The organism is Aliidiomarina haloalkalitolerans, assembly GCF_003987315.1.
Taxonomy (GTDB): domain Bacteria; phylum Pseudomonadota; class Gammaproteobacteria; order Enterobacterales; family Alteromonadaceae; genus Aliidiomarina; species Aliidiomarina haloalkalitolerans.
The window spans coordinates 170,335-251,715 of sequence record NZ_PIPI01000003.1 but is presented as its reverse complement, the minus strand read 5'-3'; the positions used below and the strand labels follow the sequence as shown (position 1 = coordinate 251,715).

At 48.7% G+C, this 81,381-nt stretch carries 72 protein-coding genes, 1 tRNA gene and 1 rRNA gene (1 of these 74 only partly in view); 32 read left to right on the top strand and 42 right to left on the bottom strand.

The window, feature by feature from the left end; translation table 11 throughout:
* Positions 1-328 (bottom strand): 16S ribosomal RNA (locus CWE06_RS06840); the annotation flags it as partial.
* A gap of 625 nt (positions 329-953) precedes the next feature.
* Between CWE06_RS06840 and CWE06_RS06835 the strand changes: the two genes are divergently transcribed.
* Positions 954-1,448, top strand: a complete 495-nt coding sequence (locus CWE06_RS06835; RefSeq protein WP_126792477.1) for an RNA recognition motif domain-containing protein — start codon at positions 954-956, stop codon at positions 1,446-1,448.
* A gap of 59 nt (positions 1,449-1,507) precedes the next feature.
* Here CWE06_RS06835 and CWE06_RS06830 read toward each other — a convergent pair whose 3' ends face one another.
* Positions 1,508-3,343 (bottom strand): S8 family serine peptidase, encoded by a 1,836-nt coding sequence (locus CWE06_RS06830; protein ID WP_126792475.1) that lies wholly within the window; start codon positions 3,341-3,343, stop codon positions 1,508-1,510.
* 261 nt (positions 3,344-3,604) lie between these two features.
* Between CWE06_RS06830 and trmA the strand changes: the two genes are divergently transcribed.
* Positions 3,605-4,699 (top strand): tRNA (uridine(54)-C5)-methyltransferase TrmA, encoded by a 1,095-nt coding sequence (gene trmA / locus CWE06_RS06825; RefSeq protein ID WP_126792473.1) that lies wholly within the window; start codon positions 3,605-3,607, stop codon positions 4,697-4,699.
* Positions 4,700-4,780: 81 nt separating this feature from the next.
* On the opposite strand, the gene CWE06_RS06820 is transcribed toward trmA, so the two are convergent.
* From CWE06_RS06820 to efp, 3 genes are all read right to left on the bottom strand, one after another.
* The gene (locus CWE06_RS06820; RefSeq protein ID WP_126792471.1) at positions 4,781-5,203 is read right to left on the bottom strand and encodes a MerC domain-containing protein; all 423 of its coding nucleotides are present in this window, start codon (positions 5,201-5,203) and stop codon (positions 4,781-4,783) included.
* A 157-nt stretch (positions 5,204-5,360) separates the two neighbouring features.
* On the bottom strand, positions 5,361-6,338 hold the full coding sequence (gene epmA / locus CWE06_RS06815; protein WP_126792469.1) for an elongation factor P--(R)-beta-lysine ligase: 978 nt from the start codon (positions 6,336-6,338) through the stop codon (positions 5,361-5,363).
* 4 nt (positions 6,339-6,342) lie between these two features.
* The gene (efp, locus tag CWE06_RS06810) at positions 6,343-6,909 is read right to left on the bottom strand and encodes an elongation factor P (RefSeq protein WP_126792467.1); all 567 of its coding nucleotides are present in this window, start codon (positions 6,907-6,909) and stop codon (positions 6,343-6,345) included.
* A gap of 116 nt (positions 6,910-7,025) precedes the next feature.
* Between efp and epmB the strand changes: the two genes are divergently transcribed.
* Positions 7,026-8,015, top strand: coding sequence for an EF-P beta-lysylation protein EpmB (gene epmB / locus CWE06_RS06805; RefSeq protein WP_126792465.1), 990 nt, complete (start codon positions 7,026-7,028; stop codon positions 8,013-8,015).
* 50 nt (positions 8,016-8,065) lie between these two features.
* Here epmB and CWE06_RS06800 read toward each other — a convergent pair whose 3' ends face one another.
* The 4 genes from CWE06_RS06800 to CWE06_RS06785 all read right to left on the bottom strand — a co-directional run bounded on the left by CWE06_RS06800 (position 8,066) and on the right by CWE06_RS06785 (position 11,383).
* Complete coding sequence (locus tag CWE06_RS06800; protein ID WP_126792463.1) at positions 8,066-8,590, bottom strand: DUF3016 domain-containing protein; 525 nt, start codon at positions 8,588-8,590, stop codon at positions 8,066-8,068.
* A 157-nt stretch (positions 8,591-8,747) separates the two neighbouring features.
* Positions 8,748-10,379, bottom strand: a complete 1,632-nt coding sequence (groL, locus tag CWE06_RS06795; protein WP_126792461.1) for a chaperonin GroEL — start codon at positions 10,377-10,379, stop codon at positions 8,748-8,750.
* Between the two features lie 55 nt (positions 10,380-10,434).
* Positions 10,435-10,725 carry a co-chaperone GroES gene (locus tag CWE06_RS06790; RefSeq protein WP_126792459.1) on the bottom strand — a complete coding sequence of 97 codons (291 nt, stop codon included), beginning with the start codon at positions 10,723-10,725 and terminating at the stop codon, positions 10,435-10,437.
* 121 nt (positions 10,726-10,846) lie between these two features.
* On the bottom strand, positions 10,847-11,383 hold the full coding sequence (locus tag CWE06_RS06785; RefSeq protein WP_126792458.1) for an FxsA family protein: 537 nt from the start codon (positions 11,381-11,383) through the stop codon (positions 10,847-10,849).
* A gap of 174 nt (positions 11,384-11,557) precedes the next feature.
* Between CWE06_RS06785 and cutA the strand changes: the two genes are divergently transcribed.
* From cutA to purD, 11 genes are all read left to right on the top strand, one after another.
* A complete protein-coding gene (gene cutA, locus CWE06_RS06780) occupies positions 11,558-11,908 on the top strand; it encodes a divalent-cation tolerance protein CutA (protein ID WP_126792456.1) in 351 nt (116 codons plus the stop codon).
* A 116-nt stretch (positions 11,909-12,024) separates the two neighbouring features.
* Positions 12,025-13,740: a protein-disulfide reductase DsbD gene (locus tag CWE06_RS06775; RefSeq protein ID WP_126792500.1), complete on the top strand. Its 1,716-nt coding sequence runs from the start codon at positions 12,025-12,027 to the stop codon at positions 13,738-13,740.
* A 156-nt stretch (positions 13,741-13,896) separates the two neighbouring features.
* Entirely contained in the window at positions 13,897-14,349 is a 453-nt protein-coding gene (aroQ, locus tag CWE06_RS06770; protein ID WP_126792454.1) for a type II 3-dehydroquinate dehydratase, read from the top strand.
* Positions 14,350-14,389: 40 nt separating this feature from the next.
* Positions 14,390-14,860 carry an acetyl-CoA carboxylase biotin carboxyl carrier protein gene (accB, locus tag CWE06_RS06765; RefSeq protein ID WP_126792453.1) on the top strand — a complete coding sequence of 157 codons (471 nt, stop codon included), beginning with the start codon at positions 14,390-14,392 and terminating at the stop codon, positions 14,858-14,860.
* 15 nt (positions 14,861-14,875) lie between these two features.
* Entirely contained in the window at positions 14,876-16,219 is a 1,344-nt protein-coding gene (accC, locus tag CWE06_RS06760; protein WP_126792451.1) for an acetyl-CoA carboxylase biotin carboxylase subunit, read from the top strand.
* Positions 16,220-16,345: 126 nt separating this feature from the next.
* Positions 16,346-17,236, top strand: coding sequence for a 50S ribosomal protein L11 methyltransferase (prmA, locus tag CWE06_RS06755; RefSeq protein WP_126792449.1), 891 nt, complete (start codon positions 16,346-16,348; stop codon positions 17,234-17,236).
* Between the two features lie 196 nt (positions 17,237-17,432).
* The gene (gene dusB / locus CWE06_RS06750) at positions 17,433-18,413 is read left to right on the top strand and encodes a tRNA dihydrouridine synthase DusB (protein ID WP_126792447.1); all 981 of its coding nucleotides are present in this window, start codon (positions 17,433-17,435) and stop codon (positions 18,411-18,413) included.
* A gap of 10 nt (positions 18,414-18,423) precedes the next feature.
* A complete protein-coding gene (fis, locus tag CWE06_RS06745; protein WP_126792445.1) occupies positions 18,424-18,720 on the top strand; it encodes a DNA-binding transcriptional regulator Fis in 297 nt (98 codons plus the stop codon).
* Between the two features lie 140 nt (positions 18,721-18,860).
* A complete protein-coding gene (locus CWE06_RS06740) occupies positions 18,861-19,682 on the top strand; it encodes a DsbC family protein (RefSeq protein WP_126792443.1) in 822 nt (273 codons plus the stop codon).
* Positions 19,683-19,824: 142 nt separating this feature from the next.
* Entirely contained in the window at positions 19,825-21,393 is a 1,569-nt protein-coding gene (gene purH / locus CWE06_RS06735; RefSeq protein WP_126792441.1) for a bifunctional phosphoribosylaminoimidazolecarboxamide formyltransferase/IMP cyclohydrolase, read from the top strand.
* 30 nt (positions 21,394-21,423) lie between these two features.
* Positions 21,424-22,707, top strand: a complete 1,284-nt coding sequence (purD, locus tag CWE06_RS06730; protein ID WP_126792439.1) for a phosphoribosylamine--glycine ligase — start codon at positions 21,424-21,426, stop codon at positions 22,705-22,707.
* A gap of 39 nt (positions 22,708-22,746) precedes the next feature.
* Here the strand turns inward: purD and CWE06_RS06725 are convergent, their stop codons facing one another.
* Positions 22,747-23,115, bottom strand: coding sequence for a MaoP family protein (locus CWE06_RS06725; protein ID WP_126792438.1), 369 nt, complete (start codon positions 23,113-23,115; stop codon positions 22,747-22,749).
* Positions 23,116-23,376: 261 nt separating this feature from the next.
* Between CWE06_RS06725 and CWE06_RS06720 the strand changes: the two genes are divergently transcribed.
* Positions 23,377-23,892 carry a hypothetical protein gene (locus tag CWE06_RS06720; RefSeq protein ID WP_126792436.1) on the top strand — a complete coding sequence of 172 codons (516 nt, stop codon included), beginning with the start codon at positions 23,377-23,379 and terminating at the stop codon, positions 23,890-23,892.
* A gap of 195 nt (positions 23,893-24,087) precedes the next feature.
* On the opposite strand, the gene CWE06_RS06715 is transcribed toward CWE06_RS06720, so the two are convergent.
* Positions 24,088-24,163, bottom strand: a tRNA-Gly gene (locus CWE06_RS06715).
* A 72-nt stretch (positions 24,164-24,235) separates the two neighbouring features.
* Positions 24,236-24,793, bottom strand: a complete 558-nt coding sequence (orn, locus tag CWE06_RS06710) for an oligoribonuclease (RefSeq protein WP_126792434.1) — start codon at positions 24,791-24,793, stop codon at positions 24,236-24,238.
* A 103-nt stretch (positions 24,794-24,896) separates the two neighbouring features.
* Between orn and rsgA the strand changes: the two genes are divergently transcribed.
* The 3 genes from rsgA to CWE06_RS06695 are packed head-to-tail and all read left to right on the top strand — an operon-like array spanning position 24,897 to position 27,525.
* Positions 24,897-25,940 carry a small ribosomal subunit biogenesis GTPase RsgA gene (gene rsgA, locus CWE06_RS06705; RefSeq protein ID WP_126792432.1) on the top strand — a complete coding sequence of 348 codons (1,044 nt, stop codon included), beginning with the start codon at positions 24,897-24,899 and terminating at the stop codon, positions 25,938-25,940.
* On the top strand, positions 25,927-26,802 hold the full coding sequence (gene asd / locus CWE06_RS06700) for an archaetidylserine decarboxylase (protein WP_126792430.1): 876 nt from the start codon (positions 25,927-25,929) through the stop codon (positions 26,800-26,802). Before rsgA ends, asd begins: the two co-directional genes overlap by 14 nt.
* Positions 26,803-26,805: 3 nt before the next feature.
* Positions 26,806-27,525, top strand: a complete 720-nt coding sequence (locus CWE06_RS06695) for a glycerophosphodiester phosphodiesterase (RefSeq protein ID WP_126792428.1) — start codon at positions 26,806-26,808, stop codon at positions 27,523-27,525.
* A gap of 109 nt (positions 27,526-27,634) precedes the next feature.
* Here the strand turns inward: CWE06_RS06695 and CWE06_RS06690 are convergent, their stop codons facing one another.
* The 4 genes from CWE06_RS06690 to nudC all read right to left on the bottom strand — a co-directional run bounded on the left by CWE06_RS06690 (position 27,635) and on the right by nudC (position 33,877).
* Complete coding sequence (locus CWE06_RS06690; protein WP_126792426.1) at positions 27,635-30,769, bottom strand: efflux RND transporter permease subunit; 3,135 nt, start codon at positions 30,767-30,769, stop codon at positions 27,635-27,637.
* A 15-nt stretch (positions 30,770-30,784) separates the two neighbouring features.
* A complete protein-coding gene (locus CWE06_RS06685; protein ID WP_126792424.1) occupies positions 30,785-31,837 on the bottom strand; it encodes an efflux RND transporter periplasmic adaptor subunit in 1,053 nt (350 codons plus the stop codon).
* A gap of 118 nt (positions 31,838-31,955) precedes the next feature.
* A complete protein-coding gene (gene hemE, locus CWE06_RS06680; protein ID WP_126792422.1) occupies positions 31,956-33,023 on the bottom strand; it encodes a uroporphyrinogen decarboxylase in 1,068 nt (355 codons plus the stop codon).
* Positions 33,024-33,058: 35 nt separating this feature from the next.
* Positions 33,059-33,877, bottom strand: a complete 819-nt coding sequence (gene nudC, locus CWE06_RS06675) for an NAD(+) diphosphatase (RefSeq protein ID WP_126792420.1) — start codon at positions 33,875-33,877, stop codon at positions 33,059-33,061.
* Between the two features lie 188 nt (positions 33,878-34,065).
* Between nudC and rsd the strand changes: the two genes are divergently transcribed.
* On the top strand, positions 34,066-34,569 hold the full coding sequence (rsd, locus tag CWE06_RS06670) for a sigma D regulator (protein WP_126792419.1): 504 nt from the start codon (positions 34,066-34,068) through the stop codon (positions 34,567-34,569).
* A gap of 78 nt (positions 34,570-34,647) precedes the next feature.
* Here the strand turns inward: rsd and CWE06_RS06665 are convergent, their stop codons facing one another.
* The gene (locus tag CWE06_RS06665) at positions 34,648-37,188 is read right to left on the bottom strand and encodes an acylase (RefSeq protein WP_126792417.1); all 2,541 of its coding nucleotides are present in this window, start codon (positions 37,186-37,188) and stop codon (positions 34,648-34,650) included.
* A 165-nt stretch (positions 37,189-37,353) separates the two neighbouring features.
* Positions 37,354-38,361 carry an FKBP-type peptidyl-prolyl cis-trans isomerase gene (locus CWE06_RS12630; RefSeq protein ID WP_126792415.1) on the bottom strand — a complete coding sequence of 336 codons (1,008 nt, stop codon included), beginning with the start codon at positions 38,359-38,361 and terminating at the stop codon, positions 37,354-37,356.
* A 114-nt stretch (positions 38,362-38,475) separates the two neighbouring features.
* On the opposite strand from CWE06_RS12630, the gene CWE06_RS06655 reads away from it, so the two are divergent.
* On the top strand, positions 38,476-38,724 hold the full coding sequence (locus CWE06_RS06655) for a SlyX family protein (RefSeq protein WP_126792413.1): 249 nt from the start codon (positions 38,476-38,478) through the stop codon (positions 38,722-38,724).
* 94 nt (positions 38,725-38,818) lie between these two features.
* Positions 38,819-39,697 (top strand): phosphoribulokinase, encoded by an 879-nt coding sequence (locus CWE06_RS06650; protein WP_126792411.1) that lies wholly within the window; start codon positions 38,819-38,821, stop codon positions 39,695-39,697.
* Positions 39,698-39,809: 112 nt separating this feature from the next.
* Here the strand turns inward: CWE06_RS06650 and CWE06_RS06645 are convergent, their stop codons facing one another.
* From CWE06_RS06645 to CWE06_RS12390, 11 genes are all read right to left on the bottom strand, one after another.
* Entirely contained in the window at positions 39,810-40,214 is a 405-nt protein-coding gene (locus CWE06_RS06645) for an OsmC family protein (protein ID WP_198679062.1), read from the bottom strand.
* Between the two features lie 23 nt (positions 40,215-40,237).
* Positions 40,238-41,710: a succinylglutamate-semialdehyde dehydrogenase gene (gene astD / locus CWE06_RS06640; protein ID WP_126792407.1), complete on the bottom strand. Its 1,473-nt coding sequence runs from the start codon at positions 41,708-41,710 to the stop codon at positions 40,238-40,240.
* A 13-nt stretch (positions 41,711-41,723) separates the two neighbouring features.
* Positions 41,724-42,737: an arginine N-succinyltransferase gene (gene astA, locus CWE06_RS06635; protein ID WP_126792405.1), complete on the bottom strand. Its 1,014-nt coding sequence runs from the start codon at positions 42,735-42,737 to the stop codon at positions 41,724-41,726.
* 14 nt (positions 42,738-42,751) lie between these two features.
* On the bottom strand, positions 42,752-43,963 hold the full coding sequence (locus CWE06_RS06630; RefSeq protein ID WP_126792499.1) for an aspartate aminotransferase family protein: 1,212 nt from the start codon (positions 43,961-43,963) through the stop codon (positions 42,752-42,754).
* Positions 43,964-44,147: 184 nt separating this feature from the next.
* Positions 44,148-44,804, bottom strand: a complete 657-nt coding sequence (locus CWE06_RS06625; protein ID WP_198679059.1) for an anthranilate synthase component II — start codon at positions 44,802-44,804, stop codon at positions 44,148-44,150.
* Positions 44,805-44,933: 129 nt separating this feature from the next.
* On the bottom strand, positions 44,934-47,735 hold the full coding sequence (locus tag CWE06_RS06620; RefSeq protein WP_126792403.1) for a phosphoenolpyruvate carboxylase: 2,802 nt from the start codon (positions 47,733-47,735) through the stop codon (positions 44,934-44,936).
* A 159-nt stretch (positions 47,736-47,894) separates the two neighbouring features.
* Positions 47,895-48,758, bottom strand: a complete 864-nt coding sequence (locus CWE06_RS06615; RefSeq protein WP_126792401.1) for a prohibitin family protein — start codon at positions 48,756-48,758, stop codon at positions 47,895-47,897.
* A gap of 178 nt (positions 48,759-48,936) precedes the next feature.
* A complete protein-coding gene (trpS, locus tag CWE06_RS06610) occupies positions 48,937-49,941 on the bottom strand; it encodes a tryptophan--tRNA ligase (protein ID WP_126792399.1) in 1,005 nt (334 codons plus the stop codon).
* A 116-nt stretch (positions 49,942-50,057) separates the two neighbouring features.
* The gene (gene rpe / locus CWE06_RS06605) at positions 50,058-50,735 is read right to left on the bottom strand and encodes a ribulose-phosphate 3-epimerase (protein WP_126792397.1); all 678 of its coding nucleotides are present in this window, start codon (positions 50,733-50,735) and stop codon (positions 50,058-50,060) included.
* Between the two features lie 119 nt (positions 50,736-50,854).
* The gene (locus tag CWE06_RS06600) at positions 50,855-51,493 is read right to left on the bottom strand and encodes a hypothetical protein (RefSeq protein ID WP_126792395.1); all 639 of its coding nucleotides are present in this window, start codon (positions 51,491-51,493) and stop codon (positions 50,855-50,857) included.
* Between the two features lie 62 nt (positions 51,494-51,555).
* Positions 51,556-51,837: a hypothetical protein gene (locus CWE06_RS12390; protein ID WP_157981150.1), complete on the bottom strand. Its 282-nt coding sequence runs from the start codon at positions 51,835-51,837 to the stop codon at positions 51,556-51,558.
* 494 nt (positions 51,838-52,331) lie between these two features.
* Between CWE06_RS12390 and CWE06_RS06595 the strand changes: the two genes are divergently transcribed.
* The gene (locus tag CWE06_RS06595; protein ID WP_241972503.1) at positions 52,332-52,571 is read left to right on the top strand and encodes a DUF2970 domain-containing protein; all 240 of its coding nucleotides are present in this window, start codon (positions 52,332-52,334) and stop codon (positions 52,569-52,571) included.
* A 95-nt stretch (positions 52,572-52,666) separates the two neighbouring features.
* On the opposite strand, the gene prlC is transcribed toward CWE06_RS06595, so the two are convergent.
* The gene (gene prlC, locus CWE06_RS06590; protein WP_126792393.1) at positions 52,667-54,718 is read right to left on the bottom strand and encodes an oligopeptidase A; all 2,052 of its coding nucleotides are present in this window, start codon (positions 54,716-54,718) and stop codon (positions 52,667-52,669) included.
* Between the two features lie 164 nt (positions 54,719-54,882).
* Between prlC and CWE06_RS06585 the strand changes: the two genes are divergently transcribed.
* A complete protein-coding gene (locus tag CWE06_RS06585) occupies positions 54,883-57,192 on the top strand; it encodes a S9 family peptidase (RefSeq protein ID WP_241972502.1) in 2,310 nt (769 codons plus the stop codon).
* A 70-nt stretch (positions 57,193-57,262) separates the two neighbouring features.
* Here the strand turns inward: CWE06_RS06585 and CWE06_RS06580 are convergent, their stop codons facing one another.
* Positions 57,263-59,374 (bottom strand): tetratricopeptide repeat-containing diguanylate cyclase, encoded by a 2,112-nt coding sequence (locus tag CWE06_RS06580; RefSeq protein ID WP_126792391.1) that lies wholly within the window; start codon positions 59,372-59,374, stop codon positions 57,263-57,265.
* Between the two features lie 130 nt (positions 59,375-59,504).
* Here CWE06_RS06580 and CWE06_RS06575 point away from each other — a divergent pair, with 130 nt between their 5' ends.
* Positions 59,505-60,887, top strand: a complete 1,383-nt coding sequence (locus tag CWE06_RS06575) for a mechanosensitive ion channel family protein (protein WP_126792389.1) — start codon at positions 59,505-59,507, stop codon at positions 60,885-60,887.
* On the opposite strand, the gene CWE06_RS06570 is transcribed toward CWE06_RS06575, so the two are convergent.
* The gene (locus CWE06_RS06570) at positions 60,884-62,944 is read right to left on the bottom strand and encodes a tetratricopeptide repeat-containing diguanylate cyclase (RefSeq protein ID WP_126792387.1); all 2,061 of its coding nucleotides are present in this window, start codon (positions 62,942-62,944) and stop codon (positions 60,884-60,886) included. The two genes, CWE06_RS06575 and CWE06_RS06570, sit on opposite strands and share 4 nt — an antisense overlap.
* A gap of 229 nt (positions 62,945-63,173) precedes the next feature.
* On the bottom strand, positions 63,174-63,521 hold the full coding sequence (locus CWE06_RS06565) for a YkgJ family cysteine cluster protein (protein ID WP_126792385.1): 348 nt from the start codon (positions 63,519-63,521) through the stop codon (positions 63,174-63,176).
* 311 nt (positions 63,522-63,832) lie between these two features.
* Here CWE06_RS06565 and CWE06_RS06560 point away from each other — a divergent pair, with 311 nt between their 5' ends.
* Positions 63,833-64,549: a YebC/PmpR family DNA-binding transcriptional regulator gene (locus CWE06_RS06560; RefSeq protein ID WP_126792383.1), complete on the top strand. Its 717-nt coding sequence runs from the start codon at positions 63,833-63,835 to the stop codon at positions 64,547-64,549.
* A 105-nt stretch (positions 64,550-64,654) separates the two neighbouring features.
* Here the strand turns inward: CWE06_RS06560 and CWE06_RS06555 are convergent, their stop codons facing one another.
* Positions 64,655-65,308, bottom strand: coding sequence for a CatA-like O-acetyltransferase (locus CWE06_RS06555; RefSeq protein ID WP_126792381.1), 654 nt, complete (start codon positions 65,306-65,308; stop codon positions 64,655-64,657).
* A 53-nt stretch (positions 65,309-65,361) separates the two neighbouring features.
* Positions 65,362-65,850 carry a DUF2165 domain-containing protein gene (locus CWE06_RS06550; RefSeq protein ID WP_126792379.1) on the bottom strand — a complete coding sequence of 163 codons (489 nt, stop codon included), beginning with the start codon at positions 65,848-65,850 and terminating at the stop codon, positions 65,362-65,364.
* Between the two features lie 328 nt (positions 65,851-66,178).
* On the opposite strand from CWE06_RS06550, the gene CWE06_RS06545 reads away from it, so the two are divergent.
* On the top strand, positions 66,179-66,571 hold the full coding sequence (locus CWE06_RS06545; protein WP_157981149.1) for a YciI family protein: 393 nt from the start codon (positions 66,179-66,181) through the stop codon (positions 66,569-66,571).
* 27 nt (positions 66,572-66,598) lie between these two features.
* On the opposite strand, the gene dsbG is transcribed toward CWE06_RS06545, so the two are convergent.
* On the bottom strand, positions 66,599-67,366 hold the full coding sequence (gene dsbG, locus CWE06_RS06540) for a thiol:disulfide interchange protein DsbG (RefSeq protein ID WP_126792375.1): 768 nt from the start codon (positions 67,364-67,366) through the stop codon (positions 66,599-66,601).
* 195 nt (positions 67,367-67,561) lie between these two features.
* Between dsbG and CWE06_RS06535 the strand changes: the two genes are divergently transcribed.
* Positions 67,562-69,250, top strand: a complete 1,689-nt coding sequence (locus tag CWE06_RS06535; protein ID WP_126792373.1) for a serine hydrolase domain-containing protein — start codon at positions 67,562-67,564, stop codon at positions 69,248-69,250.
* 76 nt (positions 69,251-69,326) lie between these two features.
* On the opposite strand, the gene CWE06_RS06530 is transcribed toward CWE06_RS06535, so the two are convergent.
* A complete protein-coding gene (locus CWE06_RS06530) occupies positions 69,327-70,415 on the bottom strand; it encodes an SEL1-like repeat protein (RefSeq protein WP_126792371.1) in 1,089 nt (362 codons plus the stop codon).
* A 153-nt stretch (positions 70,416-70,568) separates the two neighbouring features.
* Here CWE06_RS06530 and CWE06_RS06525 point away from each other — a divergent pair, with 153 nt between their 5' ends.
* From CWE06_RS06525 to katG, 3 genes are all read left to right on the top strand, one after another.
* On the top strand, positions 70,569-70,940 hold the full coding sequence (locus tag CWE06_RS06525; RefSeq protein ID WP_126792369.1) for a BlaI/MecI/CopY family transcriptional regulator: 372 nt from the start codon (positions 70,569-70,571) through the stop codon (positions 70,938-70,940).
* Positions 70,937-72,121 carry a TonB family protein gene (locus CWE06_RS06520; protein ID WP_126792367.1) on the top strand — a complete coding sequence of 395 codons (1,185 nt, stop codon included), beginning with the start codon at positions 70,937-70,939 and terminating at the stop codon, positions 72,119-72,121. Before CWE06_RS06525 ends, CWE06_RS06520 begins: the two co-directional genes overlap by 4 nt.
* Positions 72,122-72,370: 249 nt before the next feature.
* Positions 72,371-74,590, top strand: coding sequence for a catalase/peroxidase HPI (gene katG / locus CWE06_RS06515; protein WP_126792365.1), 2,220 nt, complete (start codon positions 72,371-72,373; stop codon positions 74,588-74,590).
* Positions 74,591-74,696: 106 nt separating this feature from the next.
* On the opposite strand, the gene gorA is transcribed toward katG, so the two are convergent.
* Complete coding sequence (gene gorA, locus CWE06_RS06510; RefSeq protein WP_126792363.1) at positions 74,697-76,052, bottom strand: glutathione-disulfide reductase; 1,356 nt, start codon at positions 76,050-76,052, stop codon at positions 74,697-74,699.
* Between the two features lie 215 nt (positions 76,053-76,267).
* On the opposite strand from gorA, the gene CWE06_RS06505 reads away from it, so the two are divergent.
* Complete coding sequence (locus tag CWE06_RS06505) at positions 76,268-77,311, top strand: hypothetical protein (RefSeq protein WP_126792362.1); 1,044 nt, start codon at positions 76,268-76,270, stop codon at positions 77,309-77,311.
* Here the strand turns inward: CWE06_RS06505 and CWE06_RS06500 are convergent.
* From CWE06_RS06500 to CWE06_RS06485, 4 genes are all read right to left on the bottom strand, one after another.
* Complete coding sequence (locus CWE06_RS06500) at positions 77,308-77,997, bottom strand: MlaC/ttg2D family ABC transporter substrate-binding protein (RefSeq protein ID WP_126792360.1); 690 nt, start codon at positions 77,995-77,997, stop codon at positions 77,308-77,310. The two genes, CWE06_RS06505 and CWE06_RS06500, sit on opposite strands and share 4 nt — an antisense overlap.
* A 167-nt stretch (positions 77,998-78,164) precedes the next feature.
* The gene (locus tag CWE06_RS06495) at positions 78,165-79,376 is read right to left on the bottom strand and encodes a NupC/NupG family nucleoside CNT transporter (RefSeq protein WP_126792358.1); all 1,212 of its coding nucleotides are present in this window, start codon (positions 79,374-79,376) and stop codon (positions 78,165-78,167) included.
* Between the two features lie 55 nt (positions 79,377-79,431).
* A complete protein-coding gene (gene udk / locus CWE06_RS06490) occupies positions 79,432-80,064 on the bottom strand; it encodes a uridine kinase (RefSeq protein ID WP_126792356.1) in 633 nt (210 codons plus the stop codon).
* Between the two features lie 162 nt (positions 80,065-80,226).
* Positions 80,227-80,847 carry a hypothetical protein gene (locus tag CWE06_RS06485; RefSeq protein ID WP_126792354.1) on the bottom strand — a complete coding sequence of 207 codons (621 nt, stop codon included), beginning with the start codon at positions 80,845-80,847 and terminating at the stop codon, positions 80,227-80,229.
* Positions 80,848-80,973: 126 nt separating this feature from the next.
* Here CWE06_RS06485 and pheA point away from each other — a divergent pair, with 126 nt between their 5' ends.
* Positions 80,974-81,381, top strand: partial view of a prephenate dehydratase gene (pheA, locus tag CWE06_RS06480; protein WP_126792353.1) — the beginning only. The gene runs 762 nt beyond the window's last position; only the first 408 of its 1,170 coding nucleotides appear in the window; its start codon is at positions 80,974-80,976; the stop codon falls past the right edge of the window.

The window sequence follows — 81,381 nt, the reverse complement described above, 5'->3', positions numbered from 1 at the left end:
GTGTGGCTGATCATCCTCTCAGACCAGCTAAAGATCGTCGGCTTGGTAGGCCATTACCCCACCAACTACCTAATCTTGCTTGGGCTCATCTGATGGCGAGAGGTCCGAAGATCCCCCTCTTTGCTCCCCTCTTGTTACAGAAGGGAAATTATGCGGTATTAGCCACCGTTTCCAGTGGTTGTCCCCCTCCATCAGGCAGATTCCCAAGTTGTACTCACCCGTCCGCCGCTCGTCATCTTCTAGCAAGCTAGAAATGTTACCGCTCGACTTGCATGTGTTAGGCCTGCCGCCAGCGTTCAATCTGAGCCATGATCAAACTCTTCAATTTAAGATTTTGATGCAAAGTTGGATTCATTTAAGAATCCGGCTCAACTCAATCGAATTTTTGGTTACTTATATAAGCTACCTGCTTTCAAAAGTGCTGAACCATTTTTACTACCGAAGTAGTCGCTACCGAAGTAGCTTTGGTCGATGCAGTTCTGATGCAAGTGCCCACACAGATTGCTTGGCTTGATATATTGTTAAAGAACGTTTTGCTTCGTTTTCCGAAGCGAGGACGCGCATTCTACACGCCTCATTTTTGATGTCAACCGCTTTCGAAAAGTTTTTTGTTTTTCTAAGCTTTCTGTTGTCATCCGGTCAAAATCGCGAGAGTTAACATGCTCTTTTGCGGTTTTGCCGTTCGTCCGTAGACGAGGTGCGCATTTTAGGGTTTTTTCCGGCTAGGTCAACAGTATTTTTAAAAAAAACAACTGACTGATTAGATTTTATGCGCATCGCTGCATTAACCGCCAACGAGCGTTCTTTTCTTGCGCAAGTCGTGTTTTTGTCGACGAATATTTACTGTCCTGGGCAAAGTTTAACCAGCTGCTTTGTGCTATGCTTGTCGTCGTACTTATAAAAGTACGCATTTATTATTCTGTTTTTCTATTTTTATCTTTAAGGATTTCTTTATGTACCGAGCATCATCAGGCATGCAAGTGATTACCGCTGCCGTTATCGCCCTTATCTATGCTTTTATAGCCCAGCTGTTTTTAGATGATCCTAATTCTTTGACCGTGTCGCTCATTGCACTCGGTGTATTCTTGGGTGGGATTCTTACACCATATGTTGGTTTTGTTCTGCAGCACCGCAAAACCGAGGTCGCTGCCAAAGCTCCTCGCCCGCAGAAGTCGAAAACAACCGGTGGTGATACGCGCACTCTTTATGTTGGTAATTTACCATTTAAAACCAATGAAGAAGATGTAGAGACTTTATTTAGCCAATATGGCCAGGTTTCTGAAGTTAGATTAGTAAAAGACCGTCGAACTGGTCGCAAGAAAGGCTATGGTTTCGTTGAAATGGATGCCACAGGCGCTGACATAGCGCTGGCGAAATTGAATGACCACGAGTTTGAAGGGCGTACATTGAAAGTTCGTACTGCTCACGCTGACCAAGATACCGAATGACCTTAAAAAAGGGCCGGTTTTTACACCGGCCCAGTATCACTGCTTACACAGGGTTGGGATTAGTAGCTTACAGAGATCTCAGCAGAGCACGTTTGAGTACCCGCCTCACAAATCTTGTAAGTAAAGCTGCCACTGCCGTTAAGGCCAGTATTGTCGGTGTAGCTGCCGCTGTTCGCGACGGTAGCGACCGATGAACCATTACGGAAAATAGTCACGCTTGAAGAAGTTGCACCTGACCAGGTTAAGTCAACAGAAACTCGGCCACGCACTTTGTATGATGTCGCGCTGATTGACATATCGGTTGCACCGTCGTCACCGCCGCCAGTATCACCGTCGTCGCCGCCACCGTTATCACCGCCGTCATCACCACCGTTGCCACCACCGGCAGCACAGCCATTCGCCATTAAATAGTCATACGCGCCTTTGGCACGAACCAAACCGTGACCATAAAGGTTGTCGCGACCACTGGCTCCAAGATCTTCGGCAGTTGCATTAAGTGCGGCACGAATTTCATTGTTCGTACATTCAGGGAAATGTGACCATACAAGTGCTGCAACACCAGCAACATGAGGTGACGCCATGGAGGTACCATTGAAGCTTGCCCAGTCACTTGCACCAACATTGACTTGCGCAGTAGAACCTAAATGATTCTTCGCAGCCTGACCTGAAGCTTGTGAGATACCTACAGCTGGAATGTTAACTGAGACGCCGCCCAGTGTACCGTTCAAGTCGCCGGCTTCATTATTGTAAATAACTGCGCCACGCCCGCCGCCATTTTGGCAAGCTAAGACTTTGTCAGCGAAGCTCACTTGGCCACGCTCAATCAAACAAATGTTATTTTGCACGCCTTGGCAGGTTGACGTACCTAAACCACAATCAACTAGCGCACCGCTAACGTTACCATCCGGTGAACCGTCCATTGCAATCGCGCCATAGCTGCTGCCGCCAACATTAAACAGAGACATTTGTCCCATGCCACGTGGCACAGTCGACATGACGTCAACACCTGGTGCCGCAATTTCTACCTGGCTGTTACGCTGAGAAAACGAAGCATGTTGCTTATTGCGGTCAATTGCTGCGACTGACACAACTGCATCATAAGAAGCAGGATATGAAGAACGCGTCGAACCGTCATTTCCGGCAGCGGCAATGCTAAGGACACCATCGTTATTCAAACGCGTAAACGCGTTGCGTTCAGTGGTACTTGAGAAGCTACCGCCTAAACTCATGTTAATGACATTCGCGCCGTAACTTGCACACTGATCTGCAGCTGCAATCAAGCTAGAAGAATAAGCCCAGCCATTCGCTCCAAATACTTTAACAATATGGAGGTTCATTTGACCGTTAGGAACCACACCGACAACGCCAATACCATTTGCAAGGGCAGCAATTGTACCGGTCACGTGAGTACCATGGCCGTTTTCGTCGGTATACCAGTTACCCGTGCCGCTATCCCAAACACCGGTCACTGCATTGGTTTGCAGGTCCGGATGCCCGAGGTCATAACCTGAGTCAATCACACATACGGTGCGATTTGAGGCGACAGCGGCCGAAACTTGGTCCGCTTGCACCATGCTAATGCCATAAGGAGCATTTGGTTCAAATTCGCTGCTAAACAGTTCACGTTTTACGTCTTCTTCGACGTACAGAACATTAGGGTTGTTCTGTAAGCCACGCAGCGCTTGTGCGGGAATAGTAATCGCCATGGCGTTGTCACGGCTAAGGTCGACCACTTTTTGGCCGCCGTTACGTTCCACCAGTGCTTGCACATTTGCTTTGGCACCTGGCTGGAAGCCTACAATAACTCGTTCTACATCATTCGCAGCCGCCACCGGGCCGACAAGTACTGCAGCAATGGCAGCACTGAGGGTCGTCAGTTTAATAATTTTTGTCATGAATCATGTACCTATGTTGTTGCTAGTTAGAGTTATGAAGACTACCCGAGCACTTATTTTTATTATTGACGCCGGCTTTGCATAACAAGAAATCGATGTGCTTCGTTATAATTTTGTGAACTGTAATGCACGTTTCTATTTGTAACTGAACAATTGGTATAAAAAAAACAGGGGTTTCCCCTCTTTATGGCAAATTCATGCAGAAATTTACGATTCGCGCTAGAATGTCGCACTTTGCAGAAGTAACAAAAAAGGTTTTTCATGGCAGTGGCACACACCCAAGCAGAGTACCGAGTCCAATTTAACGAAAAGAAGCGTCGACTTGAGGCTTTGCTTACTCCATTCGCAGCACCGGCACTCGATTGTTTCGAGTCAGCAGCAGAGCATTACCGCATGCGCGCCGAGTTTCGTGTTTGGCACGAAGGCGATGATTTGTATTACGTGATGTTTAATTCCGATACCAAAGAAAAGTATCGGGTCGAGCAATTGCCAGCTGCGAACCGCCTGATTAATCAGTTAATGCCTGCAATCCTTGACTATGTGCGGGACAAACCAAACCTACGCCAGCGGTTGTTCCAGGTTGATTTCCTCACCACCACAACCAATGAGGCTGTCATTTCTCTGTTATATCACCGCCAACTCGATGACCAATGGCAATCTGAAATAGCAGTCATGCGCAACGAGTTTCAGAAATTCGGTCACATCGATTTTATTGGTCGAGCTCGCAAGCAAAAAATTGTGTGTGAACGCGAAGCTGTCACCGAAACGCTACATATCGATGGTCGTCCGTACTATTTTGAGCATATTGAAAACAGTTTTACGCAACCGAATGCGACGGTGAACCAGCGCATGATCAGCTGGGCAAAAGAGGTTGCCAAAAATAGTCAGCGTGACTTGCTCGAACTGTATTGTGGCAACGGTAATTTTAGTATTCCGTTAGCCGAGTCATTTCGGCGGGTGTTTGGCACCGAAATCAGCCGCACCTCGGTGCAGTCGGCGCAGCATAATATTGCCCTAAATCAGGTTGAAAACGTGCGAATTGAGCGCCTCGCAGCAGAGGACTGTAGCGCGATAATTCAGGGTGGTGAGCTGCCAGGGCGATTAAAAGATTTAGAGCTCAACACTTATGACTTCGGCACTGTATTAGTAGACCCACCGCGTGCTGGCCTCGACCAAGACACGGTAGCTATGGTCAGCCAATTCGACCATATTATTTATATTTCCTGCAACCCAGAAACATTGGCAGAAAACTTATCGACCTTGCAAAAAACACATCAGATCGAGCGAGCCGCATTTTTTGATCAATTTCCCTTCACGCCTCATATCGAGGCCGGCGTTTATTTGACTCGCAAGTAATGAGAGTAACAACGAAAAATACACACGAAAAAGGCGCCGATTCAGGCGCCTTTCTTATTGTAAACTGATAGTCATTACAGCTTACGTTGTTGGGTGCTCAGCTGCTGCGATTGAAGCATCTTCCACTTGCTCGCATGGCTTACGATTTTTAGCCCGGCATAAATGCAAATTCAGTGTATGCGCAATGATTAGTAAAGACGCACCGGCGAGGATGACGAGTGGCTCCCAGCCATGACCAAAAAAATGTTTATTAAAGTATGTAACACCACCGAGGATCAAAAGAACGAGTGGTACTAGGCTTTGGTGATGGCGAATACCAAGCACAATTGCGATGCCACCGATTATCAGCGAAATCGAAAGAATAATTCGCTCGAACAGTTCAAAACCTAAAAATGACAAACCCATAAGCGCGAGTGTTGGCAACACAACAGGTACCAACAAGCAGTGCAACGCACAAAGAACAGCGACAATAATACCAGCTTTGTCGAGTGGCTTATGATGCATATAAAGCTCCATTAGAAAACAAAAGAAACCTCGTCATTCAGGTTCGGGCTGTAATAGTATAACATTTCACCTCGCTCGCCAAGTCGAACTGGTGAATATTTGAGCAAATCAGTTCAAGCAGGACAATCTGCCGCAGTTTATTCACTCTCAGTAATGACTAACTGCGATCGATAGGAAAAGCGATGGTATCCTGAATTGAGTCAGTGCCAAGACGCAACATAACCAAACGATCAAATCCCACTGCAACACCCGCACAGTCAGGCATGCCTGCCATCAAAGCGGCTAATAACTTCTCATCAATTGGCTGAGGCTCCAGTCCATGCTGCAAGCGCAAGGCATTGTCTGCACAAAAACGCTCCGCTTGTTGCTGTGGATCAGTCAATTCCCAAAAGCCATTTGCCAGTTCCAATCCGCGATAAAATAGTTCGAAGCGCCGAGCGGCACGTGGGTCTTCCTGATCCAGTTTGGCTAGTGCTGCTTGTGACGCTGGAAAGTGAGTGACGAAACATGGGCGGTGCTGCCCAATTTCAGGCTCCACCAACATACTCATCGCCAACTGCAATAATGTATCGATTGAATCTTCACGGACAATAGCATCGGCAAAACCCTTTTCGGTTAGCAATGCGAATAATTTCTCATGCGCATCCTTTGCGAAAGGGTCGATACCCAAATGCTGTTGAAAAGCAGCTTGGTAGGTCAAAGACTCAGCAGGTTCGGTCGCCAATAGGGTCTGCAGCAATTCATCGAGCTCAGCCATGAGCTGAACATCAGTAAAACCCGGTTGATACCATTCCAACATGGTAAATTCTGGATTATGACGACGACTAATTTCATCATCTCGGAACACTTTGCAGATTTGGAAAATTGGCCCGCTATTGGCAGCAAGCAGCCGCTTCATGGCATATTCAGGAGACGTTTGCAGGTAAAACGTTGTTGGCACGGGCATGCCCGGACCTGACAAGCGCGTGGTCAAGTTGTGCAGATGTAAATCGGTTACGCCTGCGTGCGCCAAAATCGGCGTTTCCACCTCGAGCACATCCCGTTGATCGAAAAACGCGCGAACTGCTTTAAGCATATCCGCGCGTATTTTCAGCGCCTGCAGGCTTGCTGCAGGCTGCCAGCCGATTTCAGTCACCAGCTTACTTCACGCGTGAAACGTATTCACCGCTGCGGGTGTCGACTTTAATGACTTCGCCGATCTGAACGAACAACGGTACGCGTACCACTGCGCCGGTCGACAAAGTTGCTGGCTTTCCGCCGGTGCCAGCGGTGTCACCTTTCAAGCCTGGGTCAGTTTCAACAATTTCCAACTCAACAAAGTTTGGTGGCTGCACGTTAATTGGCTTGCCATTCCACAAGGTCAAGGTACAGACGTCTTGCTCAACTAACCATTTTACGTTTTCGCCAACCGCTGCTTCGTCAGCCGCAAGCTGCTCAAAACTTTCATTGTTCATGAAGTGCCAGAACTCACCGTCGCTATATAAGTAAGCAAGTTCCATGTCCATGACGTCGGCGCCTTCAACGCTGTCACCTGACTTAAACGTTTTCTCGACGACCTTACCTGACAACAACTTGCGAATACGCACGCGGTTAAAAGCCTGACCTTTACCCGGCTTGACCATCTCGTTTTCTAAAATTACGCACGGCTCACCGTCCTGCATAATTTTTAATCCAGCTTTAAATTCGTTTGTACTGTAATTGGCCATAAGCCCCTCATAACCTAAAAGCACGAAAAATCCGGCGTAATAATAAACCAAAGCCAAATAGATTTCAGGTAAAATGATAGCAAATCCGTAACGAAAAGCAGAAGGTTGTTTGCGCAGTGACATTAGACGTACGTGAACGATGGCAACAAGAGCTCGCCCAATCCTATACAAATCCGCTGCAGTTGGCTGAGTTTCTCGGTCTTAGCCCAGCTTGGGCAGAGCAACATAATGCCGCTCGCAAGCTATTCCCAATGCGGGTGCCGCAGCCTTTCGTGCGTCTGATGGAAAAAGGTAATGAGCAAGACCCGTTGCTTTTGCAAGTCATGCCGTTAATCAGCGAATTCGAACAATTGCCGGGCTTTACCAATGACCCGCTCGCTGAAGCAGAGCATTCACCCGTCCCCGGCTTGCTGCACAAATACCAGTCGCGAGTGTTGATTATTTTGCGCGGCGGCTGCGCAGTGAACTGTCGTTATTGCTTCCGACGTCACTTTCCTTACGAAGACCATCAATTGAAGCGAGATGACTGGGACAGCATAGAGCGCTATTTGTCTAACCATCCGCAAATTAACGAGGTCATTTTAAGTGGTGGCGATCCGCTCATGGCTAAAGAGCAGCACCTGCTTGAGGCTATACAGCGGATTGAGAGATTTGCCAATATCAAACGTCTGCGGATTCATACCCGCCTGCCCGTTGTCATTCCATCGCGCTTAACTCAGTCATTGTTGAACGTGTTAACGTCGAGTCGCTTACAAAGCATTTTAGTGCTGCATGCGAATCATGCCCGTGAGGTATCTCCCGAATTAAAGCGCCAGCTAGAGAAGTTCCGTCAGCAGGGCGTTTGGATATTGAATCAGAGCGTGTTACTAAAAGACATCAATGACTCAGTCGAAGCACTTACTGCTTTGAGTGAAGCGCTATTTCAAGCAGGCATTCAGCCGTATTACTTGCACCAATTGGATGCGGTCGCCGGCGCTGCACATTTCGCTGTGGCAGATACAGAGGCTGTGCGATTAAGCGCGGAATTGCGGAAACAACTCCCTGGCTTTTTAGTCCCCACTTTGGTTCGTGAAATCCCTGGCGAGCCAAATAAAACACCGCTATAAAAAAAGCCTGACCACTAGGGTCAGGCTCAAGGGGCTACTGTAAAACTACATTAGTCTTGCTTAAATTCATTCTTAAACCACTCAGTGACCATAGGTTTCTCGTACTCTAAGAGGTTACCGCCGCGACTGCTTGACGGGGTCGACAAGCGACTTTGTCCTGGCAATTCACGCCCGCGCATGCGCGATTCACCTTCCTGAATGACTTCACCATCACTATCGACAAGTTTATACGATAGCTGCATCATCGGGAAATCATGACCGCGAACGATCCGAAGCTCGCGCGGAACGCCGTTAATGTCGTGGTACTCAATCGCGCCTGCTAAGTCCACATTGGTGACTGTAATATGTAGCGTCTGATCGCTCGGCAACTCACTAGCGAGCTCCGCGAATATTTCTTCAAAGCGAGCAAAGACATTCTCTTGAAAACGTTTTTGGCTGCCATCAGCCGCTTGCACGTCGACATATTTACTTGGTTCTTCCCAAGTTACCTTTACGTCCGCAGCGTTTGCAGCGGATAAGCCAGTTATGGGCAGCATGAGACCTGCTGCCATGGCAAAAGCGATTACCTTCGACATAGGCCCTCCTTATATCAATGTTAAGTGCCTGTCTTAGTTATAGGGGATCGTTGACTAAACAACAAGGTCGAATTTGTCAATAAGTGTAAGCTTTGAGTAAAAAATAACCGCGCCGAAGCGCGGTTATTCTTAAATCTAAGTAATTGAAATTAATCAATTACATCATACCGCCCATGCCCATGTCGCCGCCAGGCATTGCTGGTGCGTCATCTTTTGGCAATTCTGCAACCATTGCTTCGGTTGTGATCATCAGGCCAGCAATTGAAGCTGCGAATTGCAGAGCTGAACGAGTCACTTTGGTTGGATCCAAAATACCCATTTCTAGCATGTCACCGTAGGTGTCGTTACCAGCGTTGTAACCGTAGTTACCTTCACCGTTTTTGACGTTGTTAGCAACAACTGAGCCTTCAGCGCCAGCGTTCATCGCGATTTGACGCAATGGCGATTCCATTGCACGCAACGCGAGTTTAATACCGACGTTCTGCTCTTCGTTGTCACCACGTAGGTCTTGCAACTTGCTCGCAGCGCGAACCAACGCAACACCACCACCAGGTACCACACCTTCTTCAACCGCAGCGCGAGTTGCGTGCAACGCATCTTCAACGCGGTCTTTCTTCTCTTTCATTTCAACTTCAGTTGCCGCGCCAACTTTAATCACCGCAACACCGCCAGCTAGTTTAGCCAAACGCTCTTGCAGCTTTTCACGGTCATAGTCTGAAGACGTTTCTTCGATTTGCTGACGAATTTGCGTAACACGGCCTTCAATCGCTTTCTGATCACCAGCACCGTCAACAATTGTTGTGTTGTCTTTGTTGATGACCACACGCTTGGCGCTACCAAGGTGCTCAAGGGTCGCTTTTTCCAGCTCCATACCGATTTCTTCAGAAATCACGGTACCACCGGTCAACACAGCGATGTCTTGCAACATGGCTTTACGACGGTCACCGAAACCAGGTGCTTTGACTGCAGCAACTTTAACAATGCCACGCATGTTGTTCACAACCAAAGTCGCCAACGCTTCGCCTTCAACATCTTCAGCAACTAATAACAGTGGCTTGCCAGCTTTCGCTGTGCCTTCTAAAACTGGTAATAGTTCACGAATGTTGCTGACTTTCTTATCAACTAACAAAATTAGCGGGTTGTCGAGTTCAACAGCACCAGACTCTTGGTTATTGATGAAGTAAGGAGACAAGTAACCACGGTCGAACTGCATACCTTCAACCACTTCTAGCTCGTCTTCAAGGCCTTGGCCTTCTTCAACAGTGATAACACCTTCTTTACCGACTTTGTCCATTGCTTTTGCAATGATTTCACCGATAGTGCTGTCTGAGTTTGCAGAAATTGTTCCAACTTGAGCAATCGCTTTGCTGTCTGAACACGGCTGAGAAATATTTTTCAGTTCAGCAACTGCAGCAATCACTGCTTTGTCGATACCGCGCTTCAGATCCATTGGGTTCATACCAGCTGCAACTGCTTTCAAGCCTTCAGTAACAATTGACTGAGCCAGCACAGTTGCCGTGGTTGTACCGTCACCTGCTTCGTCATTTGCTTTTGAAGCAACTTCTTTAACCATTTGCGCGCCCATGTTCTCGAACTTGTCTTCGAGTTCGATTTCTTTGGCGACGCTCACGCCGTCTTTAGTGATAACCGGTGAACCAAATGACTTATCAAGAACGACGTTACGGCCTTTTGGACCTAAAGTAACTTTCACTGCGTCAGCGAGGACGTTTACGCCTTTAAGCATTTTTTGACGCGCGGTATTACCAAACTTTACTTCTTTAGCTGCCATGATTCTTTTCCTTTTCTACAATGGATGATGTGCTAATTCGGGTGAAACTTAACCGTTACTCGACGATCGCCAGAATGTCTGACTCGCTCATGATTAAGTATTCTTCGCCGTCAATTTTCTCGGCTTTCACGCCGTAGCCATCATTGAATAAAACGACATCGCCAATTTTCACGTCCAATGGCTTCACATCGCCATTGTCGAGAATGCGACCGTTACCGACGGCTACAACTTCTCCGCGCGTTGACTTTTCAGCCGCAGAGCCAGTTAAAACGATACCGCCCGGTGATTTGCTTTCGGCTTCAGCACGCTTAACAATCACACGATCATGTAAAGGACGAAGTTTCATTCGAGATACTCCCATATCTATGTTTACGATTAACGAAAGGCCAAATGGCCGGTGTTAAAGATGTTTGTGCACTAACAATGGGGGCTATGGATTGTTTTCCAAGTCCCCACCGAAAAAATTTTTAGTTTTTTTGATCGTCGCGATCGCTGCGCTGCTGTTTGTCGCGCTGCAAACGTTCTCGATCAGGGTCGCTATACTCGCCCTCAAAAACGTCGCCATCGTCCTGTTGCTGTTTGGTCTGGAACGGGTTCTGACGACTTTGAAAGCCATACATACTGCTGTGCATACCACCGTGCATGACTTGTACTTGCATACGTTTGAGCATGTGCGCCGCTAGGCTTTTGCGAATTGGCGGCAAAACAATTAATAAGGCAAACACGTCAGTAATAAAGCCTGGGGTCACAAACATTAAGCCTGCAACGAATAAAAGAATGCCACTTGCTAACTCGACACCGGGTAATTCACCCATGGCCATCTTTTGTTGGGCTCGCTGCCACGATTGTAAGCCTTGGCTGCGTACCAAGGATGCACCAATCACAGCGGTGATAATTAACAGCAAGACGGTATTAATACCGCCAATGGCCTGCCCTACTTGAATCAAAACTAAGATTTCAAGAATGGGCATACCAATAAATAAAAGCAATAAAACTGGGAACATAATATATCCTGTCTTGGTTACCTTGCTGAAATGGGGCGTGTTACTCTCAATTTCAAGTCTCAATTTCAAGAGTCAATTTCAAGAGCCTTGCAACAAAACGATAAGAACGATGCTACGGGTTAAACGATTTAGTAGTATGCAGCGTAATAGTTTTTACAAACACAAGAGGGCGTCATGAATACCCAAGTCTTAGTTGTTTACTGTACCGTTCCCGACGAAAACACGGGAAAAAGTATTGCCGCCTCAATAGTGGCAGAGAAACTTGCCGCATGTGTGAACATTTTGCCAGCCGTTTTGTCTGTTTACACTTGGCAAGAAAAAATCGAACAGGAACAAGAAGCACTGCTCATGATCAAGACCACGACATCGTGTTATGCTGCGCTCGAAGCAAAATTATTAACACTGCATCCGTATGACACACCTGAGATCATAGCAGTCCCGGTCGAAAAAGGCGCTATTAGCTATTTGAATTGGGTGAGCGACTGCACGCTTTCCTCGCCACGCGAATTAGCAACAGATAAATAGCAGCAAATAATTAGATAAGAAGTATGATTATGTCGTCTATTGGAAAATATTATCGTTACCTCTCGCAAGCTTTCGCGCCCGTGCGGCAATCACTGCATTGGTTGCTCTTAGCGAGCATGCTGCTAGTTGCGAGTAGCGCAGCGCAAGCACAACCTTCATTTCTCGGCAACAATGCGGGCGAATTCCTGCCAGTTCAACAAGCCTTTCCTTTTTCTTATGAGCAAGACGGCGATACCCTGCATTTATATTTCGAAATCGCTGACGGCTATTACTTATATGAACATCGTTTTGGTTTGACTCCTGAACATTTTGTCAGCGAGTTTACAGTTCCAAATGGCACGCCCTATCATGATGAATTCTTCGGTGATGTGAATATCTTTCGTCACTACGTCGCTTTAGAGGTGCAACTAGCCGAAGTACAAACCGGCGATGTACTAACCGTCCGCTACCAAGGCTGCGCCGACGCTGGTTTGTGTTACGCACCAACAACCGTCGATGTTTATTTGCAAGCCAGTTCAGGCGAGCTAGCTGCTGGCGGTTATCAGTTACAAGACTTTTCCAATGCCGGTGAGCCGACTGGACTTGCCGCCGTCTTGGCTTCTGACAATCTGTGGTGGATTGCTGGGATCTTTTTTGTATTGGGCATCGGCTTGGCATTCACGCCATGTGTATTCCCAATGTACCCAATTCTTTCTGGCATTATTATTGGCCAGCAACAAGGGAATCGCGGCAAGTTAACAGCAAGCCGAGGCTTCGCCCTGTCATTTGTATACGTGCAAGGGATGGCTATTACCTACACGTTACTCGGAATTGTCGTCGCTTTGGCAGGCATGCAATATCAAGCGTACTTGCAGCACCCACTGTTACTGGGTTCGTTAGCAGCGCTCTTCGTTATCTTTGCTCTCGCCATGTTCGGTGTTTTCAATTTTGACCTCCCAACTAGTTGGAAGAACCGCCTCAATCAAATTTCACAAAACCAAAAAGGTGGTGCCTACCCTGGCGTTTTCGCTATGGGCGCGCTATCTGGGTTAATTGCATCGCCTTGTACGACGGCACCGCTGTCGGCAGCACTGCTTTTTATTGCGCAATCTGGCGATATCGCACTCGGTGGTATTGCTCTCTACCTGTTAAGTTTAGGTATGGGCGTGCCATTATTGTTAATTGGTATTTCCGGCGGCAAGCTATTGCCGAAGAGCGGTCAGTGGATGAATACAGTAAAAATGCTGTTTGGCGTCCTCATGATTGCGGTTGCACTATTCTTAGTTGAGCGTTTACTGCCGGTCACTGTCGCCGGGTGGTTATGGATTAGCTTCTTTGTGATCAGTGCCGTCTTAATCTATCGGGAACTGCATCAACAACTGCAGCTAACTGGTCGAGTGATTGCCGCTGCAGTGCTGATAACCTATGCAGCTGCCGGCGTGTTGTGGCAGAAGCCTTATGTAGACGGCAGCTTTCATGCGAACAAACTCGAATTTACTTATGTAACTAGCTTGAGTGAATTAGACACGAAAGTGCAAGAAGCAACGACTCGCGGTGACTGGGTTATGCTCGACCTCTACGCTGATTGGTGTACTGCGTGCCTAGAGCTTGAGCGCTACACCTTTGCCAACGCAGACGTTCAAACAACATTAGAGAACTTTACCGTTTTGCAAGCCGATGTCACGGCGGTAAATGCTGTCAATACGGAGCTTTTAAGCGCGTATCAAGTGCTTGGGCTACCGACAATTCTGTTTTTCGATCGCAATGGCAATGAACTCAGTGAATATCGTGTTACAGGTTTTATGAATGCTGAGCGTTTCCAAGCCCACTTAGAATCGATCATGGAACGTTAGAAGTTTGCGGCGAATTTCGCTGATAAGACCAGTATTTTGCTGCGAAATGAAATTTTAGTCGTATAATGACCCGAACTTTTTAAAAAGTATCGGGTCTTTTTATTATTGGCGCGATAATTCATACTTCGAAGCAAATAGCGACACAATGGCAGCGTAATGACGAAAAAGCACCAGATCTTAGTCATCAATGGTCCGAATCTTAATCTGCTCGGAACGCGAGAGCCGGAAATCTATGGTGCGCTCACGCTTGCCGATATCGAAGAAAACCTCCAATTCCAAGCCGAGCAGCTTGGTTGCACAGTTAGCACCGTGCAGAGTAACGCTGAACATGAGCTCATTGAGTATGTCCAGCAAGCACGTGGTCAAGTCGACTTTATCATTTTGAATCCAGCAGCCTACACACACACTAGCGTTGCCTTACGCGACGCACTTGCAGCGGTTGCGATTCCATTTATCGAAGTGCATTTGTCGAACGTTCATGCTCGCGAAGCTTTTCGTCGCCACTCCTATTTTTCAGACCTTGCTCAAGCCGTCATTTGTGGCTGCGGTGCGCAAGGTTACGAGTTTGCTTTACATGCAGCTCAAAGCTATCTGAACAAACAACGATAAAAATTGAATTTAACGCTCACAGCAAAAGGTTATAGAAACAATGGATATTCGCAAAATTAAGAAATTGATCGAGCTTCTCGAAGAGTCGGGAATTTCCGAACTGGAAATTACCGAAGGTGAAGAGTCGGTGCGTATTAGCCGTCATTCATCAGCTCCGGTTTATCCACAAATGGCTCATATGCAAATGCCGATGGCTGCTCCTGCTGCCGCGCCTGCAGCAGCCCCTGCAGCTGCTGCAGCAACTGATAGCGCGCCAGCAAAAGCTGAAGAGTTAAGCGGTCATGTGGTTCGCTCGCCAATGGTTGGTACCTTCTATGAGTCACCAGCCCCTGGTTCGAAAGCGTTTGTTACCGTTGGCCAGCGCGTCAATGTTGGCGATACCTTATGTATCGTTGAAGCTATGAAAATGATGAACCATATCGAAGCAGACGTTGCTGGTGTGGTGAAGCAAATTCTCGTTGAGAACGAAGCTCCAGTTGAGTTTGATCAACCGCTGTTCATCATCGAATAAAGAAAGGCAATCGCTATGCTTGATAAAGTAGTCATCGCCAACCGCGGTGAAATAGCCCTGCGAATCCTGCGTGCTTGTAAAGAGCTCGGGATCAAAACAGTGGCTGTGCACTCGACGGTTGACAAAAACTTGAAGCACGTGTTGCTGGCTGACGAGTCCATTTGTATTGGTCCAGCGTCAGCAACTGAGAGTTACTTAAACATTCCACGGATTATTAGTGCCGCCGAAGTCACCGACGCCGCTGCAATTCACCCGGGTTATGGTTTTTTAGCGGAAAACGCTGATTTTGCCGAGCAAGTCGAAAACTCTGGTTTTATCTTTGTTGGCCCAACACCAGACGTGATTCGTATGATGGGCGATAAAGTATCGGCAATCGAAGCCATGAAAAAAGCCGGTGTACCTTGTGTACCGGGTTCAGGCGGACCGCTCGATGACGACGAAGAGAAGAACAAGAAGATTGCCCGTCGCATCGGCTACCCGGTGATTATCAAAGCTGCTGGCGGCGGCGGTGGTCGCGGCATGCGTGTGGTGCGTGAAGAAAAAGACTTATTAAAGTCAATTTCAGCAACTCAAAGCGAAGCGCGTGCAGCGTTCGGTAATCCAGTTGTGTACATGGAAAAGTTCCTCGAGAACCCACGTCACATCGAAATTCAGGTCTTAGCTGATGGCCAAGGCAACGCCATTCACCTTGGTGAGCGTGACTGTTCAATGCAGCGTCGTCACCAGAAGGTCGTCGAAGAAGCGCCAGCGCCAGGTATTACCGTAGAAATGCGGAAAAGCATTGGTGAGCGCTGTGCTCGTGCCTGTGTCGAGATTGGCTATCGGGGTGCCGGTACCTTTGAATTCCTCTACGAAAATGGTGAGTTCTATTTCATCGAAATGAACACCCGTATTCAGGTGGAGCATCCGGTGACCGAACTCGTGACTGGCATCGACTTAGTCAAAGAGCAACTGCGCATTGCTGCTGGCCGTCCGCTTTCTATCAGTCAGGAAGACATCGTTATTCGTGGGCACGCCATTGAGTGCCGGATTAACGCAGAAGATCCGAAAACCTTTATGCCATCACCGGGGTTAATCTCGCGCTTCCATCCACCGGGTGGTATGGGTGTTCGTTGGGACTCACACATTTATACCGAGTACCGTGTGCCACCAAACTATGACTCGATGATCGGTAAGCTCATTACTTACGGTGAAAACCGTGATGTTGCTATCGCACGCATGCGTCATGCCCTGAACGAGCTTATCGTTGAAGGGATTAAGACGAACGTTCCGTTGCAGAAAGACATTATGGCCGACGAGAACTTCCAACATGGTGGAACGAACATCCACTACTTGGAGAAAAAGCTAGGCATGAGCTAATCCGCTTGTGGTAAACTTAGCATCATATTAATAAGAAGCTCAGGTCACCCTGGGCTTCTTTGTTTTTGTCTCGGTTTTAATCAGTGGCTTTCATGCGCAGCCACGTTAATTGAATTGGAAGAACCCATGGCTTGGTTGCAACTTACATTAACCACAAAACAAGACTATGGTCGTCAACTTGGCGACATTCTGATGGCCAATGGTGCACAAGCGGTCACTTACCGTGACGCCAAAGACGCACCGATTTTCGAGCCAGCGCCGGGCGAAGTGCCATTGTGGGAACAAACGTTGGTCACTGGCTTATTTCCTGCTGAAACCAACATGACGCCAGTGATTACCAATTTAAAGAAAGTGAGCTTTCTCCAAAAGCCATTGCAGTACAAAACCGACCAACTTGAAGACAAAGATTGGGAACGCGAATGGATGGACAACTTTAAGCCAATCGATTTCGGTAACGGCTTATGGGTTGTACCTTCTTGGCATCAACCACCCGTTGCCGATGCTGCCAATATTTTATTGGACCCAGGCATGGCATTCGGTACCGGAACTCACCCAACAACCGCCATGTGTTTACGTTGGTTAGCCGAGCAAGATCTGCAAGGAAAAACCGTGGTTGATTTTGGCTGTGGGTCTGGTGTGTTGGGCATCGCTGCATTGAAGCTTGGTGCTGCAAAGTGTATCGGTACCGACATTGATCAACAGGCGCTGTTGTCCACGCGCGAAAATGCCGAACTGAATGGCGTTGCCGACCGTTTTGACGTGTACTTGCCAGAGCAAACACCTGCCGTGCAAGCGGATATCGTCATTGCGAATATTCTTGCCGGCCCACTGCAAGAGCTTGCACCTGTCATGCTGCAATACCTTAAACCTGAAGGCTTCATTGGCATGTCAGGGATTCTGCGCCGCCAAGCCGAGGATGTGCAAGAGGCCTATCGCCCAGTCGTCGAGTTTGCACCAGTACGTTACGAAGACGAGTGGACATTCTTGCATGGACAGCGAGTCCGAGCTGAGGCCTAGTGTCAAGCCCTAAGCGGGGAGCGAACAGGTGTAGATACAACACCTGTTTAACAAATCACCAGCGTTAGGCGATGAGCGGCGATAAAGTCAAGAGCAAAAAATGCAATTTTATTCAATTTTGGTCACTTTATCGCCTTTTCTTTCGCCGCTAAATTCCCTAAAATTCTTTCCCCTTTCGCTGAACAGAAATTAACCGATGCGGATAGGTCCTTATCAATTAGAAAACAATGTAATTCTTGCGCCAATGGCCGGTGTAACCGACCTGCCATTTCGTCGCTTATGCGTTGAGTTAGGTGCCGGTCTAGCAGTTTCCGAGATGCTCTCGAGTAACCCGCTAGTTTGGCAAACTGACAAATCAAAAGCACGTATGGTTCATGGCGACGAACCAGGAATTCGTTCGGTACAAATTGCAGGGTCGGATCCAGAATTGATGGCCTTGGCGGCTCAGCACAATGTGGCTGAAGGCGCTCAAATCATCGATATCAACATGGGTTGTCCAGCAAAGAAGGTGAATAAAAAACTGGCGGGTTCGGCGCTGATGCAAGAGCCTGAACTCGTTAAGCGGATTCTGCACAGTGTGGTCGCTGCGGTCGATGTACCGGTCACATTGAAAATTCGCACCGGCTGGGCACCCGAACACCGAAATGGTGTTGAAATAGCCCGAATTGCAGAAGACGCGGGCATTCAAGCATTAGCGGTACATGGCCGAACTCGTGCTTGTATGTATAACGGTCACGCGGAGTACGACACCATCAAGGCAATCAAGCAGGCGATTCAAATCCCTGTTGTTGCCAACGGTGATGTCACGACCCCGCAACAAGCCGAGCAAGTGTTAGCCTATACCGGCGCCGACGCCATCATGATTGGTCGTGGCGCACAGGGAAATCCATGGATTTTTCGTGAGATAGTCCATTACTTGAAAACCGGTGAAGAATTAGCACCGCCAACGGGAAATGAGATTATTCAGGTGATGCGCGAACATTTGCACGAATTGCATAAGTTTTATGGTGCCCGTGGTCCTCGGATTGCACGCAAGCACATCGGTTGGTATTTGCAGGGTAACCTGCAGGACGTCGACGGCAGTGCGGAGTTTAAGCGTTATTTTAATACGCTTGAAACACCAAACGAGCAGTTGGCAGCCTTAGAAAACTATTTTGTTAACTTAGACGAGAGATAAGAGCGCTATTATGTTTGACCAAAACGGAAATCGTGACGCAGTATCCACGCCTTTGACTACCATTGGCCAAAACTCTAACCCGAAGCCATTGCGCAATTCGGTAAAGCAGGCGCTGAACAACTTCCTGAAGCAACTTGACGGTCAGGATCCAGACGACTTATACGAACTAGTGCTGTCTGAAGTTGAAGCCCCATTGTTAGAAGAAGTGATGACCTTCACTCGCGGTAACCAAACCCGCGCTGCAACAATGCTCGGTATCAACCGTGGTACTTTACGCAAGAAATTGAAAAAGTACGGCATGAACTAAGTTTCCCCTAAAAGCGTTACTTCGGTAGCGCTTTTTTTTGCCTATCTCTCGCTCCTTTTCGTAACTATTTTGCGATTTTGCTGTCATTCAGATACATTGAATCTCCATTCAAGTCGTTCAGCCGTGAAGTTGGAAACCGCATGAAAGTAAAAACACGATTGTCTCTGTCTGCCCTCGTTGGTGCACTCTTATTAACCGGTTGTTCTGACAACCCTGATGCCGCAATGCCAGCGTCCCCCGCAGCCGTGCATGACGCCGAGCTGATTGAGCGCATTCGCAGTAGTAACCCTCAGTTAGCCAATGCACCTATTAGTGTGATTAAAGAGTTGAGTGATTATGGCTTACCGGGCGCCTATGAAATCATTCTTGGCGGCCAAACCATGGTGGTTGATGCCAGCGGCCAGTACGCCATTGTCGGTGACGTGTTTGCGTTAAATAGTTTAACGAACTTGTCGGCTGAACGACGCAATCAAAACATGGAAAGAGTCGCATTAGAAAAGCTGCCACAAATGGCTGCCAGCAATCTGGTTACCTTCCCAGCTAATGCAAACGTGGACGCGCTCGGCACCGTTTGGGTGTTTACCGACCCTACCTGCCCATACTGCCAGCGCTTTCATGATGAAGCAGAAACATACGCTGCGGCAGGTGTCGAGGTTGTCTATGTACCTTACCCTCGTTCGGGATTAATGAGCGGTGGTCGCGACTATGAACAGCTAACAAAAGTGATGTGTGCCGATGACAAGGCAGCCGCCATGCATGCCTTTAAAACCAGAACGAATGTTGCAGCATTCGAGGACGTGGAAGTGACATCAGCCTGTCGTGAACAAGTTGCTAACGGATTTAATCTTGGACAAGAAATAGGCATTAGTGGTACCCCGTTTATTGTTATGTCAACCGGTGGTGTATTGCCAGGCTACAACCCCGCAGATCGGATAATTGCAAGAATGCGTAACGCACAATAATTGTCTTGCGCAAATTGATGAAAAAGAAAACGGCTCAGAAGTTCGCCTTCCTGAGCCGTTTTACGTATAATATGCACCCGCACAAGTCCTGTTAATGCAACAGGCCACCCTCTTCCATACAAGCTAACTACGAGAACTGACCATGAGCCAGATCCGCCCTATTCGTCGTGCGTTGTTAAGTGTTTCTGATAAAACCGGTATTGTTGAATTTGCCACCGCGTTGCATCAGCGTTCTGTTGAAATTCTTTCTACTGGTGGCACCGCCAAGCTACTAGAAGAAGCCGGCATTCCAGTGATTGAAGTCGCCAGTCATACTGGCCAGCCGGAAATCATGGGCGGACGCGTGAAAACCTTACACCCCAAAATTCATGGCGGTATCCTTGGACGTCGTGACGTCGACCAAGCAGTTATGGAAGAGCAAAATATCGCCCCCATCGATTTGGTTGCGGTAAACCTTTACCCATTTGCGGAAACAGTGAAGAAGCCAGGATGCAGCCTCGAAGATGCGATCGAAAATATCGACATTGGCGGCCCAACCATGGTGCGCGCTGCGGCCAAGAATCACCGTGACGTCACCATTATTGTCAACGCCCATGACTATGATCGCGTCGTTGGTGAGCTTGCTGAGCTCGATGGCGTAACCGATGCAACCCGTTTCGACCTCGCCATTGCTGCCTTTGAGCATACCGCTGCCTATGACGGCATGATCGCCAATTACTTCGGCCAACGCTTGAATCCAGAGCAACCGGAGCGATTCCCGCGCACGCTTAACTTCCAGCTACACAAGAAGCAAGACCTGCGCTATGGTGAAAACAGCCATCAACAAGCCGCTTTTTATGTTGACCCAAGCCACAGCGAAGCATCGGTTTCAAGTTCACAGCAGCTGCAAGGCAAAGAGCTGTCATTTAACAATATTGCCGACACTGACGCTGCGCTTGAGTGTGTGAAAACCTTCGAGGCGCCGGCTTGTGTGATTGTGAAGCATGCCAATCCATGCGGTGTAGCCGTCGGTGCAACCATTCAAGAAGCCTATGAGCGTGCCTTTAAAACCGATCCAACCTCTGCGTTCGGTGGCATCATTGCCTTTAACCGCCCACTCGATGAAGCGACGGCCCATGCGATTATTAACCAACAGTTCGTTGAAGTAATCATTGCCCCAGGTTGCAGCAAAAAAGCACAGTCGATTGTCGCCGCGAAGAAGAACGTACGCCTTTTAGTCACTGATGCATTTGGTGAACGGCGTGCGCAGTTTGACTTCAAACGCGTGCAAGGTGGCTTACTGGTACAAGACATTGATCACGGTATTGTCACCGAGTCTGAATTGAAAATTGTGACCGACATCAAACCCGACGCAAAACAACTTGAAGACTTGATGTTCGCATGGAAAGTAGCGCAGTATGTGAAGTCGAACGCCATTGTTTACGCTAAAGACGGGATGACCGTCGGTGTCGGTGCTGGGCAAATGAGTCGTGTTTATAGCGCCAAAGTCGCTATTTTGAAAGCCCAAGACGAAGGCCTCACGATTGCTGGCTCAGTGATGGCGTCAGACGCCTTCTTCCCGTTCCGTGATGGCATCGATGCCGCCGCCGAAGCGGGCGTGAAAGCCATTATTCAGCCAGGCGGTTCAATGCGTGACGACGAAGTTATTGCGGCAGCTAATGAACATGGTATTGCCATGGTATTCACTGGCATGCGCCATTTCCGTCACTAATTGCCCTGACACGAATTTAGGAGCATCAGAATGAAAGTATTAATTATTGGTGGCGGTGGTCGTGAGCACGCATTAGCTTGGAAAGCTGCTCAATCTTTACGGGTTGAGCATGTTTATGTAGCCCCGGGCAATGCCGGAACCGCGGTCGAGTCTGGCATGACCAATGTCGCTATTAGCGCCGAAGACATCGACGGTTTATTGGCGTTCGCACAGAAAGAGCACATTGACTTAACCATCGTCGGTCCAGAAGCACCGCTAGTGAAAGGTGTGGTCAATTTATTCCAAAGCCATGGTTTAGCGATTTTTGGGCCGACCCAACAAGCGGCTCAACTTGAAGGCTCGAAAGCGTTCTGTAAAGACTTTCTCGCACGTCACAACATTCCAACAGCCGCCTACGAAAACTTCACCGAAATCGCCCCTGCGAAAGCCTATGTGCGCGCTCAGCAATTGCCGATCGTCATTAAAGCCGATGGCCTTGCAGCCGGTAAAGGCGTAATTATTGCGGAAACACTCGAACAAGCCGACGCTGCCATTGACGACATGTTGGCTGGTAACAAGTTCGGCGACGCCGGCAGTCGTGTCGTGATCGAAGAGTTCTTAGTCGGTGAAGAAGCGAGTTTTATTGCCATGGTCGACGGTGACACCATTCTACCGTTTGCCTCGAGCCAAGATCATAAAGCTCGCGATAATGGCGACAAGGGGCCAAACACGGGCGGTATGGGTGCCTATTCACCCGCTCCGGTAGTGACGCCAGAAGTCGATGCCTGGGTGATGGAGCATGTCATGAAGCCAACCGTTGAAGGGATGAAAGCCGAAGGCAATACCTATGTCGGCTTTCTGTATGCGGGATTAATGATCGCCCCTGACGGCACTGCCAAAGTACTCGAGTACAACTGCCGGTTTGGTGACCCAGAAACACAGCCAATTATGTTGCGCTTACAATCTGACTTAGTCGAACTGTGCTTAGACGCGTTGGCTGGTCGTTTAGGTGCAACACCCATCGAGTTTGACCCGCGCGCTGCTGTCGGCGTGGTAATGGCGGCCGGTGGTTACCCGGATAGTTACAACAAAGGCGATGTAATTACGGGTATTCCGGCGGCAACCGCAACCAGTAAAACATTCCATGCTGGTACAGCCATCGCAAATGACCAAATCGTCACCGCAGGTGGTCGTGTGTTGTGCTGCACTGCACTTGGCGACACCGTCACAGAGGCGCAGAAGAATGCCTATGAGCTAGTTGCCGCCATACAGTGGCAAGACGCCTACTTCCGCACTGATATCGCCCATCGCGCGATTCGCCGCGAACAGGAATAAGCTGCAGAAACAACAATGGCTCCCAAGGGAGCCATTGTTTTAATCTTCGACGACTAAGTCATCATCGGCAGTACTGGAGTCAAAGTCGCTGTCGTCATCAACAACCTTCGAACGCCCATACATACTGCCAACTTTTGGCCGATTAATGCGTGCTTGATATTTCGCCCACGCTTTTTCAACCGCAGTTTCTGCTGTTTTTTCGCCCTTAGCCACCGCCAACAGTGATTTGTCTTCAGCCGTTTCTGGCTTGAACTCACCATTGAGCATGGCCGTAATCAAGCAGCCATAGTGAAGAAGTGCATCACTCTCGCGAATTGAGAAATCGCCAGAGCGCGAAAATCCATACGGATAATTACGGAAGTCATTAAACGGCTTCCGAAGTAGGGTATCACGGGTTACAGTCGCCATATCATTTCCACCATTCAGACAACTTTCCTATTAGGCAGCTAACTGCCGTGCTCAGGTGACGATATAGAGGTGAAAAAAAACTTTGTCAATCTTTTTCGGTATTTTTCGTTAAAAATTAACAACTGACGTTAGCTGTAGGCCTTTTTTGTGATTCTTGATTCGAGCGAGCTTGTCAAAAAATGTCAGCAAGCCTAGAGCTTGATTGGCGAGTATGGAATCATGCAGAGAACTGGACGTTTTATTACAAGGACAACTTCTCTTATGACCTCTCGATACAAGCTTCACTTATTTATCGTTGTATTATTCGGATTTTCTCTAGTCCCGAACGTAAGCGCCCAACAAGATGACATGTTAATTACCTTAGGCTTCGCCAGCGCACCGAGCTTCAGTGAGCAATCCAGCCAACGCGGCGCTTATTTACCCCTGTGGGTCGCCCAACCTAACGCATTTACGCAAGAAACCGGCTATTACTTGAATGTGGGAATTCCAGAAGCTGAATTATTTAGCTCATCTGACGTCAATCGGCATTCGGTAACTGTGGTGAGTGCTGGGCTAACTTATCAAGTGGCTGAGCATGTTTACGTGTTTGGTGGCCCGGGCTATTCATACCAGCGCCAAACATTTTTTAATTACGAAACACAGTCGCGCCATCGACTGAACGGAAATTTAGGGATCGCTTTCATCGGTGAGAAATTTGGTGTCCACCTTAACTACGACTCAGGACCAAACGCATTCGGTCTTGGTTTTGTCACCCGAACACGGTGGCTGGGGAACTAGAAACAATAAAGCCACCCGAAGGTGGCTTTATTATCGAATTTGGAGCGGGACTCTAAGCGCATGGATGCGCGTGAGCGCGACCGCAGGGAGCCCGTAGGGCGAGAGCCATGGATGGCGCTCGCAATCGAGACGTAGTCTCGTTTCCATCACCTTCATAACAATAAAGCCACCCGAAGGTGGCTTTATTATCGAATTTGGAGCGGGAAACGAGACTCGAACTCGCGACCCCAACCTTGGCAAGGTTGTGCTCTACCAACTGAGCTATTCCCGCATTTTTGTGTTGCTGTCTGTTGACTGCGGAGCGCATTTTACTGAATTTAGGGGGTAATGCAACCCCCTTTTTTCAAGATTTTGTTTGTTCGCTGAAAAAATGTTCACGATAGTACTGTAATTCAGCTATCGACTCTTGAATATCAGCCAATGCTTCATGTTTACCGTGCTTGGTAAACCCAGGCAAAATCTCAGGTTTCCAGCGTTTCGCTAACTCTTTCACAGTGCTAACGTCCAAATTACGGTAATGGAAGAAGGCTTCAAGATTTGGCATGTAACGAGCAAGGAAACGGCGATCTTGGCAAATACTATTACCACACATTGGCGAGGTATTCGGCTCAACATACTGTTGTAAAAACTCAATCGTAGCCGCTTCCGCGTCTGCTTCGCGGTGCTGACTTGCTTGCACTCGCTTCACTAGGCCTGATTCAGTATGTGTCCGTGTATTCCATTCGTCCATCGCCCCGAGGCGTTGGTCACTTTGGTGAACCGCAATCACCGGACCTTCAGCAATCACATTCAGTTGGTCGTCGGTCACAATCGTCGCAATTTCAATGATCACGTCTTGCTCTGGGCTTAATCCTGTCATTTCGAGGTCAATCCAAATCAAGCGGCCCGCTTTTTCGCTCATTCATTGTTCTCCTTTCATTTCACTGACAAAGAGAGTAACTGATTTAAGCAACTTTTGGTATCATGCCGGTTCTAACAGCGAAACTTCGCAATACGGAGCGGCAGTGGCAAAACGAGCAAAACTAACGAAAGGCCAAATGCGGCGGGTCAAAGCCAATCAAGAGAAACGGCTGGCCAAGCGGCAAATCCAACAAGAGGCTGAGTTCAGCGATAGCCAACTCGGTAGTCTTGAGTATGGTCGGGTGGTGAGTCGCTTTGGCCAACATGCTGATATCTTAACTGACGAAGGCGATATTCTGCGCTGTAACATTCGTCGAACAATTTCTTCGTTAGTGACTGGTGACCGTGTCGCTTGGCGTCGGGCAGAAGAAAGCGAACAAGGCATGCAAGGTGTCGTCGAAGCCGTTGAAGAGCGCGAATCGGTTCTAACTCGCCCTGACATGTACGACGGCATTAAACCGATTGCTGCCAATGTCGAGCGGGTATTCATTATTTCGAGTCCGCAGCCGGCATTTTCTGACCAAATTATTGACCGCTATATCGTCGCCTGTGAGGACGCAGGCATCGAAGCTATCATTGTCATGAACAAAACCGACTTGATAAGCCCCGAGGAACGCGAACATATTCTTGCTCGGCTCAGTGTTTACGAGCAAATCGGCTACCCCGTTTTTCATGCAAGTGCCGTTACCGGTGAAGGGATTCAAGCACTACGCGATGAAATTCAGGGGCATATCTCCGTTCTCGTCGGTCAATCAGGGGTTGGTAAGTCCTCACTGGTGAAAGCTGCATTACCGGAAGTTGACTTAGCGATTGGTGCCATATCCGACAACTCGGGCTTAGGACAACACACCACCACCGTCGCACGTTGGTATCCACTCGAACAAGGTGGTGCCTTAATTGACTCACCCGGTATTCGCGAGTTTGGTTTGTGGCATATTGCCGCCGATCGGGTTACTGCGTGTTTTCGTGACTTCGAGCCATTTTTAGGCACGTGTAAGTTTCGCGATTGCAAACATGCCGACGACCCTGGTTGTGCGTTGCAAAAAGCCGTGGCTGACGGCAAGCTGGACGCCGGTCGGTTAGAAAATTATCATCGTATTATTCAATCGTTAGACCAAAGTGAAGGAGCCCGCGGTGGCCAATTTTGATCGTCTGAAAATCACCTTACAGTACATCGCCCCAAAACATTTTATGTCGCGCGCTATGGGTAAATTCGCCAGTGCCCGTGCAGGTTGGTTGACACGAATGTTTACCCAGTGGTTTGTGAGTAAATACAACGTCGACATGAGTGAAGCGATCGAAGAGGACCCGCGTGCTTATCCGACTTTTAATGAGTTTTTCACTCGACCACTCAAGCCCGATGCACGTCCGTTGGTCGCAGGTGATGACGAGCTAGCCCATCCCGTCGACGGTACGGTTAGCCAACTCGGTCCGATCCGTGGTGACAGTCTTATTCAAGCGAAAAACCATGACTACTCGATGCAAGCACTACTCGGTGGTGATGCAGCAGTGGCCGAACCATTTCATGATGGTGAGTTTGCAACGATTTACCTTGCCCCACGTGACTATCACCGCATCCACATGCCATTGGCTGGTACGCTGCAGAAAATGATTTATGTCCCGGGTGATTTATTCTCGGTGAACCCGCTTACCGCCGAGAATGTACCGAACTTGTTTGCTCGTAACGAGCGCGTCGTTGCGGTTTTTGACAGCGAAATCGGGCCGTTTGCCATGGTTCTTGTCGGTGCGACAATTGTCGCGAGCATTGAAACGGTTTGGGCTGGCACGGTTACACCACCCACTGGGCCACGGGTGCACACGTGGGACTACCCAAGCGATGGACTGAACGCGATTCGCTTAAGCAAAGGTGAAGAAATGGGTCGCTTTAAGCTCGGTTCGACCGTTGTTTTAGTCTTCCCGAAAGACACCATGCAGTTTGCCGAGGAGCTCGCACCGGGCGTTGTGACACGCATGGGGCAAGTGCTCGGGAATGTCGCTACAAAGGCCTAAGCCGTGTTAATTCTTGCTCACCGCGGTGCAAGCTTCGAAGCGCCAGAAAACACCTTAGCGGCGTTTCAGAGAGCTCTCGATGCGCATGCTGATGGTATCGAGATCGATATTATGCAGGTGGGTGACGAAATCTATGTCTTCCACGACCGTTACTTACGGCGCCTTGCGGCTCAGCCCGGGCGCTTTCAAGACCTCACCAATGAACAAATTGGTAAGCTTCGCGTTTTCAATCAACAACCCGTTCCGACGCTCGAGGAAGCACTTGCCTTTATCGCCGGGCGTTGTCTGCTCAATATCGAATTAAAGAGTGAGGTCGACAGCACACGCCTAAGTCGCGCACTCAACCGCGCACAGTCGGAGCTCGGCTTTCAGCCAGAGCAGTTATTAGTATCTTCATTCAATCATCATTGGCTGCGAAACTTGCAGCCGCAACAACCGAATATTCGCTATGGTGCTTTACTCGCCGGTTGCTTGCTCGACTACGCAGCTTGCGCAAGTGAATTAGGTGCTTACTCGGTCCATCTAGATGTCGACTTTATCGACCAAGCATTCGTCGACGATGCTCATTCCCGCGGACTGCAGGTATACGTTTATACCGTGGATGAACCTGAGGATATTCTTGGGCTGCAAGCGATGGGCGTCGATGGAATTTTCGCGAATCATCCGCAACATGCTCGGCAAGTGATCGATGGGCTGACAACCCAGTCGCCGTTTTATCCTTGATTACTTGAAAGCCAACCGGCTCTCATCACCACGCTCAAATTTCAGTCTGGCCTTGCCAAAAAAAAGCTCCCAACTTTCGTTGAGAGCTTTCTGATTTTATCGCTGCCACTTAAACTTTATTGGCTTCTTCCAACGCCACATCTTCAGCACGGCGATCTGGATATTGCTCTTCTAATGCTTCTAGCTTCTTCGCCAACTGCTTCGGTGAGCCGGTATTCTTAGCGAGTCCCATGTACAACGCTGGCACTAAGAAAATAGTCATAAAGGCCGAGAAAGCAACACCGCAGAAGATAACCACACCGATTACCGCACGGCTTTCAGCACCAGGGCCGGAAGCCAAAACTAACGGCAATGCACTCATTAGTGTCGTGAATGCGGTCATGACAATCGGGCGCAAACGCAAACGTGATGCACGTGCAAGTGCGTCTTCAAAGCGCATACCAGCGTCACGTAATTGGTTGGCGAACTCGACAATGAGAATCCCGTTTTTCGCTGCCAAGCCGATTAACATGATGATCCCGATTTGCGAGTAAATGTTGATTGTCATGCCGGTTGCCCACAAGCCAAACAGCGCACCAAATACGGCCAACGGCACCGTGAGTATAATTACAAACGGGTGCACAAAACTTTCGAACTGAGCCGCTAACACTAAGAACGTAATAGCCAAGGCAAGAGCGAATATGAAGATAATCGTGCTGCCACCTTCCTGATACAACAGCGACTGACCTTTATAGTCAATCATCACATCGTCAGGCAAATGCTCAGAGACCAGTCCTTCGAGATAGCTCAATGCCTCACCAAGCGAGTAGTCATCGGCTAAGTTTGCCGTAATGGTAATCGCCCGCATCCGGTTGTAGCGATTCAATTGGCGAGCGGTCGCACCTTCCGTCACAGAGACGAGGTTCGACATCGGCACCAATTCACCCGTGCGTTGCGAGCGCACATAGATGTTATCAATGGACTGCGGCGTGCGATAATCTTCACGTTCACCTTCCAGAATCACGTTATATTCTTCGCCGCGATCCTGATAGGTGGTGACGCGCCGAGTACCGAGCATACTTTCCAAGGTACGGCCGATATCGCCAACCGAAACACCAAGGTCAGCTGCGCGTTCTTGGTTAATTTGAATCAACAACTGTGGGACGGTTTCGTCATAGTCGCTGTCAAGTTGGACGAGGCCCGGGTTGTTCGATGCGTGCTCGAAAATGATATCGCGATAGCGCGCCAAGTCTTCAAATGTGTTGCCTTGCAAGACGAACTCTACCGGCCGAGAACTACCGCCACCACGAATACCGCTGCGCATGTTGGCGAACGCAACAACGTCAGGAATCGTTTCTAATTTTGCCCGAACTTCGTTCAAGAGCTCAAAAGAACTCCAGTCCCGCTCACTAAATGGCACTGTACCGACAATCGCAATACCCGCACTGTTACCCCAGCCAGGGGTCCGAATAATCAAACGGTCAACCTTGCCTTCGTCTATATACGGCAACAGAATCTCTTCAACTTTCGCCATGTTACGGGAATTCGACTCGTAGCTTGCGCCTTCCGCACTACGTACCATGACAAAGAAGTTGCCGCGGTCTTCTGCTGGCACGAATTCTTGACCAATATCATTCAGTAACAAGTACGCTGCGGCGCCCGATAAGCCCACTAACACAAAGGCCATGAGCGGAACCGTAATGGTTTTACGAACCATGCGCTCGTAGCCTTCTTCAATCCGTGCAAAGCCACGATCAAGGTAGGCGCCAAAGCCTTTGCTGCGCTCTTTTTTCTTCAGTAACTTAGAGCACAACATCGGTGACAAGGTCAGCGCGGTGATACTCGAAAAGGCAACCGCGGCGGCGAGCGCCAGCGCGAACTCGGTAAAGAGCATACCGATATTGCCCTCAAGGAAAACCAACGGTACGAATACTGCAATGAGGACCATGGTGGTGGCAACGACAGCGAAGCCAACTTCACGAGCACCTCGATATGCTGCAAGCAACGGCGGATCGCCAGCTTCAACACGACGATAAATATTCTCAAGAACAACGATCGAGTCATCGACAACAAGACCAATCGACAATACCAAGGCCAACAAGGTCAACAAGTTAATCGAGAAGCCCATGGCATAGAGCACGATGTAGGACGACATCAGGGCAACGGGCACGGTAATTGCAGGAATTAACGTAACGCGCAAGTTACCAAGGAACAGGTAGATAACAATCACCACCATCGCCATAGCGATGAACAAGGTGTTGTAAACTTCCTGAATCGAGTCTGCGATGAACACCGAAGAATCGTAACTTGGCACGAGGAACATGCTGGCAGGCAATGTCGCACTTAAACGCTCGACTTCGCGTTTGACGTTTTCGACAACTTCAAGGGTATTCGCATCCGACTGACGAATAATTCCCAAGCCAACCATGTTAATTCCGTTACCACGGAACTCAGAGCGATCATTTTCCGCTTCTAACGACACGCGTGCGACTTCGCCGAGGCGAACTAGGTAACCGTCGCTACCGGTTGCAATCGACATATTGGCAAAATCAGTGGCTGACAAGTAGCTCCGTGCTACACGCACGGTAAACTCGCGATCGCGCGACTCGATGCTACCCGCTGGTAATTCGACGTTTTCTGCTCGTAACCGACTTTCGATATCAGAAACAGTAATACCCCGCGCTGCCATTGCATTACGGTCTAGCCAGAGTTTCATGGCATAACGCCGCTCTCCGCCGATGTTAACGCGGGCTACGCCATCAACGACCGAAAGACGGTCAACTATGTAGCGGTTGGCAAAGTCGGTCAACTCCAGCGTGGTCATGTTCTCGCTGCGTAAGTTGTACCAAACGATAGTGTCTTCGTCGGCGTTAGCCTTGGTGACTTCCGGCGGCATGACCTGTTCGGGCAAGCTTCGCAACACCCGCTGCACCCGCTCTCGAACGTCGTTCGCGGCGGCATCTATGTCACGACTTTCTTCAAACTCAATGGTAATTTGCGAACGACCATCACGGCTATTCGATGAAATAGTTTTAATCCCTTGAATACCGCTAATTCGCTCCTCAATCACTTGCGTGATCTGAGTCTCGATAATTTCGGCATTGGCACCCGGGTAAGACGTAGTAATTGAAACTACGGGAGGGTCGATATTGGGGTATTCGCGCAACGGCAGCGAACTAAACGCCACGACGCCAAAGATAATCAAAATAATATTGATGACCGTGGCAAATACGGGGCGTTTAACAGATACGTCAGATAAAATCATGGCTTACGCTCCTCGTTACCGTTGTGTAACGTTGACTGGTAAGCCATCACGAACACGAATAGTGCCTTCAACGACAATCATTTCGCCTTCGTCAAGCCCGCTCGTTATCTCAACCCAACCTGGTAAACGGCGACCAACAGTCACGGTTGTCCGCACTGCCCGCTCATCCTCAACTGTGTAAACAAAGTGTTCGTTGCGAATAGGAATCACTGCAGACTCAGGGACCATAAGCGTCAAGTCGACCGAGCGTTCCAGTTGCATACGTAATAACATGCCCGGACGAAGTTCTAGATTATCATTGGCCACCGACGCCCGAACCATAATTGAACGTGTGACTGGGTCAACGCGCGAGGCAAGACTCGCAATGCGACCTTCGAATTCACGCCCTGGGTAGGCAGCAGAGAGTGCAATAACACGCTGCCCAACAGCGAGACTTGGGAGGTAAAGCTCGGGAACACTAAAGTCGACAAAAATAGGGGAAATATCATCTAACGTCGTAATGACGTCGCCTGGGCGTACAAGCTGGCCGATGCTCACACGACGCGTTCCAAGTCGACCTGAGAACGGCGCATAAATATTCAGTTCTTCTAAGCGACTGCGAGCAACTTCTAGTTCTGCGCTTGTTTGTTCAACGCGAACCTCTTGCTCTTCGATCATGCTGCGCGATGCCGCACTTTCTTGAGCTAATTCCCGTAAACGGCTGAGCTGGCGTTCGCTATCAGCTAAACGAAACTCGAGCTCTTGGACGCGAGCTCGTTCTTCACGATTTTGCAGAGAAACAAGCAGCTGCCCTGCTTCAACATCATCGCCATCAGAAAAGAAGATTTCGCGAACCGATTGTGAAACACGAGCCATAATGTCGACGGACTCTCGAGCCTGAGCGGTACCCAGAGCTTCAATCACGTCCCGAAACTCCATCATCTCAGCGCGGGCACCAACCACGTTAGCCGCGCCTTGTGGCCGCATACCACCGGTAGGGTCGTCTTCAGAAAAATACAGATAACCGACAACCACTGCCATGATGACAGCAACCACGGAGATAGGGGTAAAATAAGATCGTTTCGACATAATGCTCCCAGCTTCCTTATACTTCGTTCAGCGATAGCTTTGAGGCTATTGTAAACCAAAGGCACCCGACGTCCGGGCACCTTCAACGCTTATATATCGAAACTGGTCGCAAAAACGATCACTTGTGGTAGCTTGGACTAAACTCGTGAACCGCTTTGATGAAGGCTTCTGCGTGCGCAGGATCGACTTCTGGGTGAATACCATGACCAAGGTTAAAGACATGCCCTGGGCCCTGACCATAACTGGCCAAAATAGTTTTTACTTCTTCGCGAATACGCTCAGGAGCAGCATATAAAACGCTCGGATCCATATTGCCTTGTAACGCAACTTTGCCGCCCGTTAATTTACGAGCAGTGGCTAAGTCGGTGGTCCAGTCGACCCCAAGGGCATCACATCCGGTTGCCGCCATGATATCTAGCCACTGACCACCATTCTTGGTGAACAATGTGACAGGAACTTTACGACCATCTGCTTCACGGACAAGACCGTCAACGATTTGCTGCATATAGCGTAACGAGAATTCTTGATAATCGCGCGGCGACAAAACACCACCCCACGTATCGAAAATCATAACCGCTTGGGCACCATTCGCAATTTGCGCATTTAAATAGGAAGTAACCGACTGCGCTAATTTGTCGAGCAACTGATGCATCACTTTTGGTTCGCGATACATGAGCGACTTCACAATAGAAAAGTTCTTGGTGCTGCCACCTTCAACCATGTACGTGGCCAAAGTCCACGGGCTGCCAGAAAAACCAATCAATGGCACATCGCCATTTAAGGCTTTACGAATGGTTTTCACTGCATTCATGACATAGCCCAATTCATCTTCTGGGTCTGGCACCGGCAGCGCTGCAACCGCTTTCGCATCGCGAATCGGATTTTTAAAGCGAGGGCCTTCGCCCTGTTCAAAATACAAACCAAGACCCATTGCGTCTGGAATGGTTAAAATGTCTGAGAAGAGAATTGCCGCGTCTAAAGGAAAACGACGCAGCGGTTGTAACGTCACTTCACAAGCCAACTCTGCGTTCTTACACAAACTTAAAAAGTCGCCAGCTTGCGAGCGAACTTGACGATATTCAGGTAGATAACGACCCGCTTGGCGCATCATCCAAATCGGGGTACGGTCAACCGGCTGACGCATTAAGGCGCGCAAATAGCGGTCATTCTTTAACTCTTGGCTCATGTTTTTTTCCTTTCAATCAATTGCGCGTGATTCTATCAGCTTCGCGCCTGAACTTCAGCTTTTACCGTTGCGATTAGCCGGGCGGCAATAGTACCAAGCGGAGGTGTGCGCGGGAGCTGATCTAAGTCAAACCAATTGGCGCTAATAATTTCGTCATCCTGCAAATTCAACTCACCGCTGTCGTATTCGGCAATAAACCCAGCCATCAATGAATGCGGAAAGGGCCAAGGCTGGCTAGTGACATAGCGAATGTTACGCACCCGCACGCCGACCTCTTCAAAGACTTCTCGGTGCACGCATTGTTCAAACGACTCGCCACTCTCGACAAAGCCTGCTAGCACGGAGAAGAGCCCCTCTGGATGGCGGACGCCACGGGCCAAAAGTATTTGCTTGCCACGATAAACCGCAACAATCATGCACGGGGAAATTCTTGGGTAACAACGAAATTCACACTGCGGGCACAGAACGGCTAATTCATCACGGTCCTGCACGGTATGCGAACCACACTTGCCGCAGTACTGATGCGTTTCTAAAAAGTGCTGTAATTGACAGGCGCGTCCTGCCAAAGCAAATAGCTCAGAATCGCCAAAGCGCAGTAACTGACGCAATGGTTGCCATTCATATTCACTCAATTGCAGCGTCGGTTCGGCCAAGCTCATGACGAACGCTGGCTTTCCCCGATAGTCGCCAATTTGCGCGGTATATTCGGTTTCGGCTCCGGGGATGAACTTGGCATTGCCATACGGCACTAGTTCAGCGCTATTCTCGTTTGTACTTGCAAGGACTTGTGTTCCGCAGATAATAAACCACCACACCGCCGAATCCGACGGCGGCATTACGTCAGGTTTAATCATTCATTACTCCTAATTTTTTCACATCAGTCATCGCTTCGGGAACGTTTCAACCGTTTGTACTGCCCAGCAACTTCCCCTAACTTTCCCATAACTTTGCAAACAACTTCCACCGATAATTGTTGATTTTCTCACTACGCTCGCAGTACAGTGAAAGAACAGGTCGTGCTGAGCCTGAACAAGGAGCAACTATGTTACGCCGTAATAAAGCCGCAAAAGAACAATGGGCTGGGCTACATCAAGCATTAGATCGTTGGCTCGAAGAGCGTCAAGAGCTGCTCGTTCGTTATTGTCAAATTGCGAGTTTACCGCCTTATGACAAGCACTGGGAACAATTACCGCCAGCCAAAGAAATTCGTGCCTTCTGTGAAGTCCTGATTGACTACGTATCCGCTGGCCATTTCGAGCTTTACGATCATATTTTGGTCGAAGCAAATGCGCATAATCACTCTACGGAAGCTTTCGGGCAAAAGATATACCCGCAAATTCATACGACCACGGAAGTTGCTCTCGACTTTCATGATACCTATGCTGAGGTATGTGACACAGATTCGCTGCCAAGCTTTACGCCTGACATCTCAAAACTCGGCGAAGCGCTACAGACGCGATTAGAGCTTGAAGACCAGCTCATCGCCTTGTTGGCTGACCAAGACGTCACTGAACGCACCGCTGCTGGCAACGAAGTTATTAGTTAAGCCAAATATTCGAATAATATAAAAAGGGCGCTACCGATAACGGAGCGCCCTTTTTGTTGCCTAATCAGGTCTCAAAGCTTAGTCGTTGCCACCGACCGTAATAACTGACAAAGAGTTCGCTTCAATGTCCGCACGGTGGAACCAAATGGGTGCCAGGCGTGGCTGCTCTGAATAGAACTCAGTTTGGTCGAGATAATGCGGTGAGCGGATATCCGACGATTGTGAATAGGTCAGTAATCCTCGACCTTCCGGCCCCTCCTCCGTGAAGCGCATCACGAACATCCAGCTTGAGCCACTCGTAATATGGTAGCCCTGCTGCGACATTTGTGACCCAGCTAAACTCGGATAACGATGGCGAGGCAATAATGTGCCATCTTGAGCGCCTTGGGAGGCAAACACATTGAAACCACCTTCAATATTGTTGGCGCCGCCCCAAGGCAAGCGGTTACCGCTCGGTTGCCCATTAGGCAAACTACGCTCGACAAACTGCACATCACCAAACTGCGCATCTAACGCAAATGGAGTCTGCGCAATGGTAAGCACAGCGCGCGCCAGCTGCTCTTGAATCACACTCGGATTGGTTAAACCATTTGGCGTGGTTAACGGCTCAAAGCGATTATAAGGAATCGCCCACTGCGGGTTGCGGCTAAATTGCTGCGCAAACTCGCGGAACACATGCGCGCCCACGCTCTCTTTGTTCATGCGGCCGTCCCACTGTGCCAAGGCAGCGCAGGCAGGAGCGATATTCACTTCAGTGCCTGAAACAACAACCGGTGTGTCGCCGCGCGAGTTACAGATAGACAATAAGTCTGGCAAAATCGCTTCACCCAAATAAGCACGATTACTGAGTAAGGTTTCTTCGAGCTCCGTGAGTGACACGTTACTTAGCTCAATAAGTTTTTGCTGACCCATTCGTGAGCGCAGTGTTTGCTGATCTAGCGCTGGACCAAACAACAAGTAGTCATTCTCAGCGTCGGAAACAATCGGTGCAGCTGGGTTAGTGAGCCAATAACTATTATTGGAGTTTTGCACAAAGTCTGTGCGGCGCAAGCGCGGCGCCCGCTCATGCGGAACTACACCGCGAGCTCGGAAGCGTTCGCTATTCGCAGGAATCAAAGTAAAAGGAGCTTGTCCGCGAATGGCTAAAAACGCTAAGTCACGACGCAAATCCGCAAGGGCTTCCGGGTCGATATCTGGCACTGACGAGCCGTCAGTGAAGAACACATCACCGTGACGGTCAGCGACCATCGCATTATTGAAGATCAAGCCAGTCTTGTTATAGAACAAGCGCTCTACTTCATCGATATCCGATGCTAGATTTAAGCCGAGCCAATGGTCGAGAATATCAAAGTTTGGCAAGTTGGCGTCGTACAACGCAAATGCTGAACGCGTCCCCACCAAGTCCATGCCCCACTGAAATGCCCCAGGAATTGAGAGCATCGGCCCGAATGAGCTGTGGTAGAAAGTCTTCTCTAAGGTAATACTGCTGGAAGGTCCAGTCGCAACCTGAATTTGCACGGTTTTCTCTTGAATTTGACGTGGCTCACCATCCACCAAATAGGTCATTCCGGTCGCATCGTTAGGGTCTAAATGAAGTTGATAAACAACAAAGCGCTCCGCAGTGGAGAAAGTATGTGTCCAGGCGATGTTCTCGTTGAAGCCAATGTTCACAACACCCGGCATGCCGGACAGTGAACCACCAACAACTTTCATTTCACCAGGAATTTCAATACCGAAGCGCCAAAAACGCTGATTCCCCACATGCGGGAAGTGCGGGTTAGCGAGAAGCATACCTTGACCGTTCTCGGTCATTTCACTACCTAAAGCCCAGCCATTTGAACCTAAGTCCGACGGATTCGTTTCTGGAATGCCAACGCTGTTAGCATCGAAGCTCATATTGAACGATGTCGCGCCGACGGGTGTCGGTAAATAATCAACGCCTGGAGGTGTGCCAATAAACAGAGGCTCAAGGAAGTTCGCTGCCCCAGGTAATAATGCAACACCTAATGCGTAAGTCAGCATATCTGTTGGTGTAATCGGCTGAACCCACGGCATGCCAGCGCAAGGTGGGGCGATATTAGCAACACCGGTATCACTTAAATACTGGTTGTAACCAGCGGCATAACCTTGCAGCAGAGCGCGGCTATGTTCACTCAGATTCCCGATGTTATCCTCTGCCAGTTCGCGAATGCCAATTGCTTTATAGGTCAGGTCATTAATCACATTGGCGCTGTCACCAGAACCAAGCACCGCATCTGGCCCAAAATAAGCAGATCGCATGGAATTAAAACGCACGATTTGGTCAGCCAAAATACAAATATTGTCTTCAGCGAAAGCGTACGCCGTGCCATAGGCGATACCTTCCAAACTATCGGAAGTAATATACGGGACACCAAAGTCCGTGCGACGAATCTCGGCGCTAACACTGCTCGGTGCGAACGTTGTTACCGCTGGAAAAGAATAACTAGGACGTGGTTCTGGAGGCGGGCCACTCCCTTCTGGTGGGTTTGGTGGCATACTCGTGCCACTCGTACTAGAAGAGCTAAAACAACCGCTTAATGCGAAACTGCAAGCGACAGCCAGCAAGCTGTAGCGTGAAAGACGGGCCATTGCAGACATGGTTTTCCCTCATGTTGGTTATGTTATTTTTTTGTAACCTCCAGTATTGTTTCTGTTTTTAAAAAGGTCAAACCAGTCATTGGGTGCACAAATATTAACCACGGCAAACAAAAAGCCCCAAATTCATGAAGATGAAATCGGGGCTTTCTTGTGTTTTCAGGCTACTTATTGATTGTTAGCACTTACAACATCAATTAATTCAACCTCAAACACGAGCGTAGAATTCGGCTGAATCACACCATTTGCGCGTTCAGTTGCACCGTAAGCTAACTCGGCTGGAATCACAAAACGATACTTCGCACCGACGGTCATTAATTGCAGGCCTTCAGTCCAGCCTGAAATAACACGATTCAGCGGGAAGCTGATTGATTCGCCCCGTTGATACGAGCTGTCAAATACTTCACCGGTCACCAATGAACCTTCATAATGCACTTCAACAACGTCGGTTGCTGAAGGTGATGCGCCGTCTGGGTTGCCTTCTCGTAATACTTCGTACTGCAGACCAGAAGCAGTCACCACGACGCCTTCACGTTGAGCATTTTCTTCTTGGTAGGCTAAACCTAACGCCAGGTTTTCAGAACCTGCGTTAGCACGGTTTTGCTCTTGGGTACTGGTTAGCGTTTCCAGCATAATTTCCCATTGCTCATCAATTTCTTCTTCGCTCATGCGACTTGCATTTGCAAAGGTGTCCATGAAGCCTTCAACAACTGCGTTACCTGCGAGCGGTTGCTCGATTTCAGCCAAGAAATCGTTAACCATTAAGACCTGAACTGCCATGTATGCACCGAGGGTGTATAACATGTGCGCGGTCTCGTCATCTTCATCAACCACAAACTCTTCGCGCTCAGGTAAGCCGGTCATCAGTGGCTTGTCGAGTAAGCCGCGACCCATTAAGTCGAGCTGGAAACGCTCTTGGTCGACTTGTGGCTCAAGGTGCAATAAATCCACAAAGCCAACGCGAATAATGTGCTGCTTTTCTGCATTCTGCAGATCCGGGTACTCTTCTTTGACATTATCGAGTAACTGACGCGCTTCGCGCATTGACGCCGCACCCACTGCATACGAACGTAAGCTCTGCTCATCAGACAGATCGCTTTGTTCTGGAGCGCCGCCACAGGCACTCAAAAATAGGGCTGCACAAGTAAATGCAAGAAATTTAGACATTAACTTCATGGATTTCTCCGTTATGATGTAAGTTTCAACGCTCAAGGCGTGTTACTGTACGCTATAAATAAGTGCACTATCATATACGCAAATGCATACCAATTACCATGAGGCAAGCACAGAATGTCATTCTCCGATGTAAACAATGACACCCAAAAACGAGTTGAAGCACTCGAGCGCCGAAGTGACGACCTTGAGTCGCAGTTAGCGTTTCAAGAAGAAACCATTGAAACATTGAATCGCTTGGTTACTGCGCAAAACCAAGAGCTGCAAACTTTACACAAGCATTTAGTGCTGCTTGCCGAACGTTTACAACAGATGCGGGATAACCATGACGAACAACCAATCGACGAGCGTCCGCCGCATTACTAGTCACAGAGGGTAGTCAGCCGTGAGTAGTCAGCCGTGAGTAGTCAGCCGTGAGTAGTCAGCCGTGAGAAATCCGTCGAGGGAATAAGGAGATAACATGTCAGCGCGCCATCCTATTATCGCCGTCACCGGCTCTTCAGGGTCAGGCACCACCACAACGAGCCAAGCTGTTCGCCACATTTTTCGCAGCTTGAAAATTAATGCTGCATTTGTCGAAGGCGACAGTTTTCATCGTTATACCCGTCCCGAAATGGATGTTGCAATCCGTAAGGCACAGGAAAAAGGCAAACATATCAGTTATTTTGGTCCCGAAGCGAACGACTTCGATGCGCTGGAAAAACTCTTTGCCAGTTACTCAGAGTCAGGCCAAGGCCAACACCGGCACTATCTGCATAGCTTCGATGAAGCGGTGCCCTATAATCAAATGCCGGGTACCTTTACGCCATGGGAGCCACTTCCTGAGCATACAGACATGCTGTTCTACGAAGGTCTGCATGGCGCAGTCGCAACCGAGCAACACCATGTCGAAAAGTACGTCGACTTAAAAATCGGCATGGTGCCGATTGTTAACTTAGAGTGGATTCAAAAGCTCATTCGCGACACGTCAGAACGCGGCCATTCACGCGAGTCTGTGGCACAAAGTATCGTGCGCAGTATGGACGATTACATTCATCACATTGTGCCGCAATTTTCCCGCACGCATATTAACTTTCAACGTGTTCCGACCGTCGACACTTCCAATCCGTTCAGTGCGAAAGACATTCCAACTATGGACGAGAGTTTTGTGGTTATTCGTTTTCGTGGCATCACCGATGTCGATTTTCCGTACTATCTGCAAATGATCGACGGCTCGTTTATGTCACGTATGAATACCTTAGTCGTTCCCGGTGGCAAAATGGGTTTTGCCATGGAATTGATTCTCACCCCGCTCATTCAACGTTTGCAGGAAAAACGCCGGATGGCGCTGAACGACTAATTCATAACACAGGGTCATGACCAAGCTGAATAAGACACAAAAAAGCTGTTATTTTTCAATGACAGCTTTTCGTTTTTTAGCAGCAATTCCGAGAAAAAGTCGATGCCGATGCTTAAGCTTCAATGACCTCGAAGCTATGCGTTACATTGACACTAGCCCCTAACATAATTGAGACCGAGCAGTACTTATCGGCACTGAGCTTCACGGCTCGCTCAACGTGCTGTTCGGCCACACCTTTACCATACACTTTAAAGTGCATGTGGATGTCGGTGAATACCGCCGGCACCGAATCCGCGCGCTTGCCTTCAAGCTCAACTTCGCAACGAACAAACTGCTGGCGAGTTTTTTCAAGAATGCTGACAACATCAACCGACGAGCAGCTACCTGCCGCCATTAAAACCATTTCCATTGGCGTTGGCGCATGACCTTCACGATTACCGTCCATGACCACACTGTGACCGGTACCCGAGGTGGCAACAAACTTCATGCCGTCGAGCCATTGTACTTTCGCTGACATCGAGTTACTCATGATGCGATTCCTTAGAATTTCAAGCCAGGGTTAAGCGACGCCGGCATATCCATACGATCGGCTTCCACTGAAGCAACCGGATAAGCACAGTAGTCAGCCGCATAGTAAGCACTTGGACGGTGATTACCACTGTCGCCGATGCCACCAAACGGTGCAGCACTACTCGCGCCCGTGATCGGCTTGTTCCAGTTCACAATGCCCGCACGGATGTGCGCAAAGAAATGATCCCAGTCGGCGCGATGATCAGCGAGTAAACCCGCAGACAAACCAAAACGGGTGTTATTCGCTTCCGCAATAGCGGCATCGAAATCATTGTATCGATACACTTTTAATAACGGGCCAAAGTGTTCTTCATCTGGCATGTCCGTCACTGCACTGACATCGAGGATACCAGGCGTAACAAAGCCCTTCTGGGCATCCGCCTGCGTCATTTCCACTAACGCTTGCGCACCAAGGCTAATCAATTGGTTTTGTGCAGCAACCATACCAGCGGCTGCTTTTGCAGAAATCATTGCGCCCATAAACGGCTGCGGATCCGCATCATAGTCGCCCACGACAATGTTTTTCGTGACTTCAACTAAACGTGCCAAAATTGCGTCGCCCTGTGCACCAGTTGGCAAGAACAACCGCCGTGAACAGGTACAACGTTGGCCACTGGTGATAAATGCCGACTGCACGATATTGTGCACGGCCGCATCGACATCACTCACGTCCTTGACGATTAATGGGTTATTACCACCCATTTCTAATGCCAAAATTTTGTCTGGACGACCGCCAAATTGCTCGTGCAAAAACTTGCCTGTAGTTGATGAGCCGGTAAAGAATAAGCCGTCCATTTGCGGATGCGACGCCAAAGCTTTACCTGTTTCTACAAAGCCTTGCACAAGGTTAATTACGCCGTTTGGAATTCCCGCTTGCTGCCAGAGCTTCACCGTTTCTTCCGCAACCCAAGGGGTTAATTCACTGGGCTTGAAAACAACGACGTTACCCGCCAGTAACGCAGGCACAATGTGACCATTTGGCAAGTGTCCCGGGAAGTTATATGGCCCGAACACCGCAACAACGCCATGCGGCTTGTGGCGAATAAATGCTTTTGCGCCGGGCATGTCATTCTCGACCGTGCCTGTTCGCTCATGATAAGCGCGCTCAGAAATCGCAACTTTACCGACCATGGCCGCGACTTCTGTCCGGGTTTCCCACAACGGCTTGCCGGTGTCTTTCGCCATCACATGGGCAAGGTGTTCTTTATTTTCGTCGAGCAGTTCCGCAAAGCGCTTCACAATTGCCAAGCGCTCCGAAAAGTCGAGCGCAGCCCACGCTGGAAATGCTTGGCGGGCCGCAGTCATCGCTGCGTCTACCTGCTCAGCAGTGGCCGCTTGGCCGTGCCAAACAACTTGATTTTTTGCTGGATCAATCGATTCCATAGCGACTCCGGCACCTGCCAGCCATTCGCCATTAATGAATAAATTCTTAGTTGAACTCATGATTCAGTACTCCTTAAAGAGGGGCAATACGCACAGGATCGCCAGCCGTCACAAGCAGTGCATCCGCTTGTTGTTGGGTCAGCACAACATCATCGCCACAAAGATTGACGTCAGCCTGACAGGCACGGAAATCTTTTAATTTGGTATTACAAATCAGCACGTTTTCACTGACTTCCGGTTGGCCAATGCGAACCGTCACAATACGGCTGTTGCGAATTGTGCGCAATTGGCTCACCTCGGCCTCGACCGTTGGACCCGCGTCAAAAATATCGACATAACCGCGGAAACGAAAACCTTCCGACTGCAGCAACTTCAGCGCTGGTAAGGTATTTTGGTGTACTTTACCAACCACGTCTTGTGCTGCTTTGTCGAGCATATTCACATAGATTGGAAAGCGTGGCATTAACTCGGCAATGAAGGTTTTCTCACCAATACCGGTCAAATAATCAGCGCTCGGGAAGTCCATGGTAAAGAAGTGTTTTTCCAACCACGCCCAAAACGGAGAACGACCGTCTTCATCAGAAATACCGCGCATTTCAGCGATCACTTGTTTAGCAAAGCGCTCACGAAATTGCGCCATGAAAAGCAAGCGATACTTCGACAAGACTCGGCCATTGCGACCTTTGCGATAAGGCTCACGCAGGAACAAGGTACAAAGTTCACTGACACCGGTATAGTCATTGCATAAAGTTAGTGTTTGTAAGGCATTGTAGACATTATGTCGGGCTGAGTGGTGAACCACTTTCCCCAAATGATAATGATAAAACGCATTCGACAAACCGACAGCGCCTTCAATCCCACTGACACCCACTATCTCACCTGCGGCCGTGTCTTCCATGACGAACAAATAGCCTTCTTCGCCAGGCTGCTGCAACACGGTTTTACTGAATGCTTCTTCAGCTCGCTCGATACGACGGTGAAGCAAGTCTTCGTCGACGGGCAGCGACGTAAAGCCGTGCCCGGACTCAACTGCGCATTGATAAAGCGCTTCGTAGTCTCGTGCTTCGATAGGTCGAATCACTAACATACACAATCCTTTCGTTAAGCGTGGGCAGCAACAACCTTGGCAACTGCTTGTTCGAAACGCGCCATACCTTGGGCGATATCCGTTTCGCTAATAATCAATGACGGTGTGAAACGAATCACATCCATACCGGCAACCAGAACCATCACGCCTTCGTCTGCACCAGCGTTAAGGAAATCACGAGCCTTACCCTTGAACTTGTCGTTTAACTCAGCGCCAAGCAACAAGCCCATACCACGAACCTCTTTAAAGACTTGGTATTTGTCGTTGATTTTTGCCAGCGCGTCACGGAACCACTGCTCGCGTTGTTTCACACCGTCGAGCACTTCCTTGGTATTCACCACACTCATGACCGCTTCAGACACAGCGCAAGCCAGTGGGTTACCGCCGTAAGTACTGCCGTGAGTACCCGGCTTTAAATGTGCTGCAATGGCCGCCGTCGTTAACATGGCGCCAATTGGGAAACCCCCACCAAGCGCTTTTGCCGTGGTTAAAATATCTGGTGTGACACCAGTTTGCTCATAAGCATAAAGGGTGCCCGTGCGACCAAAGCCAGTTTGGACTTCATCAAAAATAAGCAACGCTTGGTGTTGGTCACACAGCTCACGTACACCTTTTAAGAAAGCTTCGTTACCTGGTACAACCCCGCCCTCACCTTGTAACGGCTCGATCATCACCGCACAGGTCTTGTCAGACATGACTGCAGCAAGACTTTCGAGGTTGTTGAACTCAACGTGTTGGACACCACCTGGCTTTGGACCGAACCCGTCAGAATAAGCTGGCTGACCGCCGACGGTGACGGTAAAGAATGTGCGACCATGAAAACCTTTGTGGAAAGCGATAATCTCTTGCTTGTTCTCACCGTGCACTTCAAGTGCCCAGCGACGCGCAAGTTTCAGTGCTGCTTCGTTGGCTTCGGCACCTGAGTTCGCATAATAAACCCGCTCAGCAAACGTTGCGTCGGTTAGTTTCTTAGCCAAACGCAGAGCTGGTTCGTTGGTCAGCACGTTACTTAAATGCCAGAGCTTATTGGCCTGCTCAGTCAGTGCATTGACCATGACCGGATGGCAGTGACCAAGGCAGCTCACCGCAATACCACCGGCAAAATCAACGTATTCGCGACCGTCCTGATCCCAGACTCGCGAGCCTTCACCGCGCACTGGAATCATCGCAGCTGGATTGTAGTTGGGTACCATCACCTGGTCGAAAAGTGCACGCGTTACTGGCATGTGATCTGACATAAAAAAGCTTCTCCTGTTGCCGAAAATCGAATTGTACAGACAAGTCATTTATCCGCACATTATGGCATGTTCAAAAGCAAATGTCTGTGCTCGGGCGAGGGAGTTTCCGGAAGAATCGAGCGACTCAATTTAGAATTGCGAACTGCCCGCATAAGTATGCAGACTGGGTCTGCTAGCGGACAGTTTGAGGGTGTTGTTCTAAGGTTGCTGCAAAATCAGTAAAGCTTTGATTTTCATTGAAGTTTGGCAGTACTCTGAGGAAGTTCCAAAGGACTTTGTGGCCCTCTTCACTGAGGACCGATTCTGGATGAAATTGCACCCCAAAAATTGGCAAGTTTTTGTGTTCTAATGCCATAATTTCCGCTGTCATCCCGTCATCGGCTACCCACGCTGTTGCACGTAGGCAGTCTGGCAGTGACTCGGGCGCCAGCACGAGGGAATGGTAGCGAACAACCGTGAAGAATTCGGGAATATCTTGCATTAAAACACTGTCAATGTGCCGCACCCGTGACAACTTGCCGTGCATGACTTCTTGGGCGCGCACAACTTGGGCCCCGAATGCTTGGCCAATTGCTTGGTGACCCAGACAGACACCCAGAATCGGTATTTCACCAGCCAGTTCTTGAATGGCTTGCAAGCAAACGCCGGCCTCATTGGGCGTACACGGCCCCGGTGAAATCACCAAACCAGCAGGGTTTAACGCACGAATTTCAGCAACTGTGAGTGCGTCGTTGCGCTCAACACGAACGTCTTGACCCAACTCGCGAAAATAACGCACTAAGTTGTGAGTAAAGGAGTCGTAGTTGTCTAGCATTAAGAGCTCACGCATGATTCAAACTTACCCTTGCCTGAAATTTCAAACCCCGCCGTTCATGGCAGCGAATCATACCTAGTTTAGTGGCGAAATGAAAAGAAAAAGGCGCTAATCAGTTTAGCGCCTTGATGTCTGAAAAGCCCATTAGCCGGTGTTTCTCAAAGCACTTGCGATGCCGTTAATGCTCATCAGTAAGGTTAATAGCGTTTGTTCCTGTTGCGCTTCGCTCGTGCCTGCATCTTTTTGCTGACGCCACTGTGCAAGTAAATTCAATTGCGTACGGTGCAAGGGTTGCAGGGCTTCCTCGCGCAATAGGTTTGAATAGTAATGGTTAGGACGGCGCTCAGGGAACGGCTTTGCGAAAATCTCATCGATGATGTTGCGTGTCCGCTGCAGCTCTTCACAAAGTAATGGATAAATGGCGTTACGCGTTTCCTTATCGGCAACTAAGTTAGCATACGCTTCCATAACAGCGATGTTGGAGGCCGCAAGCGATGTGTCCACATTGGTGAGCACATATTTCAACAGTGGGTCGGTCGCAATCGATGCTTTCAAGGCTGCAAATGCTTCCGGTTGCTCCTGTTTTAATTGGGTAAACGTATAACCGACGCCATACCAACTGGTAATATTGTAACGCGATTGCGCCCAACTGAAGACCCAAGGAATAGCGCGCAGGTCTTGTAACGTGCGGGTTCCCGTTCGCCGCGCAGGGCGCGAGCCAATGCGGCTACTTTCAATCGCGTCAATGGGTGTTGCGGCACCGAAATAGCCTAGAAAATAAGGGTTTTGGATCAGCTGTTGATAAAAGTCTTTGCTTTTTTGCGCCAAATAATCCCAGGTTTTTTGATGAGCATTTGGCTTCTGCTGCGCGTTGCGTTGATCGAGAATCGTCGCAGCAGTCGCACTGGCCATCAGCATTTCTATATTCGAACTGGCGTTGAGCGTGTTCGCATATTTCTGTGAAATGGTTTCCCCTTGCTCGGTTAGGCGTAGATCGCCACCTACTGAGTTGGGCGGCAGCGCTTGAATAAACCAATTAGTTGGCCCCGCGCCACGGCTAATTGACCCACCTTTACCATGGAAAAAGCGAATTTTAATGCCGCGAGCGTTACCGAGCTCGGTCAGCTTTTCTTGTGCTGTGTACAGCCCCCACTGGCTGGCGATGATTCCGCCATCTTTATTGCTGTCGCTGTAGCCCACCATAATTTGCTGCACCGGCGCCTCATTGTTATTGAGCTCTTGATGGTAGGCCAAACTACGCTGGGTCACTGGGTGAGAGAAAAACTCCGCCATTATTTGCGCGCTATTTTGCAGATCTTCAATGGTTTCAAATAGCGGAACAACTGGAATTTTGCAACGCAAGCCATCTGCCGTGTTTTCGGTCAAGCCAGCTTCGCGGGCAAGCAAATAAACCACCAGCAGGTCAGATACGTCTCGAGTCATGCTGACAATCAACGAGCCGATTCCGTCGGTTCCATAGTGTTCGACATACTCTGCCACCACACGCAGCGCTTTTACCGCAGCATTCGCTTCGTTGGGCAGTGGCGTTTTATGATAAGTAAACGGACGATTCTTACCGAGCTCTTGGTTGATGAACGATAACCGCTCCTGTTTGCTCCACCGTAAAAACTTCTCACCGCTTTCTGAAGAGCTATCAAGTAGTTGCGCTAAGGCTTTGTCATGAAAACTACTGTTTTGACGGATATCTAATTTAGCAAGGTGAAAGCCAAACGTTTCGACGATGCGGATAGCCCGGTTTATATCATGTTGTGCTACTGCCTTCGCGCCATAAGCGAACAAGGCTTGCTGGAGCAGTTCGAGATCGGCAATCAGGTCTTTTGCGAAGCGGTAACTACCGGGGCGTTCATTCAATTCTGTGGCGTGCTCACGTTTCACATCAAGTGGTAACTTGGTGATACATAAGTTCACAAATTGGCGGAACACCTCACCGCGATTGCGTTGATAACTTTGTTTGCCCGCATCGCCCAATTCACCTAGCATTTCATCAATGCGTTGTTGTAGCTCCGGGGTGGTTTCGCTGTAGTGACAAGAAAAACTGAGGTGTGTGACCAACTTCACGAGCGCTCGACGCACAATGACAAAGGCGTTCAAGCGCAGTGATTTAAGGGTTTGTGCGGTGACTTCATCCGTAATAAATGGGTGGCCGTCACGATCCCCGCCCACCCAATTACCAAATGATAGCTTGGGGAATTGACTTGCTTGGCGCAGTAAGGCGGGATCTAAGTTCAAATATTCCCACGCTTGCAATAAGCGCTTGTCTACGAGCTCGATCACGTCAGGAAATACATTTGTAAGATAATGCATGACGTTGCGTAGCTCAGATTCAACATCAGGCTTTTCTAGAAAAATCTCCCCTGTGCGCCATAGCCGCTCAAGTACAAGCTTAATCTCATTGCGTATTTCTGCTTGCTCGCGAGTCGTCCACATTTGGTTCTCGCGTTTTACCAGTAAGAGATACAACTCACGGTGATGCTCAAGAACAGTTGCGCGTTTTGCTTCGGTGGGGTGCGCGGTAAGTACCGGCTCCACACGTACTTGCGGCAGTTGTTGGGCGATATCTGCGGCACTCAAACCTGCATGAAGCAAGGTTTGTAAGCGCTCGCCCCATAAGCCATTCACTGCCGCTAATGACTTTTTATCTTCGACTTTCCGCCGATTCTGTACCGCACCGTTAATCTCAGCCATATTCAACATTTGGAAAATAATTGAATACATTTGAATGTGTTTCGGGGAGAACGGCTCGCACTGTTGTTCTGGGGAATTGCGCCAAGGTAAGTCGGGTAACAGCGCCTCCTCACCATTTTCGATAAGCACTTCCTGTAAACATTCGAGTAAGAACTCGAAATCGAAGTAGGGTTTTCCGAGCTTTTCTTGAACAAGCTGCAGGCTACTCTCTGATTGAGGATTAGGTGCTGTAGATGGCATACGTTGTTCCTCCGAAAATAGCGCGCAAGCAAGAAAATCGGCACCCATGCCAATCATGGGCAGAGCGGTAGCGGGCAGCATGTTGCTGCCACCCGTCCCCAGAGCCCGAACCGCCACCGATCATCTTAGATAAGTGTGCGGCCGGTCCGCTTTCTGGTCTTACTGCTTATTGGCTTCGATAAACGGTACTGTGCTATTCGGCAGCATAGTGGTCGGCAATTTACCGTCCCATGCTTCCGCTTTCACCAACTCAACCAACAGCGGATTGTCAGCGAGTGCCGCTGCACGCTCGCGAATTGCTTCCGCTTCCGCGTTACCGCGTAAACGAATACTGTCCGCTTCTGCTTGCGCTTGCGCACGCACCCGGTCTGCTTCGGCTGCGGCACGAGTCCGCACGATATCCGCTTCGACGCGCTCACGCTCAAGGTTCTGGCGCTCACGTTCAACCGCAACTTCGGCAAGCATACGCTGCTCAACGCTTTCCTCATAGGCGGCACTGAACGACACGTCTTCAACTTGCACACCAAGGATAATCACTGGCCCGGTGACTGAACGCTGAACCGCAGCGGCCATTTCTGCGTTTAAACGGCCACGCTCACGAATCGACGTGGCCGCATTAAATTGACCTAGTACAGTTTTTGCTTCTTCCAATACAATACGCGTGACCTGGCGATCAATCAAAGCTTGGCGCGTACCAAAGTTCCGATAAACTTCGTCAACTCGGCTGCTATCAATTTGATAACGCACCGATAAATTCATCACCGCTGGCTGTTGATCGTTACTGTAAGCTTCCATGTTGCGATACAGTTCAACTTGTTCCTGCACAGAGATTTTGCGAATACTGTCAACCAATGGAATTTTAAAATGAAGTCCCGGGTCGGAAATCTTGATTAAACTACCGTAACGAATGACGGCACCCCGTTCACCTTCGTCGACGGTATAAAAACTGCCGACCGATAATAGTAGTACAAATACACCGACCACAAAGCCGATTACAAGTTTAACGCTAGTTCCTTTCGCCACGCTTTAGTCCTCTTTTTTCTTGTTGTTTTTCATAATAATTTCGTAGGCTTTAATCACACCGAGGATGACTAATACCGCCACCACGGCTAAGCCGATAAAAGATAATCCCAATCCCATTTTTATTTTCTCCTTCGTGTTAGAGCAAAAAGCCACCATAACGGTGGCTTTTGAAAAATTATTAGCGTGGTAACACAAAGCCCACCGCGTCATACACGCGTCGGACAGTGTCAGCGGCCACTTCACGGGCCTTCATAGCCCCTTTTGCCAATACCGCATCCATCATGGCTTCGTCTGCCCGTATTTCTTGGAAGCGCGCTTGCATTGGCTCCAAAAATGCCACCACCGCATCAGCTACGTCCCCTTTTAAATGACCGTACATTTTACCTTCATACTCAGGTACTAGGTCATCAATACTGCGGCCGGTTGCGCCCGCCAACAGCGTCAATAAATTTGACACGCCCGGCTTTTCTTCAGGGTTAAAGTAAATCCGCGCTTGCTCGTCTGAATCGGTCACTGCGCGTTTAATTTTCTTGGCGATTTTCTTCGGCTCTTCGAGCAAACCAATAAAGTTATTGGCGTTGTCGTCCGACTTCGACATCTTCTTGGTTGGGTCCTGCAAACTCATAATTCGCGCACCGTGCTGCGGAATAAATGGTTCTGGCACGACAAAGATATCGCCATAAATATTATTAAAGCGGGTCGCCACATCACGCGCTAACTCAAGGTGCTGCTTTTGGTCATTGCCGACCGGCACTTCATTGGCGTTATACAAGAGAATATCAGCGGCCATGAGCACCGGGTAGGTAAACAAACCCGCATTCATATTCGACTCTTGCTTCTGTGACTTGTCTTTATACTGAGTCATCCGATTCAGCTCACCCATTTGGGTGTAACAATTCAGTACCCACGCTAATTGGGAATGTTCCGGTACATGCGACTGCAAAAACAGAGTACTGCGCTCAGGATCCAAGCCACACGCCATATACAGGGCTAAGCCATCCAAGGTTGCATTGCGCAGGGCGACTGGGTCTTGGCGAACGGTAATTGCATGCAGGTCGACCAACATAAAGTGACAGTCATGGCTGTCTTGCATATTGACCCACTGACGCAATGCGCCCATGTAATTGCCAATGGTTAATTGCCCTGACGGCTGACAGCCACTTAATACAACGGGTTTGCTCATTATTTTTTTACCTGTAATTACCAAATTCTTATCTAACCTGAATCTCATTCAGGTTAACCCACTGTGAACATGAATAGAATTCACTTTGCTCATGTTCTAAAACAGTGGCTCTCACATTAATTTCGACCACTTGCCGCCAGTTCTGCACGCATTTGCGTAATCACTTCGGCATAATCGGGTTGGTTGAAAATGGCCGAACCAGCGACAAACATGTCCGCACCAGCTGCTGCAATTTCACGAATATTGTCGACTTTCACACCACCGTCGACTTCTAATAAAATATCATAACCGCTGTCGTCAATGCGCTTGCGCGCTTCGCGCAGCTTGTCCAACGTTTGCGGAATAAAAGACTGGCCACCGAAACCGGGGTTAACCGACATCAGCAAAATAATGTCGACCTTGTCCATTACGTAGTCGAGGTAATGCAGCGGCGTTGCTGGGTTAAAAACTAAACCCGATTTACAGCCGTGATCTCGAATCAACTGCAAGGTACGGTCAATATGCACTGACGCTTCTGGGTGGAAGGTGATCATACTGGCGCCAGCCTTGGCGAACTGCGGCACCAGTGCATCGACCGGGTCGACCATTAAGTGCACATCAATCGGCGCGGTAATACCGTAATTGCGCAAAGCATCACAGACCATCGGGCCAATCGTTAAATTCGGTACGAAGTGGTTATCCATGACATCGAAATGCACGACGTCCGCTCCTGCTGCCAAGACATTTTCAACGTCTTCGCCTAAACGGGCAAAGTCGGCTGACAGAATCGACGGGGCAATTAAGAATTCGCGCATAGTCACAAGCCTTCTTGCAATTTGAAAGTCGGCGGCTAGTTTAACAAGTGAGCGCTTTTGATTCACGTAATTTCTTAATGCTCATAAAGGTATGAGCTTCCGACGAATTTGCTAAAAAATCAGCGTAACTTGAAGAAAATTCTATGTGGTTGACCATTCTCACCAACTTGAAGAGTCGTCGTTCCACTTTCTGGATACCACGACTGTGTACTCACTGCTCGCTGAATCATCATAAAGGCTAAGAATGGTTCATTACCCATATTATTGATTGTTAAGGCACATGTTTCGTTGCGACATTCAACATCATCGACACTAAAATCGCGTAACGCTTCTTCATTCATGAATAAGTCTGTAATGTTCTGCTCTGCTGCGTATGACCAGCTTTGGTCCGTCGACTCTGCTTCAAAACGCCCAGCCTTTTGCTGAATTTCCTGTGCGACTTGCTGACTTGTTGTAAGTATGGGTTCTTGGTGTTGCATGATTTGTTGCTGCAATGACTGTTGTTCTGACTCACTGCCGGCAAGTCCCGAGTCTTCGCCCTTCAAATCTAACTCATCAAGCTGTACCCCAGTTTGTGCAGAACCGTTATCAACAAGCTCGAGGAATGTACGACACTCTGTATTCATATCGAGCTCAACTTGAACGATTCTGCTCGGGTTGTTGGTTATTCGGTGCTCGTGTTTGAATGTATCACGTATCAACAAGAGCACTAATGTGGTAATCACCATCAGGTAAATGAAGTGAGTGATCCGTTGCACACGTAATTCCTTCTTCCGTCAGTTGCAATCAATTCGACTTATAATGTCAAGAAATACGTCTTTTATTTAAATTGAGCCTCAAGATTAACGATGCGTATAGTCTCTTTTTGACCCCACTCATTAATTTCGGCCTTTAACTCTGCGCAGGCAGTGCAAAAGTCATCAGTGATCGTCAGAATAAAGATTGTTTCGCGTTGGTCGGTCAACTGCTCTGATGTTAACTGAAGGAGCCCCTCAAAAAATGCATCCTTTGAGTCACAATGTACTCGATTTTGCATTTCTAAAAATCGTTTTAAATCATTGATTTCAAAATTGTGATCGTAAGTTTCTTGCAGTCCCCGCATTCATCAAACAATAAAACGAACGGGTAGCTAATTTCAAGCGAACTTTCATTCATCAAGACCATCAAATCTGACATTGATACCTGATAAGAGCTAATTCTGCTAGCTTGGATATCCTTGTCTGGTTCGACGTTGAGAAAGTTTGAAAGGAATAGCAAAACGATAAAATAATACATTGATACCTCGCTCAAGGCTTCGAAACTAGCGGCTTACAACTGCTTGTCTCTAAATCACACGTCATGCAGAATCCATTAATACAATGGACACAAGTCGACTGATCGCAAACAGAGCCATTTGTGTTTGATAGAGAGGGGAAGCTGAAGGACAGGGAAAGTAATATAAAAAGGCTGCATTTAAATATCCTATTAATCACATTAACTCCTTGTTATGGTATGTAAAGTTAAGCTATGACCACATAATCAGGTTAGCAAGTCTGGACTCTATCCCGACAAGAGCTATGTAAACTAGCGAAGCCCAACGTGAGGACAAATCGAACAATGCAACACCAAGAGTCTATGCCCAATAAACACGAAGAGAAAAACAACCAGCCGGGTCTTTGGGCCATTGTCTGGAGTGTGCTTGCAGCTTTGTTTGGTGTACAAACTGAAGCAAATCGTCGGCGTGATTTTTCCCAAGGCAATCCGCTTGCTTATATTATTGTTTTTATTATTTTGTTAGTGGCTTTCGTAGCGGCGGTTGCTGGCATCGTTCGTTTAGTTTTAGCTTACGCGACGTGATAGTCGCTTCAGCCACAATCACATATTCCACTGAAAAAAGGGCCGATGGAAAAACCATCGGCCCTTGATTTTGATTCGAGTTGTCACACAAGCAATTATGCGGCCGAGGCAATACCCGAATGACGTAGCAATGGCGCGATATCGGGCTCACGACCACGGAAGGCTTTAAATAATTCCATCGCGTCTTTACTACCGCCCATTTCGAGAATGTGCTGAAGGAAATCACGCCCAGTGTCGGCATTAAAAATGCCTTCTTCTTCAAAGCGCGCATAAGCATCAGCGGACAGAACTTCGGCCCATTTATAGCTGTAATAGCCCGCCGCATAGCCACCAGCAAAAATGTGGCCAAAGCTATGTTGGAAACGGTTATACGTTGGCGGCACCACCACAGCAACCTGACTCCGCACATCATCCAAGATAGCTTGTACTCGCGCACCTTGCTCAGCATCGAATTCTTGGTGAATACGCATGTCAAACAACGAAAACTCAAGTTGCCGGACCATTTGCATTGCGGCTTGGAAGTTACGTGCGGCCAGCATTTTATCCAATAAATCCTGTGGCAGTGGCTCACCGGTTTCGTAATGGCCGGAAATAAATGCAAGCGCCTCTGGCTCCCAGCACCAGTTCTCTAAAAACTGGCTCGGTAACTCAACCGCATCCCAGGCAACGCCGTTAATGCCCGACACCCCAGCTACATCGATTTTCGTTAGCATGTGATGAAGACCGTGACCAAACTCATGGAACAAGGTAATCACCTCGTCGTGGGTGAAGAGTGCCGGTTTGTCGCCAATCGGTTTATTGAAATTACACGTCAAGTACGCAAGAGGCAGCTGCAGCTGACCGTCCGGCAAGCGTCGACGGACAGCGCAGTCGGCCATCCATGCACCGCCGCGCTTTTTCGAGCGCGCGTATAAGTCGAGGTAAAAACCTGCACGCAAATTGTTCTCGGCATCGTAAATTTCATAATAGCGAACATGATCATGCCAAGTCGGTGCTGACGCTTCGACGATACGAATTCCAAACAAACGCTCGGCCACAGTAAACAAGCCTTGAACAACGTTCGATTCCGGAAAGTAAGGTCGCAAGACTTCGTCGGAAATTTCGAATTGCTGCTGTTTCAGTTGTTCCGCATAGAATGGAATATCCCATGCTTGTAAATCGGTCACGCCATGCTCATGCTCCGCATGCGCTTTGATTTCTTCAAATTCCTTGCGTGCTTGCGGCAGTGAACGCTCCGCTAAGTCGTGCAAGAAACCGAGAACTTGAGCCGGACTGTCGGCCATTTTCGTTGCTAATGAAACTTCGGCATAGTTGGCAAAACCAAGGAGCTGAGCAAGCTCATGGCGCAGCGCGAGGGTTTCATCGATAATCCTCGAGTTATCATACTCACCTACATTCGGGCCTTGGTCCGAGGCGCGTGTTGCGTAGGCTTCGTACATTTTTCGCCGGAGCGCACGATTTTCTGCATACATCATTACTGGTAAGTAACTCGGAATATCGAGCGTAAACACCCAACCGTCGAGTTCTTTCTCTTGCGCGACCTCGGCTGCTGCTGCAACTGCGCTCTCTGGTAAACCAGCAAGCTCGCTCTCGTCGGTCACATGAGCAAACCACGCGTGCGTTGCATCCAGCAATTGATTACTAAATTGTGAACTGAGTTGTGAAAGACGGTTTTGAATTTCGCCGTAACGCTTTTTCTGTTCCGCAGGTAAGGCGACACCTGACAGCTCAAAGTCGCGTAAGGTATCGGTAATCACGCGTTGTTGGGCTGTACTTAACTCGGAAAAACCCTCGCTCTGCGCAAGCTTCATATACGCGTTATACAAGCCTTCATGCTGACCAACCCAAGTTGAGTAGTCAGACAATAACTCTAAACAGGCATCGTGAGCAGCGCGCATGGCGTCTTCACTCACCACCGAGTTCATGTGTGAGATTGGCGACCAAATACGACTTAAGCGATCGTCAGCCTGTTCAAGCGGCGCAACCAAGCTTTCCCAAGTTGGCTGTTCAATGTTGACCACTTGGCCAATCACCGCTTTGCAATGCGCAATCGCCTCACTCACGGCAGGCTCCACATGTTCTGCACGAATGGCCGGAAAGGGGGGGTGAAAGAAATCGGTCAATAATGGATTGTTGGCAGTGCTCAAAAGACGACCCTCTTTAAAATAACGCGTGAATTACCCTATACGTGCGGTCGGAAACTTTCGATTTCAAGGTCAACCGCACCTTTAGCTCGACTAGTTGGCTTTCTTCAATCACAAAACCCGCTACAATCAGAGTGATTTTGGCCGAAAACCTACGGAAAAATTCCATGAACCGATTCACAAAAACAACAAAAATAATGGCATTGGTTGCCAGTGCAGCACTATTTACCAGTGCCTGTGTTAGCACCGACTCCAACTCATTGACTGAACAACCACGCGGGCAAACGAGCCCACTGCCTAGTGACACCACGTTCACCTTAGCGGATATCTATGCCAGCGACATGTTCTCGGTGAAAAGCTTCCCGACCACACGTTGGTTAGCGGACGGTAGCGGTTACACAACTTTAGAACAGAACGACAACGGCGGTCGCGACATTGTTCGCTATCATCCTGAGACTGGCGAGCGTACCGTGTTAGTGAGTGCTGACTTATTGCGCCCAAGTGAGGACGCAGACCCACTCCGCATTGCCGATTATCAGTGGTCGGAAGATGCGCAACAACTGTTAATTTTCACCAACACGCGACGCTCGTGGCGCACACACACGCTCGGTGATTACTGGGTGCTAAATCGAGAAAACGGTCGCTTGTTCCAGCTCGGTGGCGATGCACCGGAGTCGACCTTACAATTTGCTAAGTTTGACCCTGCCGGCACGCGAGTTGCGTATGTCATGCAAAACAATATCTACGTGCAAGATTTAACCTCGCGCTCCATTACTCAGCTAACACACGACGGTAACCGTGACCTCATCAACGGTACCTTTGATTGGGTCAACGAAGAAGAGTTTTATTTGCGTGACGGTTTCCGTTGGTCACCGGACGGCAGCCACATTGCCTACTGGCAAGTGGACACTAGCGGTGTGCCAATGTTCACCATGATCGACAACGTCAGCGAGTTGTATCCAACCCTCACCGAGTTTCCATATCCAAAAGTTGGTGAAACGAACTCGTCGTTGCGGGTTGGCGTGTTACCCGCGAACGGTGGTGACACCACTTGGATGCAGCTGCCGGGTGACCCTCGCGACCACTATTTGGTGCGCATGGAATGGGCCGGTAATAGCAATGAGTTAATGATTCAACAAATGAACCGCGCGCAGAACTTCATGCAGTTTTGGTTGGCAAACGCAAAAACTGGCACTGCTGAAGCGTTAATCACCGAGCAAAGCAATGCTTGGGTCGAGCAAGTCGACGATGTGCGTTTCTTCCGCAATGGACAGAGCTTTATCTGGCAAAGCGAGCGTTCAGGTTACCGCCACCTCTACCGCTTCGACCGCGATGGCGACGGCCTAACCCCGTTAACTTCAGGCGATTATGACGTCATCGAAATTGCCGAGATTGTCGCCAATGATCAAGGACAAGGTTATGCCTGGTTTATTGCCTCGCCAGAAAACCCCTTGCAGCGTTATTTATTCCGCGTGGCACTAGACGGCAGTTCGGAAGCGGAGCGCATTACCCCTGCAGATTGGTCGGGTTCACATAGTTACCGAGTCTCTCGCGATGGTCGTTTTGCCCTGCATTACGTGTCACGCAAAGGTGTACCGACGGAAACTCGCATGGTCTCCTTACCGGACCACAGTGTGATTAACGAATTGGAAATGAACGAAGCGCTGAAAGCAACGTTAGCCGAGAAAATTACCAGCCAGTCAGAGTTTTTCCAAGTCACTGCGCGTGACGGCTTGGTGCTTGATGGTTACGTCATGCGCCCGGCAGACTTTGACCCGAGCAAGCAATATCCGTTAATCATGTACATCTACGGTGAGCCATGGGGACAAACGGTTGCTGATACTTGGCAAGGTCAAACCTACCTGTGGCATGACTATATGACCCAACTGGGTTATGTGGTGGTGTCGATCGATAACCGTGGCACGCGCTCACCACGTGGTCGCGACTGGCGTCATTCGATCTATATGCAACTCGGTATTGTCACCGTGCGGGATCAAGCCGACGCCTTAGACGAAATGCTGGCCCGTTGGAGCTGGATTGACGGCAATCGTGTTGCGATGTGGGGCCACAGTGGTGGTGGGTCACAAACCTTGAATGCGCTGTTCCGTTATCCAGACAAGTTCCACGCTGGTATAGCTCTTGCGCCAGTTCCAGACTTACGTCTTTATGACACCATTTATCAAGAACGTTACTCAGGGTTATTGCCAGAGGCTGCCGATAGCTACGAAGAAACCTCAGCGGTTACCCATGCAGCAAACTTGCAAGGTGACTTGTTGCTTGTGCATGGTACTGCCGATGACAACGTGCACTACCAAGGCACCGAGCGCTTGAAAGACGAACTGATTAAACACAACAAACAGTTCCGCTTCATGGCGTACCCGAACCGCACCCATGGTATTCGCGAAGGTGAAGGCACATCGTTGCACTTACGCACCATGATGACTGAGTTCTTATGGGAAAAAGTACCGGTTCGCTAGGACTTTTCTTGCCACACAAAAAAAGCAGCGTTGATACGCTGCTTTTTTTTCTGCTACTTTTGCAACTGAGCTAAGACTCACTGTCCCGCTTTTGTGTTGGCCCTTCGATAAGAACGTAATCGACGACCCCCTCTTCAATTGCTGCATTCAAGTCGTGTTCAAGTTGATCTTTAATATCGTCGTATGGTTTGTTCAAACCACGCAAACCATAAGCCCGATTTCGACCATGAACTTTACCAATATACAGAGCCATGTCGGCTATCTGCAGGGCGCGCTCCCAACCTAAGACAGACTCGTCAATGCCTGCGAATGGCAAGTGAATAAAGCCTGCTGTCGCCGTCACTGGAATTTCTTTGCCTTCGTGTATCACCGGCTTTTCGCCAATGACTTGTAACACTCGGCTGGTAAATTCAGGCAATTTAGCTTCCGCCATACCCGGTAAGTAAAGTAAGAACTCTTCACCGCCCCAACGCACGACTAGGTCGCTAGAACGCGCTAAGTTCGTTAAGCGTTCACTAAGGGCTTTCAATACAGTGTCACCTGCGGCATGACCATGTGTATCGTTAATTCGTTTAAAGTAGTCGACGTCGAGCAGCACTAGACCGTCCGGATGCTCAGGATTAGAATGACGCCGCTCATTTTTAGCGCGGTGCGTCATATGATCCTGCAATGCACGACGATTAAGTAACGCAGTTAGCGGGTCGCGGCGAGAATGAAACTCAAGCTGTTTGTTGGCGACTTTCAAGCGTAAATTCGCTCGGCGTGCAGCGCGATACAAGAAGGCAAGTAAAAACAAGCCCATAACAACCACCACACCAAAGAGAATAAAGATTTGCTGCTGCAGTTGTTTGTTTTCAATAATTTGTTCTTGCAGATCGTTACGTTGTTGCAGCAATTCGATTTGCTGCAGTCGGTCTTGCGCTTGGTAACGCACTTCGAGTTCACGCAAAGCATCTTCGCGCTCAGTCTGCGAAATCGTATCCCTTAGATTACGTTGTTCCAATAGAGTCTGCGCTTGTGCTTGGTACATGCCCGCACGCTCATAGGCCCGCGCAGCAAATTCTAGATGTTCATAAAACTCACCTGGTTCAGACAGGTTGCGCAACGCGTCTGTATGCTTACGAATCGCCTCAATACCAGAAAAGTCGTCGGTCATGACGGCGATGTAGCCAAGGTTGAACAAAACAACATGGGCGATTGCGACATCATCCCCTAATGCATCATGAGCCTCTAATAGTTCATAAGTCTCAAGCAGAATTTCTCGCGCTCGATCGTAGTTTTCTAATTCAATATAACTCGATGCAATATTATTTAAACTCGTGAAAATAACACCGGGCCATTCCATTTGTTCAGCCCACTCGATCGCTCGGCGGTGGCTAGCAATTGACGACTCGGTTTGCCCTAGCACACCTTCAATATAGCCCTTGCGAAGATACAATCCCGGCAAGAAGCCATAAAGTTCGCCTTCTTCAGCTTCCTGAATAGCTTGTACCGTCAAGTCCATAGCTAAATCATAATTGCGCAGCTGCAAATGAACTTGGGTGATTTGGCCGGTGAGCGCCACTCGCCGTGTTCGACGGCGATTATCTGTAGTTAAAGACAGCCACTCAAGTGACTGCAAACCGTGCTCCAGGGCACGTTGGTATTGACCATTACTAGAAAAAACTCCCAGAAGCACAATGTTTGTATAGTAGCCAATGCGGGGGTTTTGTACTTGATCAAGAATCATCGTGAGTTGTTCAGCAATAGCAAGCATCTCTGACGTTTGCTGTTGAAATTGACGCAACTCGAGCCAATTGACATAGTATTCTATGACGACGTCCGCAAACGGATGTTGCTCTGCAAACGGCAACAGTTCCACCAACAGTTCTTCTGCTTGCTCTAACTCTTGCAGCCGCAAAAACTCAAAGAACTGATAACTCTGCGCTCGCATGTAAGTTGATGGGTACTCACTCGCGCCAACCTCCTGCAAAATACGGGTCAGCTCGGCTTCTCGTTCTTCATCATCGACAAGGTTTAAATACAGATCGAGCGCTTCTTCTAAATCGCTGTGAATAATGGTGCGTTGTGCTTGGATCGGTTCAAACGAGAGTGTCAGTGGACCACTAAGCACCGCAGCGGCCGGCGCAGACCACAAGACAAGAATGAAGAGGGACAGTGCATATTTAGTTAAAATTGGCATAGAACTCCATCACATCCCTGTGCCGAGATTATTGTTTCGCAATTTACGAAATCGTTGTTATTGTTAAGCTTATGTTGTTTGTTTAGAAATACCAGATATTACCCAGCGGATCTAGTAAGGAATTCCTTTTATGGCTATCGAATCATTTGGTTCCGATACTCTTAGTGTACAAACTCTTTTACAAACGCTTACCGAACAGACAAAGCATTTGTATTCCGCCGACTCAGTGCCGCAATGGGTAACGATTTGCATTGCTATTCTCGTTGCTCTGTACACTCGCCGACGTATGTTAATTAAACTGGGTGAATCAGGTAGCGCGAGCTCTGGCTTAAGACGCTTAGCGTACCGGTCGTTAGAGCGAATTCTATGGCCGATAAGCATGCTGATCGTCCTCTGGGCAGGCCAGTTTGTGCTCCAGCTGTGGCTCGATGATACGCCAATTCTGAATGTTTTAGTACCGTTGACCAGTTCCTTTGCGGCCATTCGACTAATTGTCTATTTTTTGCGTAAGTCATTGAAAGGCGGTCCACTTTTAAAAGCTTCAGAGAGCCTGATTGCGGGGATCATCTGGGTGATCGTCGGCCTTTATTTACTCAACCTGCTGCCACAGGTAGTCGCCGCATTAGATGCCGTCGGTGTGAATTTAGGTGATTTTCGACTGTCTATTCTTTCGGGGCTAAAACTCTTTTTCCTGATTATTATTGCCTTGACCATCGCCGGTTGGATTTCGCATCTTCTTGAAATTCGTTTAGCAGAAACCAAAGCTCTTAACGCCAGTACTCGCGTTGGGCTCATTAAATTCATTAAATTTGCGCTCATTACCATTGCCGTCTTAGTCACTTTAAGCTCTGTCGGCTTTGACATGTCAACCTTCGCCGTCTTTGGTGGCGCTTTAGGCGTGGGGCTAGGTTTTGGCTTACAGCGCATAGCTGCAAATTTTATTTCGGGGTTTATTGTGATTTTTGACCGCTCGGTGAAACCTGGTGACGTCATTACCATTGGCGAACAATTCGGCTGGGTGCAAGAGCTACGCTCGCGTTATATTGTGTTGCGTAACCGGGAAGGGGTCGACACCTTGATTCCGAATGAGAACCTCATTACTTCTGAGGTCATCAACTGGAGCTATTCCGACACCAATACGCGGATTAAAATTAATGTTGATATTAGCTACGATGACGACCCTGAAGAAGCCATTCGAATCATGGAAGAATGTGCTTTGGTTTCCGATCGAGTGTTAAAAGATCCGGCACCAGTGGCTCGTTTAATGGAATTTGGTGATAACGGCATCCAACTGCAGTTGCGCGTATGGATTGCTGACGCAATGAACGGTTTTGAAGGCGTGCGCTCGCCGATTAAAATTGAAATTTTCAAGCGCTTCAAAGAGGCGGGTATCACCATTCCATTCCCACAACGAGATTTACATGTAAAGTCACTCACACCAGAAGTACTTGAGTCTCTTGAGCGGTTGATCCAACGACAGAAAGAGTCAGACGGCGGACAAAGTGAGCCCTAACCCGGCTCACTCACCTCAATTTGAATTTTCACAACATCGAGCACATCAAGTTCCAACGCTGCGTTAAAGTCGCGAAAGAGCAGGCTTTCGATCGTCTGATAAGGGCCCCGAATGCTTTTTAAACAATGCGCTTGATTGCGTCCTTGTAACTTACCGACATAAAGAAGATTATCAGCCAGCTGCAGCGCTTTCTCCCAGTCGAGTTGCGTTTCGTCAATGTCAGAAATAGGCAACATAACGGTCCCTATGGTCGCATGAACCGCAATTTCTCCAGTGTTATACACCACCGGCGCTTCGTTCAAGGCAATCAAAATGTTTTCGGTGAGTACTGTCGCTTCTGCTGCCGCAGCGCACGGCGCATAGATTAAAAATTCTTCGCCGCCCCAGCGAATGATATGAGCGTCTTCCCCGCAAACACTAATCAGCCGCTTAGCGACATCACGCAGTACTTCGTCGCCGGCAGCATGTCCAAGGGTATCGTTAATTTGTTTAAAATGATCGAGGTCGAGCAGCATCAAGACACTTGATGCTGGATGAGCTTGCTGCCGACGCGCTTGCATTAAGTTCTGGAAATGTCGACGATTACCTAATCCAGTTAAAGGATCGAGTAAAGCTTGTTGGTGCAAGCGGCGGTTTGCTTCATTGAGTTGCTGATTTGCCTTTCTTGATGTTCGGTATCCCATGGCAATCACAATCAACACCAACACTAAAACCAGAATCAGCAAAACACTGATACCTCGGACGAGTTGAGTATTCTGTAATTGCTGTTCACGTAATTGATTTTCGTGTTGTAACAAGGCGATTTGTTGCGCTTGGTCATGGGCCTCGTAGCGTGCTTGCATTTCCACCATGAGCTGCTCACGGTCAGAACGGAATAGACGTTGGCGGACATCATGGAGATCTAACAATGTTTTAGCTTGTTCTTCAAATAGCCCTGCTTCGCCGTAGGCGAGTGCTAAATAATAGAGAACTTCTGCTTCATCACGGCCGTTGCCATGACTAACGATGGCTTCGCGAATAGCCAGCATGCGGTCAATACCGGCTGCGTAATTGCCCCGTTTTACGTCGATGTTGGCTAAGTTAAACTCGACAAACTGCAGCTCTCGCAGGCGTTGCTCGGAATATGCGACTGTCCTTGCCTCGAGAAGTAATTCCTCTGCGGCATCAAAATCAGCGTCGTTAATCAGTTCGGAAGCCATATTGTTGCGCGCTATAATTTGAATGCGAACATCCTTTTCTTGTTCCGCCCAATATAATGCGTGCCGATAGGACTGAATGGCATCCGACCGCGACGTTAAATGCCCGAGCACATACCCCTGAACCAAGTATAAATCAGGTAACCGGTGGTGCACTTGATAGCGCAAGCCTTCGTCGATTGCGGACCGAACGATTGGCAAAGCGGCTTCGAAATTCTCAATCGTCGCATACAGCCGAGCGATGTGCATGTTTAGAAATTGCCGACGGCGAACGTTTTGCTGTTGGTCATCATTTACAATCGCCTGCTGGGCTCGCAAAAAGTGTTCGAGCGCCTGCTCGTGCTGTTGCGCATTGGCAAGTACTCGCCCAGCGACATTATGACCAAAAAATAGAATGCGAGGGTTGGTCACGTCATGACTATGACGTTCGAAATCCGCCACCGCGCGTTGCGCCAACTGGCGCTTGTTTTGCAGGTCGAAAATTTCCGCTTTTAACGCATAAACTTCAGCGATTGCGGCGACACTGTTGCCTCTTTCCGCATGTTCAAGCAGTTTTCGCGCAATTTCTTCTGCGGCATCATATGCTTTCTCTGCGTGCGCCAGCTCTAACGCTCGATAGCCCCACGCACGGACATAGGTGGAAACCGGTGTGGTCGGCGTAATATCGATTAAAAGCTGGGCAAAGCCTTGACGATCAGCTGGATACATACCTGGGCCGAGCAGCGCGTCAAGCTCAGCTTCTAATTCAAAGTCACGTTGCTCCAAGACTGTCACATTGGCCACCACAGGATACGACGGCAGTAAAAAGCTGCCAATCAACAGTGATCCCAGTGCGATGACCCGACACCATATGCGTAACAAATGAACAGTCCTTATTAACCAGCCAAGAAGTCAGTGTGAACGACGGTTGACCTCAGAGCAATGAATGCCCCCTACCCTAAGCGATCACTGGTCTGACAACAAGGGGTAAACCCTCAGTTGCGCTCAAGTGACGAGAATCCAAGATGATTTAATTTCATGCTCAGCATATCATTTAATGAACAATAGCTGAGTCTTGTAAGTTTTCAAATCAAAATTACACAAACGTCAATTAAGCCACTTCCTGAATAGTAATCAAAGGTGCCATACCATATTTAGCGCGCGCTCGATCACAGGCTGGATTCGACCCATCTAAACTGATAGCAAAATCACGACACGGACTCGGTCGGTCACCATAAATCGAACAACCCACGACGCCGCCAATGTCGCCTTGTAAGGCGACACAACGAGGGGTCGAACTATTGGTTCCGCGCATACAACGATAAAATGAATTGATTTGCTCGGTGAGCTCTGCCGGAACATAGCCATTTGGGGCGTCATTGCCTTCAGCCCAATAAAAAGACACACGAAAATTCGCGCAGCAGGCGCCACACGTTACACACGGATTAGTTGCACTCATGTAATTACACTCAATACCCAACGACAGAAACCATTGAACATCAAGCATGTTGCCGGTCGGCAAATGTTGAAGTGGCGGAATTATATGCAATAGGCGGGTCGCTTGAATAGTGGCTGAGGTTGAAAATCAACACAAAATATTAGGAATCTGGCGCAAGCAACGGTAGAATTCTGACCACTTAAAATTTAGCCTTGCTCGGGTAAGTCATGATAAATTGACGGCATTGCTCAACGACATTGCTCAACAACATCGATCAACAGCAATGCCACCGCTTCGGCGCAAGCACATTCATTGTTAGACAGGATTTAATTATGGGTCGCGCGTTTCAAAACCGAAAAGATTCGATTGCCAAAACAGCTACGACAAAAAGCCGAATTTACAGCAAATATGGTCGTGAAATTTATGTAGTCGCGAAAAGTGGTGGTACTGACCCCGCAGCGAACTTGTCATTACGGGGTTTAATTGACCGCGCCCGCAAAGACCAAGTACCAGCCCACGTGATCCAGAATGCGCTCGACAAAGCGTCTGGCGTCGGCGGCGAAGACTATTCTCCTGCCCGTTACGAAGGATTTGGTCCTGGCAACTGCATGGTTATCGTTGAGTGCTTAACTGACAATCCAAATCGAACAGTTGGTGAAGTGCGCAACTGTTTCACCAAAACCAAAACCAAACTTGGTGCGCCGGGCTCGGTTGCTCACATGTTTGATCATTGCTCGATTTTCAAGTTTGCCGGTGACGACGAGGACGCAGTGCTCGAAGCGCTCATGGAAGCCGATGTAGACGTCACAGACGTTGAAGCTGAAGACGGAAAAATTACTGTATTCGCACCGAATACTGAGTATGCGAAAACCAAGCAAGCACTCTTAAGCGCCTTTGAGGGTATTGAATTTGAAGTCGACGAAATTCAATTCGTACCACAAACCATGATGGACTTGCCGGCTGAGGATTTACCTATGATGGAAAAATTCCTCGATATGCTCGAAGATTGTGACGACGTTCAGCGCGTATTTCACAACGCACAGTGGTAACTCAGGCGCATTAAGTCGACCTACTTAAGGCGACCCTTCGAGTGAAATAACGATATAAAAAAGGGCTGCGAAACAATTGCAGCCCTTTTTTTCGAGCTAGCTGCCTTAAACTTCCGCAAATAGCACTTCCAGCCGGTGCATAAAACGAGCAATATCAGCGCCATCCATCAAGGCATGGTGACCATGCACTGAAACCGGCATTACTTGTTTCTGTACTAGGTCTCCAGCAGCATCAAAAGCTGGAACCTTGGTGACCTTGCCGACCGATATTTTTGGACAGCTATCGCTTGTCGAGAAACGCCGAGCATGGCTTAAGGCGGTAAATTTCACCCATGGAACAGCTGAAAAGTGAATAACATTGTCGGTACCATTCGAAGGCTCTAGGTCTGTTCGTGCCCGCACCCGGGCAAATTCAGCTTCAGCACCGCGAGCAAACTCATGGAAGTCTTGCACAAAAGGAATGAACGAAAAACCAAAGCTACCGTCGGCTCGGTCGACTGTCGCCCCCATTGCCACCTCGTCGTAAACCGCAACCTGCTCACCTTCAAGTCGATAGCGAAACGATTCTATCTCATTCACCACTTGAGCAATTTTATGCACGTAAAACAGGTAAAATGACTGATTTTGCGCCTTACACCATTGCAATACGCGACCACAATCAATGTCGACGCAGAGGCCAAAGAATGGCTCGTCAAAATGTCGATAAAACTCGAAGTGTGCTTGGCGATTCCAACTCTTTAAATCTAGATAGGTCTTCATCTCGGCTCCGTAAAAAGCTACCGAGGCATAGCAACCTCGGCAGCTAAAAACTACTAATGGTCCGGCATACTAACAAATAAGGTGACTAGCGCAATAGAGCCTAAATATTGAAATGAGCCTTCTAGCGACCCACCCCCAAGCGGCGTTTGCCACATTTGAAAGAACGCACCGCCGAGAACTGTAAATAATCCAAACCAAACCAACAGTGCGATACCAGCGCCCAGATACGCAAAGTATTTCGACTCATTAAATAGACTGGCCTCCTCACGCCGTGCACGCAACATTGCAAATGCACCTGCAAGCGCCACAATTCCGGCGAGCGCTTCAAGGGTGATAATCAAGATGAGGCAAATCCAAACAATGACCGATGATTCAATCGCAAAAAAGAAGGTATTGGGATAGATCTCATGTCCAGCGTTGCTAAAGACCGCTGCAACAAAACCGTGTGCGGCATCTAAGTTGGCGATGTTCTGCAAGGCGTAAAACAAACACATGAAGCCAATTGCTGCGACGAGTAGAATTTTAATAGTACGTAAAGCCATGGTTCTTCTCCATTTTCTTGTTATTGAGAGAAGAAGTGAATACTGCGTGCCAGTCAGTTTAGGCTTCCACTCCTATGGCAGATATTTCTGCCTAGTGAGGAGTCCAACTTAACCTCCAATTGTTAATTCTGTGTTACTGCTTCTGTGCTAACATAGCGAACTACACTACAATTGTACAATATCACCCGCAACCACCTCGAGGAAACCTATGGCATTCACAGGAACTAGGCATTTCACAATCAAAGCCATGTTAGCCTTACTGCTATTTTTTTGCGCAAGCATTTCCGCTCAGGAAACGTCTACCAAGAGCACCGTATCGAAAGACAGTATGACAAACGGATATGACGAGCAACTGGCTGCTGAGCTAGGGGCCGACGACTATGGCATGCGGCTTTACGTTCTCGCTTTTTTGGAAACCGGCGATGCAACCGGTCTGAGTCAAGAAGAGCGCATGCAATTGCAGCGTGGGCACATGGCAACTATTAATCAACTCGCTAATGAGGGTCATCTCGTTCTAGCTGGCCCTTTTGTGAATGGCGGTGATCTCCGCGGGCTCTATTTATTTGCAACCAGCGATGTGCAAGAAGCACAAGCGTTGGCCGCTCGTGACCCTGCGATTCAAAAAGGTGTGTTTAAATTACGCATGACACAATGGTATGGCAGCGCCGCACTGTTAACTGTTCCCGCAACCCACGAGCGCATACAAAAACAGCAGCCCTAGGCTGCTGTTTTTGTCGTGACGAAAAGACTATGGACGCGGCCCAAATACCGCCTCCAACATGTTCGGTTGCGGCATACCTCGAATCACTTGGACATGATTATTATTGTCTCGGTAGTACACCACAGGTGTGGCGCTAATACCGAGTTCGCGAATAATGCGGTGATTATCACGAATGACGTCATTACCAATTCGCACAAAACGCGGCGTCGCTTCGATGCCACCGCGGTTTAAACGCGCTAAATGTTGTTCTAACGCCGCCGTCGGATCCGGTGCCCCCATAATTGCGGCTGCTTGGGTAAGGCTTTCTTCACGAATAATTCCGACCATTAAGTGCCGCAATTGAACTAACCCGGCATCTATCCAAGGCTGTGCCGCTTCGCGGAAACGATGACAATACGGACAATTTGGGTCGGTAACCGTGTAAATCACCCGCGGTGCATTAACATCGCCGTCTTGCACTAATTTAGCATTGGCCATCAAATTCCAAGCACGTTCCTGTTCAGGACCAATCACAGCCTGATACAAGGGTTCTGCTGCGATATCTTCACCAGCAAGATTCAACAAGTTACCAATAAGTACATGTTCCCCGTCTGGGGTTAAATAGAGAGCGATGGCTTGGCCTTGAAAACGCGCTGCATAACCGACAAGCCCACCCGGAGCTTCAAAGGTATCAACGATGGTTAGTCCCTGCTGAGCAAGCATCTCGATAGGCTTCGGTAAGCTCTCGGCGAGCGTCTGGTTAAACATGAAAGTGCTCGCAGCAACAACTCCGATACCCCAAGAATTTAAGCGCATGCATGACTCCTTTTACAACTGCATTGATGTGATGAACTTTGCATCATACGGAAATCTATTAAACATTCAAATTTCCTAATGAAAACAATTCATTTGGAAAAATACGCAGACTGGAATAATTTCGCTATAGTTGCGTTTATCTAAAACAATAGTTGCGTTTATCTAAAACAAAAACAACTTCATACAGGTAAGGATATGAAACTTTTCCTAGCTCGAGCCACTTTCTGTGCTTTGGCAGCACTCATGACACTGACTGCTTGTAACCAAGCGGAATCGCCAAAATCTGCAACGGACACCCAATCGACGAACCACTATCAAACGGTTCTTGAGTCGATCTACAGTGCCGACATGCCTGGCGCAACCGTTGTCGTTTCGCGGCAGAATGAAATCCTCTTCTCCGGTGCAGTCGGTATGGCCGACATGGAGATGGCGGTACCGCTGAGCGAACACAGTATCATGCGACTGGCGTCGGTGACCAAGCAATACACGGCGGCAGCTATCATGAAACTGATCGAAGAAGGTCATTTAGCGCTGGATGATACTTTAGAAAAGTTTTGGCCTGAAAGCCGTTATAAGCACGTCACCATTCACCAATTGCTCAATCACAGTTCAGGCATACCGAGCTACACCAATATACCTGGGTACGTCACCGGCGACCCGATGCGCCGCCATGTCAGCACCGCAGATCTGCTCGAAACATTTATGGACCTCGAGCCCGACTTCCCAGCTGGGACTGCGTTCCGATACAACAATTCCGGCTATGTTTTGTTAGGGGCAATTATTGAAAAGTTAAGTGGCAACGCATGGGACGAGTATATTGCCGAGGCTTTGCTGGCGCCAATTGGTGTTGAGCAAACACGCTATTTTGGCAGTGAGCCGATTCTGCGTCATCGTGCCCGTGGTTACCAAATTGATACCGAGCAAGGCGTTGTCAATGCGCCTTGGATCAGCCTTAGCCAGCCACACGCAGCAGGAGCGCTAAAAGCCACAGCGCTAGAAGTCGACCGTTGGCAACGAGCGCTGCACCAAGGTGAAGTCTTACAGCCAGAAAGCTATGCAGCCATGATTCGTGAAGACGAAATCACCGGTGAATATGGTTACGGGTTACTCGTAGGCTCTTTAGCTGGCATGCCGATGATCAGTCATGATGGCGGTATTCATGGCTTTAATACTTCAGCCGTTTGGTTACCGGACGCACAGGTGTCTGTCGTTTTTTTAAGCAATTTTGCGGGTCATCAACCCATGCCAGCAACACTTGCCTACCGCTTAGCAGCGTACGCGGCAGGGCAGCCATTCCCCATTGAAGAAGACCGCATCGAGTTACCGGTGGAAACCCTAGAACGCTACCACGGCACCTATCAGATAAATGCAACGACACAGCGCACTTTGCAGGTTCGTGATGGTCAGCTATACAGCCAGCGCCAAGGCGGCACTGCCAGCCGAGCGCAGCCGATTAGCGAAACCACGTTTGTTCTCGATGGCTCATTAGCCTATTTTACAATGGTGCTAGCGGATGATGGCGCTGTCAGTGGGGTAAATTTTTTCCAAGTGAACAGCGCAATACCTGAGTTTGCCGAGCGCGTTAGCGACCAAGTCTCAACTCGTCAACGCGCAGAACTTTCAGCCGAGCAGCTGCAGCGCCTACTGGGCGCCTATGAGTTACAACCGGGCTTTGTGATTACCTTGCGCCTCGAAGGCGAACAGTTACTTGCGCAAGCAACTGGACAAGGTGCATTCCCAGTGTATCCAGAAAGCGCAAGCCGGGTTTACAACGCGGAAATAGGAATTGAGATGGAATTTACCTTGCCTGCTGAAGGGCCAGCAACAAGCTTAACCTTATTTCAGTCAGGTTTAGAAATTCCCGCTCCGCGCATCAGTGAGTAAATACACACATTAACGACTAAAAGTACAAAGGCCGCTGCATCAAGCAGCGGCCTTTTTTATCAGACGAGATCTTCCATTACAGGTGACGGATAATTTCCCGCGCATGGGCTTCGCCGCGTGAAGAGGCATCGCGCACTAGGCGCTCTCCTTCTGCCCGCACTTCAGCAGTACCACCATAAGTATACATTTGCATGCCGTAATAGGTTTGTGTAATGAGGTCGTCACGAGCAATTAAATGATCAGCCCATTCTTTACGACCATAGCGCATTGCTAAATAACGCTGCGCTTGGACATGCCCACCGCGCGCCGCACGCTCAAGCCACATTTGCACATCGACACTGCGCAGCTCGGGCGCGTCGTAGTTATTGTCTTGTGCTAAAGCTGCTAAATTGGCCAAAAAGAATTGGTTCTGAGCAATACCTGCGGTCGCAAGCGGTAAAACACGAATATATTCGTTTTTCATGTCTTGAATGAATTGCGCTTCATCGTCAAGCGAGAATGTTAACCGCACTGCGCGCACCAGCACTTGCTCGCCACGCTCAAAGCGCCAGCTGCCTTCAGTACGCTTGAAACTACGGAAAATACCCGGATGAACTGTATTTACTGGTACTGAAGTAATCACTCGGCCATTTGGCGCGGTAATTTGCAGCAAATCTAACCAACTTTGAATACCTTGACGAGCGGCTTGCGCTGGGTAATCCGGAGCATTTCGGCGAGTCGGTGCTGGTAGTTGGAAGTCACGACGCGGCCATTGTTCAGCATCGAACGGAACAATCACAGCCGCTTGTAGTTGCGCAACCTGCGCACTCACTTCAGCAAGCTCTTCGGCGTTCAAGTGCGGCTCGATTTGTTCGGCAATCGAAGCGGCGCCAGGATGCCCCCATAATTCTGCAGCCTTAAAAAAAGCCAGCGATTTAACTGGGTCGTACTCAGTACCTGCTCCTTCAATCGCAAGTAAGCCTAGGTTGTAGGCAGCGTCTGGACTACCCAGATCAAGAAACTTACGAAATTGATTATAGGCAGCAGCAAACTCTTGATTCGCAAGAGCACTAACAGCCTCGAGCATAGTGCCTCGCTCTTGTTCGGCACGAACGTCCGTGACTTGCACGGTTAATAGGCCAACTGCTAACGCAGTCGCTGTCACCAAGGTCGAAAATTTCTTCACAGTAAGCTCCTTTAGTCTGGTGTTAGCCCCAGTTTGTTACCTGATTGTTAATTAATTCTAGATAAATTTAAAGACCTTGTATAAAAAATACCTTGACTCAAAGAATTACATATGTAATCAATAGATAAATTACAATTGTAATCGGAGTTGTTCATGGTTGAAGTAAGCAATGCAGAATTACATGTCATGCAAGTATTGTGGAAACACTCGCCACAATCTGCTCAGGAAATTGTTGCGCAATTGCAGCAAGAGTTTGATTGGCATGAGAAAACCATCAAAACCATGCTGAATCGGTTAACCCAAAAGCAAGCGATAACCTTTACCAAACAAGGTCGCAGCTACCTGTACTCGCCTGCAGTTTCGCAGCAAGCCTATCAGCAACAAGCAAGTCAAAGTTTCGTGCAACGGCTGTTTGCTGGCAAGGTCACGCCCCTCGTCGCTCACTTTGCTGAGAAAGGAAAGCTGAGCGACAGTGATATCGATGAACTCAAGTCATTGATCGCTAAACTCGAGGACAAACAATGATTAACTCAATAACAACCAGCCTTTGGTTAGTCGCCATAGCCTGTGCCGTATTGCTTCTTTGCCGGGGGCCCGTCTTACGTGTACTCGGGCCGCGGGTTCAGTATAGTTTATGGTTCGCGGTTCCAATCGCCGCCTTAATCCCGTGGCTACCGCGCATGCCAGTGCAGGAGTTGGTGCCGTTACAATTTAGTGTGACACCGGGCGTTGTGCAAAATGCTGATAGCTACATTGCCACGCAGTCCTATTTAGGGGTGTGGATTTGGGCAATTGGCACACTTGCGCTCATCGCTTGGATGCTGACGACAACGCTGATCTTTTACCGGCGTCTGCGTGCAAACAACAACATTGAGACAGCACAAAACCTGCCGTTACAGGCGTGTCAGCTGAATCAAATTAGCTCACCCGCTATTATTGGCTTGTGGCGGCCAAAATTGCTGCTGCCAGTCGATTTTCAGCAGCGTTTTTCGCCGCGCCAACAAGAGCTGATTATCGAACATGAGCGTCTGCATTGGCAGCGAGGCGACCTTCATTTTAATCTTCTTGCGTACATCCTGTTAGCAGCCAACTGGTTTAATCCACTCGCGTGGTTAGCCTATCGCCACTACCGGCAAGACCAAGAACTCGCTTGCGACGCTGTCATTCTCGCGCGTAACCCCGACGATACGAAAACCTACGGACAGGCCTTGCTTGCAAGTAGCCTGACAAATTACCAACCTAGCCAAATCGCTTTCACATTTGGCACACCGCACCTTAATCAATATGGAGCTCATCCCATGAAACAACGTTTACAACATCTCGCTAGCCAGAAAGGCTACAGTTCGTGGCCGCTTGTTGCTGTGCTGATTACTGCGGCAGCAACCTGGTTATTTTTATTTAATCCAGCAACTACCGAGCAATTTACAACCACAGCCGCTGAAGCGGTCGAACGCCCAACACCGACCCCGATCGTCCGGGTTAATCCGCGCTATCCTGCTGAGGCTGTTGAGCAAGGGCTAGAAGGCATGGTTCAGCTACGCTTCGATATCACCAATGAAGGCACAACCGAAAACATTTGGGTGGAAGTGTCACGCTCAAACGAAATTTTCCATGACGCCGCGGTCGATGCACTGAAGCGCTGGCGTTTTGACCCACGCCATCAAGGGCGTGACTATCAAGTTGCTATTGCTTTTGAGATGCCATAGCACTCAATCCAGAAATAATCGTTGGTATTAACGATATGCACAAGCCGCCGAATCAGGCGGCTTTTTGTCGCAGACTATTGGTAGGTACTTATCTTGCTGAACCTTTAAAACGTCTGTTTAATACAAGTTCTTGCTATTGATAGAGAAAATCTATTAACGCAAACGATTCTATAAGTTTGTGAGAACTAGAACCTGTTGCTATACCTATAGGTGTAATTTTTTCAGGACGTCCATTTTTGGAGGAAGATCATGAGTGAGAATAAAAGTTCAGGCAAATGCCCAGTCATGCACGGTGCTAGCACAAGCATGGGTGGCGCGGGTACCAAAAATCAAGACTGGTGGCCGAATCAATTAAATCTGAAGATCCTGCATCAAAACGACAAAAAGTCGAATCCCCTTGGCGAAGATTTTAACTATCGCGAAGCCTTCAAGTCGCTCGACCTCGCCGCTGTTAAAAAAGATATCGAAGAAGTTTTAACAACGTCACAAGACTGGTGGCCTGCGGACTATGGTCATTATGGCCCATTCATGATTCGGATGGCATGGCACGCAGCGGGAACTTACCGTATGGGTGACGGCCGCGGTGGTGCTGCAACCGGTAACCAACGATTTGCTCCGCTCAATAGCTGGCCAGATAACGGTAACCTCGATAAGGCTCGTCGTTTACTGTGGCCAGTGAAAAAGAAGTATGGCAACAAACTATCATGGGCTGACCTCTTTATTTTAACTGGTAACGTAGCACTTGAGTCGATGGGCTTTAAAACCTTCGGTTTCGGCGGTGGTCGCGAAGACATTTGGGAACCAGAAGAAGACATCTACTGGGGTGCTGAAACTGAATGGCTAGCCACCAGTGACAAAGAGAATAGTCGTTACTCAGGTGAGCGCGACCTTGAAAATCCGCTTGCTGCCGTGCAAATGGGTCTTATTTATGTCAACCCAGAAGGTCCTGACGGCAATCCAGATCCACTTGGGTCAGGTAAAGACGTGCGCGAAACCTTTAAGCGTATGGCGATGAACGACTACGAGACGGTAGCACTAACTGCAGGTGGACACACTTTCGGTAAAGCACACGGTGCTGGCGATGCTAAGCACGTTGGTCCAGAGCCTGAAGCTGCACCGATTGAAGCGCAAGGCTTGGGTTGGCTAAGCACTTATAAGAGCGGTAAAGGTGCTGACACGATTACCAGTGGAATCGAGGGCGCTTGGACTCCAACGCCAACGAAATGGGATAACACTTATTTCGACGTGTTATTCGGCTACGACTGGGAACTCGTAAAGAGCCCAGCTGGCGCTTACCAATGGGCACCGAAGCAGTTAGCGAAAGATCATCATGCGCCTGATGCAGCCGACGAAACAAAGCGTGTTGGTCTGATGATGACAACTGCTGATATGTCGATGAAATTGGATCCTGAATATCGCAAGATTTCTGAGCATTTCCACAAAAACCCAGACGAGTTTGCCGATGCGTTTGCTCGTGCTTGGTTTAAGTTAACTCACCGCGACATGGGTCCAAAATCACGCTATTTAGGCCCAGAAGTTCCGGCAGAAGATTTAATTTGGCAAGATCCAGTACCAGCTGTTGACCATGATTTAATCAACGCAGCGGATATCAAGGCACTAAAAGCGGAGCTACTGAGCTCAGGCCTCGGTATTTCTGAGCTAGTTTACACCGCTTGGTCATCGGCATCGACCTTCCGTGGTTCGGATGCTCGTGGTGGTGCAAACGGTGCTCGGATTCGCCTTGCGCCACAGAAAGATTGGGACGTAAATCAGCCTGAACAGTTGAAAAAGGTTCTGGCGAAATTGGAAGGTATTCAATCGGCATTTAACAGCAAGCAAAGCGGTAATAAGAAAGTCTCGCTTGCAGACCTGATTGTGCTTGGTGGTGCTGCGGCAATTGAGAAAGCAGCGAAAGATGCTGGTTTCAATATTACCGTACCATTTAATCCTGGCCGCACTGACGCAACTGACGAGCAAACCGATGCTGAGTCATTTGACGTGCTGAAACCAGAAGCAGACGGCTTCCGCAACTACTTGCCGAAACGCTTTACGGTATCAGACGAAGAAATGCTGATTGATCGTGCGCAACTGTTGACCTTAACTGCACCAGAAATGACCGTGCTTGTTGGTGGTTTACGAGTACTTGACGCCAACTACAAAGGTTCAAAGCATGGTGTCTTTACCGACAAACCAGGCACATTAACCAACGATTTCTTTGTTAACTTAACCGACCTCGGTACTGAGTGGAAAGCTGCATCGAACGACGGTTCTGAGTACGTTGGTATTGACCGGGCAACTGGCAAAGAGAAGTGGAAAGGCACACGTATCGACTTACTCTTTGGCTCGAACTCACAGCTTCGTGCGATTGCTGAGGTGTATGCACAGGACGACTCGAAAGAGAAGTTTGTGAATGACTTCGTCAAAGCTTGGAACAAAGTGATGGAAGCGGATCGTTTTGATTTACGCTAATCAAGCAACCCGCTAAAGCAAGCAAAAACAAAACCGGCACATAAGTGCCGGTTTTTTATAGCATTTGCGTTTTGCCGGACGATGCATGGTGCTGCATCGATGCAACTTAACGCATAGTCACAAACTCTTCAGCGCTGGTCGGATGCAATGCCACAGTTGCATCAAAATCGGCTTTGGTAGCTCCCATTTTAATCGCCACGGCAAAGCCTTGAAGGATCTCATCCATACCTTCACCAATGCCATGCAAGCCCACTACTTTTTCATCCTCACCAACACAAACGAGCTTGAAGTGACTCAGTTCACGATACGGTGTAATAGCGTTATACATAGCCGCAAAGCCTGACTTATAGACTTTTACTTGCTCTTCGCCGTACTGTTCAACAGCTTCAACTTCCGTTAAGCCAACCGTCCCGATCGCTGGGTGACTGAACACAATAGTCGGAATCAGGCTGTAATCCATATGAGCGTCTGGCATTTCTGGATTGAAGAGTCGCTCAGCAAGCATCCGACCGGCCTTGATTGCAACTGGTGTCAACTGTGCTTCACCGGTAATATCACCGACTGCATAAATACCATCAACGTTAGTATTTTGGTATTTGTCGGTACGAATAAAGCCATACTCATCGGTTGTTACACCAGCCGCTTCGAGCCCAATCTTATCGGTTGCTGGCTCTCGACCAATTGCCCAGATTAAGCAGTCAACATCGGTGAGCTGTTCATTATTCACAGTCACAACCGTTAACGTGCCATTGTCATTCTTGCGCACTTCCTTAACTTCGGAGAAACCGTGAACGGTCGGTCCGTGACGCTCCATTAAACCCATTAAGGTGTCGATAATATCGCGGTCAAAGCTACGTAATGGCCGGTCTTGACGCACGAGTAAATGGGTGTCCGTGCCTAATGCACTCAAAACGCCAGCGATTTCCACCGCGATATAGCCAGCACCCACGACAACCGCTTTCTTTGGTTGTTCGGTCAGCGCAAAGAAGCCGTCAGAATCAATTCCATGCTCTGCTCCCGGCACCGCTGGAATGGTCGGCCGCCCGCCCACAGCAATCGTGATATGGTCAGCAGTAATACGCTCACCATTCACTTCCACTGCATTAGGGCCAACAAACTTTGCAAACCCTTCAATGTACTCAACTTGGTTACCCGCAAAGCCGCGATGATAAGCACCGTGAATTCGTTCAATGTACGCTTCGCGGTTCTTCACCAAAGTCGCCCAGTCAAAACCATTTTGTTCGAGCTGAAATCCATAAGCGCTACTGTATTTAATCGCTTCAGCAATGTGAGCACCGTACCACATGACTTTCTTCGGCACGCAACCCACGTTCACGCAGGTACCACCAACGGCCTTGGCTTCAATTACGGCGGCCTTTGCGCCGCGAATTGCTGCTCGATTGGCTGAGGCAATACCACCGCTGCCGGCACCAATACTTAAATAGTCATAATGTTTGGTCATTCCATCATCCTTACAAAATTACTGCTACATTTAATTCAAAAGCGATACTTGCCTCAGCTTTAACGCTTGAACGAGACAAAATTGCTCGAATTGTAACATAGAGTCTTTAGCAAAAACTTTACGAGAAAATCGATAAGCCCTATCTAGACCTTGCGTCAGGATTCGGGCAATCTAAAACTTCAACTCACATAGATGTGAAACATGGAATGAAAGCTGTGCAAATAATTTGGCTATTCAGTGCCTGTGTTGTCAGTATGCACCCGCTAAGTGTCGCTGCCGCACATGCTGAGCGGGTTCCTGATACGGAACAGCGCCAGCAATCTGCGAGCGAAAAAGAACAAAAGGACGACCCCAAAAAAAACCAAGAAGACGACGAGCCAGAGCTTGAGTTATCTTGGTTAGACTCGCTCAAATCCGGTGTCGAATACTCTGTCGATGGCACTGCGCGCTGGTTTGACAATTTCTTTGGCGATAACCGCAGCTTCGATGAAACCGGTCGCGCGCAAGGTCGATTGTCCATAGAGCCGCAGTGGAGCGAATATGAGGGCTTCAAATTAGGATCTAGTCTGCGCGTTGAAGTGCCCTTGCCCAACACCAAGAATCGTTTTTCAGCAATCGTTGGGCGCACCAGTGTGGACGACTATAGCTTCGGCGAACCAAATTACCGCCGCTCATCCATTTTCAGTTCGGTACAAGGCGACGAGGAGTGGATTCTTGGTCTCGGTTTTAACCCAAATCAAGGCGAAACCAATCGTTTAAGTTTTAGTGCGGGCGTACGCCGCGGGCTGAAAGGCGACCTGTATACCCAAGGACGTTACATTTACCAACAGCGACTGACCGACCATCAGCAATTGCGGTCGCGAACTAGTCTGTTTTGGCGCGATAGCGACGGTTTTGGCGTGTATCAAGGCCTTGACTGGGAATTTAGTCCCGACCCTGCTTGGTTGTCACGTTATGCAGTTGACGTCACACGAGCCGAGCGCATCGACGGTTACCGCTGGGGATCAAGCGCGTCGCTCTACCATGTCTATGCCGAAGAACGTGCGGTTGCCACAGAGATTTTTTACCGCGGTGAAACTAAAGCTGAAGTGCCCGTGCGCGATTATGGTTTTCGATTAATACACCGTAGTCGTTTTAAGCGTGACTGGCTGTATTTTGAGGTTTGGACCGGCATGCACTGGCCACGTCAGGAGTTGATTGAACGCAGACGTGGCTCGTGGCATGTTGGGATAGAATTCGAAATGTGGTACGGCGACTAGCTCGTAAAGTCAGAAACGTCTAAGTCTTCATTGAGGTCGATTTCTACCGCTGCACGGTCGCGCAACAATTGAATTGTACCTTCAATGCCGTTCTGGCGCAGTGAAGCTTCCATTTCAGAGCGTTGTGCGTTAAGCATGCTCACACCTTCAGCAACGAGATCAAAAGCCATCCACGGTGCTTGCGGATTACGACGCTGCATTTGGAATTCAATACGAATTGGCGGGCGACCACCTTCTTCAATCAATTGCGCACGCACAGTAACGCGACGCTCATTTTCAAAATTACCTGCCGGCGCAAAAACAATCCGATGTTTGTTTTCATCATACTGGGTAAATACGCGAGCATAAGTGGTTACGAGGTAATCACGAAAAGCCGCAACGAAGTCATTTTGCTGCTGCTCATTTAAGCGTCCCCAATTGCGTGCCATTACTGCGCGTGCAGCGAATTGATAATCCGAATAAGGCAACAACTCTTGAGCCATAATCTCACGCAGGTAATTTGGGTTGGCCTCGATGGTTTCGCGCTCTTCAGCGATCCGCTTGGTCATGCGCTCAGACACTTGCTCGAGCAACTTGAACGGGTTCGAGGTGTCAATTTCCTCAGCTTGCACGGTCTGCATTGCCGGTGCGATCAACAAGCACAGGGCCATTGCTAATAACATCAGCGGCTGGTGCATTCGTTTCATGGTTCTACTCCATTCTACTTCGGTGTGTTTGTTAGACCTGCTATGTACGCAAGTTCACCGCAATACGTTCAGATTTACGCAATATTATCGCAAAAAGAGGAATGCCCTGCACTAGACCAAATGTATAGAAATGTCAGCAGTACAAGAGCTATGCCAAATGGCGTCGATTACGACGCCAAGGCAAAGAAGAAGCCTGCAATACAGGCACTCATGAGGTTGGCAAGAGTTGCCGCGAGGAGCGCACGCATGCCGAGGGTAGCAATGTCTTTGCGCCGCGACGGAGCCATACCGCCTAAGCCACCAAGAAGAATTGCGATCGAGGAGAAGTTAGCAAAACCGCACAACATAAACGTGATAATAACTTGGCTTTGCATGCTCATTTGATCTTTGTACTGAGCAAAATCGAGGTAAGCAACAAACTCATTGATGACCAATTTTTGACCAATAAAACTACCAGCAACTTGTGCTTCTTCCCATGGAATACCCATGATGAAAGCCAATGGTTGGAAAATGAAGCCAAAGATAAGCTGCATGGTCAGGTCTTCATTACCGACGAAGCCACCAAGCCAACCGAGAATACCGTTGATCATGGCAATTAAGGCCACAAACGCGAGCAACATGGCACCCACGTTAAGCGCCAACTGCATACCGCTCGAAGCGCCCGATGCGGCAGCGTCAATCACATTGGCACGACGCTCTTCAGTCGGTACATGGGAAAGTTCGTTATTTGGTTCTTCGGTTTCTGGGACAATAATTTTTGCCATCAGAAGTGCACCTGGTGCAGCCATAAAGCATGCAGCAATTAGGTACTTCAGCTCAATACCGAGGCCTGCATAGCCTGCCAAAACTGAACCAGCAATAGACGCCAAACCACCAACCATAACCGCAAATAACTCAGAGCGAGTCATATTCGGAATAAATGGCCGCACAACTAACGGTGCTTCGGTCTGGCCGACGAAAATATTTGCTGCCGCAGACATCGACTCTGGACGGCTGGTACCGAGCAGCTTTTGAAGCGCACCACCAATCAGGTTAATAACTTTGGTCATAATGCCAATGTGGTACAGAACAGAGATTAATGCTGAGAAAAAGATAATGACGGAAAGCACGTGAATGGCAAAAATAAAGCCTTGTGAGTAATTCCCTAAGTCACCGAATAAAAACGAGATGCCCGCACCGGCAAAATCAATCACCGCAGCAACGCCAAAGGCAATATTCCCAAGGATTTCCTGCCCTACTGGCACATACAATACGAAAGCGCCTAAGCCTGCTTGCAGAGCAAAAGCAAAGCCTACCGTGCGCCAACGAATATTTTTCCGGGCCGTCGAAAATCCGAAGGCCACTAATAGCAACACGGCCATTCCAATCAGGCTAATCATGCATTCTTATCCTTTAGGTCGTTCTTATTCTGTTTCTGAGTGACCGAGCTTACCACTACTCTGCCAATAACTGTCGAATTTTTGTTTTAATAATATCGATGGCGATTTCGTTCTGTCCACCGCGAGTGACGACTAAGTCGGCAAACTGCTTCGATGGAAAAATAAACTCAAAAAATGCCGGACGAACATATTGCTCGTATTGCTCAGTAATTGAACTGAGCGAGCGGCCGCGTTTTTCGATATCTCGGTTGATACGACGCAGTAGACAAATATCGAGAGGCGTGTCCATAAATACTGAAATATCAAACTGCTCACGTAATTGCGGGTCACACAACAACAAAATGCCTTCAACCAAAATAACACGCGCGGGCGTGACGGTAATGGTCTCTTGTAAACGAGTATGCTCTTTGTAGCTGTACTGCGGCATTGCCACAGCGTTACCTGCGCGCAGCTGGCGCAAATGTTCTGCTAAAAGTTCATGTTCAAACGCACTAGGGTGGTCATAATTGGTGAGAACGCGCTGTTCAAGCTGCAAATGACTTTGATCACGGTAATAAGCGTCTTCTGACAACACAGAAATTCGCTCACCGCCAAGCTCTGCCACAAGCTCCTGATAAACCGTTGAAGCAAAAAGGCTTTTCCCTGACGCCGACGGACCGGCAATAGCAATAATGGTTGTTTTTCCCACAAGTAACCCTATGTAAAGCAGCACCAAAAACGACAGCTTCGCAGTTGAAGCCCCGGCATTATCCCGAATTATGACGCATTTATAAACATGAAATTCGTAATTTCGCGACAAATCACCGCCAAACCGCCGCTTTTTCTCCTCAAATTACTTGCTCTGCTGAAATCACTCGAGCTCGTCGTAACCCCATGGGGCTGGCGGAATGTCTACTTCTTGGCTGAGGTCGAAATCCACGCGCCAAGTCCAGTCACCGTCTGCCATGGTGCCATAAGAATAACGCTTACCCGGTTCTAACTCGATGCGCCAACCAAGCACTTCACCCTGTTCGCCAGTACGTTCAGTAAAAATAAACAGTTGTTGGTTAGCGCTTCCAGGGGTCACCGTCGCGCCACCATAGCCTGTATCGTCCGACTCTTTACCGTCGGCTTCTCGATGGTCATGACTCAGAGTTAGATGGTCATCATAATGCGTATATATCCAAGTTCGGGAACGATCCCAATCACCGTGCTCTGGGCGTTCAATGTGAAACGGTGCAAAAACCTGATTGTCTGTACACTCGCGAAAATGCACGCGTAATTGCTCATTGCCCACTAACAAGTCGCGCCCCGGACGTTCAACCACTCGGGTACCCGCGAATGCTTTCCCGCATAAACTCGCCAATTCTTGAAAAAACTCCGTGTGCGGAGCTGAAGGTGTAACGCGAGTCGGGCTTGTATCGGCAATCACATTTGCGGAAGTTATCAGGCTTATTAAGCCAGCCGACCACACGGTAAATTTCAACAACATAATCGTTCTCTTATTAGAGGAATTTAGGCAAGTCAGGAGATCCTGATTTAACCGCCAATTACTCACATTTCATGTTATCTTTGAGCTGCAGTCAACCGTTGAGTCAGATCCTATGGAACTACACCTATGGAACTAAAAGAACTTCGCCTACACATCGAAGCTATCGATAAAAAAATTATTCGCGCCCTCGCCGAGCGCCGCGACATTGCGTTAGCCGTGGCACAGCACAAAGCTAAACACGAAGGTGCTGTTCGTGATACTGAGCGCGAAGCCTCGCTCCTGCTCAAGCTCATGGAGCAAGGCCAAGCGCTTGGTCTCGACCCCAATTATTTAGCTCGCTTGTACCAAATTATTATTGAAGACTCGGTGCTTACGCAACAAGCGTGGATGCAAGAGTCGAGTCACCCCGGCATGCTAACGATTGCCCACCTTGGCACCGCTGGAAGCTATTCGCATCAAGCGGCTTATGGCTATGCAACCCGGCGTCAATGCCAATTTCAAGGCCTGTCCTGCCATAGTTTTCGCGAGATACTG

Coding starts and splice junctions, on each gene's coding strand:
- CWE06_RS06835 (WP_126792477.1), top strand. CDS start 954: ATGTACCGAGCATCATCAGGCATGCAAGTGATTACCGCTGCCGTTATC.
- CWE06_RS06830 (WP_126792475.1), bottom strand. CDS start 3,343: ATGACAAAAATTATTAAACTGACGACCCTCAGTGCTGCCATTGCTGCA.
- trmA (WP_126792473.1), top strand. CDS start 3,605: ATGGCAGTGGCACACACCCAAGCAGAGTACCGAGTCCAATTTAACGAA.
- CWE06_RS06820 (WP_126792471.1), bottom strand. CDS start 5,203: ATGCATCATAAGCCACTCGACAAAGCTGGTATTATTGTCGCTGTTCTT.
- efp (WP_126792467.1), bottom strand. CDS start 6,909: ATGGCCAATTACAGTACAAACGAATTTAAAGCTGGATTAAAAATTATG.
- CWE06_RS06800 (WP_126792463.1), bottom strand. CDS start 8,590: ATGTCGAAGGTAATCGCTTTTGCCATGGCAGCAGGTCTCATGCTGCCC.
- groL (WP_126792461.1), bottom strand. CDS start 10,379: ATGGCAGCTAAAGAAGTAAAGTTTGGTAATACCGCGCGTCAAAAAATG.
- CWE06_RS06790 (WP_126792459.1), bottom strand. CDS start 10,725: ATGAAACTTCGTCCTTTACATGATCGTGTGATTGTTAAGCGTGCTGAA.
- CWE06_RS06785 (WP_126792458.1), bottom strand. CDS start 11,383: ATGTTCCCAGTTTTATTGCTTTTATTTATTGGTATGCCCATTCTTGAA.
- cutA (WP_126792456.1), top strand. CDS start 11,558: ATGAATACCCAAGTCTTAGTTGTTTACTGTACCGTTCCCGACGAAAAC.
- CWE06_RS06775 (WP_126792500.1), top strand. CDS start 12,025: ATGCTGCTAGTTGCGAGTAGCGCAGCGCAAGCACAACCTTCATTTCTC.
- aroQ (WP_126792454.1), top strand. CDS start 13,897: ATGACGAAAAAGCACCAGATCTTAGTCATCAATGGTCCGAATCTTAAT.
- accB (WP_126792453.1), top strand. CDS start 14,390: ATGGATATTCGCAAAATTAAGAAATTGATCGAGCTTCTCGAAGAGTCG.
- accC (WP_126792451.1), top strand. CDS start 14,876: ATGCTTGATAAAGTAGTCATCGCCAACCGCGGTGAAATAGCCCTGCGA.
- prmA (WP_126792449.1), top strand. CDS start 16,346: ATGGCTTGGTTGCAACTTACATTAACCACAAAACAAGACTATGGTCGT.
- dusB (WP_126792447.1), top strand. CDS start 17,433: ATGCGGATAGGTCCTTATCAATTAGAAAACAATGTAATTCTTGCGCCA.
- fis (WP_126792445.1), top strand. CDS start 18,424: ATGTTTGACCAAAACGGAAATCGTGACGCAGTATCCACGCCTTTGACT.
- CWE06_RS06740 (WP_126792443.1), top strand. CDS start 18,861: ATGAAAGTAAAAACACGATTGTCTCTGTCTGCCCTCGTTGGTGCACTC.
- purH (WP_126792441.1), top strand. CDS start 19,825: ATGAGCCAGATCCGCCCTATTCGTCGTGCGTTGTTAAGTGTTTCTGAT.
- purD (WP_126792439.1), top strand. CDS start 21,424: ATGAAAGTATTAATTATTGGTGGCGGTGGTCGTGAGCACGCATTAGCT.
- CWE06_RS06725 (WP_126792438.1), bottom strand. CDS start 23,115: ATGGCGACTGTAACCCGTGATACCCTACTTCGGAAGCCGTTTAATGAC.
- CWE06_RS06720 (WP_126792436.1), top strand. CDS start 23,377: ATGACCTCTCGATACAAGCTTCACTTATTTATCGTTGTATTATTCGGA.
- orn (WP_126792434.1), bottom strand. CDS start 24,793: ATGAGCGAAAAAGCGGGCCGCTTGATTTGGATTGACCTCGAAATGACA.
- CWE06_RS06690 (WP_126792426.1), bottom strand. CDS start 30,769: ATGATTTTATCTGACGTATCTGTTAAACGCCCCGTATTTGCCACGGTC.
- CWE06_RS06685 (WP_126792424.1), bottom strand. CDS start 31,837: ATGTCGAAACGATCTTATTTTACCCCTATCTCCGTGGTTGCTGTCATC.
- hemE (WP_126792422.1), bottom strand. CDS start 33,023: ATGAGCCAAGAGTTAAAGAATGACCGCTATTTGCGCGCCTTAATGCGT.
- nudC (WP_126792420.1), bottom strand. CDS start 33,877: ATGATTAAACCTGACGTAATGCCGCCGTCGGATTCGGCGGTGTGGTGG.
- rsd (WP_126792419.1), top strand. CDS start 34,066: ATGTTACGCCGTAATAAAGCCGCAAAAGAACAATGGGCTGGGCTACAT.
- CWE06_RS06665 (WP_126792417.1), bottom strand. CDS start 37,188: ATGTCTGCAATGGCCCGTCTTTCACGCTACAGCTTGCTGGCTGTCGCT.
- CWE06_RS12630 (WP_126792415.1), bottom strand. CDS start 38,361: ATGAAGTTAATGTCTAAATTTCTTGCATTTACTTGTGCAGCCCTATTT.
- CWE06_RS06655 (WP_126792413.1), top strand. CDS start 38,476: ATGTCATTCTCCGATGTAAACAATGACACCCAAAAACGAGTTGAAGCA.
- CWE06_RS06650 (WP_126792411.1), top strand. CDS start 38,819: ATGTCAGCGCGCCATCCTATTATCGCCGTCACCGGCTCTTCAGGGTCA.
- CWE06_RS06645 (WP_198679062.1), bottom strand. CDS start 40,214: ATGTCAGCGAAAGTACAATGGCTCGACGGCATGAAGTTTGTTGCCACC.
- astD (WP_126792407.1), bottom strand. CDS start 41,710: ATGAGTTCAACTAAGAATTTATTCATTAATGGCGAATGGCTGGCAGGT.
- astA (WP_126792405.1), bottom strand. CDS start 42,737: ATGTTAGTGATTCGACCTATCGAAGCACGAGACTACGAAGCGCTTTAT.
- CWE06_RS06630 (WP_126792499.1), bottom strand. CDS start 43,963: ATGCCAGTAACGCGTGCACTTTTCGACCAGGTGATGGTACCCAACTAC.
- CWE06_RS06625 (WP_198679059.1), bottom strand. CDS start 44,804: ATGCGTGAGCTCTTAATGCTAGACAACTACGACTCCTTTACTCACAAC.
- CWE06_RS06620 (WP_126792403.1), bottom strand. CDS start 47,735: ATGCCATCTACAGCACCTAATCCTCAATCAGAGAGTAGCCTGCAGCTT.
- trpS (WP_126792399.1), bottom strand. CDS start 49,941: ATGAGCAAACCCGTTGTATTAAGTGGCTGTCAGCCGTCAGGGCAATTA.
- rpe (WP_126792397.1), bottom strand. CDS start 50,735: ATGCGCGAATTCTTAATTGCCCCGTCGATTCTGTCAGCCGACTTTGCC.
- CWE06_RS12390 (WP_157981150.1), bottom strand. CDS start 51,837: ATGCGGGGACTGCAAGAAACTTACGATCACAATTTTGAAATCAATGAT.
- CWE06_RS06595 (WP_241972503.1), top strand. CDS start 52,332: ATGCAACACCAAGAGTCTATGCCCAATAAACACGAAGAGAAAAACAAC.
- CWE06_RS06585 (WP_241972502.1), top strand. CDS start 54,883: ATGAACCGATTCACAAAAACAACAAAAATAATGGCATTGGTTGCCAGT.
- CWE06_RS06580 (WP_126792391.1), bottom strand. CDS start 59,374: ATGCCAATTTTAACTAAATATGCACTGTCCCTCTTCATTCTTGTCTTG.
- CWE06_RS06575 (WP_126792389.1), top strand. CDS start 59,505: ATGGCTATCGAATCATTTGGTTCCGATACTCTTAGTGTACAAACTCTT.
- CWE06_RS06565 (WP_126792385.1), bottom strand. CDS start 63,521: ATGAGTGCAACTAATCCGTGTGTAACGTGTGGCGCCTGCTGCGCGAAT.
- CWE06_RS06560 (WP_126792383.1), top strand. CDS start 63,833: ATGGGTCGCGCGTTTCAAAACCGAAAAGATTCGATTGCCAAAACAGCT.
- CWE06_RS06555 (WP_126792381.1), bottom strand. CDS start 65,308: ATGAAGACCTATCTAGATTTAAAGAGTTGGAATCGCCAAGCACACTTC.
- CWE06_RS06550 (WP_126792379.1), bottom strand. CDS start 65,850: ATGGCTTTACGTACTATTAAAATTCTACTCGTCGCAGCAATTGGCTTC.
- CWE06_RS06545 (WP_157981149.1), top strand. CDS start 66,179: ATGACAAACGGATATGACGAGCAACTGGCTGCTGAGCTAGGGGCCGAC.
- dsbG (WP_126792375.1), bottom strand. CDS start 67,366: ATGCGCTTAAATTCTTGGGGTATCGGAGTTGTTGCTGCGAGCACTTTC.
- CWE06_RS06535 (WP_126792373.1), top strand. CDS start 67,562: ATGAAACTTTTCCTAGCTCGAGCCACTTTCTGTGCTTTGGCAGCACTC.
- CWE06_RS06525 (WP_126792369.1), top strand. CDS start 70,569: ATGGTTGAAGTAAGCAATGCAGAATTACATGTCATGCAAGTATTGTGG.
- CWE06_RS06520 (WP_126792367.1), top strand. CDS start 70,937: ATGATTAACTCAATAACAACCAGCCTTTGGTTAGTCGCCATAGCCTGT.
- katG (WP_126792365.1), top strand. CDS start 72,371: ATGAGTGAGAATAAAAGTTCAGGCAAATGCCCAGTCATGCACGGTGCT.
- gorA (WP_126792363.1), bottom strand. CDS start 76,052: ATGACCAAACATTATGACTATTTAAGTATTGGTGCCGGCAGCGGTGGT.
- CWE06_RS06500 (WP_126792360.1), bottom strand. CDS start 77,997: ATGAAACGAATGCACCAGCCGCTGATGTTATTAGCAATGGCCCTGTGC.
- CWE06_RS06495 (WP_126792358.1), bottom strand. CDS start 79,376: ATGATTAGCCTGATTGGAATGGCCGTGTTGCTATTAGTGGCCTTCGGA.
- CWE06_RS06485 (WP_126792354.1), bottom strand. CDS start 80,847: ATGTTGTTGAAATTTACCGTGTGGTCGGCTGGCTTAATAAGCCTGATA.